95 protein-coding genes, 1 pseudogene and 1 CRISPR repeat array (2 of these 97 running past the window's edge) are annotated in these 115343 nt (G+C 35.8%); of the genes and pseudogenes, 17 read left to right on the plus strand and 79 right to left on the minus strand.

All coding sequences use genetic code 11. The annotated features are described in order from the left end of the window. From IGJ55_RS13675 to IGJ55_RS13780, 22 genes are all read right to left on the minus strand, one after another. Positions 1-8, minus strand: partial view of a hypothetical protein gene (locus IGJ55_RS13675; protein WP_429948782.1) — the start only. It extends 277 nt beyond the left edge of the window; only the first 8 of its 285 coding nucleotides appear in the window; its start codon is at positions 6-8; the stop codon falls past the left edge of the window. Between the two features lie 100 nt (positions 9-108). Beyond that, positions 109-987: a PhzF family phenazine biosynthesis protein gene (locus IGJ55_RS13680; RefSeq protein WP_430606648.1), complete on the minus strand. Its 879-nt coding sequence runs from the start codon at positions 985-987 to the stop codon at positions 109-111. 1013 nt (positions 988-2000) lie between these two features. Continuing rightward, positions 2001-3125, minus strand: coding sequence for a DUF3239 domain-containing protein (locus IGJ55_RS13685; RefSeq protein ID WP_430606649.1), 1125 nt, complete (start codon positions 3123-3125; stop codon positions 2001-2003). A gap of 141 nt (positions 3126-3266) precedes the next feature. Continuing rightward, positions 3267-3503 carry a hypothetical protein gene (locus tag IGJ55_RS13690; RefSeq protein WP_429948778.1) on the minus strand — a complete coding sequence of 79 codons (237 nt, stop codon included), beginning with the start codon at positions 3501-3503 and terminating at the stop codon, positions 3267-3269. Positions 3504-3648: 145 nt separating this feature from the next. After that, the gene (locus tag IGJ55_RS13695) at positions 3649-3975 is read right to left on the minus strand and encodes a hypothetical protein (protein WP_430606650.1); all 327 of its coding nucleotides are present in this window, start codon (positions 3973-3975) and stop codon (positions 3649-3651) included. Positions 3976-4087: 112 nt separating this feature from the next. Further along, positions 4088-4420, minus strand: a complete 333-nt coding sequence (locus IGJ55_RS13700; protein ID WP_429948775.1) for a hypothetical protein — start codon at positions 4418-4420, stop codon at positions 4088-4090. A gap of 288 nt (positions 4421-4708) precedes the next feature. Further along, positions 4709-5167, minus strand: coding sequence for a DUF1307 domain-containing protein (locus tag IGJ55_RS13705; RefSeq protein ID WP_430606651.1), 459 nt, complete (start codon positions 5165-5167; stop codon positions 4709-4711). 62 nt (positions 5168-5229) lie between these two features. Next, complete coding sequence (locus IGJ55_RS13710) at positions 5230-6378, minus strand: hypothetical protein (protein WP_430606652.1); 1149 nt, start codon at positions 6376-6378, stop codon at positions 5230-5232. 437 nt (positions 6379-6815) lie between these two features. Beyond that, positions 6816-7928 (minus strand): DUF916 and DUF3324 domain-containing protein, encoded by a 1113-nt coding sequence (locus tag IGJ55_RS13715; protein WP_430606653.1) that lies wholly within the window; start codon positions 7926-7928, stop codon positions 6816-6818. 67 nt (positions 7929-7995) lie between these two features. Then, entirely contained in the window at positions 7996-8886 is an 891-nt protein-coding gene (locus IGJ55_RS13720; protein ID WP_429948768.1) for a WxL domain-containing protein, read from the minus strand. Between the two features lie 84 nt (positions 8887-8970). Then, positions 8971-12342, minus strand: a complete 3372-nt coding sequence (locus IGJ55_RS13725; RefSeq protein ID WP_429948766.1) for a hypothetical protein — start codon at positions 12340-12342, stop codon at positions 8971-8973. 281 nt (positions 12343-12623) lie between these two features. Continuing rightward, complete coding sequence (locus tag IGJ55_RS13730) at positions 12624-13385, minus strand: WxL domain-containing protein (protein ID WP_429948764.1); 762 nt, start codon at positions 13383-13385, stop codon at positions 12624-12626. A gap of 92 nt (positions 13386-13477) precedes the next feature. Continuing rightward, positions 13478-13705: a hypothetical protein gene (locus tag IGJ55_RS13735; RefSeq protein WP_429948763.1), complete on the minus strand. Its 228-nt coding sequence runs from the start codon at positions 13703-13705 to the stop codon at positions 13478-13480. Further along, the gene (locus tag IGJ55_RS13740; protein WP_429948762.1) at positions 13702-14040 is read right to left on the minus strand and encodes an LPXTG cell wall anchor domain-containing protein; all 339 of its coding nucleotides are present in this window, start codon (positions 14038-14040) and stop codon (positions 13702-13704) included. Before IGJ55_RS13740 ends, IGJ55_RS13735 begins: the two co-directional genes overlap by 4 nt. A gap of 3 nt (positions 14041-14043) precedes the next feature. Further along, the gene (locus IGJ55_RS13745) at positions 14044-15138 is read right to left on the minus strand and encodes a DUF916 and DUF3324 domain-containing protein (protein WP_430606654.1); all 1095 of its coding nucleotides are present in this window, start codon (positions 15136-15138) and stop codon (positions 14044-14046) included. Positions 15139-15378: 240 nt separating this feature from the next. Further along, positions 15379-16032, minus strand: a complete 654-nt coding sequence (locus IGJ55_RS13750; protein ID WP_429948758.1) for a helix-turn-helix domain-containing protein — start codon at positions 16030-16032, stop codon at positions 15379-15381. 318 nt (positions 16033-16350) lie between these two features. Next, on the minus strand, positions 16351-17469 hold the full coding sequence (locus tag IGJ55_RS13755) for a tyrosine-type recombinase/integrase (RefSeq protein ID WP_429948756.1): 1119 nt from the start codon (positions 17467-17469) through the stop codon (positions 16351-16353). Between the two features lie 584 nt (positions 17470-18053). Then, positions 18054-18695: a hypothetical protein gene (locus tag IGJ55_RS13760; protein ID WP_429948754.1), complete on the minus strand. Its 642-nt coding sequence runs from the start codon at positions 18693-18695 to the stop codon at positions 18054-18056. A 54-nt stretch (positions 18696-18749) separates the two neighbouring features. Next, positions 18750-19163, minus strand: a complete 414-nt coding sequence (locus tag IGJ55_RS13765) for a hypothetical protein (RefSeq protein WP_429948752.1) — start codon at positions 19161-19163, stop codon at positions 18750-18752. A gap of 1186 nt (positions 19164-20349) precedes the next feature. Further along, positions 20350-20601 (minus strand): TIGR04197 family type VII secretion effector, encoded by a 252-nt coding sequence (locus tag IGJ55_RS13770; RefSeq protein ID WP_429948750.1) that lies wholly within the window; start codon positions 20599-20601, stop codon positions 20350-20352. A 1267-nt stretch (positions 20602-21868) separates the two neighbouring features. Then, positions 21869-22174 carry an integrase core domain-containing protein gene (locus IGJ55_RS13775; RefSeq protein WP_069639429.1) on the minus strand — a complete coding sequence of 102 codons (306 nt, stop codon included), beginning with the start codon at positions 22172-22174 and terminating at the stop codon, positions 21869-21871. 497 nt (positions 22175-22671) lie between these two features. Then, positions 22672-22932: a transposase gene (locus IGJ55_RS13780; protein ID WP_429948748.1), complete on the minus strand. Its 261-nt coding sequence runs from the start codon at positions 22930-22932 to the stop codon at positions 22672-22674. Positions 22933-23089: 157 nt separating this feature from the next. On the opposite strand from IGJ55_RS13780, the gene IGJ55_RS13785 reads away from it, so the two are divergent. Further along, complete coding sequence (locus IGJ55_RS13785) at positions 23090-23488, plus strand: pyridoxamine 5'-phosphate oxidase family protein (RefSeq protein ID WP_069639428.1); 399 nt, start codon at positions 23090-23092, stop codon at positions 23486-23488. A gap of 413 nt (positions 23489-23901) precedes the next feature. Here IGJ55_RS13785 and IGJ55_RS13790 read toward each other — a convergent pair whose 3' ends face one another. The 7 genes from IGJ55_RS13790 to IGJ55_RS13820 form a co-directional block, all read right to left on the minus strand. Next, the gene (locus IGJ55_RS13790) at positions 23902-24678 is read right to left on the minus strand and encodes a hypothetical protein (RefSeq protein WP_430606655.1); all 777 of its coding nucleotides are present in this window, start codon (positions 24676-24678) and stop codon (positions 23902-23904) included. After that, complete coding sequence (locus IGJ55_RS13795; RefSeq protein ID WP_069639426.1) at positions 24668-25216, minus strand: sigma-70 family RNA polymerase sigma factor; 549 nt, start codon at positions 25214-25216, stop codon at positions 24668-24670. Before IGJ55_RS13795 ends, IGJ55_RS13790 begins: the two co-directional genes overlap by 11 nt. Before the next feature lie 401 nt (positions 25217-25617). Then, on the minus strand, positions 25618-26940 hold the full coding sequence (locus IGJ55_RS13800; protein WP_069639425.1) for an LPXTG cell wall anchor domain-containing protein: 1323 nt from the start codon (positions 26938-26940) through the stop codon (positions 25618-25620). A 301-nt stretch (positions 26941-27241) separates the two neighbouring features. Then, the gene (locus tag IGJ55_RS13805; RefSeq protein WP_430606656.1) at positions 27242-28087 is read right to left on the minus strand and encodes a VOC family protein; all 846 of its coding nucleotides are present in this window, start codon (positions 28085-28087) and stop codon (positions 27242-27244) included. A 25-nt stretch (positions 28088-28112) separates the two neighbouring features. Continuing rightward, positions 28113-28709 carry a nitroreductase family protein gene (locus tag IGJ55_RS13810; protein ID WP_069639423.1) on the minus strand — a complete coding sequence of 199 codons (597 nt, stop codon included), beginning with the start codon at positions 28707-28709 and terminating at the stop codon, positions 28113-28115. A gap of 163 nt (positions 28710-28872) precedes the next feature. Continuing rightward, on the minus strand, positions 28873-29238 hold the full coding sequence (locus IGJ55_RS13815) for a DUF1304 domain-containing protein (RefSeq protein ID WP_069639422.1): 366 nt from the start codon (positions 29236-29238) through the stop codon (positions 28873-28875). Between the two features lie 10 nt (positions 29239-29248). After that, entirely contained in the window at positions 29249-29887 is a 639-nt protein-coding gene (locus tag IGJ55_RS13820) for a nitroreductase family protein (protein WP_069639421.1), read from the minus strand. Positions 29888-29999: 112 nt separating this feature from the next. Here IGJ55_RS13820 and IGJ55_RS13825 point away from each other — a divergent pair, with 112 nt between their 5' ends. After that, positions 30000-30299: an ArsR/SmtB family transcription factor gene (locus IGJ55_RS13825; RefSeq protein ID WP_239574219.1), complete on the plus strand. Its 300-nt coding sequence runs from the start codon at positions 30000-30002 to the stop codon at positions 30297-30299. A 34-nt stretch (positions 30300-30333) separates the two neighbouring features. On the opposite strand, the gene IGJ55_RS13830 is transcribed toward IGJ55_RS13825, so the two are convergent. The 11 genes from IGJ55_RS13830 to IGJ55_RS13880 form a co-directional block, all read right to left on the minus strand. Further along, positions 30334-31275, minus strand: coding sequence for an NADP-dependent oxidoreductase (locus IGJ55_RS13830; protein ID WP_207120860.1), 942 nt, complete (start codon positions 31273-31275; stop codon positions 30334-30336). A gap of 132 nt (positions 31276-31407) precedes the next feature. Continuing rightward, entirely contained in the window at positions 31408-32691 is a 1284-nt protein-coding gene (locus IGJ55_RS13835) for an ABC transporter permease (RefSeq protein WP_069639418.1), read from the minus strand. Beyond that, entirely contained in the window at positions 32692-33372 is a 681-nt protein-coding gene (locus IGJ55_RS13840) for an ABC transporter ATP-binding protein (RefSeq protein ID WP_207120862.1), read from the minus strand. It abuts the gene before it with no gap. A gap of 245 nt (positions 33373-33617) precedes the next feature. Then, positions 33618-34736: a glycerate kinase gene (locus tag IGJ55_RS13845; RefSeq protein WP_430608169.1), complete on the minus strand. Its 1119-nt coding sequence runs from the start codon at positions 34734-34736 to the stop codon at positions 33618-33620. Between the two features lie 153 nt (positions 34737-34889). Continuing rightward, positions 34890-35576 (minus strand): response regulator transcription factor, encoded by a 687-nt coding sequence (locus tag IGJ55_RS13850; RefSeq protein WP_430606657.1) that lies wholly within the window; start codon positions 35574-35576, stop codon positions 34890-34892. Beyond that, positions 35561-38236: a DUF4118 domain-containing protein gene (locus tag IGJ55_RS13855; protein ID WP_430606658.1), complete on the minus strand. Its 2676-nt coding sequence runs from the start codon at positions 38234-38236 to the stop codon at positions 35561-35563. The genes IGJ55_RS13850 and IGJ55_RS13855 overlap by 16 nt, the downstream gene beginning before the upstream one ends. Before the next feature lie 15 nt (positions 38237-38251). Continuing rightward, positions 38252-38782 carry a potassium-transporting ATPase subunit C gene (locus IGJ55_RS13860; protein ID WP_430606659.1) on the minus strand — a complete coding sequence of 177 codons (531 nt, stop codon included), beginning with the start codon at positions 38780-38782 and terminating at the stop codon, positions 38252-38254. 36 nt (positions 38783-38818) lie between these two features. Then, positions 38819-40879 (minus strand): potassium-transporting ATPase subunit KdpB, encoded by a 2061-nt coding sequence (gene kdpB, locus IGJ55_RS13865; RefSeq protein ID WP_429948726.1) that lies wholly within the window; start codon positions 40877-40879, stop codon positions 38819-38821. A 20-nt stretch (positions 40880-40899) separates the two neighbouring features. Beyond that, positions 40900-42582 (minus strand): potassium-transporting ATPase subunit KdpA, encoded by a 1683-nt coding sequence (kdpA, locus tag IGJ55_RS13870; RefSeq protein ID WP_430606660.1) that lies wholly within the window; start codon positions 42580-42582, stop codon positions 40900-40902. 354 nt (positions 42583-42936) lie between these two features. Beyond that, a complete protein-coding gene (locus tag IGJ55_RS13875) occupies positions 42937-43410 on the minus strand; it encodes a glutathione peroxidase (RefSeq protein WP_430606661.1) in 474 nt (157 codons plus the stop codon). A gap of 119 nt (positions 43411-43529) precedes the next feature. Then, the gene (locus IGJ55_RS13880) at positions 43530-45869 is read right to left on the minus strand and encodes a helix-turn-helix domain-containing protein (RefSeq protein ID WP_430606662.1); all 2340 of its coding nucleotides are present in this window, start codon (positions 45867-45869) and stop codon (positions 43530-43532) included. Positions 45870-46056: 187 nt separating this feature from the next. Here IGJ55_RS13880 and IGJ55_RS13885 point away from each other — a divergent pair, with 187 nt between their 5' ends. The 3 genes from IGJ55_RS13885 to IGJ55_RS13895 are packed head-to-tail and all read left to right on the plus strand — an operon-like array spanning position 46057 to position 49814. Further along, positions 46057-47253 (plus strand): M20 family metallopeptidase, encoded by a 1197-nt coding sequence (locus IGJ55_RS13885; RefSeq protein WP_430606663.1) that lies wholly within the window; start codon positions 46057-46059, stop codon positions 47251-47253. A 2-nt stretch (positions 47254-47255) separates the two neighbouring features. Next, positions 47256-48653: an MFS transporter gene (locus IGJ55_RS13890; protein WP_430606664.1), complete on the plus strand. Its 1398-nt coding sequence runs from the start codon at positions 47256-47258 to the stop codon at positions 48651-48653. Positions 48654-48668: 15 nt separating this feature from the next. Beyond that, positions 48669-49814, plus strand: a complete 1146-nt coding sequence (locus IGJ55_RS13895) for an ArgE/DapE family deacylase (RefSeq protein ID WP_430606665.1) — start codon at positions 48669-48671, stop codon at positions 49812-49814. A gap of 57 nt (positions 49815-49871) precedes the next feature. On the opposite strand, the gene IGJ55_RS13900 is transcribed toward IGJ55_RS13895, so the two are convergent. Both IGJ55_RS13900 and IGJ55_RS13905 read right to left on the minus strand, forming a co-directional pair. Continuing rightward, positions 49872-51131, minus strand: coding sequence for an MFS transporter (locus tag IGJ55_RS13900; RefSeq protein ID WP_430606666.1), 1260 nt, complete (start codon positions 51129-51131; stop codon positions 49872-49874). A 264-nt stretch (positions 51132-51395) separates the two neighbouring features. Beyond that, positions 51396-52727 (minus strand): dihydrolipoyl dehydrogenase family protein, encoded by a 1332-nt coding sequence (locus IGJ55_RS13905; RefSeq protein WP_069639404.1) that lies wholly within the window; start codon positions 52725-52727, stop codon positions 51396-51398. A 246-nt stretch (positions 52728-52973) separates the two neighbouring features. On the opposite strand from IGJ55_RS13905, the gene IGJ55_RS13910 reads away from it, so the two are divergent. Continuing rightward, positions 52974-53300: a hypothetical protein gene (locus tag IGJ55_RS13910; protein WP_069639403.1), complete on the plus strand. Its 327-nt coding sequence runs from the start codon at positions 52974-52976 to the stop codon at positions 53298-53300. A 388-nt stretch (positions 53301-53688) separates the two neighbouring features. Beyond that, positions 53689-54207, plus strand: a complete 519-nt coding sequence (locus IGJ55_RS13915) for a LysM peptidoglycan-binding domain-containing protein (RefSeq protein ID WP_430606667.1) — start codon at positions 53689-53691, stop codon at positions 54205-54207. Between the two features lie 189 nt (positions 54208-54396). Here the strand turns inward: IGJ55_RS13915 and IGJ55_RS13920 are convergent, their stop codons facing one another. From IGJ55_RS13920 to IGJ55_RS13940, 5 genes and pseudogenes are all read right to left on the minus strand, one after another. Continuing rightward, positions 54397-55404, minus strand: a complete 1008-nt coding sequence (locus IGJ55_RS13920; RefSeq protein ID WP_069639401.1) for an ABC transporter substrate-binding protein — start codon at positions 55402-55404, stop codon at positions 54397-54399. A 25-nt stretch (positions 55405-55429) separates the two neighbouring features. After that, positions 55430-56206, minus strand: coding sequence for an ABC transporter ATP-binding protein (locus IGJ55_RS13925; protein WP_430606668.1), 777 nt, complete (start codon positions 56204-56206; stop codon positions 55430-55432). 2 nt (positions 56207-56208) lie between these two features. Then, positions 56209-57300 (minus strand): FecCD family ABC transporter permease, encoded by a 1092-nt coding sequence (locus tag IGJ55_RS13930; RefSeq protein ID WP_083244317.1) that lies wholly within the window; start codon positions 57298-57300, stop codon positions 56209-56211. A 35-nt stretch (positions 57301-57335) separates the two neighbouring features. After that, positions 57336-57959, minus strand: a complete 624-nt coding sequence (locus IGJ55_RS13935) for a nitroreductase family protein (RefSeq protein WP_430606669.1) — start codon at positions 57957-57959, stop codon at positions 57336-57338. A 197-nt stretch (positions 57960-58156) separates the two neighbouring features. Continuing rightward, positions 58157-58315, minus strand: a pseudogene (locus IGJ55_RS13940) (fibronectin type III-like domain-contianing protein); the annotation flags it as partial. 333 nt (positions 58316-58648) lie between these two features. Here IGJ55_RS13940 and IGJ55_RS13945 point away from each other — a divergent pair. Beyond that, positions 58649-59014, plus strand: coding sequence for a hypothetical protein (locus IGJ55_RS13945; protein WP_207120868.1), 366 nt, complete (start codon positions 58649-58651; stop codon positions 59012-59014). Positions 59015-59113: 99 nt separating this feature from the next. On the opposite strand, the gene IGJ55_RS13950 is transcribed toward IGJ55_RS13945, so the two are convergent. The 12 genes from IGJ55_RS13950 to IGJ55_RS14005 form a co-directional block, all read right to left on the minus strand. Continuing rightward, positions 59114-59650, minus strand: a complete 537-nt coding sequence (locus tag IGJ55_RS13950) for an HdeD family acid-resistance protein (RefSeq protein WP_069639397.1) — start codon at positions 59648-59650, stop codon at positions 59114-59116. Between the two features lie 254 nt (positions 59651-59904). Then, positions 59905-60519: a PepSY domain-containing protein gene (locus IGJ55_RS13955; protein ID WP_069639396.1), complete on the minus strand. Its 615-nt coding sequence runs from the start codon at positions 60517-60519 to the stop codon at positions 59905-59907. A gap of 102 nt (positions 60520-60621) precedes the next feature. Next, positions 60622-62001 carry a sensor histidine kinase gene (locus IGJ55_RS13960; protein ID WP_430606670.1) on the minus strand — a complete coding sequence of 460 codons (1380 nt, stop codon included), beginning with the start codon at positions 61999-62001 and terminating at the stop codon, positions 60622-60624. Next, complete coding sequence (locus IGJ55_RS13965) at positions 61988-62695, minus strand: response regulator transcription factor (protein WP_430606671.1); 708 nt, start codon at positions 62693-62695, stop codon at positions 61988-61990. Before IGJ55_RS13965 ends, IGJ55_RS13960 begins: the two co-directional genes overlap by 14 nt. Before the next feature lie 150 nt (positions 62696-62845). Further along, a CRISPR array of direct repeats spans positions 62846-63751; the repeat unit is 33 nt; unit sequence ATTTCAATCCACTAGCTCTATACAGAGCTAGAC. 169 nt (positions 63752-63920) lie between these two features. Continuing rightward, on the minus strand, positions 63921-64211 hold the full coding sequence (gene cas2, locus IGJ55_RS13970) for a CRISPR-associated endonuclease Cas2 (RefSeq protein ID WP_429948701.1): 291 nt from the start codon (positions 64209-64211) through the stop codon (positions 63921-63923). Positions 64212-64220: 9 nt separating this feature from the next. Then, a complete protein-coding gene (gene cas1c / locus IGJ55_RS13975; RefSeq protein ID WP_430606672.1) occupies positions 64221-65249 on the minus strand; it encodes a type I-C CRISPR-associated endonuclease Cas1c in 1029 nt (342 codons plus the stop codon). Then, positions 65246-65899 carry a CRISPR-associated protein Cas4 gene (gene cas4, locus IGJ55_RS13980; protein WP_430606673.1) on the minus strand — a complete coding sequence of 218 codons (654 nt, stop codon included), beginning with the start codon at positions 65897-65899 and terminating at the stop codon, positions 65246-65248. Before cas4 ends, cas1c begins: the two co-directional genes overlap by 4 nt. A gap of 1 nt (position 65900) precedes the next feature. Continuing rightward, positions 65901-66764, minus strand: coding sequence for a type I-C CRISPR-associated protein Cas7/Csd2 (cas7c, locus tag IGJ55_RS13985; protein ID WP_069639390.1), 864 nt, complete (start codon positions 66762-66764; stop codon positions 65901-65903). A 3-nt stretch (positions 66765-66767) separates the two neighbouring features. Further along, positions 66768-68690: a type I-C CRISPR-associated protein Cas8c/Csd1 gene (gene cas8c / locus IGJ55_RS13990; RefSeq protein WP_429948696.1), complete on the minus strand. Its 1923-nt coding sequence runs from the start codon at positions 68688-68690 to the stop codon at positions 66768-66770. Next, entirely contained in the window at positions 68690-69421 is a 732-nt protein-coding gene (cas5c, locus tag IGJ55_RS13995; protein ID WP_429948695.1) for a type I-C CRISPR-associated protein Cas5c, read from the minus strand. The genes cas8c and cas5c overlap by 1 nt, the downstream gene beginning before the upstream one ends. Positions 69422-69438: 17 nt before the next feature. Continuing rightward, the gene (gene cas3 / locus IGJ55_RS14000; RefSeq protein WP_430606674.1) at positions 69439-71868 is read right to left on the minus strand and encodes a CRISPR-associated helicase Cas3'; all 2430 of its coding nucleotides are present in this window, start codon (positions 71866-71868) and stop codon (positions 69439-69441) included. 89 nt (positions 71869-71957) lie between these two features. Further along, complete coding sequence (locus IGJ55_RS14005) at positions 71958-72128, minus strand: hypothetical protein (RefSeq protein ID WP_429948691.1); 171 nt, start codon at positions 72126-72128, stop codon at positions 71958-71960. 266 nt (positions 72129-72394) lie between these two features. On the opposite strand from IGJ55_RS14005, the gene IGJ55_RS14010 reads away from it, so the two are divergent. Then, positions 72395-72571, plus strand: a complete 177-nt coding sequence (locus IGJ55_RS14010; RefSeq protein WP_429948689.1) for a hypothetical protein — start codon at positions 72395-72397, stop codon at positions 72569-72571. Between the two features lie 130 nt (positions 72572-72701). On the opposite strand, the gene IGJ55_RS14015 is transcribed toward IGJ55_RS14010, so the two are convergent. Continuing rightward, entirely contained in the window at positions 72702-72800 is a 99-nt protein-coding gene (locus IGJ55_RS14015) for a type I toxin-antitoxin system Fst family toxin (protein ID WP_429948687.1), read from the minus strand. A 796-nt stretch (positions 72801-73596) separates the two neighbouring features. Between IGJ55_RS14015 and IGJ55_RS14020 the strand changes: the two genes are divergently transcribed. The 3 genes from IGJ55_RS14020 (at position 73597) to IGJ55_RS14030 (ending at position 74576) form a co-directional block, all read left to right on the plus strand. Then, the gene (locus IGJ55_RS14020) at positions 73597-73869 is read left to right on the plus strand and encodes a hypothetical protein (protein ID WP_429948685.1); all 273 of its coding nucleotides are present in this window, start codon (positions 73597-73599) and stop codon (positions 73867-73869) included. A gap of 136 nt (positions 73870-74005) precedes the next feature. Next, positions 74006-74239 carry a type II toxin-antitoxin system PemI/MazE family antitoxin gene (gene mazE / locus IGJ55_RS14025; protein ID WP_111248475.1) on the plus strand — a complete coding sequence of 78 codons (234 nt, stop codon included), beginning with the start codon at positions 74006-74008 and terminating at the stop codon, positions 74237-74239. Continuing rightward, positions 74223-74576 carry a type II toxin-antitoxin system PemK/MazF family toxin gene (locus tag IGJ55_RS14030; RefSeq protein ID WP_429948683.1) on the plus strand — a complete coding sequence of 118 codons (354 nt, stop codon included), beginning with the start codon at positions 74223-74225 and terminating at the stop codon, positions 74574-74576. Before mazE ends, IGJ55_RS14030 begins: the two co-directional genes overlap by 17 nt. Positions 74577-74630: 54 nt before the next feature. On the opposite strand, the gene IGJ55_RS14035 is transcribed toward IGJ55_RS14030, so the two are convergent. The 4 genes from IGJ55_RS14035 to IGJ55_RS14050 all read right to left on the minus strand — a co-directional run bounded on the left by IGJ55_RS14035 (position 74631) and on the right by IGJ55_RS14050 (position 77739). After that, complete coding sequence (locus IGJ55_RS14035; RefSeq protein WP_430606675.1) at positions 74631-74756, minus strand: type II toxin-antitoxin system RelE family toxin; 126 nt, start codon at positions 74754-74756, stop codon at positions 74631-74633. Then, positions 74731-75351: a type 1 glutamine amidotransferase family protein gene (locus tag IGJ55_RS14040; RefSeq protein WP_429948681.1), complete on the minus strand. Its 621-nt coding sequence runs from the start codon at positions 75349-75351 to the stop codon at positions 74731-74733. Before IGJ55_RS14040 ends, IGJ55_RS14035 begins: the two co-directional genes overlap by 26 nt. Before the next feature lie 622 nt (positions 75352-75973). Then, positions 75974-76912, minus strand: coding sequence for a helix-turn-helix transcriptional regulator (locus IGJ55_RS14045; RefSeq protein ID WP_069639382.1), 939 nt, complete (start codon positions 76910-76912; stop codon positions 75974-75976). 170 nt (positions 76913-77082) lie between these two features. Beyond that, entirely contained in the window at positions 77083-77739 is a 657-nt protein-coding gene (locus tag IGJ55_RS14050) for a Crp/Fnr family transcriptional regulator (RefSeq protein WP_069639381.1), read from the minus strand. 252 nt (positions 77740-77991) lie between these two features. Here IGJ55_RS14050 and IGJ55_RS14055 point away from each other — a divergent pair, with 252 nt between their 5' ends. After that, positions 77992-79200, plus strand: coding sequence for an MFS transporter (locus IGJ55_RS14055; protein WP_069639380.1), 1209 nt, complete (start codon positions 77992-77994; stop codon positions 79198-79200). A 1-nt stretch (position 79201) separates the two neighbouring features. After that, the gene (locus IGJ55_RS14060; RefSeq protein ID WP_069639379.1) at positions 79202-79384 is read left to right on the plus strand and encodes a hypothetical protein; all 183 of its coding nucleotides are present in this window, start codon (positions 79202-79204) and stop codon (positions 79382-79384) included. A gap of 124 nt (positions 79385-79508) precedes the next feature. On the opposite strand, the gene IGJ55_RS14065 is transcribed toward IGJ55_RS14060, so the two are convergent. From IGJ55_RS14065 to IGJ55_RS14100, 8 genes are all read right to left on the minus strand, one after another. Continuing rightward, positions 79509-80330, minus strand: a complete 822-nt coding sequence (locus IGJ55_RS14065) for a MetQ/NlpA family ABC transporter substrate-binding protein (protein ID WP_069639378.1) — start codon at positions 80328-80330, stop codon at positions 79509-79511. 18 nt (positions 80331-80348) lie between these two features. After that, positions 80349-81023, minus strand: coding sequence for a methionine ABC transporter permease (locus tag IGJ55_RS14070; RefSeq protein ID WP_069639377.1), 675 nt, complete (start codon positions 81021-81023; stop codon positions 80349-80351). After that, on the minus strand, positions 81020-81751 hold the full coding sequence (locus tag IGJ55_RS14075; RefSeq protein WP_069639376.1) for a methionine ABC transporter ATP-binding protein: 732 nt from the start codon (positions 81749-81751) through the stop codon (positions 81020-81022). The genes IGJ55_RS14070 and IGJ55_RS14075 overlap by 4 nt, the downstream gene beginning before the upstream one ends. Positions 81752-81766: 15 nt before the next feature. Continuing rightward, positions 81767-82780 carry a lipoate--protein ligase gene (locus IGJ55_RS14080; RefSeq protein WP_083244314.1) on the minus strand — a complete coding sequence of 338 codons (1014 nt, stop codon included), beginning with the start codon at positions 82778-82780 and terminating at the stop codon, positions 81767-81769. Between the two features lie 325 nt (positions 82781-83105). Next, positions 83106-83801, minus strand: a complete 696-nt coding sequence (locus tag IGJ55_RS14085) for a thioesterase II family protein (protein ID WP_069639375.1) — start codon at positions 83799-83801, stop codon at positions 83106-83108. A 26-nt stretch (positions 83802-83827) separates the two neighbouring features. After that, positions 83828-89467: an amino acid adenylation domain-containing protein gene (locus IGJ55_RS14090; RefSeq protein WP_430606676.1), complete on the minus strand. Its 5640-nt coding sequence runs from the start codon at positions 89465-89467 to the stop codon at positions 83828-83830. Between the two features lie 2 nt (positions 89468-89469). Continuing rightward, positions 89470-97068 carry an amino acid adenylation domain-containing protein gene (locus IGJ55_RS14095; RefSeq protein ID WP_430606677.1) on the minus strand — a complete coding sequence of 2533 codons (7599 nt, stop codon included), beginning with the start codon at positions 97066-97068 and terminating at the stop codon, positions 89470-89472. After that, positions 97061-106504, minus strand: coding sequence for an amino acid adenylation domain-containing protein (locus IGJ55_RS14100; RefSeq protein ID WP_430606678.1), 9444 nt, complete (start codon positions 106502-106504; stop codon positions 97061-97063). The genes IGJ55_RS14095 and IGJ55_RS14100 overlap by 8 nt, the downstream gene beginning before the upstream one ends. Before the next feature lie 306 nt (positions 106505-106810). On the opposite strand from IGJ55_RS14100, the gene IGJ55_RS14105 reads away from it, so the two are divergent. After that, positions 106811-107497: a 4'-phosphopantetheinyl transferase family protein gene (locus IGJ55_RS14105; RefSeq protein WP_069639371.1), complete on the plus strand. Its 687-nt coding sequence runs from the start codon at positions 106811-106813 to the stop codon at positions 107495-107497. Between the two features lie 85 nt (positions 107498-107582). Here the strand turns inward: IGJ55_RS14105 and IGJ55_RS14110 are convergent, their stop codons facing one another. From IGJ55_RS14110 to IGJ55_RS14130, 5 genes are all read right to left on the minus strand, one after another. Further along, positions 107583-108824 carry an MFS transporter gene (locus IGJ55_RS14110; protein WP_207120884.1) on the minus strand — a complete coding sequence of 414 codons (1242 nt, stop codon included), beginning with the start codon at positions 108822-108824 and terminating at the stop codon, positions 107583-107585. 106 nt (positions 108825-108930) lie between these two features. Continuing rightward, a complete protein-coding gene (locus IGJ55_RS14115) occupies positions 108931-109134 on the minus strand; it encodes a hypothetical protein (protein ID WP_069639369.1) in 204 nt (67 codons plus the stop codon). Between the two features lie 17 nt (positions 109135-109151). Then, entirely contained in the window at positions 109152-109379 is a 228-nt protein-coding gene (locus IGJ55_RS14120) for a hypothetical protein (RefSeq protein WP_069639368.1), read from the minus strand. An 80-nt stretch (positions 109380-109459) separates the two neighbouring features. Beyond that, on the minus strand, positions 109460-110143 hold the full coding sequence (locus tag IGJ55_RS14125) for an ABC transporter permease (protein ID WP_069639367.1): 684 nt from the start codon (positions 110141-110143) through the stop codon (positions 109460-109462). Beyond that, complete coding sequence (locus IGJ55_RS14130; protein WP_083244309.1) at positions 110140-110874, minus strand: ABC transporter ATP-binding protein; 735 nt, start codon at positions 110872-110874, stop codon at positions 110140-110142. The genes IGJ55_RS14125 and IGJ55_RS14130 overlap by 4 nt, the downstream gene beginning before the upstream one ends. 225 nt (positions 110875-111099) lie before the next feature. On the opposite strand from IGJ55_RS14130, the gene IGJ55_RS14135 reads away from it, so the two are divergent. Further along, entirely contained in the window at positions 111100-111687 is a 588-nt protein-coding gene (locus tag IGJ55_RS14135; RefSeq protein ID WP_430606679.1) for a TetR/AcrR family transcriptional regulator, read from the plus strand. Between the two features lie 21 nt (positions 111688-111708). Then, a complete protein-coding gene (locus IGJ55_RS14140) occupies positions 111709-111945 on the plus strand; it encodes a hypothetical protein (protein ID WP_069639365.1) in 237 nt (78 codons plus the stop codon). A 73-nt stretch (positions 111946-112018) separates the two neighbouring features. On the opposite strand, the gene IGJ55_RS14145 is transcribed toward IGJ55_RS14140, so the two are convergent. Both IGJ55_RS14145 and IGJ55_RS14150 read right to left on the minus strand, forming a co-directional pair. Then, positions 112019-113449, minus strand: a complete 1431-nt coding sequence (locus IGJ55_RS14145) for a family 1 glycosylhydrolase (RefSeq protein ID WP_430606680.1) — start codon at positions 113447-113449, stop codon at positions 112019-112021. Between the two features lie 79 nt (positions 113450-113528). Continuing rightward, positions 113529-115343 carry the 3' portion of a beta-glucoside-specific PTS transporter subunit IIABC gene (locus IGJ55_RS14150; RefSeq protein ID WP_069639363.1) on the minus strand. Its footprint extends 45 nt past the window's final position, so the window shows 1815 of its 1860 coding nt (coding positions 46-1860); the start codon falls outside the window, past its right edge; its stop codon occupies positions 113529-113531.

A 115343-nucleotide genomic window follows, 5' to 3' on the forward strand; every position in this document is an offset into this window, starting at 1 on the left:
ACCTCCATGTTTCAATTCCCCTTTTAGAAACTGCTTGATTGAAAAATTTCTGCTATTTATACTATCTACTATTCATTTTAAACCTTTTATACATTCTTCTGTTTCAGATCAGAACTGATCCACTTCTGATAAATTTTGACTAATAACAGCTTTTCCCCCAACCAAAACTTGTTTAATTTTTTTATTGTCGGCACTAATTTCAACGATGATCTGCCCAGTCTGGTCTGAACTTAGTCGTCCTTGCTTAAAGATGTAAGATGCGTCACCTATTCTTTGAGTTGTTTGAAATAGGTAGCAAGCTAGGGCCCCGTTAGACGTTCCTGTCGCATATTCTTCTTCAATACCAACAAAAGGGGCAAAGTTGCGACAATGAATTGTGGTCTTTGCTGGAACAAAAACATGATAGCCAATAATAGCTAATTTTTTTGAGATTGCTTCTATTTCCCTTGTATTGGGCTTAATGGCTTGCAAAATAGTTGTATCTTTGACTGGAATCATTAAATCCTTTAATCCTGTTGATACGACTTTTAATGGCATCTCTTCTGAAAAATCAGTAACATCTATTCCCAAAGAACGAGCAACGGCAGCATAATCTAGTTTTTCTGTATAAAAAACCGGCAAAGCTTGTTCCATAAAAACGGTACCATCTTCCAATAGTAAAATCGTTAATTTCCCAGCTTGCGTGTGGATCGAATATTCTCCCGTAGTCAATTTTTCTAATTTCTTCAACAGACAAAATGCTGCAATGGTTGCGTGTCCACATAAGGGCACTTCAGTTCGTGGTGTAAAATAGCGTACCTTAAACTCATTCGAAGCTATAGGTTGAACAAACGCCGTTTCAGCATAGCCCAATTTGTTTGCGAGCAGTTGCATTTGCTCTGTTGACAGATGTTCTTCTTGTTTTAGTAATCTGATACCAGCTAAATTACCGCCCTGATCCTGATAAGTGAAGCTACTGACCTCAAATAGTGATTCTTTGTTTTCCACTCTAGGCTTCCTCCAGTCAAAACTTTTTCCAATCAATTTTCGATTGATTATTTCCCTATTTATACTAGTTCATACTCTCTATTTTGGCATATTGGCGTAACACTATCAATACTTTTAAGTATTGGCTAAATACCAAAAACAAGAAGTAAAACCGCACTACGACGACATTAGCCCACGAAAAAACCCTGGAGAATCCGACTTCTCTAGGGATTTAGTGTTATACTTGATCTTCATTTACACCTTAAGTATATCATATTTTTTAAATTTGTAATGCTTGCGTTTTTTATTGATCCTTTTTAGGAATACTATTTGAAAACCAATTAATTTAAGATTAGAATAACTGTCTTACTCAATATCTAAAAAATTGAAAGTTCCTTTTGAATTTCAGCATTAACTTCGTCGATATTAAGATTTTCAATAATTCTTTTTAGATCAGAAGCCCCCTCCTTAAATAAAAAAGTCAAAAAAAAAAACAGTTTTTTTTGTTAGATACATAGAATTTCCCCACCTTCAGTTATTGATAAAAACAGGTATTTATATGAGTAATATTAGAAAAAATCAAAGAAATATAGGCAATAAGATAGGAATAATTCTGCAAGATGTTGAGTTAATTGATTCAAAAGAGCCAGAGTATCGTCACAAACTTCAGCGTACGTTATCGATAATAGAGCATAACTATACGGAATATGAAAAAAGATGATCCTGAATTTTTTTCATATGTATTTTATATAATTTATGATCTTACCGAAGTTCTAAATGAGTTTTTTTAATGATACGAAATAGCCCGATACTTCAAAATTCAAATGTAAAAAAATATGTTTATAGCATTCTCAAAAACGAATGTTTTTGGTACAAATAAAACATCTATAAATTCCATGTATTTTTATCTATTTTCAATCATGTCTTGTTTGTTGTAAAATATAAAGAAGTATATTTTAATAAATCGCATTATTCTAATCTATAGTTTATGATTCTAATTATATAGCAGTGAGTTAATCATAAATAAAAAAAATTTAAATAAGCCCTTTTTTCAGAACTTCTTCTATTAAAGTTTTTATTGCCTCTATATCATCTAAAGAGTTAGGTAATGTATGAATGACTTCCTCATCTAATCTAATACTATTTTTTTTTATTGAAAAGGGATAATTTATTGAAATATTATTTCTTTTTGTGGAAATAGGTTTCTCCATTATATCTTTTGAGTAAATATAGGAATCAGTAATAGCAAGTCCATAGTGGCCTGCTAAAGTTGAATCTGTAATCGTTAAAATTATAGATTCTGTTTCTTTAATGTCAAATTGTTTTCTGATTTTTTTTAGCTGTTTGTCATTCTTCTTATCACTTCCTAATTTTAGGCTGTATTCTTTTTGTAAATTTAAGTCAATTATTCTTCCTATCAAAGTAGTTGATTCCTCAATTACTATTTCCTTATTATTATCTCCAATCACAACATTATAATTTTCATCAAAAAATATAATCTTATTGTATTCTTTTTTTTCCATTACTATTTTTATATTATCTAATATTTCCCAATAGCTAACTCTAAATTTTCTATCATTGTCTAAAGCTAATAAGGCAAAATCAATAATATGACGACTTTCATAACCCCAAACTAATGGTCTACTATCAAAATCGCTCCAACAATTTTTAATAGGACCAAAGAAAGGATTGAATAGACTAACACAAGGAACTTTTTCTCCTATTGATAAAAATGATCCTGATATTTTATTAATTTTCACTTTTTTACAACCAAAAATCAAATTATCATCATCACCATTATTCATAGGAGCTAAATATAGTATTTCTACCTTATCAGATTCAATAGCAGTAATTATAGCTGGTGTAATCAAACCATTTTTATATGAATCAGTTGGGCTAATGTACGTAAACCGTCTAAATAAAAATAATATAATTGGCAAAATTGTTATTATTATTCCAAATATATAATGGTTTTCAACCATAAGTCTTATGCCTATAAGGAAGATTATAAACATTGGAAAAGTAAATTTAGGAACGTCATTTATACCGAATTCATCATATTTTTTGATTCTGTCGATATCTGCTTCTCTATTAACAGAAGAACTAGCTTGAGATAAATTAAATTTTTCTCCTTTATTACCAATATGTTGTGACAACATAATCACTCTCCTTAAGATATTATATGTATAATAAGGTAATTAGATTCCATTGCAAAGTTTTTAAAGTCGTCTAAAATAAATAACTTTTTTGCAATTTAACATAATATGGCCTTATTCAAATCTAATAAAATTGTTTGTCATTCAATTTTTTTCATTTTTCTTGGTAACGAAAAAAAAAATGATAAAGAAACATAATACTAATTGAACAATTGAAGCAGGCAGAACTCCTATAAATTCATATAACCAACCGATAAACTTCGGAACTTGAAAACTATCAGGTAATTTATCAGCTAAGTAAAAAATCATAGTAAAGCCTGCACTTAAAAACCATAAAGTTCTAAAAATTATACCTATCCAAATAGTCTTTTTACGTGTCACAAAAAAACTCTTTCCAAATTAATTTAGGAAGCAAATAAATAGCAAAATAAGTTTGAAATATTATCAACGAATAGCCAAGCTTATTTGTATCTGTTATATAAAGAAGAAGTTCACATAATCTCGATTCCCCCAAGTACCCTATGTATCAACCGATACATAGGGTTTCTTTGTGAATTAAAACTGTTCTGTCTAAACAGCTAATGGTATCCCTCACTTTATCTCCAAGAACTGCTGTAAAATTTGAGAATTTGGAAATCACACATTTCAAAACTAAAACACAAGAAATAATCATCAGAACACTGGCCGTTCTCTTTATTTCTTTTGGTTGTTTCACTAATAAATAAATCGAAAATCCTAACAACACCATCGTTAGGATCCTAAATAAGTCGAAAAAACTACCTATAATTGGAACGGCTGTAATAATGCCAATAATAGCAACAGCCATATAGAAATTCGATAATTTTTTATACAAACTAAACATCCTCCTGCTCTATCTATTTTCTAAGTTATTTAGCTTTTGTTGCATCAATTGATACAAACATTCATTCACCAGACGCGATTACATCTTTAGGAATGAAAAATGCTTAGTTCTCATTTATTCTTTTCAACTCTTTCATATTTTTCTTATATTGACTAAATCTATAGAGAAAATAACCTAAGAATATAAATGATAACAGAAACATCATAACTGTAGTCCATATAGGACCAAAGGTGTCGAAAAACCAACTTAATATTCTAGGAACATTATAATAGTAAATACCAAAATAATTTTCACTCAACAGTTCACGTACATTATAAATTGCATAAATGAAAATCATTCCTCCTATCAATAAAAAATAGGACGCATCAACTAACTTTTTTCTATAAACACTTTTTTTCTTCTTTATTTCTTCAATTAGCTCCATCTCTTCGTTCAAAGTAACTACCTCCGCATTTCATAATTAAAAAAAGTGTCAATCAAGTTACATCTCTGTAACAAAGGTTCGAACCAACCAGACGATGATTAAAACTACTTAAATAGGAACTCTCACTAGTTTCTTATTTTTCTGAATCATTCTCAGGGCTTTTGGTTTCTACAGGATGTACACCATATATTTCGTTTTTTATCTAGTTTCAAGCTATATTCATTATTCACTTGAGGAACTAGTTCGGCTTTTTGTGTTCCATATAAGTGCAAAAAATCATTGGCATTGCGCACTCATAACTTATTCTTTATTATTTATTTTTTTGAATCCAGATGCTTCAAAATTTTTGGTCAACGTATCTAACGAAACTGTTCCATCATCATTCGCATTAATTGAATACAATACTGGCAGTGATTCTTTTGACACATCTTTTACTATTATTTTCAGTGTTTCTTTTGCTTCCTCATTTCCGTATTCAATTGTATCTGTTACTCCAGACATATTCTTATACATGGTTGAAGCTTTTTCAATATATTCTTTTACTTGCTCTTTGTTCATGCCCATTTCTTTATAGTTATACGTATTCTTCGTAATAGTTTCTTGAACATGTTTATCTTTGTCATATTTAATTTCCATGTTCAAGGTTACACCATTTGTTGAATCCATTCCGTAGGTAACCGTTTCTAATTTACTTTCACTAGCTCCACAACCAGTCAATAAAACCACTACTAAAACATAAAGACTAAAAATTTTTTTCATTATACTACTCCTCCTACTATATAGTTCAAACAATGTTTGTTTCATTGGCTCGTACACTACTTCTATAAATTGGGTTCTCCAACATCTTGAAGTAGTTCTTTTACCTCTTTCAACTGTTCTTCTGTTAACATTTCTTTATAGGAGGTAAGCAATTCTTCTTTCGTTTCTTTATCTAATGAACCTTTCACTTCTTCTAACGTTTTTTTCAGTTCATTAAACTCTGTCTCTGTTAACATTCCAGTTGTTGTTTCGGACTCTCCTTCTAATCGCGCAAGTAACTCCTTCACCTTTTCTTCTGATAAAATAGCTTCTTTTTTAGGTAAGTCGATTGTTGGCTTCTTCTCACTATACGTGACGGACGATTCTACCACCATTGACTGGATACTTGATTCCGCCTCTTCTTCTGCCTGTTTGATTGTCCACACACTGCTTGTTTTCTTTTTCTTTGTATCAATCAATACCTTCACGGATAAATCCTGATACTGCTTCAACATCTCTTTCATCGTTTTCTTTTCCTCTGCTTCGTTTATAAAAATGCTGATAAGTTTCTCTAGTTCTTTTTTCGTAAAGGTATGGCTAACCGCTCCATCTTTTTGGGTAAACGTTTTTTGATCCAATTCATTTAGATAATCCGATACTTTCTCTCGGTTTTTCATTTGTTCTTTTTCCATTACTTTGTATTCTTTCCTCACCTTGTCTTGCTCTTCTTTATCTATTTCTTCTCCCAATGCTGTTAAATCAACATATTTCCCTTTGTATTCTTCTGTATCAAAGCCTTCCGTTACTGTCGCCCCTCCTGAAATTGTTGCCAATACTTGTGTCAAGTACTCAAGCATATCTGTACCTAAATAAACTTTAGGTTGTTTTCCTAAGGAACCAATCATTTCAACCGGAATCTCCATCCCTAGCGCTTTCGCCTTCATAGAAACATCAAACATATAGTCTTCTTTTTTGACGATTTGATACGTTCCTTTTATAGATATGTCTTTTAATTGTGTTTGTAACATCCCTATGGTTGGATTTACTGCTGTATCTGATGATGAGCCAAATTCAATCTCTTTGATCCCTCCCTCAAATGTCCAAGTCCCTTCTTTTTGTGTTATTTGTTCTTTATATGCTTGAACAAATTGGTCCTTCGCGCTTTTTCCACACCCCGAAAGTAGTACACTCAGCCCTATAACACTCACAATTACTCCTATCGTTCTTCTCATTTTCCTTCCCACTTTCTATCCTATTTTTCACTCATTATTTTTATCTTTTATTCTTATTCAAGTACAAGGTAGTTCCTACTCAAAATACGAAACAATATATTGACTCCTTGTTAGCACACCTGGTATGTTTTCTATATTCAATCGATAGTAACTTGAACCTCTCTAAATTCTCTTTTTGTATCAACTTTTCATGTATTAAAGTTGTCCTTATTTTTGTTATTTAAATTCTCTAAAAGATTCTCAAAATAGTCTACTAATACTATATATCCTTTGACCTGTTGAATTAGTTGTTTGGAACAATACTTAAAAATACTAGTTTTCTCTATACAACGATCTAGTTCTGCTAAAACCAAAGGGAACTCTTTCATGAATATTAGCAGAAACAATTATCCATTTATTGTTTCCACTAGTACTATCTGCTTTTTTTATAGCTAGTCCTATTTTTTTCGCTCTTGTTTTCTTTTTTGTTGTGCTTTTTTCTTTTTTGCTTTCGCTCTCGCTCGCTTTTCTTCTTCCTCTTTTTTCTTTTTTCTATTACGTAAAATAAGCAGAATAACTACAAGAACTACAAGAACTCCTATACCAATCAGTAGATAATAATACCACATTGGTTTTTCTTCTAAATCTACTGCTTTATCGTTCAATTTCTTTGCTTCCTCAGCAGTTATTTCAAACTCTTCATCCCACTGCCATTTTTGTCCGGTTTCTTGGGATACAGCTGTTAATTTCACTCGATAAGTTCCTCGCTCAAATCGCTCCCCTTCCCAACTAATCGGAAACGTAAAACTAGAATTCGGCGCAAATCGATAACCACTGACTTTCCGCTCATGTAAAACTTCGTTTTCTCCTTTTTTGTATAGCTTCGCTTCATAATCAATTTTTTCTAAAACTGTAGGTTCATGATTTTGAAGAGTTACTTCCACTTGGTTACGTCCAGCTTCTTGGCCCGCCTTTGCCCCTACAAAATCCAACGCTGCTTCTACCGGTGTATCTGACTCCGTCAGCTTCATTCCAACTGTTATAGAAACTCTATTCTCAATCTGCATCCCTTTGCTTTTTGAGCTCTTGCTTGTTTGACCTTCTGGTTGTGTTACCGTAACTCCTCCTAAAATCATTCCGTCAAACGGCTCTTGTGGGACCTTTATTTGAATGGGAACTGTAATCGATCCTTTGGCTGGAACAGTCGCAGTTGATTCTACTTTAGCGATATCTGTTAATCCTGTGCTTAAACTGCTATCTTTCTTATAGTTTTCTACAACAGAGTAATCAATATCTCCAATCCTACTTGTTCGGGCATCTGTTAACGCAATTGTTACGTTTTCTTCCTTGTCTCCCGCATTATTAATCTCTAATTTTACTTCTTGTGTTTGGCCTGGTGTCACACGAAGATCATAATAGGTTACATCCGGATTATGTTGATTTTCAGGTAAGATCGCTTTTACTGAAATATCTCCTACCTCTGCTTTTCCGATCATTGGAAAAAGAAAAAAGATGCTGCTTATGAGTATGTACACGAGTCCGAATAATACTCGCTGTTCTCTTTTTTTCATATACGTCTCTCCTTGTCACTTAGTAAAAAGTGGAAATGGCTAGCTGTCCATTCCCACTTTGATTATTTTATAGTACGTTTGTTAAATTCCAAGTAATAGTAGATTTATACGTCACGTTACTTTTAGGTGATTCACCGGCTGGAACCGACAATTTAACTTGATCATTTGTAGTTAGTGGATTCCCTTTTCCATCTGTTAATTTATCGTATTCTTTATCTGTGGTATAGGATCCATCGAATACTATCGAAGAAATAGATCCATTTGCCCCACCGGCAACTTTCGTTGATAAAATAGGTAATGCAGTTGTGTCATTCAGCTCACCGATTGGCTTACCTGCTTCCGCCGCAGGATCTACATTCATTCCAGCCAAAATTTCGGTAGCATCAGCATCTACTTTATTTACTGCATCTTTATCAAGGACATTATTTCTTAATGTCTGACCGTAAAATTGAATACGAGTATTCTCTAAAACATCCGCTATTTTTCCTTCCGCTACATCTTGTTCAGTAAATTTCGTAGCTTTTGCAGTTACTTTAAAGACACCCTCTGCTTCACCACGTTCATCGGCTACTTGAACAAATTGCGGGATTTTCACTTTTTTTGTACCTTCTGTAACTATACCATCTTTATCCGTTGACGTTGTTTGATAAGTTGTCAATAAAGACGGATAACTTGTCGCTTGTGCAGATACACTTACTGTACCAAAACGGAAACTAGGTACATTGGTTATACGCAAAGCGCCTTTTGATGCGGCGCCATCTGCTACTTTAATTGTATCGTCTACTGTTCCTGGTTTAATTAACCCACCTGTACCATCGGTGTTCGGTGTAAATTTAACATCTCCTTCTGTCGTTACATCTTCATTTACTGTTGCCTCAACGGCATGCGCTGCTTGCCCTCCAAAGATTGTTGTTCCACCAATTGCCAATAAAGCTAAGGCTGCTACTGTTTTTTTCATTTCCAAATTCCTACTTTCCTATTTTTTTATGTGAAACGTTAATCGTTTAGATTAACGCACATTCCGTTTCTATTTTTTCCATAACTACGGCGCATTCAATAAATCCCACTTAATGGTTGCCTGATACGTTCCTTTTTTCGCTTGTCCAGCAGGAATTTTCAGTTTAAAACTACTCGTATTATTCAATGGGATGTCCGTTTTAGTTGTTGCGGTACTATTTGTTTTAATCGTTGTTCCTTCTGTTTTCGTTATCAGTGTATTTCCATAATATAAAATATTAAGAAGTTTCTCAGTAGATCCTTCTTCTTGTAGTTTAAAATCATCCACTAATGTCACATTGACTTTCCACTTTCCTTTAACCTCTCCTTTACCCGTTGTTTTTCGGTTATCTCCAACCGTTAACGGCGAATTATCTTTAGAAGCAGAGGATTCTTGATCAAATGCACGAATAACTTTTGAATCAAACGTCATCGTTTCAGGGATGGATAAGAAACGTAGGAGGCCTTTATATTTTAATGTATATTCATTGGGATCTGTTGTTGCAGAAGCCTCCTTCCACTGAACAGGAACAGCCGTTGGCGTTGTTACTTTTGTTGTATTATCCGCTTTAAAATAATCGACAAAGTCATACCCCGTTCCATTCCCGGCGGCTGTTTTTGGTTCAGTAATATCGTCTAACGTCGTAAAATTAATAGTTTCCCCAACAATCTGATTCGTCAATGTGATTTGCGCAATCGTTATTTCTTTGTCACCCTTCTTATAGGTTAACGCCTGATTATTCTTATCGTATAACGTATTTCCATCCTCATCCTTGAAATTGATGGTAACTGTCGCAAATCGATAGTACACGGTGACTTCTGTCCCTACGGTTGTGGTTGCCGATTCCTCAGTTGTACCACGTTTAATCGCATAATGAACCGTTTGTTTCGGTTTATCTGTGGTATTTTTTGGTTTGAGCGCTTTTAGTGCTGTAAGATCTGTTTCTATAGGACTGACTGTCGCTACTTTATTGACAGTTGTTTTTGTAATATCCTCGCCTGTCTCAAAATCATAGGCAACCACCTTGCCGTCTGTCATTACTTTAGTTCCAAGGGCATCCGTAGTTAATGTCGACGTTATATCCCATGGGAGTTCAATAGGATCCGTATTAAAAATCGTTGTGCCATTTTCCCCTACTTGTTGGCTATTCGCTCCCATAACATATACGTACGTGTTTTTGGTAATTGTTTTATTGTTTTTAGTTAGGGTATATTTTAATGGAAATTTACCAAATGCTTTGGCGGCATTGATAGCAGCCAATTGATCAGGATCAACTTTTACCTCTGTATTATACGTGTCCCCTTTATCTAAATCCCAGGCTAAGACATTTCCATACGTACTAGTTTTCTCTCCGGTCAACAATTCTTGTGTTAATCCACCACTTTTTTGTAAGGCCTGTAAATCTGTTAGCTTGATCGTAAAGTTCTCTGCTCGTAGTGCGACTTTTGCGGTGTCTTCATCGTACTCTGTCTTATGATCAACAACATTTACGTTTTTAGATGTGCTTGTTATTTGTTTTTGTGAATCTGAAATAAAGTAGGTGACCTTTTGAGGCCCTAGCGTATTTAAATCAAATCCCAATGCCTTCCAATCGATCTCATTAGTTAAACTGTTTGGATTTCTATTTATTTTTTTTTGGAAATCGTCCGTAGTAATTGGGGTAAAAGCTTTGTCTATATCATAATAATCATACGCTTTTACTGAATTTGGATCGCTGGTAGTTCCATTTAAATCCCCTGTAATTAAGGTGTTCTCAAGAGGCGTCCAATTATTACTATTTTTGTCACTAGAGGTATAGGCTTCCTCTTCTTTATTTATTATGACTCCTTTTCCATTTCCTTGTTTGATTGCAGGTGCATAATCAGGCTCTGCATCCATTGTTCCATAGTAAACCGAGGTTCTGTCAGAAGTTTCTTTAACTGGCCATCCATCCTTAGGAGCCTCTATACCTGATCGATTGGAGCTCATTCCAAGATATCCATATCTCACGTAAGCTCCCTCTTGGTAACCTTTTAATAAATTAATACCAAAAGGTATCTCATTCATAACCGTCGCATTCATAACGTTTTTGTCATTAAATTCTTGAACTTCAAAATCATCATATGTTGATTTTATACCCAAAATAAGTTTTTTTTCAGGTTGAAAAATATTATTTATATCTCCTTCAGAAATAATGAATTTTTTGTCATTAGACCCTTGATCGTACTTTTTAAAAATTCCTGTCAGTTGTGAATTTCCATAAATTGAAACTTTATTTTCATCAACAAAATCGTAGTTCATTTCTGATCCAAGTGAAGAAATGACACTTAATGAATTATCTTGTGTAGAATACTTCATTAAATTCCAGTGAGAGTATTCTCTAAAGTAAAAATTAATTCCATCGAATTCTGAAAGTAATTGCCTAACTCCATTACCTTTTAAATCATAGTAAGCTATAATATCACCTTTACTATCCCATAGAACAAAATATTTACTCAGGGTCCATCCACGTGTATCAGATAGTAAATATATTCCACCATATGTCCCATTAGAGAACTTAGTAAATCCGTTTGTATCTAAACCTTCATAAGCCTGCAAAGGAACCGTAGTACCTGTTACTTTAGCATAGCCTCCAACATACTGAGATAATGATTGTAAAGATACCTCCACATCATTTTCACCTAAAGTACCACTAGACTCCTCACTTACCTTATAAACAATCATAGATTTCGCAATTAAATTATCGGTTGTATTTTCATTTCGAAATAGTTCATACGGCACCGAGTAAACATTACCTTCCGCATCAGTACCTGATCGATTATATGTTAAGCCGTTATTAGGAGTTTTATATGTACTACTTTCTACTACATTCAAATTTGAATCAAATTTTTTATAATTTGTAGCTGATATCATAAAATAAGTATCTGTAGCTTTGTTTTTATATAATCGTGCTGTGTCGCCAAATCCTGTTTTTATATTTTTAAGTATTTTTCCTTCTGAATCAAATAAAACCAAACTTGTTTCGGCAATCGGATTACTCACCCAATTTGGCTGGTTATAATTAGTAGATCCAATTAATCCAACAAAATTATTATCATTTGTTACATATAAATCTTTTGTCATATCATTTGCTACGGTACCTGAATATCCGATTCTATTTTTTAAATTCAAAGATGCAGTATACATATTAGTTTGAAGATAACTGTCATAGTCTTTAAGTATGTCATCATTCTTTAAATTTTGTTCGGATATTCCACTTGTCGTGTCTTTAGGGATTTTGGCGGCTTGTTTCGTTCCTGCATCAATCGTAATTTCTTGTGTCGGATGTGCTCTTAGGACGTCTTCTTTGTCAAAATAATTAAATAAGAACAGCCCGAAACAACTCACTGCTCCGATTCCTACTAAATACTTCAGTACTTTTTTATTTGACTTTGTCATCTTTCGTACCTCTTCTCTTACTTCCCTCTATCTGCAATTCACCTATCCCCTTCCTAAATAAATAGATATATACTTCTTTCTTTTCTTATATTTTGGATAGTTACTATTTCTATTTACTCAAATTTTTCATAGTTTTCGGTCCATATCTCTAACTATTTTCATTCTTTTTCTTTGATTGCTTTTACTTATTCTTATTGTAGCTGTTCTCGGTAGATAGATTGTTACAGTAACTTTCTCCAATTGGAACGATACACTTATTTACACGTTTACTTTAGTTTCTTTTATACAGTTGGATCTTCACTCAATACCCAGTGAACTGTACTTGTAAATTTCTTGTCTTTTACATTGCTATGGTCTTTCACATTCAGTGTTACTCCTGAAACCTCACGGGCAACACCTAATGTCCCTTCTGCAGGTGCTTGTGATGGAGACGTATAGTTCAATATTTTTGCTTCTGCTCCGGCTGCTACTAACGTAATTTTTGCATTGGTTGCAGGTGAGTTCGTATAATAAGCCGCATCCGTTGTTGGTAACGCAGTTAGTGCACCTTCTGTTGTAATTGCTGGTGTTGGTACGGCAGGTGTATTCGCATCACTTGCTTTGACATCGATATTGTATTTTTGATTTTCTCCGACATTAAAGGCTAATTCCGCACTTGTTAAAGTTGTTGTTGTTTCTTTCCCTTGTTCATCTTTGACTGTTGAGACGAAATCGTCTACTTTCGCATTCAATGTCCACCCTTTTGTTTTCGTTGAACGATCATCCGATACTGCGACATATTGTTTTTTAGTTTTATCAATTACTTGTGTATAGGTTTTCGAGCCGGATACCCCTTTGATATCATTGTTTCCAAAATCAAACGCTTCTGGGACATAAGCCAATTTTAGATTTCCTTCAAACGGACCAGTTCCTGGTTTACTGTCCTCAAAAAACGAAATAGAGCCGTTTGTTGTCATTTCATCGGCATGAGCGTCCGTTGTTGCGACCATCATTGCCCCTAATGCTGCAGTTGTTGCTAAGCTTGCGATAACTTTTTTATTCATTATTTTCCTCCTGATATTCCTTTTTATGGTAGTCACTGTATCGTTTCAACCTAGAGAAAGTGACTGTAACAATCTATCTACTATCCACTGAATTAACTACCGAACTGAATCAACTGTTCTTTCACATTCAAAAAGAAGTACACCATCATACTCATAGCTACTCCAGCAAGTATAAAAAATAACCAATTAGGTAAGAGGGACCAGATCGAATAGCCTAATTTTTTCCTAACCTTTCGATCGTTGAACACCGTAGAAAGAAACAGAATTAGTCCAATCAAACCAAGAATTCCCATTCCGGCAATCCAAACATACACACTCATTGACTCTCCTCCTGTTCTTCTCTCTCTTTTTTCTTCCCGAATAAAAAGACCGTAATGAGTGCCACAGCTAACCAGCCTAACAGTAAAAGTATGATTGGCTGCATCAATTCCCCGGTCATAGGTAAGCGCCCTGTAGGTTTACTTATCGGATTCTCTGGCACACTTGGTTCTGTCTTTTTTTCTGAAGAAGTAGTGCCACTCGTTCCTTGTTCTCCTTCAAATTGAATCCCTACATCTGTTCCATTTTTTTCGTTTGACTCCGCAAAGCTTTGCATAGGGAAGAACAGAAACAAGCTACTAATTATCCCTACAATAAACCATTTTTTTTTACTCATTCTTCACTCCTCCTTCCTTTTTCTCTCTGTTCCTTTCCTTCCCTTCTTTTCTTTTTTCCTCTTAGTTTGACGGATCAGTTCTTTTTTCCATTTTCTATTTCGTAAAAATACATAACTTCCATCAACGACTAGTAAGACAGCTACTATCCCCGTTCCCCAATAGGCCCACTCAGGTAACGTTAATTTATATAACGTTTCGTCATTCATCTTTTTTGCCTGCTCAGCTGAAATGGTAAATTTCTTTTCTAAGTGCCATTGATCATACCGACTTTCTGCATCAATTTTTACTAGATAATTTCCGGCTGGTATTGGATCCAGCCCCCAATCAATTGCGTAAGAAAACTGGCTTGAAGGGGCCATTGCTCCTTCTTTTAATTGTTTTTTTTTGACCACTTTTCCACTTTTTTCTTCAACAACGGATGCAGTTAAAGAAAAATCAGCGATCATTTTGGGTTCCGGATTTTGTAAGGTCACTTGAATTGTTTTTTTTGCTCGTTTTAATTCTGGCTTTACCTCGATCAAATTTAACTGTTTACTATTTGAGTATTCTTCATCTGATTCTGATAGCAATAACCCAATTCGATAGGAATACGAAGATTTGATTGCTTGTTTTTTTTGTTCCTCTGTCTGTTCTCGTTCAAAATAGATTGTTCCTAACTTAATCCCTTCATAGGAATCAATTGGTGGTTTTATGGTGATTGAGACCGTTTTGACTTCTCCTTTTTTTAGTTCAAATTCTGGTGAATCAATCGTAGTAATTTCTTCAATAGAGTCCTTTAACGAAGAATCGCTTTTCACTCCTGGCGAATAATCAATCGTTCCTGCTTCAGAAGTTGAGCCATTTACCGTACTCACTTTGACTTTCACAGGTTCCTCTGAAGTGCCTGTTACAGTAACTTTCACCTGTTGTTCCACTCCAGGAGTAGTTTTTATATAAAAGTAATCTTTTTCTTTATCTAGTTGAGTTACCGATTGTTGTGCTTCCACAGTAAATCCAATTGGATCTTCTTCTGCAAAGGATGGGATAACTCGCATAAAAAATGCACTTAGAAATATACTACCAACTAATACCCTTTTCCATTTTTTTACGTGCGTCATTATTTCTCTCCTGCCAAAAATAGTTTTTTTCTCGTTACTGTGCCTATTCCTCTCCTACCTGTTGACTGCTAAAGCTTCTCGTTTCCTAAAAATAAGTTCCTAAGTTATTATTTACTCCCTAATTAAGTGATAATTATAAAAAAGTAGTTCTCTTCGATCAAAATGAATGAATTCTATTTGATTCATTTACGCTATTTAAGTAAAAAAAGTTTACTCGGTCCATCAACCCTCGTTTTTTCTCTATTTCATAGCTAACATATATCCCTTCGATCGAACCGTTTTAATTGTAAACACATCGCTTTCTTTTGATTTATTTCGAATATGAAATACAATATTTGCTAAGCGAAGGATATCTACCTTCTCTGTCTCTGGCCACAATTGATACATTAATTGTTCGTACGTTACAGTTGTATTTTGATTCTCACATAACAGACGCATCAGTTGAAATTCTTTTCGTGTTAATCCCTGTTCTTTTCCGTTAACTTGAATTGACTGATTTTTTTCGTTCAATAGCTTCGGTGGAGACTCCGGCTCAAGTAAAAATGGTTCTTCTAATCGCTTAAATGTATTTTTTACCACTTTAGTCAATACAGGTTGCCTTTTTTCTGTCATAATGACATCATTTACTCCTAATTCTAATAAAATGTTTTCTTCATAATCTAAAAGAACTTTTGAAAACACCCAAATAAATACGGTGGGAACTTTTTGACAGGCGATAATCCATTCAATCACTTGACTCAAGTCTTCTTTCATATCCATCGATACAATCAAGCCATTCAGTTGTGCAAGTTGTTTTTTTGTCTTAATATTAGTTAAGCAATACGGTTCCGCTTGAAATTGTAGTTTTAGTTGCTCATTCGACTTTTTATTATCAATAATCCCTAGAGTTAACATGACTTCTACTCTCCTTTTTCACTTCCAACTATTTTAGTATGATTTTTTATGAGGGGTGATTCATTTAATGCTCAATGATCTACATTAATTTTTCTTAGAATGTTTAATACCAAGGTATATCTTAGAATGCCTGGTGGATCAATAGTCTGAGTAGATATTTGACGATGATTGACGGCGCAAAAAGTAAGTCAATTTTTATTTAAAAGAGAAAGAGATCTTAAAATTTATTATCCTTAATTAATTACACAAATAAAGAAAGCGTTTTCTTTTGCGTGTATGGAAGATAGAAAGTTTGTTTATTATAAAACGTACGTTCTTTTATTTCTTTCCCTCTTTTTTCTCTTCCATTTGTTGAATCACTCGTTGACGACTTTCTACTAAAGAATCGGTGTATACATCTAATGTCGTTCGCGTTGAAGCATGACCTAATAATTTACTAACAGATGCAATATCCCCATTTGCTTCAATACAACGTGTTGCGAATGTATGGCGTAAATGATGAAAATGTGTAGAGGGAATACCACATATTTTTCGAATTTTATGAAAATAGTAGGTCAATAACCGAGGTTCGCTAGGGATTGTTTTGTTTGAACAAACAAAGGCTCCTGGTGCTTTCTTTTTCCATTTTTTTAGATACTTATAAAGAGTGTATGTCATGGGTACAACGCGTGTTGATTGATCTGTTTTTGAACTATCTAAGATAAGTTGTGTTTTTGTTTTGGACCCAACAATTGGTAATCGTTGGTAAGTTTTTTTCACATAAATCATTCGATTATTTAGATCAATATCTTCCCAGCGTAAAGCAGAGACTTCTCCTATTCGTAGCCCTGCGTTCAATGCCAACAAAACAGGAAGCCCTTTGTGTAAAGGCAATGCTTTAACTTGCTTTTCTAATTGTTGTTGTTCCAAAGTGGATAATGCTTTTACTGAAGGCTTCCTTTTCTTCGGTAAACGAATATTTTGACAAGGTAGCGTAAGAAGTTGTTGTTGCTCATGGGCATCTTTTAACGATTTTTTCATGATCTGATACAATACTTGAATCGTACTTGGCTGTAAAAGTTGTTCCTGCCACTTATCAATAACAGTTTGGATCGTTTGCTTCGTTATTTGATTAAGAGCCGTTTTTCCTATAATAGGAAAAACATAGCGAGTTAATTTGTACAAATACGCACTATGGGTGGAAGGTTTAATAGTAAATTGTTGTTGTTTCAACCATATTCTTCCCCATTCTTCATACGTAATGGCGCACTCTCCCTGAAGTTGAATAAGGGTTTGATATTTCAATTTGAATGCGTATAAACGTTCTTTCACTTCACCATACGTTTTGCCATAAATATAACCATACTTTAATTGACCATTACTTTTACGTCCTTTCTTATAGCGTCCTTCCCAACGATTATCTTTCCTCTTATAAATATTTTCGCCTCTTCTAGACATTTATCTCTTCCTTTCTTTTGACGGCTTATTTGACGGCACTTTTGTAAAAAACTAATTTTATCAATTTTTTAAGTATAATTCCTAAAAAATGATAAAAATGTATATTGCAATTATCATTATTAATGAGTATAATTACATAAGAGTTAAGTTATATATGCTTTTTTCTTGGTATTAAACATTCTAAGAAATAATATGTCTAACACGCAATGTCAAACATAATATAATAATATTGTTAAATAATAAGTAATAAAAAAAAAAATAAGCAAATCTTAAAGGTATAGACCTTTAAGATTTGCTTATTTTAGTCAACGAATAGCTGGTTTCTTTTTATAACAAAGAATAATTGGTATTTTTATGCATAATACCTGTAAAAAAATATAACCTATTTTGAATCTTATCCAATAGAGTTATTTTTTATTTTAAAAGAAAAAAATAGTTATGCCAAAAACGAATGTTTTTTGGTACAAATAAAACATTTATAAATTCCAGGTCTTTTTATCTATTTTCAATCATGTCTTGTTTGTTGTAAAATATAAAGAAGTATATTTACATAAATCGCATTATAATAAGTTTCTAGCTAAATATTATTTAGTATAAATAACTATATAATATTTAGCTGGATTTTCTTCGCTATTTATCAGTAAACAATCTACAAAAGAAGTGTTAAAATCCTTAGCAACTTTTTCTCCAATATATTTAGGGATTTCATCTGTATCTAAAAAATCAGATAACTCGTGAATATTAGTAACATCAAACAAATAAATACTGACAGACTCCAAATAAGTCTCTTGAATTTCTTTCGCATACTCACCAAAACCACATTCAAAGAAATACAAATATTCAGGATTTCTAAACGATTCTTCCTCATCTAAAAATGGAGCAACCTTATGTAATCTAGAGACCTTATACTCCTGATAAACGGTCTCTGAAAATATATCTCTTATCTTAAGGTATTCATGATAAGTCTTAGTTGTGAACGAAACAAAAAAGAATTCACCGATCCAACCAACAACTAAAAGAAAAATTATTATCCACCAAGCTAATCCGTAATTAAACGAAAAAGAAGGATCACTCATGTAAAGATAAACGCTATATATAGAAACAGAAACAATAAATACAATACGAGCAACACGATTAAAATACACAAAATTACGTCGTGCATTTTCACGTTTCATCATTAAATTAACAACATTTTTAAATTTATCTAAAATTACTTCATAAGTCATAATAGTTAACTCCAATCTAAATTTATTCATTTACACTACCACATTGCAAGAGCCTTATTCTTTAGTTTGATTTATAAGCTCAATAAAATCAGCATGATGTTTTTTATTACCAAAAACTTTACTTGCAACTTTAAATTGAACAACATTTTTCTGCCAATCAGTAATTGAAATGGTGTACAATAATAAATTCTTCTTAACATTAAAATCACTAATATCCTCATGTGGAATTGTAATGACTTCTTTATGTAATTTTCCTAGTTGACTAACAGTGAGAAATTTTACATCTTCTTTACTAACAGCTAACCATACGCCTTGAACAATATATTTATCCAGATTTAAATAATTCATCTTTACGTAAAAAGGCTTACTAGTTTTCAAAGTAGCATAAATAATTAGCTCATCTCCATTATAAATATTTAATTTTTTTAATAGTGCAATAATGTCATCATGTTGAACAATTAGTCCCATAATATCCTCCAGTTCAAAAAAATATTGTTTTTGTGACTACTTAAGTTAATACAGATAATGATGAAAAACTAATTGTTTACACCTATAAAATTGAAGCAAGACTTTTTTATAACTTATAGTGAATAACTTGCCGATATTTCTATTATAACTGTCATTTATGAATAAGTTAGTTGTTCGTTAATGTTCATTTAATTTAGTTAAACATGCAGTCCAAATAACTGATTTTTCTATCTCTAGAGAAAATTCATCTAGTTTTTTAAGATTACTTTTTAATCACATAAATTTAAATTTCAACTCAACATTTGCAATTAAAGCTAGCTTTTTTTTGAGTAAACACATTATCAGTAGTCGTACCATTTATAACTCCTCTACAATAAAATATGTACTGCTTTTCATATTCTAAATATTGTTGATAAAAAATATTTGTTTGTGTCTTACTATCGTTTGAATTTCTATATTCTATCCATTTAATTTTTTAAGTACCTTTCATCTTATCAATTAAATATCTACAATTATTCCAATATTTTTCGGGTGTTTCCATATTTAATTCTTCCTGAGAAAATGGAGAGAGACATCTTTGTAACATAAATGCTTTACTGACAGGTAATTCATGCTCATTATATTCTGTTGCAACTGTCTTTAGACATCTAATCCATTCAGTTCGTTGTAATACATTGTGTTTATTCGTACTTTTTAAAGTTTTTCTACTGATTAATACTCCAGAATAGAAACTTATTGATAGGGTGATTATTGATGTTAAAAGATTTTCTATATTCAAAAAAAAATCCCTTTCAAACTGGTTGCGTCAAGGATTATGTGTAAATGGAATATCGATTCCAACGTTTTTGAGACCCACACTTTTAAGTGATATCGTTGCAGCTACATAATGTTACTACCATACTCTATTTTATGCTTTTTGTAATTATTAATTAGATGAAAATAATCACTTAAAAATTTGTCACTTAATTTCCAGCATCCACAAAATAGTATTTATCTTCTTTTGATGATAAATTTGTGTAAATCGGTAATTTCTTAAACTCATCAGCTAAGTAAAATTTAAACAATTTTATATCATCATTGAATCCTTGCGCTTTTTTATTCTCTCGTTATGCTTCTTGAAGTTCCTCCAATTGATTATTGAAACGATATTTTTTATCGTCAAAGAGTTGTTGTGCTGTTAATTTCATTATCTCAACCCTCCAAAAGAAAGAGTCGGTAACTGAGCAATTTTTTGATCAATCTGTTCAAACTCTTTGGCGACAGAATGAATGTTGTCCCCTGCTTGTACAACACTGTTAGAGATCCCTTTTAGACTGGATTGAAAGGTTGAAAAACTCTGTATTGCTGCACTCTTTCCTGCAACATTGGTTTGTCCTGAACTAACAGAGACAGAAATTCTATTTAATACGCTTGCAGATTGGCTGAATGAAGCTGACACGCCCCTGCTACACTGGTTGTGCTATTAATAAACAACTATAGCCATCCTTTTGTAAAATACAGTTTGCTATCATTAGTTTAAATGATTGTAACTAAAAAGGGAAGACTCTTTGATATTATAGAATGAAGATAAGCACCTCGACGGGAACTCTAATTATTTGTAAAATATCCATTCCCAATAACGAATGTTTTTGGTATAGGTACATTTAAGAGAATCTGACACAATCATATTGTGTCAGATTTTACTATATACTTTTTTATTAACTTTAGAATGATACTTCGTAATAGTCCAAAGCTACAATAAATCCTTTTGCATCTAAATACTCATAAATATCCTTTACTTGATCCTCAGATATATGAAGCTTTATAATTCTTTCATTAATTGTGTGATATAAGTTCGTACATTCAACAACTATGTTAATTGTATGTATGCTAATTAAGCAAACAGTTTATCATAAATACTAAAAAGCTAATTATTTCCAACTCAAAAGAAAATAATATATACTATTTTTGTAAGTCAATTTATTTTTTGGGTCATGAACTCATTTGGGAGATTTTGCAGGTTCAACTCCTGCTTGGCCCTTATCTCTTGATTAGGTAGCTAAACAATTCTGTACTATCTGATTTTAGCGGAATAGTACTACAGTCTTCTTTGGTAATTAATTAGGCTCTATAATATATCACTCTTTCCTTAACCTAAAATCAATGCTTTTGGTATGGACACTTTTAAAAGAAACTGATACTGTAAAATATGTCAGTTTCTTTTATATTGATATTTGTGATTGTAACCTTTGATAGTCTACTGACATGATTCATGCAGCTATAATTTATCCGATTGATACTTTTGAGTGTCGATAGTATCGTTTGCAAGAAAAAAGCCTGGAACGTAACTCAAAAAATTATATTTCAGGCTCTCTTACTCTCATTTTATTTACATTAGGGAAGATCAATTAACTACTTTGATGAAATACTATCTATTTTCTCACTATTTTTTGTAAAACTTTCTTTTGCTTTATCTCCCCGAGAACCTTTTAGTGAATTTGGATCTAAGTCAATATCTTGGACACATTGTGGGAGACTTTTTTGAAAAATGTCACTTCGAGAGTGTACCATCGTTTCCCATAACCCTCAAACTCAAATGCATGACCGTTGTGGGAAGCGATGGCGAATGATACTCATGATTTTTTCGCAAAAAAAAATGGTAAGTGTAAAAGAATTAAGCGACTTTTTGAGCACGTTCCTTCATTTTTTGTGGCGTCACCGTGAATTCATTTGCGATTATAAAAGCCTTCTATATATTGAAATAATTTTGTCGAGGCTTTCTCAAAAGTTTGATAATATGTTTGATAGACTTCTTCTTTTTTCAGCGTAGCGTGAAATGATTCTATGCTTGCGTTATCATAGGGACAGCCTTCCCCACTAAATGAATGACGGATTTCCAATTCACCCAAGTGTGCCCCATAAGGGTCATTCGTGTATTGGCTGCCTATATCTGAATGAAGGATCAAGTCTTTTGTCACTTTTTGCGTCAGGATAACTTTGTCTAAGTTTTCTAAAAATGATTCCGTTTTCATTAATTTACCAAATGACCAAGCGATGATTTCTTAAAATGCAAATCTTGAAATGATGATAAATAGCACCAACCATCTTTTACGTGTGAATATAAGTGATATCTGTTACCCATTTTTGATTTAAACCTGTGGTTGAAAAATTACGTTTGAGAAGATTGTCACGTTCTTGAATAAGCTCGGCTGCTTTTGAAGGGCCAGACTGCTATATTTTGATAATAATCGATTGAATAAAGAATTGTCTCATTAAATTTCAAACTCGTTTTAAGCTGATCTTAATCTTTAGTTTGACAAGCTCCTTGTGAATTTTGGAAGCACCGTATCAGCGCCTAGAATCTAAATATATTTTTAGAGTTCTGTCGCTCAAGTCTTTATTTTCTTTTGCTCGATTCGATTCGGGTGAGTCGCCCATAATAGCTTGAGCGGGGAGTTCAAATAACTGGCAAGCTCTCGAAACATTTACCTCGCTTGATAAATGATGAATCGTTTCAAAAAGTGTCTTATCATTTATTTTTTGCGAATATGATTAAGACCTTTTTTAGGATGTTATTGTCTTCCTTAAGCTGAGCCATTTCTTTTTTCAACTTAAGAAATCCAGCCTCCGTAACGTCAGAATAGTCATTTGGAGTATAAAAATTAATCCATTTGTAAAAAGTTTGTGGTACCATCCCATATTCGTTTGCTAATTGTTCAACTGAGCTACCTGCGTGATAGAGGTCAACAATTGTTTGTTTGAATTCATCAGTAAATCGTTGCTTTGCCATGTGAGACACGTCCTTTTCTCCTTAGGTATAATTTTACTAAATCGTATCCTTGATTTCATCCTAGCATCAATAAATTAAAAATATCTTTTAATTTATATAGGGTCTTTTTTCCCCTTTTTTTCTATGTTAAAATCATGATTCATATGGAGGGGAAACTATGGTAACTGCAGAAACTATTTTAGAACGTACACACGCATATGCTATTTCAACAATTAACGAAAATGGATTTCCAAAAACGTTGATTTTGCAATCGATTATGAGTCGATTCAGTTTTGTAACCTTGTATTTTTATTTAGATAAAAATACTGATATTGTCAAAGATATACAAGCCAATCCAAAAGCGACAATAGCTTGTTATGCTGAATTTGATGCTGGATACGTCACAACGCTTAACTTAAAAGGAACATTCACACTGGTTGAACTAGATGATATTACGAATTTATCGGAAGATTATAAGAGATATGATTCTAACTTGAGCTATGAGAATCCGTGTATTTTATTATTTGAAACACTAAGTTTTGATATAGAAAGATTAAAAAAGTATAGGGGCACATAAGGGTCTATACTTTCTGATGTTGGTGAGGAATTATCGACATCTTTTTTTATATAAAGTATCAGAAGGTCATCCAAATCAGAGGAAGTTCCAACAGCACTATTCCTTAAAGTACCATCATTATTTTTGTCCAAAATTGCATCAATCAACGGATTGGGTCTATCATTCACAATCAAATCCAGCATAATTCTACTTAGTTATTATTTCAAAAAATAAAGATAAATAGTTTCATCTAAATATTGGATAAAAAATAATTTTTAGGATCCGCCAGCAAACTTCACCCTTTCTAATTTTTGATATTAAACCTCTTAATAAAAATTACACAACAAAATCTTCTGTTTTACATCATTCGTTTCTCTTACTTCTAAAAAGTCCTATAAACTTAATCTAGGTTAAAATTATTCACCTCATCCTTATTAATTCGGAACTATTTCTACAGCTTGTAAAATGAGTTGTCGGTCTTTTTTATGATCAAAATCATCGTGGGGAAACATTACTAGTAATCCATCCACTATCCTCAACTCCATATATGTTGGATCTGATTGTCTTTTCGAAGAGAATAACACTTGTTGCTCTAATATATTTCCTTGAATTTTATAAAGATGTTTATCTAACTCTTTATAGCTTTCAATCGGTTCATTCTTATCATCATAATATATAGTATCTGCTTCCGAGATTTCTTGACCCGTTCTGATATCTACAAATGACAGCAATAGCTCATTTGCGTTGAAGCGATGAATTACAACTTTTGAATCAACAATATCCATGAAGGGCTCACCTGAAATTGAATTCATTAAAGGTGCCCAGGCATGTGTCATTAACAATTGTTGCGTCACTTCAGTCCCCTCGATAAGCTTAATCGGCTTTATTGTCTCAGTACTTTCAGGGGCATGATTCGGTGTCTTGATGGTTACAGGTGCTGTTTCTTTGGTTTCCCCAGGTTCGACTTTCGTTAATTTCGCACCCAAAATAGCTGGAATATTGGCTAGTGCATCTACCATCGGTGTATGAATGATAATAATCATCGCTATAGCGGCTAGTGCAACGATTGGTATGAAGGGATAGATTCTTATTTTTGTGCTACTTTTTTTTCCTAAGCGGATACCTTCTTCTATTGCTTGATATGTTTTATCTTTTGGAACCTGGATGGTTGAATTGATTTTAGTTATCACTTTTTTAGAATTATCTTTCAAAATAGTCGCCTCCTAAAATTGATTTCAATTTTTGCTTTCCTCTAAATAAATTCGTTTTTACAGTTCCCACTGGCACGTTTAAAATGTGACTGATTTCCTGAATCGATAAATCTTGGTAATAAAAAAGCTGCAAAACTTCCGTATATTTTTTATCAATTTTTTTGAAAGAATGAATTAAATCTAGCTCCTGTTCTAATTCATGTTTATTGTCCCCATTGATAATATCTTCTGAATAGTCTTCAATATTTACTTGCTTCACACTATTTGCTTTTTTTGCTAGTTTAGTTGCAACTCGTATCAATATTCGAATATACCATGTATAAAAATACTGCTCACTTTTTAATTTGGCTATTCCTTTGTATGCTTCGATCGTTGCTTCTTGAATAATATCAAGGATGTCTTGTTCAGAACTTGCATAATGATATGCGGTTCGATAAATATATTCATATTGTTCTTTCAAAAGTTTCTCAAATGCTGAATCATCCCCTTTTTTAGCTTTTTTCACTAAAGTTATTGTTTCAGTTGTCATTTTTACCATTCAATACGCTCCCTTCACTTTATTAGTGTATAAAACAAAGTCGGAAGTTTCACTTTATTTCATTATTTTATCTATGTATGCTCTGTTGCTTATGTTATATTGAGTCTGACTAAATTAAGAGTACTCATTTTATAGTGATCTGGTAAGAATCCCACTTCTCAAAATTATAGCTCTGCAGCCGTTCAACATACTTATTCAAAATATCAACCAGCTACTTATAAGTCTAGTAAACTTCTTAGATTCCTCATAGCTGCTATAAATTAGTTTGTCGTGCCATTTTGTACTTAACTGAAAACTTTAATTTTTTAGCTTTATAGGGTAGACAAAATAAAGAAGAATCATAGAGTACCTGATTCTCCTTTATATTTTCTATTTTGACCAATACACAACATTCTAGTATATTATAGACGATCTTTTCGTTTGAAAAATAGTAGGCTTGAAAGTAGCAACAGTCCAAACGTAAATAAGTGACTACTATTCTGTTCTCCCGTTTCAGGTAACCGATTAGCTGACAATGGGTTAGTGACGGTTTCACCTGCATTTTTTTGTTCTACTTTAGCTGTATTTAAGGATTGATATACAGGTTTTATGCTTGTGTTGTTCGCGGTTAGCTTCTTCGTTTTTGTTTCTGCTTGTGGTTCAATTACAACAGGTGCTTCATACGTATACTCAAATAATGCACCATATCCACGAATCGCTTCTCTTAGCTCATGAAAAGTAATAGTAAAATTGGAGGTTTTGTTGTAAGTATATGTCAACCAATATTTATTATCTTTCAACTCATCATCTGCATCTTGTCCAATATAATCCCCTACACTAATGTAACCGTCATTATTTTTATAATAGAGAACGTTGTCTTTACTTGCGTAGAAATTTTTAATATTTGCATTATTATAAATATCTAAGTATTGATTATTGTCAATATCAGTAAAATTGAAAAATCCGGAAACTTGGGCTTGTAAACCAGTTAAATGATCCAAGAAATAGTAATTTGCCTTTAGATCTGACAGACCATACATAAAAATCCCAGTACTCTGTGGACCAATTGTAAGTCTAGGGTTCCAGCCAGCGTTATTGAATACTTGCATAAACGTCCAATCATCAAAAGAAATTTTTAAATCAATAACTTTGCCATCATAAGTCCCGACATTTTTATAGGTAACTGTGACTTTTCCCTTGCTATTTTCTTTCAAATAAAAGATATATTTCCCATCTGCAGTAACATGGTTTCCCTCAACAACTACTTGTGTTTTATCTGTAATTTGAGGCATGAAAGCATAATCTGAGGTAACTTTAGAATTTTCGATGTCCGTTATTGTATTTTCTTTATCTACTAATTTTCCATCATAATCAGGAATTGGTATCCCAAGTTCTGGCGAAATTGCATATGCTTGTGGTGTTGCTTTCACTTCGTTAGTAACTGCGGCAGCTTCATTTACAGTTTCTTGTTCAGTTCCTGATGTTTTTGTTTCTTCAACCTTGGCATCTTCCTGTTCATTTTCTTGATCTACTATTTCTGTTTGCGCATTTTCACTTTCTGAATCTAAAAGTTCTGTATCTGTCGTTTCTTGTTCAATAAGTTCTACTTCAATTCCGTTTGTTTCCGAAGAAATATCCGAAATTGTATTATTATCCTCTACATGAACTTCTTCCCCATTAGCCGTCATTGGAATGCTCGAAGCCAATAGGACACCAACTGTTAATAAATGAATATACTTTTTCACCCTTAAATCCCTCCCATTTTTTATTCTAACTCATTATTACTAAAAATCAGTAATAACTCACTTATTGAAGTTTACCATAATAATTTACGATAATTTTTCATTTTAATTGTTATTATTTAAAAAAAATGAGAATATAGCTCTTTAAATGAGATATTTATGAGTTCAGCTAGGCTTTTTCGCTTTCAATAGATTTTATGACTCACAACTGTGAACATACTTTTCCTTCCAGTCTATCAAATCTAAAGTCTGCTCAAATAAAAAAAAGCCAACCTCAGCAATGAAGTTGACCTTTTATCTTATATTAGTATTCAAATTTGATCTGCATGCCGTTCGGATCTTGAATCGTTAGTTGTTCATTTTCATAGACATAAGCAATAGCTTGTTCGTTGAGTCGGTCGAGCAACGCATCTAGTGCCTCTTTAGACGGCAACTGAAATGTGTACCAAGCTAATCCTAACTGGTTTTCACTGATCAAAGCGTCATTGCGGCTATTCCAAGTATTCGTTCCAATATGATGATGATAGTCACCAGCAGCGAAAAATTTAGCACGTCCGCCAAAATTAGATTTTAAAGAGAACCCAAGTTGTTCGTAGAATTTCTCCGTCACAGCTAAATCAGCTACCTGTAAATGAACATGGCCGATTCGTGATCCTGGTGCTAGTCCTAGCCATTGTCCATCAGACACAGCAACAACAGCATCCCCATCGAGCTCTTCAGTTACACCGATGATTTCTCCATTTGCACGAATATCCCACTCCGTTTTTGGTTTATCACGATAGATCTCGATCCCGTTACCTTCTGGATCTGTCAGATAGATCGCTTCACTATATCCGTGATCCGCAGCACCAATTTCAATATTATTTTGCAGCAACCACACTAAACTATTGCCTAAATCTTTGCGAGAAGGTAAGAGAAAAGCGGTGTGGTACAAGCCAGTCGTATTATTTTTCACGATAGGATCAATAAGTTCCTCTAGAATCATCATGGTTTCCGAAGAAGCTTGTGCACCTAAGAAAGTGGTGTTTTCCGTTTTATTTAGTAAAACAAGCCCAATCATTTTTGTATAAAAATCTGTCATTGCCTGTAAATTTTTAACTTTTAATTTTACTTGCTTTACGATTGTTTCTTCAGGTAATCTGCCCACCATACTTTTCTCCCCCATTTGCTCGTTATTAGTTAAATTCTAAGAAACGTGCGCTATCTTCCATGTATTCTTTTTCACCAGCAGGAGCTTCGATCGAACCGAAAACCAGTTGCGCTCTTAATTTCCATTGGCTTGGAATAGACCATTCTTTAGCTACCGCTTCATCAATTACTGGGTTGTAATGTTGTAAGTTTGCTCCAATATTTTCTTGTGCCAAGGCAGTCCAAACATTGGCTTGCGTTAAACCACTTGCTTGTTCTGACCAAACAGGAAAATTGTCTGCATATAATTCAAATTGTTCTTGTAGATTTTTTACGATATCCATATCTTCAAAGAATAGCAATGTTCCATATCCTGCTGCAAAGCTTTGCAATTTAGCTTGTGTATTTGGAAACGCTTCTGCAGGTGTTAAAGGTTTCAACGCTTCTTCTGTCATTGACCATAATTTTTTGTGTGCGTCGCCGAATAAGAAAACCACACGTTGTGTTTGTGAGTTAAAAGAAGTTGGACTTTCTCTAACGATCTCTTTTACTAAAGCGGTGATTTCTTCTTGTGATTGTGGTAGATTATCTCCTAAAGCGTAGATTGAACGGCGTTTTTTTAATGCTTGCATAAATTCTGTCATGTATAGTGCTCCTTTTCGTTTTCAATTGATTTTTAGATTACTGGTATAGTATATATCCTTACCAAAAGTAAGTAAAGTATTTAGACTTACTTTTTATAAGTTTTTTTCAGAATACAAAAAAAAGCCTAAGACAATGATTTTCTTGTCTTAAACTTTTCTTCATTTATCTAAAAATTAAAAGTGCTATGAACGTAATAATTGCTGGCACCCCTTGTTTTATCAAAATTGATTTAGAAGAAGTTAAGCCTCCATATACTGCGGCAACAATCACACAAATGATAAAAAACAGCACAACGCTCCAACTATTTGAAGCAAAAAATAGCCCCCATAAAATTCCAGTTGCTAAAAAGCCATTGTATAGTCCTTGATTCTTAAATAACGTTTGCACTCTTGGATCATCCAAAAATTCCTTATCCAGACCAAAGCTACGCTGCGCACTTGTAGACGTAGTTTGAAACATTTCTAAATATAAAATGTAATAATGTTCAACTGCAACGATCATAGCTAAAATTAACGGAATGATATGCATGAGGTGCCTCCTACTTCCAAGTTGTGATATCAGCAGCAGGTAATCGGTATGAAGGGTAACCTTCTTCGTTCGCTTTCCCAATCGAAACGATCATCACAGGGTAATAACGTTCTTTATCCATATCCAATGCCTCCGCAATTTTCTCACGTTCGAATCCACCGATAGGGTTAGTATCGTAGCCATATGCACGAGCAACTAACATTAAGTTCATCCCAGCTAAAGCGCCATCGATAATCGCCATTTCTTTTTTATCTTCTGTCGCCATTTGTTCAAACAACGGACTTAACACTTCTAATTGACGATCTTTCACTTCTTGCGGCATCAAGTTTTGTTCAACAGCCGTTCCATAAATTTTTTCTGCATGTTCAAAACTATTCAGATCACCAAAAATCACGATCATCGCAGCAGATGTTTCATTTTGAACTTTATTAAAACGAACTAACGGCGCTAAAGCTGATTTCCCTTCATCGCTTGCAACTACCGCAAAACGCCATGGCTGCATATTGACCGATGACGGAGCTTTAACAGTATCATTGATGATTTGCGTCATTTCTTCCTGACTGATTTTAACAGTTGGGTCATAATTACGAATTGATCTTCTTTCGTTCATGATTTTTGAAAAATCATTTACTTTATATGTGTTAGACATGTTCGGTTCATACCTCTCTTTAGTTCGATTTTTTTCGAACATTAAATATAGCACGCTCTCTTACATATGTAAAGTAGAATGTTTGTGTTATAATCTGTTTATGAAAAATAAAATGAGCGATACCAACGATGATCCTGTTCTTCAAGCATTACAAGCTGTTAGTGATCCGATCCGTTTAAATATCCTTACATGCCTGTTACGTGATGGAGAGAAACGCATTACTTCTGAAAAATATAATATTGTAAAATCAACTCTTTCTCATCATGTCAAACTACTTAAGGATGCTTATTTGATTCAAGAGATCAAAACTGGCACCACTAAAACCTATGTTTTGAATCATGACTACATCCAGCAAGAATTACCTGGCTTGTTAGAACTAATTCACTTTAGAGCAAGTAAATCAACGAAATAGACCATCCTCATCATGTTGAGGATGGTCTATTTACTTAATCAGCCATCTTAATAACGATTTTACCTACGGCATGATGCGTTTCGCTTAAGGCATGGGCATCAAAAATTCCTTGTCTAGAAAAGGGAAACACTTCGCCAATCACCGAAACTACTTTTTTAGCGGCCATCAGATCGGCAATGTTTTGCAATTGCTTGCCATCGGGTTGTAGCCAGATGCTTTCCGCTTTGATATTTTTTTCTTTTGCTAAGTCTTCGCTTTCGATGCCAACAATTGAAATCAAGCGACCGGTATTTTGTTTGAGGACAGAAACGCTTGATTTTTGTACATCTCCACCCATTGTATCAAACACTAGATCAATATCTGTCAGTACTTCTGCAAAATTAGTCGTATGATAATCAATCACTTCATCCGCGCCAAGTTTCTCTAATAGTTCATGATTTTTTTTGCTGGCTGTTGTGATCACATAAGCTCCTGCTTGTTTTGCTAGTTGGATCGCATAGGTTCCAACTCCACCTGCACCAGCATGAATCAAAACTTTCTCTCCTTTTTGAAGATTCCCATGGTCAAAAAGTGCTTGCCAAGCTGTCAAACCTGCTAAAGGAACTGCAGCTGCTTCTTCAAAAGTTACATTCTCAGGAATTTTTGCTACTAAATGATCATCGACGATCGTCTCTTCAGCATAGGTTCCAAAACGAGTCGTTTCTGGACGAGCAAACACTTGGTCTCCAACCTTCCAATCTGTCACCTGACTACCTACTTCGGTAATCACACCAGCAACATCCCATCCTAAAATGATTGGAAAAGGCCAATCCATCATTTGTTTCAAATAGCCTTCTCTTAATTTCCAGTCAATCGGATTGATTGATGTTGCATGCTCTTTAATCAATACTTGATTTTCTTTTAATTCAGGTAAGATCACATCTTGTTCTGTTAATTCTTCTTTTCCACCGTATTGATTGATGACAACTGCTTTCATATTTATGATTCCTCCGTCTTTTAAGTAAAATGTGAATTTAGTATACTCCTTATTTTTGATTTAAGTAAAAAATATGCTTACAAAAAATAAGAACAAAACGTTAAACGTCTTGTTCTTACTGATTATTTAAGTTTATTCATAACGCAAGGATTCAATTGGATCTAACTTCGCTGCTCTTCTGGCAGGCAAGGTTCCTGCAAGGAACGCAATTCCCATGATTATAAGAATAATTACCGCAGATGAAGAAGCTGAAAATTGAAGCAACGTAAAGCCTGTCAAGGACTTTAAGAATGAATCAGCAGCGATTTGATTGATCAAAGCGCCTGCTCCGACTGCTCCTAAAATACCTAGAAGGGAACCTAAGAATCCAATCAAAGCCGCTTCTACACTGAAGATCGTAAAGACTTTTCCACTGCTTAGTCCCATGGCTTTCATTAAACCAATTTCCCTAGTCCGTTCTTGAACTGACATGTACAAGGTATTGATGATGCCAAAACTTGCTGCTAATAAGGCAATAGCGCCAAACATTGTTAGAACACCTGTGATAGCATTGATTACATTGCGGATCATACCGATTTGGTCTTCAACTGTTTGTCCCATATAACCTGCTTTGTCCAAACGTTCTTTAACGTCAGCGATCTCAGATTTAGTGACATCTTTGCTCATTTCGCCCATGATCAGGCCATATTGACCTTTCATCGTTTCTGGCAAGCCTTCTTCGTTAGCTTTTGAGATTTCATCAACGAGCGCATTATTTAATAAAGACATCCCACCTTGGATCAAGCTAGTGTTACGCACACCAACAATCGTCGCTTCAATTTCTTTCTCTTCTCCTGTTGCTGAAGAGCTTGCACCAATTTTAACGGTTTGACCAATTGCCTCTTCACTAGATTTGTATCCTAGTGATTTGACATATTCTGGTGCTAAATTGATTTGAAACTCTGAACTCTTTTGATCCGCAGCTTTACCTGCGTCAAGGTCCACATTTAAATCTTCTACCATTGGCATTGCTGAAAATACGTATTTTTCATTATTTTTTCCTGAAATATAGCTTGTCGCAACTGATTTCATCGCTTCCGCATTTTTGATTCCTTTGATTTCTTTGATTTTTTCTAAATCTTTGCTATCCAATGCTTCTTGTTGCTGCATCGAGCTTGATTTTTTATCTGCATCATACTTCGCCGGCTCACCGTCTTCACCAAAGCTGCCACTGATTTTAGGTTGGATCATGATTTGATTTTGACCACCAACGCTACCGACTTGTTTATCGATATAATCATTGACCCCAATATTTACACCTGTTGTAAGTGAAATTGTGAATGCTCCGATAAATATGGCAACAATCGTTAAGATCGTACGTCCTTTATTACGCATTAAATTTGAACTAGCTGATTTTAAGATATCACTAAATTTCATTTACTCGTCCCCCCCTATGATCACGCCATCACGAACGTGGATTTGTCGATCACAACGTGCAGCCAGTTCTGGATCATGTGTGACAATGATCAACGTAATGCCTTTTTCTTTATTCAAATCAAATAGTAATTGCTCGATTTTATCCCCTGTAGTCGAGTCTAGATTTCCAGTAGGCTCATCTGCAAAAATGATTTTAGGATTGTTTACCAAGGCACGAGCAATACACACTCGTTGTTTTTGTCCACCTGATAAATTATTGGCCTTATTATTGACTTTATCCTCTAATTCAACCGCTTTGAGTGCTTCTAACGCCATTTCTTTTCGCTTGCTATTTGAAATACCACCAATCTTCAATGGTAACATCACATTATTTAAAACGGTATCTTTAGGATTCATAAAAAATTGCTGAAACACAAACCCAAATTGCTTATTTCTTGTTTTATCTAATTCTTTTTTACTGATACTTGTCACATTTTGATCATTTAATAAAATTTCGCCCGAAGTAGGCTTATCTAATAATGCTAAAATATGCATAAATGTTGATTTTCCCGAACCACTTTTCCCGATAATCGCAACGGATTCTCCTGCTTCGATTTTCAAATCTACGCCTTTTAAGGCATCAAATCTTGATTCGTTACGACCGTAACTTTTTTTGATATTTCTTGCTTCGATTACAGACATGTTATCCCTCCATGGATTCTATTTACTCGCAACTGTTTCCCAGTCATTTTTTTATTTTTGTTCGCCCTTTTTCATTTTACATCCTCCTTTTCTATTCATTTTGAGGGAAGAAATAACTTTTGTCATGGTACTAGAGACCTATATACGGGATGAATCCGCTTACAATAAAAAAACAGTATCAATTTCCCGAAATGGCTAATTGATACTGTTTACCAAACAAATATATAACATATTTTTTGTTTTAATTACTTTACTAACGTCATTAATATACTCGTTCTTCTTACTGCATTATAAAGATTTTTATCCGCATTTTTTAGCGCTTCATCTAGTGTAGTGATTTGATCAATGATTGGAACAATTACCGAAATTCCTTCATTGTAAAATAGTTCAGGTTCACCTTTGACACTTCCAACAAAAGCGATCACAGGTACATTATATTTCTTAGCTATTCGTCCAATTCCTACTGGCACTTTCCCTTGGAGACTCTGGCTATCCATCTTCCCTTCACCAGTGATGACTAAATCAGCGTGCTGGATCATGGTTTCTAAGCCTGTTTGTTCCGAAATAAACTCGAATCCTGAGCAGACGATGCCATCTAAAAATAGTCGGATAGCAAATCCAATGCCACCTGCCGCGCCGTCTCCTTTGAATACATTGTTGGTTGTACCAATAATTTTCTGATAATGGCTCATTTCTTTTTCATAGCTTTCCAACTCGTTTTTGTGCAACCCTTTTTGTTCACCAAACATCTGGACTGCACCGGTTCTCCCAATTAATGGGCTGTCTACATCGGAGGCAATGTAGACAGTCACTGTCGCTAATCTAGGATCTAATTTTTCACTATCGATACGAGTAATTTTCCCCAAGCTACTTCCTATAGGAGGTAGTAGCTGGTTTTTTGCATCAAAAAAGAGAACGCCTAAGGCACTTAGTAATCCGATACCGCCATCAATAGTCCCGGTTCCGCCTAACCCTACAACAATTGTCTCAGCCCCCTGCTCAAGAGCTGCTAACATCATTTCGCCGGTACCATAAGAGGAGGTATTTGAAGGGTGTGTCCGCTTGCTACCATCCAAAAATTGAATGCCCGATGCAGCAGCTGACTCGATTACCGCTAGCTTCTCAGAAGGTAGCCAAGCAAAATCGGCTGTGACGAGTTGGTCATTTAAGGCTCGTACTTGTACTGATATTTTTTGAGCGTCATTGTTTTTAATAACTGCTGCCACTGTTCCTTCTCCTCCATCAGCGATGGCCACTTCTTTGACCGAGTGATCGTTAGCAGTAAAAACATTGGCAATTATTTGATTGGCTTCAATACTTGTTAGTGAACCTTTCATGGAATCGACTGCTGTGACAATTTTCATATTCAACACCCTTTCGTCCGTTAATCGTCCTCACGTTCTTTGCTTTATTTTACCATCCTTTGGCATTTAAGAGAGTCAATAAGAATTAAATCCTATATCAAAAAAATAGGTTAAGAGCAAAACGTCGTCCGCTTTGTCTTAACCTACACTTGACTATTTTTCCAGCATACGGTAACCAATGCCAATTTCTGTCATAATAAACTCGGGCTCAACTGGATTATCTTCGATTTTTTTTCGAATGTTGGACATGTTAACTCTAAGCGTTTGGCTTTCATTGCTATAGGGTCCCCAAACTTTTTGTGAAATATACGTGTGGGTAAGCACTTTGCCGATATTTTCACCTAAAACTTGAATGATCTTATATTCATTTGGAGTTAGATGAATCTCTTTCCCTTGTTTGCTGACTGTATGATGCTCAATATCAATACATAATTCACCATTAATGATTTTTTTTATTTCTGCCTGAGAACCAGCGTTACTTACAGCATGTCTTAATGCCGTTCTGATTCTAGCTAGTAATTCAGGTGTACCAAAAGGTTTGGTAATGTAATCATCTGCGCCCAAATCTAAGGCTTCGACTTTATTGTTTTCGTGATCACGTGCTGAAATAATAATGATCGGTACAGAGGAGGTTTCGCGAATTTTTTTCAACACCTCGATTCCATCTTGATCTGGTAATCCTAAATCAAGTAAAATTAGATCTATTGACCACATTCTAAAAGTCGATAAGCCTTCCAATGCTGAATGAGCTAAATGGATGGTATGTTTTTCTTTTGCTAACACTGCGCCCATAAACTCGGCAATCACATCATCATCTTCAATGATCAAAATTGTTGCCATTCTCTTTGCTCCTTTCGCTCCAATGGTAAGGTGAATGTAAAAATTGCGCCGCCTTGTGCTCTATTTCCAGCATGAAGCGTGCCATCATGAGCTAAAATGATCGTTTTCACAATAGACAAGCCGATGCCCATCCCACTCTTGGAATCAACAGGTGTACTTTGCTTGGTCATGCCATTAAACAATAGTTGCAATTGTTCTGCGGTCAATCCCTTACCTTGGTCAGCGACTTCAAACTTGATAGCTTTTTCAATTAATGAAATCGTTACAAAAATCGGTGACTCGCTGTGGGAATGGCGAATTGCATTTTCCATTAAATTGAATAATACTTGCTCAATCAGGATCGAATCCATTGGCACTAACACAAATTCATCCGGCAAGGTCACCTTGATCTCGCTTTTCGGATAACTTTTCCTGATCCGCTGAATGGCTGTGGACACAACTTCTTCCGCTGCTTCTTTGCTTTTAGCAACTTTCATGGTTTCTTCATTGATCCGAGTGATTGATAATAAATTTTCGACCATTCGGATCAACCAATCTGCGTCGTCTTTGATCCCAATCAAGAGCTTGCGTTTCGTTTCCTCAGCTAACTTGCTTGCGCCATTGTCATCTAAGATCGTTTCAACTGAGCCAGAGATTCCAGTAAGCGGCGTCCGTAAATCATGAGAGATTGCCCGTAATAAGTTGCCACGCATTCGTTCTTTTTCACTTTCAAATAAAATCTGCTGACGCTCTGAGGTCAATTTATTTTGTTCGATCGCTAAAGCCAGTTGAGTCGAAATCAATTCTAAGAAGGTAATGATTTCATCTGTGATCGGATTCTCTTTACTTTTTTCGATCCCAATCACAGCTAGTGTTATTCCGTTAGACAAAACGGGTAAATATAATGCTTTTGCCCCCATTAATGTATCGGTTCCATAACCAGCTTCTTTTTGATTCACAAAAACCCAATTTGCAACCGCTAACTCTTCTAAACTTCTTAATGGTCCTTTAATCGGTGCCCCAATGGGATTTTTGACGTCTTCTTCACCATATAAAAGGACCTCTCTATCCAACATATTCGATAAATAGTCAGCGGTTGTTGCCAATATTTCTTTTTGATCATGTGTCACGAGGTATTTTTTATTCAGTTCATACAAAATTTCTAATTGATGCTCCCGTTTCATTGCATAAAAAGCTTGTTTTTTGATCTGCATCATTAAATTACTCACTAACAATGCCACTAAAAGCATGAAAATCAACGTCACTGGATAGCCTTGTTTATACACAGTCAATGAAAATAATGGTTCCACAAAGAACCAATTAAACATTAGTACACTGGCAATCGAAGCAATAGCGGCCCACAAATACCCTGTTGTAATACGTGCCACAAGCAAAACAAAGAGAATATAAATCAAAATCAGGTTTTGATCCCCAATATGATAATATAATCCTAGTTCAGAAAGCAACGTGGCAACTATGAGTAGGCCTGATGTCATGTAAAAATCTTTCCAAGTGAAAATACTCTGTAACTTTTTTTTCTTTACAGCGTAGTTATTAAGCAAGTATTTATTTGATTGATACGAAACCAAGTGAATATCCACCTCTGGAATAAGAGCCACAAGTTCATCTTCTAAGTCCGGTCGATATAAGCGGAGAAAGCGCGAGCGTTTGATTATTTTGCCCATTACTAAATCTGTAACGCCACGCATTTTCATGTACTGTACGATTGTTTCTCGTTGATTATCACTTTCTAACGTAACAACTTCCCCGCCAAGTTTAGCCGCTAATTTTGAATTATCCGACTCTGAATGTTCAGACATGTCTTCTAAAATTTCTAATGCGATCCACTCGGTTCCTAAGGCTTGCGCTAAACGAGCTGTCCAACGTAGACATTTCTTAGTCATATCAGGATTTTTTTCATCAATGATCGTTAACAGCTTAGAATGGATGCCAGTGTTTTTTTGCGTTTCTTGTTGATTCGTTGTATTGATATGGTCCGATGCTTTGCGAATCGCTAGACCACGTAATAAGGTCAGATTGTCTACTTTAAAAAAGTTAGCCATCGCTTTTTTAGCATTTTCTGAATGATAGATTTTCCCTTGCTTCAGTCGTTCTAACAATTCTTCTGTTTCGATGTCCACCACTTTCAATGCGCTCGTTTCAAAAAAAGTGTCTGGTACCGTTTCAGAAATGTGTACCCCTGTCACTTGTTCAACTATGTCATTTAAGCTTTCGATATGCTGAACATTCACCGTTGTATAGACATCGATCCCAGCCTTTAGCAATTCTTCAATATCTTGATATCTTTTTCTATTTCTAGCACCAATCGCATTCGTATGGGCCAATTCATCCACCAAAATAATCTCCGGTTTTGTTTGTAACGCTGCCTCCACATCAAATTCATTGATCATAATACCTTTATATTCGTATTGTTTGGTAGGCAATACAGGCAAACCCGACACTAATGCTTCTGTTTCTGGGCGGGCGTGTGGCTCTACATAGCCGATCAAAACCGTTTTGCCTTCTGCTTGCTGCTCATGTGCTTCTTTTAGCATCGCATAGGTTTTACCTACTCCTGCCGCATAACCGAAGAAAACCTTCAGTCGTCCAGACCTCAGGTTTTGTTCGGTGTTCTTCCATTTTGCTAATAGTTGTTCTGGATCTAAACGTTGTTCTTCCATTTTTTGCGCCACCTTTTATTCCGACTCATCTAACATATGATTGACGCCTAAAACATTCACGCGTTGTGAATCAACAGGTCCAATTTTAAGTCCAGTGATATTTTGTTTGATTATAGCACGGACTTCGCTATTTTTCATGTTCCTAGCGGCAGCAATCCGTTCAACCTGTATCATCGCGCCTGGAATTGATATTTCAGGATCGACACCACTGGCAGAAGCGGTAACTAACTCAATGGGGACTTCTTTCACATCAGCCTTTTGAACTCGTTTTTCCACACGCTTCTGTTGTTCTTTAGACACGGGAGATAGTTGGCTGACTTGATCGGGACGACCATGTAAATAGTTTGCTCCTGTAAAAGGTTGTCCAATCAATACTGAACCTATTATGCTCGTTTTTCCTGTTTCTTGTTTCTTCATTAAACTACCATTTGCTTGTGTTGGAAATAGTAGTTGACCAACAGCTGTAACAGCTGCGGTATAAAGCACACCGCAGAGTAGGGTGAATAATAGAATACTTTTTAGTGAAGCAATCATTATTTTTTTCATCGTTTTCTTCTCCTATTTGATAACTTAATCACCAGTTTAATACAATATAAGCGACAAGATGATGTCGATCAATTTAATTGCGATAAATGGTGCGACGACACCACCTAATCCGTAGACAAGTAAATTGTGACGTAATATTTGACTAGCCGGTTTTTCTTTGTAGGATACTCCTTTTAACGCTAAGGGAATCAAGGCTACAATAATCAGGGCATTGTAAATGATCGCAGATAAAATAGCTGTTGTCGGATTCGTTAGTTTCATAATATTCAACGCTTCTAAAGCAGGATAAATACTGAAAAACAAGACGGGAATGATCGCAAAATATTTGGCAATATCATTGGCAATACTAAAGGTCGTCAACGCGCCGCGCGTCATCAGTAATTGTTTTCCAATTTTGACAATGCTGATCAATTTTGTAGGACTAGAATCTAAATCAATCATGTTTCCTGCTTCTTTGGCGGCTTGGGTACCTGTATTCATGGCAACGGCAACATCAGCTTGTGCCAGTGCTGGTGCATCATTTGTTCCGTCACCTGTCATAGCCACTAGATGTCCTTTTTCTTGATAGTCGCGAATCAAGCTCATTTTATTTTCTGGTGTGGCCTCCGCTAGAAAATCGTCCACACCTGCTTCTGCTGCGATTGCGGCAGCGGTCATTGGATTGTCCCCTGTGATCATGATCGTTTTGATTCCCATTTTACGCATATCTTCAAATTTTTCTTTAACACCGTTTTTCACGATATCCTTTAAATAGATTACGCCAAGCACTTGGTTGTTTTTAACAACGACTAAGGGGGTACCCCCTTCGTTTGCTACTTTTTGTACGATCGAATCACATTCTTCAGGATAAGGCTGGCCATTTTCTTCCACATATTTTTTCATCGTGTCAGCGGCCCCCTTCCGGATTTCAGCTCCTTGATAGTTGATTCCGCTCATTCTCGTCTTAGCGGTAAATTCAATGAATTCAACCTCAACATGATTTAACTCACGACCACGAATATTAAATTTTTCTTTCGCTAGAATCACAATACTACGTCCCTCAGCCGTTTCATCTGCTAAAGAAGATAATTGTGACGCATCGGCTAAGTCGTATTCACTTACACCTGTAACGGGTATAAATTCACTTGCCCGACGGTTGCCTAAGGTGATTGTTCCAGTTTTATCTAATAATAAAATATCGACATCTCCTGCCGCTTCAATGGCACGTCCACTCATGGCAATCACATTCTCTTTATTTAAGCGACTCATTCCTGCAATCCCAATAGAAGACACTAAAGCTCCGATCGTAGTAGGTGCTAAACACACTAATAACGCAATGATCGTCGTCAAAGTCAATGCTGAACCATTTTCAACGAGCTCACTAGAAAATTGGGTAAAGGGCAACAATGTCGCTGAAACGACTAAGAAAATGATCGTCAACATGATCAAAATGATTTGTAGACCAATTTCGTTTGGTGTTTTTTTCCGTTCTGTTCCTTCTACCATAGAAATCATTTTATCTAAGAAGGATTCACCATTTTCAGCGGTCACTTTGATCACTAAATAATCTGAGACAACAGTTGTGCCTCCTGTTACGGCACTGCGGTCACCACCGGATTCTCTGATCACTGGTGCTGATTCTCCTGTAATAGCACTCTCATCGACTGAAGCTGCACCATCGATCACATCACCGTCCATCGGGATTTGTTCGTTGACCGCTACGTATACAAGATCGCCCTTTTTCAACTCTGACGACTTGATTTGAGTAAACTTTTTGTTTGCAACATCTTCTAACGATGTCACCTGATATGCTATAACCTCTTTTTTAGCTTGTTTTAAACTTTCCGCTTGCGCTTTTCCGCGTCCTTCTGCGATTGCTTCCGCAAAGTTAGCGAATAAAATCGTCAACCATAATATGATTGCAATCGCTAGGATAAAGAAAGGTTCAGCGTCATTATGGCCAGCAAATGTTAGAACATAGAGAACGGTTGTCAAGATTGCCCCTAAATAAACGACTAACATCACTGGATTTTTTAGTTGAATGGTTGGCGCAAGTTTTTTAAAAGAGGCTTGAATCGCCTCTTGATAAACATTGCGTTTACTTTGTGTATTTTTCACTATTTTCCCCTTCTTTCTCCTTATTTTGTCATAAAGTGTTCTGCAATCGGACCTAAGGCCATCGATGGCAAGAAGCTCAAGGCTCCGATCACCAAGATCACAATGATCAACATCGTAACAAATATGGCATTGGTAGTAGACAACGTACCTGGTCCAGTTGCTACGATTTTCTTTTTCCCTAAATTAGAAGCCAAATATATCACTGCGACCATCGGAACGAAACGTGAAAGAAGCATGATCAGACCACCTACTATATTTAGAAATAAGGTATCTGTCGTTAGCCCTGCAAAAGCACTTCCGTTGTTATTAGCCAAAGAAGAAAAGGCATAAAGAATTTCAGAAAACCCGTGAGGCCCTTGATTGTTTAGCCAGGACATCGCCTGCGGATTCAAAATAAACAGCATCGTTCCAATCAAGGTTAATAACAATGGGGTCAAAATCACGAGACAAGCCATTTTCATATCGAAGGGTTCGATTTTTTTTCCTAAATACTCTGGAGTTCTACCTACTAATAAACCTGCAATAAAAATAGCGAGTAAGATGAAAACGATCATCCCATACAATCCACTGCCAGCGCCACCAAAAATAATCTCTCCCAATTGCATCAAGAACATTGGAATTAATCCGCCTAACGGCATGAAGCTATCCAGCATTGCATTAATCGATCCATTAGAAGCAGCTGTTGTACTAACTGCCCAAAGACTAGACCAACCAATCCCAAAACGAGTTTCTTTTCCTTCCATATTCATTTGACCGATCACATGATTAAATTGTGGTCCGTAATATTCACTTAATACCACGCCAATTAAAGCCGCAATCAGAAATCCAAACGACACAATCATGATCGTTCTACCTTGTTTCCATTCTTTAACAAACAAACCAAAAGCCACGATCAAAGCCGCTGGTATCAATAGAATTGAACAATTTTCAACAAAATTACTGATTAAATTAGGATTTTCAAATGGATAAGCAGAGTTCCCACCAAAATAACCACCACCATTAGTTCCAAGTTGCTTGATCGCCACTTGACTAGCCACGGTTCCTAAAGGGAGAAAAATCTTTTGGCCTAATTCCAAACTAGTAGTTTCGACTGAACCAGCAAATGTTTGAACGACTCCTTGAGAAATTAAAATCAGTGAGATAACAAAAGAAAGTGGTAGTAAAATATATAAGATAATTTTTGTTAAATCTTGCCAAAAATTACCAACATATTTTGTGGTACGATTCATAAAACCACGAAGTAAAACGAACAATACTGCAATCCCCACTCCAGCTGAAACAAAATTTTGAACCGTTAAACCAAATGCTTGGGTAAAAATCGAAAGTGTCTCTTCTCCTGCATAAGCTTGCCAGTTGGTATTCGTCACAAAGCTTGCTGCTGTGTTAAAAGCAAGTGACAAGCTGGTGCCAGGAAGATTTTCTGGATTCAATGGTAAGAATTCTTGTCCTAAAAGCATCGCCATCAATAGCAGCAATGAAAAGAAACTGAAAAATAAAATACTCAGCCCATATTGTTTGGCTGTCATTTCTTTTTGAGCAGGTGTCCCTAAAAATCGATAAATCCTCGTTTCTATTGGTTGAACGATTCTAGTTAATAATGTTTTTTGATTTGTCATCACTTGATGGATATAAAAACCTAATGGAATAGCGAAACCAATTAAAACAATAAAAAAGATCGCTTGTTGTATAAAAATTGTACTCACTGTTGATCCCCCCAAAATAGTTGGTAAAATAAATAAATAAGCAGTAATCCTGCGATAATTCCAGAAATAATCGTCATTAAAAATTCCTCTCCTTCATTTGCTGAAATTAGGATATCAAATTTTGTATAAAGATAGTGTTAAAGTTAGCGTTGATTCTTTATACCATCTTTATACTAGTAGGGGGGTTCATTTTTTATGAATAACAAATATAAGAAGGAGCAGAATATTAAGCGACATTAGCAAAAAAAGCCCCTGGAGAATTAATTCTCCAAGGGCTTACTCTTTATCTTTTTTCTTAGCAAAATTATTTTATCATGAGGCTACCACCAACATAAAAAATAAAAAAAGTATTTCTTACACTATTGATTCAATATCTCCAGCAATTTTTTCTGGCTCCACAGTCGGTGCAAACCGTTTCACAACATTCCCTTCACGATCCACCAAAAATTTCGTAAAGTTCCACTTGATCGCACCACCTAAAAGTCCGCCTTTTTGACTTTTCAAATAATTGTATAATGGAGCTGCGTTCTCCCCATTTACATCAATTTTACTAAATGTTTGAAAGGTCGTTTGATAGGTTAATTGGCAAAAATCGCTAATTTCCTGATTCGTCCCTGGCGCTTGATGCCCAAATTGATTACAGGGAAAATCTAGAATCTCAAACCCTTGTTCCTTATATTTTTTGTAGAGTTCTTCTAAGCCTTCATACTGAGGAGTAAAACCACAGCCAGTCGCTGTATTTACGATCAAAAGTACTTTGCCACGATATGCTTCTAGCGAAACTGTTTCATTATTGCTTGTTTTAACTTGATAATCATAGATACTCATCTTACAACGTCCTTTCTTGTTGCTATCTTGTTTCAATACTAAGCTAGTTCTTTCTTGTTGCTATCTTGTTTCAATACTAAGCTAGTTCTTTCTTTTACGTCAAGAAAACACCCTTTTATTTATAGAAAAATCGGTGTCAATTCTAGTAGGACGACTCCATTTGTATCCAAGGTCACATAATAATTAAAAATACCGTCGATCTTGGTATCAAAAACTTTGATCTTAGGTCGAGTACTGCTCACAATATATTCTTGCGCCTCCAAATCAAGAGTGGCTGCGTTACGAAACTCTTCATATGTGTAAAACAGTGCACCATTGTGTCGATTAAATTCAATTTGCTTAATTTGATAATGTTCAGGAGTAATGCCCGCTAAAGCAATGTCAATATTCACTGCTTGGCTTTTAAGGAATGCTTCCTCGGAAGATAAATGAGGATCAAAATAATTTGTATTAAACAAGAGCAGTTGATAACATCCATCCTCATAAGCTAACACATATTCTTCTCCCTGAGCTAAAACAACTCCTTTGATTCTTCTTACTAACCATAAACAAAAATAGGCTGGTCGTTTCCCACTGTAGTAATGAAATAATTCCAAGCCATCATTCTTTAAAGGACGGTCTTGTGTATGCTGCTCATATAACTCGATATTCAGCCAAAAACCAAATCCTGCTACCAATGTATCCAAAATCAAAAGATCTTTTAAAATAATCGCCCCTCTAAAAAAAGTGCCATTACTATTTCTCGTCATGCCAGTCAACGTATTCCATTCAGTCAAATACAACGGCAATTTGATTTCATATTCCTTTAAAAGATGCTTGATATGCATGGTTTTGTTCAATACATACTGATGATAATTTTTCAAATCAGGAAACGTACTGTCAAGATTTTGAAACACATAGTTTGGTTCAGCAGAAAAGGAAAGAAAGTCACATAATACAGCAATTGTTCGACAAAAAAATTGAATCTGTTCTGGCTCTTTTTTTTCAAAAAAAGGATCTGACAAAGGCATCTCTGCTCCAATTGCTATTTCATCAGTAATAGCCGTTAACATTTGTTTCACTTCTAAAAATTCAGGATAATAAGCGTCAATACTTTGCCCTTTAAACAGACAATTTACTTTCCACTGCCCTATCACTTTTGTTCCGAATTTAGTTTGAACATGGCGGAAAAATTTTCGATAAACTTCTTTTACTCGCACACTTAACTGTCTAAACTCCACAAGTGATAACTGATAAAAAATATCCAACTGTGCCTCTTCCAAAAATGTCAAAATGTAATCCCAATTTTCAAAAGCTGGAAAAGAGTTCATTTTCGCTTCTTGATGAATCTGAACTGCTAATGGAATTTGCGTAAACAAAGAGTATACACTGATATATTTGATGTCCATTTGCTGTTTTATGGCTAAAATTTCCGTTTGAACTTTCTTTGAAGCTAACGCTTCCCATGAGCCAATGTGGATAATAATTTCCCTTTTTTGATAGTCAACATGTGTTTGTTCTGTCGTGATAAGAAGTTGTTTTGTTTTCAATGATAATTCTGATGATCGCGGTTCCTCTAGGGCAGTTTGAATATAACTATATAAAGGAACCATGATTTCCTTCACTCTAGGATTTGTCATTTGGGTGCTTTGATTGATTAGGTGCGTCTGGGTGTTTTCTATTAAATGTGACGAGCGATAACGGGTCGGTGAATCATGGAAAATTTGCTTAAAATGCTGTCGATACGTTTTACTATTTCGAAACCCATTATCTAATGCAATTTGCTCAATACTCTTTTTCGTATAGAGTAATTCTGACAAGCTATGTTTGACACAAACCGTCCGAACATAGTGAGAAAAATAATCCCCTGTTTCCTTCTTGAAAAACTTCGATAACGACGATTCCGACATAAAAAAATGCTCGGCAGTCTCTGATAATAAAACCCCTTCTTGGTGATGCTCTTCAATATATTCAAGAATCTCTCTTAATTTTTGATTGTCAGATGGATGATATTCTGTGACTTCTTCCTTTTGAAAATTCTGAACCAACGATAAAATGATTTGTGCTAAAAACAAGGTGGTTTTTAATCTTTTGGAGAAATCGTTACTAAACTCTAGTAAACAAAGCTCTGCGACTTGTCTTCTTAAAGCAGCAATAGCATGCATCTTGCCGTGTTCTTTTTGTTTGGGTAAGCATTCAAAGCGTGTATTAAAAAAGCTAGGAAATTGGGTCGCAAAAAAAAGAGTATTGATGCCCAATTCTAAATAAGAACAAACCTCTACAGAATCTCTAGATAGAGCAAATTGTTCACCAGTATTGACCACAAACAGCTCACCTTCGCTGATTTGGCTTATTTCTTCATCAATTGCTATAAGCATAGCCCCTTTTAAAGCAATTAAGATTGTCGTTTCTTTGCAAAATGTGCTGATTTTAGTCTTTAATTGTCGATAATTGATCTGATAGTTTTCGTTTACAATCATTTTTGACCTCTTTCTTGGCTTCATTCTTTATTATACCATCTAAATTTGAAAATATCGTTCTATCAACAGTCTTTTTATTTCCATTCTGATCTAGTAAAAAGCCTCTTCTGAAATTAGGAAATTTCAAGCATTGTGAAGTTTTTAATTAAGCATAAAATATGTAGTGTACTTGAAAGGAGCATTTTAAATGGATCATTTACAAACACAATTATTTAACAAACTTCAACAAAAAGAAGCGGATATGATCGCGATTCGGCGGCATTTTCATGAGCATCCAGAACTATCTTTTCATGAAACCGAAACAAGCAAGTATATCGCAGCCTTTTACGCTGGAAAAGAATGTGACGTTCAAACGAATGTTGGCGGCGGTCACGGACTTGTCATCGATATTCATGGCGGAAAAAAAGGACCTGTTTTAGCAATTCGAGCGGATTTCGATGCCTTACCGATCCAAGAAGATACTGGTTTACCATTTTCTTCTAAAATTCCAAATGTCATGCACGCTTGCGGACATGATGGTCATACTGCTTATATGATGATTTTGGCGGATTCATTGATTGAATTAAAAGATGAACTTGCAGGAACGATCCGCATCATTCACCAACCTGCCGAAGAAGTACCTCCTGGTGGCGCCAAAGGAATGATCGAGGCAGGTTGTTTAGATGGCGTGGATCACGTCTTAGGCATTCATGTGATGAGTATGATGCCTCTTGGCGACGTCTTATACCACAAAGGTCCTGTCCATACAGGGCGCGCAACCTTTAAAGTTATTATGCAAGGTAAAGGCGGACATGGTTCAACACCCCAAGATGCGAATGATACAATTGTTGCAGCTTCACAATTTGTAACAGCTGTTCAAACGATCGTCAGCCGTAGAATCGATCCTTTTGACACCGCAACTGTAACAATTGGTTCATTTGATGGCAAGGGTTCTGCGAATGTTATCAAAGATTCTGTCACGCTAGAAGGCGACGTACGGATCATGAAAGAAGAGACTAGAGCCATCGTAGAAAAAGAATTCAAACAAATTCTAGATGGCATTTGTCGGACATTTGGGATTCATTATGAACTTGATTATGCTAATGATTACCCTGTTTGTGTGAATGACGAACCGACAACAGAAATGGTCGCAACGGCATTGACCGAAGCGCACATTCCAGAAATCAAACAGTTAGTTGAATGTGGTCCACAAACCCCTTCTGAAGATTTTGCTTATTATGCCAAAGAACGTCCTAGCTGTTTCTTTTTCGTTGGTGCTCATAAAGAAGGAACCCCGATGTATCCTCATCATCATCCAAAATTTTATATCGACGAAGACTGTTTATTGATTGCTGCAAAATCTATGGGTGTAGCTGTTTTACACTATTTATCTAAAGGAGTTTAATGATGAAAGCAACAACACATGCAGCTGATGCTGTCACATATAAAGGAACAAATAAATTATTAGTGGGAATTGTCTTAAGCGTTTTGACCTATTGGCTTTTCGCTCAGTCTTTACTAAATATGGCGCCTGCAGTGCAAAGCGATTTAGGCGTCTCTTCAGGTGTTTTAAATATAGGAATTTCAATGACTGGTTTATTCTCAGGTATTTTTATTGTCGTTGCTGGTGGGTTAGCAGATAAGCTCGGTAGAATGAAATTAACGTATATTGGTCTTATTTTAAGTGTTATCGGTTCAGGAGCCTTAGTGATAGCCCATGGTCCTGTTTTATTTATCGGTGGACGGATTTTACAAGGTTTATCTGCTGCTTGTATCATGCCTGCTACTATGGCATTAGTCAAAACATACTATGAAGGAAAAGACCGGCAACGGGCCTTGAGTTATTGGTCGATCGGGTCTTGGGGCGGCTCTGGTTTTTGTTCATTCTTTGGTGGAGCCATTGCAAGTTCTTTAGGCTGGCGCTATGTCTTTATTTTTTCTATTATTGTATCGATTTGCAGTGCGCTATTGATTTTTGGTACCCCTGAAAGTAAGGTCGTTAGTGATAAGAATAGTAAATTTGACTCGATTGGTTTGCTTTTATTTATTATTTCGATGGTGGCTTTGAATGTGGTTGTTTCTAAAGGCTCTGAGTTAGGCTGGACAAGTCCGCTCGTTCTGATTTTGGCTATAGTCGTGATCTTAGGTTTGTTTATTTTTTACAAAGTGGAGCAAGCCATCCACAATAGCTTCGTTGAATTTTCTTTATTTGAAAACCGGGGCTATCTTGGTGCAACTATTTCTAATTTCTTACTGAATGCCGTAGCAGGAACTTTGATCGTTATCAATACCTATGTCCAACAAGGTCGCGGTCTTTCTTCTGCTAAAACAGGGATGTTATCGATTGGTTATTTGTGTCTCGTTTTGATTACCATTCGAATCGGAGAAAAATTATTACAAACAATCGGAGCGAAAAAACCAATGCTTTGGGGAACAATTCTTTCTGGAATAGGTGTTGGTTTAATGGCCCTAACAATGGTTACAGGTACAGCTTACTTTGTTTTAGTCTTTATCGGCTACAGTTTATTCGGCATGGGACTAGGTATGTATGCCACACCTTCTACAGATACGGCCATTTCTAGTGTGCCAAACGAAAAAGCTGGTGTTGCTTCTGGCATTTATAAAATGGCCAGCTCACTTGGCGGCGCATTAGGTGTTGCAATCTCAGCTGCAGTCTATAACGGAGTTAGCGCTGGGGAAAATTATACTTTGGGCGCGACGTTTGGTCTATTAACCAATATTCTTTTCTGTATTTTAGCCTTAGGTTCCATCCTATTTATTATTCCAAAAGAAAATCAAGTATAAGGAGTGAATTCATTCATGGATAATCAAGAAGCATTACAATTATTGAAAGAAGTCGTCCAAATCAAAAGTGTTTTAGGACAAGAAAAACAAGTTGCCGACAAACTACAGGCTCTTTTTGAAACATATGATATTCCGTGTGAACAAGTCGAATACAGTACTGGTAGAAATCAGTTAGTCGCTACTTTAAAAGGAAATCAAGCTGGTCCGGTCTTGGGTTTTTCTGGTCATATGGACGTTGTGCCAGTTGGTGAAATTCCTTGGGATGAAGAGCCTTTTGCAGCAATTGAAAAAGAGGGTTTATTATATGGTAGAGGAACTTGTGATATGAAGTCCGGCTTGATTGCAGCTGTTGTTGCAATGATTCGTTTAAAAGAAGCTGGAGCAACCTTTAAAGGTACCATCAAACTTTTAGCAACAGTTGGCGAAGAAACAAGTGCGATTGGTTCTGGTCAATTAGTCGATCAAGGATATGCAGATGATTTAGATGCACTTGTAATCGGTGAACCTACAAATGTTGAAATCGGCGTCGCTCACAAAGGAGCTTTGTGGCCGCGGATCACGACTTACGGAAAAACAGCTCACGGTTCCATGCCGGATCAAGGGGTGAACGCAATTGAACATATGCTTTTAGTGTTGAATGCATTTAAAGAAACTTTTGATTTTTCACAATCAGTAGATGAACTCGTGGGCGCTTCTACTTCTAGCTTGGATATCATTAATGGCGGCAACGGTACGAATGTTGTTCCAGATAAATGTACAGTAGAAATCGATATTCGCACCATCAAAGCGCAAAATCATACAGAGTTAAAACAACAATTTGCTGATATGCTAGAAAAATTGAGTGCAACTGTTCCTAACTTTAAAGCGGAAGTCGAATTTATCAATGATCTCCCTTCAATGAAAACAGCAATCGATGATCCCTTCACTTTATTGACCCAACAAGCTGTTTCTGACGTTACGGGTAAGGATGCGAACACATTTGGCATGACAGGCTATACAGACGGTTCTCAATTTGGGCGTGTAAAAAAAGAGTTTCCAATTTTGATTTTGGGGCCAGGTGAAACTAAATATGCTCATCAGCCAAATGAATTCGTGAATATTCATGATTTTTACCAAATGATCACGATCAATGAAACAATCGCAAAATCATTTTTAAACTAAAATAGAGAAAATACAGACGAAGTTTACCTTTCTAATCTTCGTCTGTATTTTTCTCTATTATTCAGCGACTTCTTTTAATGCGACTATTTCTTCCGTGTTTGCTTCCCATTCACTAGTCACTTTTTTATAGCGATAGCGAATGATCACAGCTGCAACTACACCAATTGCTGTCAAGACAATGTTCAAGCCAAAAATCATAGAGACATTGATTTTTTCCAGTTGACCTGTAATATAAGGAATGACCATGACCGAAACAGACGTTGCAATTGAATAATAACTTGTGATTCGTCCTTTTCCCTTTGAAAATAGCTCTAATAACACCGCTAAACCTAATTGCCAAATCCCTCCAGCTGCGAATACCCCTATACCGATTGACGCTGCTAAAAACATCGGAACGCTTGGAAACAGCGTCATCCCGATTAATAAGACCAGTGAAATCACCGTACACCAAACGATTAATAAAGTCGGTGCTACACCTCTTTTTACAATCAAAGACGTCAAAAATACTGAGGCAAATGAACCAATGCTATACGCACTTACTAGCACCAAACTATTCGAATGATTCATCAGATTCAATGACTCAGCAAATGATGGCACCCATAAAATAAAAATATTAAAGGTAGATACACACGTAAAACTAAAAACCAATAACGCAATTCCTTCAACTTTGAACAACGGTTTTTTCTCCGCTGTATCGTGGCCGTTTTCACTGATTATTGCGGCTTCACTTAGATCCGTTTCTATTCTTTGCGGAAATCCAAGTCTAGATATATACAATAAATTAAGAAACAGACCCAACGCACAGCCGATAAAAACAAGACCATAATAGATACCATTATCCAACATAAAACGAGTCAACAAGGGTAAGATGAATTGCCCCAAAGAAATAAAAGCCTTATTCAATACACTCAGGGAACTATTATCTTTTTCATTAGGATAAGCCTCCATCAAGGTTGGATAGGTACTCGTATCTAAAAAGGCATTACTAAAGCCAGCAAATAGGGCAAAAAAGAGTCCTTGTAAATAATTCTGACTGATCAAAATCCCAATGAAGAAAATCAGATAACTAATAATACCAAGCTGAACTGTTTTTTTACGACCAAATTTATCCGAAAAGTACCCTGCAAAATATAAAATCAAGACGCGTCCTAACCCAATACCGCTAATCACTAACGTTACTTGTTGCACAGTTGCTTGCCAACTATCCATCAAGGCATTTAGATTTTGAGATAAAATAATCGCTGCCATCCCTTGAAAAATGAAATTTGTGTATAAAGAACCGATCAAAGGTTTGTAGTTTTTTTTCATTGTGTCCATCGCTATTCTCCTAATTGTTTAAAATTAACTTTGCTCAACATTTCACTATCTATAGTTTAAAAAGAAATGCCTATAATATCTAATGCTTTATTTTCATGTAATTGATAAATAAAATTTATTGATTATATGTATGAACTGATTTTCTAATTTTGAAGATAATTATTTTATTATTGCTTATGCTTTGCTACAAGTCAATGTTTTTTCTTATAATTATAATAAAAAAACTGTAAACGAGTCTAATAACTACTCGTTTACAGTTTATCTTTAATATAAATAACTCAAATCACTGGCTACTGTCGGAGAAAGCATGATCATACTATTGACTTTGTTTGCTGTTAATTTTTGATTGATCATTAATGTAAACAAATTAATCAATTGATCGGCTTCATTCCCTAAAACGGTTGCACCAACTAATAATCCAGTTGCTTTTTCACTGACGATTTTTGCTTTGACTAAAGACTCGTTGAGATGTTTATACGTAAACCATTGTGATAAGTCTAACTCTTTCACTTCATAGTTGTCATTAGCAATCATTTGGCTATCCGTTAAACCAACTTGTGCTAATTTGGGAGAACTGAAAATAATGGTTGGGATAGCTGGATAGTCAATTGCTCCTTGAATGCTTCCAGTGAAAAGTTTAGCAAGATAACTCCCTTCAAAACTAGAAACGGGTGTTAATTTAGGTTCTTTTTTTTGTACGCAGTCTCCTAAAGCATAAATAGTTTCCACAGTGGTTTGTAAATGATCATTTACGTTCACGCCTTTGAGTGTATACTCGACTCCTATTTTTTCCAATCCCAGATCTTCAAGGTTCGGAATTCGGCCCGTGGCACAAAATACACGATCGACGATTAAATTTCCCTGGCTAGTCAGCTCAACTTTAAATTGTCGTTCTTGCTTTGTGATTGTTTCAGCCGATTCATTAAAATGAAAATAAATTCCTCGTTGTTCAAGATTTCCAATCAGCTCATGTGTTAAAGGTTCATCAAACCCCTTCAATGGTCGATCGTTATGGTGAAGCAAGTGAACCTCACTGCCGCAACTATTGGCAATATTTGCTAGTTCAAGTGAAATATAGCCGCCACCAACAAACGCGATTTTCTCAGGTAGCTCCTTCATTGCTAAAAAATCAGTGCTTGTAGCGAAATACTCTTTTCCGGGAATATCTAATATAGCTGGTCGTTGTCCAGTCGCTAGGATAAATTTATCAGCTTGATACGCCGTTGATTCTACAAGAATCGTTTGCTTGTCTTTAAACACTGCTCGCCCTGTAATCGTTTGGATGCCAGAATTTATTAGTCCCTTTTTCTGCTCGGTTGGAACAGGTTTCGTAAAGGTTTCTTTAAAATCCATTAATTCTGCCCAATTGATTTTAGGAACACTGCTGAACCCACGATTTTGCAATTGAGCTAGCTTATCTTTCGCTTCAACCGCTCCATAGAGAACTTTTTTAGGATCACACCCTCGATTTGGGCAAGTTCCGCCCCAAAGATCAGCTTCCACTACTGCTACTTCATTTCCTTCTGCCGCCAGATCATAAGCTGCTGCCATACCGCCTGGTCCGCTACCGATAATGATTACATCAAATCGTTTCATGGTGATTTCCTCCTCTAATTTCTCTCATTTGAATCCTGTCATTCAAGTTCATTATAGCAATCGATCCCTAAAAGTGCATATGATACGACGCTTAAAAAACGTTCAGATGACAGATGCATTAATGAACCACTCATATTAAAAGGAATCATTGACCATAAAAAAACTTCTCGCGCGAAACTGGCTGTATTAACTGGCTTAAACAAGGCCTCTGTCTCTTCTATTACAAAGACGTTATTGGATGACGGTTTGATTTTTGAAACTGGGATCGGTAATGCTAGTACGCTAGGAGGCAGAAAACCGATCTTGCTACAATTCAATCCAAAAGCTGCATTGATTTTATCTTTTGATATCGGTGTAGATTATTTGAAAGGAACACTTGCTTATTTAGATGGAGAAGTCATCATGTCCTTACAACAGAAACGAATCGTGGTCTCAGCAAATCTAGCAGCCTTAGGAGAGTATGTCTTTTCTCTAGAATCAAAAACCTCAGTCAGTTTAAGTATTCATAGCGGAATTGCCTTGTGTTGCCAAAACTTTTTGAATATAAAAGAACTAAAGCTCTATTCTGCTTGATTTTAATTACTCATGTAATTCATCAAATAGGCTGTTATCCTAGCCTTTCTTTGCTATTTAGATGTTAAAAGAGTGACTAAAATTTCTGATTTCCCAAGCTTTTAGCACAAATAATTCCCTTTAATAAATAAACTATTTTTTTAAAATGATAAAAACAAAAATATGTTTTTTCGAAATAATAACTATAATTAATCAGTATAGATTGAAATAAAATGTTTTTTTATTTTTCACTACATTTTATTATATTCTTTTTTTACAAATTTCTTTTTAGTAAATAGTCACTCTATTTTTTTTCCCCTTTGAGAGAGCTATAACATTGTGATATACTATAAATGCTTTGTTTTATAGTATTTCCTTATAAATTTGTTATGAAAGGAGTGAAACTATTTTGGAAGAAGAATACTCACGTCGGAAACAACAACGTCCGGCATCTACGTCAAAATCCATTGTAGTAATCGTTATTTTATTATTGCTGATAAATACGCTTATATTGGGTATATTACTATTTCTAAACGTTCAAGCTACCTCTAAACATGAAGAGCAGTTAAACAGTATAGAAGAACAAGTTAGCCAACTTGATAAAGCACAAGTAACTAACAATACGGAACAAAACGTCTTAGCTAGCGAAAACTCGTCCCAAGTAAGTACAACAGATGAATCTAGTTCGAGTACTGAAAGTTCAAGTGAAGTCGTTCAAACACCTGCATCCTCATCAGAAGTTGTGACGCAAACTGAACCTTCAACAGAACCTGTCCAAACACCTGCTGCAACTACTTACACTGTTCAAGCTGGTGATACACTTTCTGTTATTGCTGAAAAAAATAAGCTATCGCTTCAAGATTTAATGACAAAAAATAATCTAAGTGATTCCACCGTTTATATCGGACAAGTCTTATCATTACAATAGCGGTCTATTTTCCCCTACATAACTAATTTAATCAAAATAGTTACACACTAAAGAAGCGGACAGTAAACTGAAAATCAGTTTACTGCCCGCTTCTTTAGGTCATAAAAATACAAGTAAAAATACTCTATTTGATACTTTAAATTTTGGGGAATTAACTTATTTTTAGAACTTTCATCAAAAATCGAACACTTATTTTGCTGGATACATTTCGTCCGCTAATTTTTCGATTCCCTCTAATGATTGATAACCATAACCAAACATATAATTATAATCCACAGCATAAACCTGTTTATTTTTAACAGCTTTCATACTAGAAAGTTTTTGATTTTTCAATACTGCATCGATCATCGTCTCCCCAGAGATTCCATCTTTCATTGTTCCCCAATCTGCTACAATCAAAACATCTGGATCTGTTTCGATTAATTTTTCAACGCTGACTTCACCTTTTTCAGCTTTGAAGACATTGTCTAGTTTTACCATTTTGAAAATATCATTGAAAAAGGTTTCATTATGAGCAGGGTACACATATAACTCTTCTGGATCTGTGGTATGAAGATAGGCAAATGTTTGATCATTTTTGATCGTAGCTAATTTCTTATTGAGCGTTGTCTGACGTTCTTTCAACTCGGACTTGAATGTGTTCGCTTTGTCCGCTACATTGAATACTTTTCCTAAATTATCGATATCATCATAAATCGAATCAAAAGTTCCACCTGTTACAGAGGAGTTCAAGACAAATGTTTTTATTCCCATATCATTTAGGGTGTCCACAGTCCCCACACCCCAATCTTGGTTATCAAATAAACCGCCTCGTCCGTAAACTAAATCTGGATCTACGCTTAATGCCATTTCTTTGCCAATATAATCCGTCGACAAATGATTCAATTGATTAAATTCTTTTTCAACCTCTTTATCTGGCGCTCCGAAAACAGCACCTACACCAACGATTTTATCTTTTAAACCTAAATGAAGTAGTAACTCTGCTGCAGGTTGCGTATTGGCTAGAACTTTTTCAGGAGTTTTCTCAAAGGTCTGCTCTTTTTTTTGCCAGCTTTCTGCGCCTTCGGCCTTAGAAAAATTCTGAACCGTTACAGGATAGCCTTCGCCTTGTCCTTTTTCTGTAGTTTGTTGAGTGGTTTGGCTGCAACCTGTTAAAAATAGTACACCTAATAAACTAATAATGTATGCTTTTTTCATTTTTTCGCTTCCTCTTCTTTTATTGTTACATTAGTGATTCACCTAAAGAATAGGCAAACCCTAAACGCTTGGTCACAGGGTTTTGATAAATCGTACACTTCACACCATAAATTTCTTCAATCAATTCTGCCGTAAATAATGCTTCTGGCTGTCCTTCTGCAATAATTTTGCCTTGTTTCATTGCATAGATATAATCGCAATAATGAGCGGCTAATTCCAAATCATGAAGGGCTGCTAAAACGCCGATACCCAATTGTTTTACACAACTCAAAATTTCCAGTTGATAACGAATATCTAAATGATTCGTTGGTTCATCTAAGATCATATAATTAGGTTGTTGTGCAATTGTTCGTGCTAAAATCACACGTTGTTTTTCACCGCCAGATAAAGATAAAAAACTCCGGTCACAATAGTTAGTCAAATTGGTTTTGGCTAATGCATCCATCACGATTTCAACGTCTGCTTGTGTATCCGATTCTAATAATTTTTTATGCGGCGTACGACCTAACAAAACCATTTGAAAAACACTTAAATCGAAATTCAACTCATTGAATTGATTGACGACGCCTAATTGTTGCGCAACTTTCTTTTCAGAAACAGCGAGTAAATCTAACTCATCTAAAAAGACACTACCTGCTTGAGGTTTGATGCCTTTATAAATTCCTTTGAGCATTGTTGATTTACCACAGCCATTGGCCCCAATGATCCTCACAAACTGTTGTTTTCGTGTTTGAAAAGAGATACTTTTAACGATTGCTTCTTGTCCGATCAGGATTTCTAAATCTTTTACATGTAATTCCATTTCTAGCCTCCGAAATTGTAGCCTTTTTTGACAATAATGTAGATAAATAATGGCGCTCCGATCACCGAAGTAATGATTCCGATTGGTAATTCAACACTTGGGATCAAGATTCTTGAAAGAACATCCGCCCAAATCATAAAAAGAGAACCTGACAAAGCTACGATCGGCAATAGACGTTTATGATCTGACCCCACCAACCCACGAACAATGTGTGGAATAATCAGCCCGACAAAGCCGATCATACCAGAATAGGCCACGATCACACCTGTTAATAGAGCCGCCAATAATAAATACAGCTGTCGATACTTACTCAAAGGAACACCCAACGTAATCGCTGCCTCATCGCCTAATAACATCACGTTCAAGATACGATGCTGAAATAAAAAGAAAACAGTAATCAATACAACAACCGTCGATAAAATCGCAAGTTTATTCCAACTAGCAGAAGCCAAACTGCCCATCGCCCAAAAGGTCACTGTTTTGATGCCTTCCGCGTTATTAGCTAAGTACACAATGAAACTAGAAATTGAACTGCATAAAGCGCCAATCACAGAACCTGATAAAACTAATTTTACAGACGTCATCCGTCCACCTATACTAGACAAGAGCAGGACGCCAAAAGCCGCTGCCATGGCCCCGACAAATGCACCAAAAGCTAATCCAAACTGTGAAAAGATACTTCCTGTTCCAAAACCGACCAAAATCGCAAACGTCGCGCCTAGAGAAGCGCCTGAAGAGATTCCTAAAATATAGGGATCTGCTAATGGATTTTGTACAACCGCCTGCATTACAGCTCCAGTGATTGCTAGTCCCATTCCCACAAAAACAGCTAAAATCACACGCGGTGTCCGCACAAACCAAATAATATTTACCGCAGAATTACTTGTAATAGTATCAAGCGATCCTACTCTACCACCAGATACCTTACTCAATAAAATTTGAACAATATCCTCAATTGAAATATTCGCCTGTCCATTGATCAAAGAATAGATGATGGATAACAAAATAAAAAGGACTAAACAGACCAAAACTAATGGATAATAATGCTGTGTCTTCGCTTTGACTCTTGCATCATTTGACTTCATTACTTGCAAAAAAATACGCCCCCTGTATATCTGAAAAATCAACTTTACTCATTACTGCCACCGTTCTCTGCTAATTTCTCAGCTAGCCCTGCTGTCCAGTTTTCTACTGGGATTCTGCGACTTGTTGGCAGTTTCATTTTGGCATCTACTAAACTCAGATCAAGTAAGCCGATAATTTGTCGCTGGCTTGGTACACCAACAGCTTTTTTAAATCCTTCATCGGAAATGACAGGAATCGTCCGCCAAGTGACACCGATTTGTTTGGACCAAGCTGCTAGTTGAAAATTTTGAATAAATGCTGAAACTGCACCGACCGCTTCTAAGTTCAATTTTTCACTTGCATGAATAGGAGCCGTTACAATCAAGGTCAACGGAACATCTAGGAAATAATCCTGCGTTCTTTTTTTAGCAGTCGCTAGATTTTGCTGATCATATCGCGCCCAGATATCCAAACGATCATAGCTATTCATGATTTCTTCTACAAATAATTGCCGTTCTTGTTCTTCACTGACCGTAATGACTTCCCACGGTTCTTTTTTTGAATGGTAAGGCGCATAGCTAGAAATCTCTAATAATTCCTCTATAACATTCATAGCAATATCCTGATCCAACAAGGTTCGGATGGTTCTGCGTTTTTTTATAATCTGTTCGATTGAATAGGTCTCCATCTTATTCCTCCTAGTCTTTTATTTTTTAGGACGAACACGTCCTTATCATGATGATTCCTCTTCAGTTGAAAATGAAAATCATTCTCAATTAGAAATTAAGAGTACCATTGCACTATTTTTTTTGCAAGTCAAATTTGCTCTGGTTAACAAAAAACCGTAGCTCCAGATGATATCCAGAACTACGGCTTTCTCTGAGTTTAGCTTAATGTGAATCGTTCTTCTTGTACCTCTGTTACATTTGCACCTACAAAAACAATAAATTTCCCCGATTCTGCTGCAAAAAGCATTTCTTTGGTATAGAACTTCAAGTCTTCTCTAGTCAATCGAAAAGCAACTTCTTTTTCCTCATCAGGAGCAAGTTCAACTTTTTAAAAAGCTTTCAATTCTTTTACCGGACGCGCCACTAATTCCACCATATCTTGGACATACAATTGTACAGTTTCCACAGTAGTACGTTCCGATCTATTTCTCACCGTTACAGTAACCTGAAGCTCCTCTTCCATTGTTTTACTGCTGACTTGTGGTTTGCTATATTCAACTGTACAGTACGATAATCCATATCCAAACGGAAATAATGGTTCATTTTTAGATTGAGTGAGCGCATGTTTTATGGTACGGTTAATAGTGGTTGAACTCAAGATTTTTAGGGGATCATTCAATCTTATATTTGTTAGGGAGAAGGGGAAAAAATGAAAAAAATAATAGTAGCAGTAACTATTTTATCAATGCTGACTCTTGTTGGTTGTGGTAATTCAACTGGGGACAAAAAAACTTCCGAAAGTACAAAAACAGAAGAGCAATTTCAAAAAGAAGCAAAAAAACGCGAAGAAGATGCAAAAAGAAAACAAGAATTAGTGGAAGAAATCTCAATCATGAAAGAATCAATCGCCACTATGCAAAAATTCCAAAAAGAAAGTGAACAAATGGCAACCGAAAATACGTTTGAAGACATACAAGCGAATTTTGATGAAAGTGTTGCTGTAGGCAAACAAGGGATTGAAGATCTACAAAAACAATTAGCTGATGCTGAAGCCGAATTGAAAGAATTAAAATAATTAATGCTCTAAACCCGAAGAAACCACGTAAAAAAAGTATTTTGCTCCTTCACAACGAAAAGGAACAAAATACTTTTTTTCTCGACTACATTTGTTCAATCACTTAATATTGCGCAATTGAAAGAACGAAACGATTTCGCCGATTCCCATGAAAATCAAAATACCACCAAACAATTGGAACAGTACTAAAAGACTGCTGAATGGATTGAATGTCAATACTAAGCCAGCAATGATCAAAATCACGCTGTAGATCAGCATTGGCAACCAGCTCACATTAACATAAGCTCGTAAATTAACGGATTGAATCGCACGTGTCACGCCCACGACAACGATCACTAACCCAAGGAAAATCGGTAAAATACTAACGATCCCCTTTGCAAATACCAAGACGATTCCTGCGATCACCAATAAAATGATTCCACCAAGAAAACTCATCCCATATGTTCCTGTTTCCTTTTTAACTTTAAAGCCATCATAAAGATTCAGTACACCCATAATTGCAATATAAGCAGAAATAAAATAGACAGCCCATTGAAAGACACTTCTTGGATTGATCAAAATCAAGAGCCCAAAAATCATATAGACAATTCCTCTTAAAAGCGCATATTTTCTTAATTGATCCATAACATTATTCATAAATATCCCTCCATTAACGTTTTACTTGTTTCACTATATATTGTATAGAATTTCTTTGAATAAAACGAATAATATGGTCTATTACATCTGTGACTTCATAATGAACATAGTCTTTTTATTGACTTTAAAAGATAAAGAGTCCGAAATTAAAGTGTTTATTTTCGAAGGAATTACTTTTTTCTCGCCGTTTATTTGGATAAAGAGAACGCGAGACAAAACTGTTTTTTTAGTTTTGTTTCGCGCTCCATATTTTATTAATCATCCAATTCTTGTTCTAAGACATCCCCTGTTTGGGCATTGATTTTTACAGATACTTCTTTTTTGCCTGCTTGGACTTTTACTTCCCAATAAGTAATGGACAAGTCACGTTCTAGTGACCATTCGATCGCAGTTCCCTCACCTACAGTATCTTGGGCAATTTTTGACGCTTCGTCAAGTGATTTTAGTTTGGTCAAATCTAGTGCTTCGTTTTTCTTTTCCACGCCATTTTGTTCATCTTGATCTAATGTTTCTTCACGATCTTTTGTTAATTCGCCAGTTTCAGCATGGATTTTCACTTCATATTCCTTTGAATCATCTACTCCTTTGATTTCATAATAGTAAATGCCAAACGAAGGATCTAAATCAAGGGACGTCACTGCTGTATTGGGATAGGCCGCTTCATAGGCTTTGATAGCTTCATCAACCGTTACTTTTATTTGACTTGTCTTAGTTGAATCACTTGCAATCGTACCTGAATCCGTTGGCGTTGTTTGCTTAATAGAGCTGTTACTTGTCTGTGCTTGATTTTCCAGTGATTTGTTATTACTTGTACAACCTGCTAATAATAATCCTAAGCAGACTGTTCCAATCATCATTTTTTTATTCATTTCATTCAATCCTCTCTGTTTTCCATTCGCTTTATACCCTTATCTTAACAGTTAAACGACTCAATAAAAACAAATAAAGGTGAAAGTTAAATGAAGAAATTTTCATTTTTCATGATTTATAGTAAAGGACACGGTAAAACAACTTCCTAATGGAGCCTTATCCGTTACTGTGATTTCCCCTTGATAAAGTTCAACCAGCTCTTTTACAATCGATAGTCCAATACCAGAGCCAGGAATTTTACTAGAACGTGATTGGTCGACTCGATAAAAGCGTTCAAAGATTTTCTTTTTTTCTTCGTTTGAAATACCTATTCCAGAGTCTTCCACGACCAACTGAATATTGTTGGCATTAGAAAAAAGGGTTACACCAATTGTTCCTGTATCCTCAGTATATTTCATGGCATTTTCAATCAAATTTCTCGCTATTTGATAGAAATGTTCAGTTTGACCTGTGATCAATATCCCCTCTTCTATTTGAACCGTTACGTTTTGCGTACCCATTACACTTAACTCAGTGACTGTTTGTTGGATCAAGGAAGATAAATCAACTTCTTGTAAACTTGCTTGATTTGTTAATCGCCCTAAGGTTAAAAGCTGTTCAACAAGCGTCTCCATTCGTTTTGACTCTGTATCAATATAAGTTAGTGATGTTGGGATCACTTGTGGATGTGTTTTTCCACGACGTTTGATTAAATTGACATGTCCTCTAATGGCTGCTAGTGGCGTCCGCAATTCATGAGAGGCATCTGTGACAAATTCCTGTTCTCTTTTTAGAGATTGGCGTTGCTTTTCCAATAATTCGTTAAAAGACTGCGCTATATTTTGAACCTCCAAAGGTGTCTTAGAAACGGTTAGCTTTTGTTCAATGGCTGAGCTTTCCAGCTGACTGATTTCCTCGTTCATTTTAACTAATGATTGGCTGATTTTTCTAGAGAACCGATACGTGACAAACGCACCAATTAGGATTACGATCACAGTCAAAAAAAGGGTTAAAGAAAAAATTCTACCAATTACCTCAAATTGATCTTCTAGATCCACTAATATAGTAATGTGCGCATTTCTTTTTTGGAAACTTCTATAATAGTAAGGTTCCATTTCACTTGTCCATAAAATTTGATCAAACAAAATCAATTGTTTTAAACGAGGAAATTCAGCATATAATTCTTGAGCATCCTCTGAAGAAAAAATAGTCTCACCGCTAGTTAATCCCACCCGAATCAAGTAAGGTGAATTATCTGTTGCGCCATAATTCACCAAAGCCTTTTGCCATTCAACTGCCTCTTGTGCCTCATTATTTTTTAGCGATCCTTCTAGTAATACCGCTTGTTCCTCCGTTACTTCATACAATTCCGCAATTGTGATACCCATGATAGCAATACTTAAAATCACTATTGCTGAAACAAGCAGGCTGACAAAACGAACCATCAATTGAAATTGAGTCGTATTTTTTTGCTGCTGAAAAGTCTCTTTAATTCTCCTCATTATCTAACCTCAGCACATAGCCAACTCCTCGAACCGTTTGAAGTAATCGCTGACTGGGATTGCGATCCATTTTATTCCTAAGAGAACGAATATATACATCCACCACATTCGTTTGGCCAAAATAATCGTAGCCCCATACAGCATTAAGCAGCTCATCGCGCGTTAATACGACTTCTGAGTGCTTCATCAATTCTGCTAGTAGTTCGAATTCTTTTTGAGTCAGTTGAATGACTTCGCCAAAACGTTCTACTACATGCTTGGTCAAATCTAGTGTTAAATCAGCATAGTGATACACAAACTGTTTTTGTTTTTTCTCTTGTTGTTCTAAGCGACGAATAATTACTCGAATTCTCGCTAATAATTCTTCTATCTCAAAAGGTTTTGTAATATAATCGTCCGTACCAGCATCTAAACCCGTCACTTTGTCGATCAACTGATCTCTTGCGGTCATCATAATGATTGGTACTTGACTAGTTCTTCGAATCCTTCTAGCAACTGTAATCCCATCATATTTTGGCAGCATCCAGTCCAGTAGCAGCATGGTGATTCTTTTTTGATTTTGTTTAAATAGTTCCAATGCCTGTTCACCATCCGAGGCGTAAAGAACATTATACCCTTCAAACCGAAGTTCCTCCGAAATGAAATTTGCTAAGCTTGCTTCATCTTCTATTAATAAAATGACTACTTCATTCATTCTCCCACCCGCCTTTTTTATAGAGTACCTAGTAATTTAAGTCAGGTCAATCAGGAGATGATGAAAAAATCTTCATTTTGATCCTTTTGATTTGAAGTTGTTATAGAGCTAGGCTCAAAAAACTGATATTTTGGCAGCTGAAGCAGCTATATTTCAATCCACTAGCTCTATACAGAGCTAGACTGTAGAAACTATTTATTTTACTATGGATAATTTAATATTTCAATCCACTAGCTCTATACAGAGCTAGACCTTTTGACATAGGGAAAACTCCTAACTGTATTTATATTTCAATCCACTAGCTCTATACAGAGCTAGACAACAGGATCTTGACAAAGACCCAGCAACACCAGCATTTCAATCCACTAGCTCTATACAGAGCTAGACGTGATACCGACGACGGCAGCCTTTGCACCTATATGATTTCAATCCACTAGCTCTATACAGAGCTAGACTTGACAAGCTTAGAGCTGAGCAGGCAAGCTTGAATTTCAATCCACTAGCTCTATACAGAGCTAGACACATCGAGGCAGACTACAGCCGCATCCCTGCACTATTTCAATCCACTAGCTCTATACAGAGCTAGACGATACCGACGACGGCAGCTTATGCACATACATGATTTCAATCCACTAGCTCTATACAGAGCTAGACGTCAACAATGGCGGGTAACGCTTGGGTATTCGGAATTTCAATCCACTAGCTCTATACAGAGCTAGACACTACCAAAATAAACACACTCGTATTTTACAAAAATTTCAATCCACTAGCTCTATACAGAGCTAGACGTCGTCACCCATACCGTACCATGTCCACGTAGACATTTCAATCCACTAGCTCTATACAGAGCTAGACGGTCGGCTAATCTCGCTAAACAAGTTTATGCAGTACATTTCAATCCACTAGCTCTATACAGAGCTAGACCCAGTTTGCGGAGGCGATTTATCAACGGAAGAAATTTCAATCCACTAGCTCTATACAGAGCTAGACTTGTAAGTGTCAATGTAATTTTAAGTATATTGGATTTCAATCCACTAGCTCTATACAGAGCTAGACTGTGAAATTAGCAAAAATATACGACATATTTTCACCTTTTCACAAAAAAACACTTGTAAAATTAAATTTCCATGAGAAAAACAGCTTTTTATTGATAAAAATGGCTAAATTTTGGTGCGGATCCCTTAGCGATTTCATGTACACTTAGGGTTCGCACTTAATTTTCTTTTTAATATATCAGTGGCGCTTCTACATCAAAGCTCTCCTTTGCCCCTATGTGCTCTACTTTATTTTGATAATTATTTCCTAATCGATAAATGCGCAAACTATCCAGCTCTTCATCAATTAAATCAATCAGTTCTTTCTTTAATTTCGTTAACTCCGTCGCATCAACAACACATTCAAAAACAGAATTTTGAACACGCTGTCCATAATCTTGGCACTTTTTTGCCACTTTTCTTAAACGACGAGTCCCATTTTTTGAACTTGTCGCGACATCATAAGTGATCAATACTAACATACTTTTCACCTACTTCCATAAAAACGGTGGATAACCATCTAAATCATCTCTTAAAAAGCGACTTAATAACAATGCCTGAGCGTAAGGAACTAATCCCCAATTGATTTTCTCACCTAAAAACGAATGCTGAATTTGTTCTTGTTTCTTCTCTTGCCATTTTTGAAAAAAGGTACGCCTACCATCATCCGTCAAAATGACTGCACTACTTTCTTTTTTGACAAAATCCTTTTCGGTCACCATTTTCTTATTAATCAACGTTAAAACAAAACGATCCGCATAAATACCTCGCAACTCTTCCATCAAATCTAATGCTAAAGAAGCTCTACCTGGTCGATCTTGATGCATAAAGCCGACATAAGGATCCAGTCCAACCGTTTCTAATGCAGCAGCACATTCTTGCGCTAACAAAGTATACGCTAAAGAAAGCATAGCATTTACATTATCCAAAGGCGGCCGACGGTTTCTACCATAAAAACCGAAATCACTTTTTTGCTGTAAAATCATTTGATCAAACAATAGAAAATAACGATTCGCAGCTTGTCCTTCGATTCCTCTTAATGTTTCTAAATCCCCAACTTGGCGAATATCTTCAATGTATTTTTTTAATTCGCCAGAAATTTGCTTAAAACGCTCGACATCAATTCTCATCGGGTTTTCTCTAGTCATTCGCTCCAACATCCAACGTTGATTGTACAATTTACCAATAATAAAATGACGAGCAATTTCTAAGCTTTCTGCTTCTGTATCCGATAGACGGTATTGCTTTTTCCGCAATGTGACATTACCAGTTGTGCCGCCAGTCACTCGACTGCCAAACTTACCAGAATTTGTTAAAAAGGTTATGCCTATATTTTTTTCAGCGCATTTACGCATCAACGCTGGACTAGCACCTAAATAACCAGAAGTGACAATCGCTTCTATATTATGAAGTGGAACTCTATTTTTCTGTTCATCAATTTTGACCACAATATTCTCACCGTCTAAAGCTAAATAGGCATCTCGGGTTGTTACAAATAAGGTATTCAACAGTTTTTTCACTCGCATAACCTCCGATCTAAGTAACCTTTAACGGTTTGAACATTCATTAATTTAGGTAGACAGATATTTTGTAGGGAACATTTTTTACAAAAATTTCCAGTTTTAACCTTTGGCGTATAGCGTCTTTTCCAATATTGATGCATTTCTGCTACGTTTTTTTGTAATTCTTCACGTAAAGCAGACGTGATTTCGATTTCTTCTCGGCGTTTTGTTTCATGATAATATAAATAGCCTTTAAGTACTTCACAGACTAACATTTCTTCTAAGCAAACGGCTTGAGCTGTTAATTGTAATATATCACTAAGCTCTTGTTTGGGTTTACCATGCTTGTATTCAACTGGTACAGGTAAATAAGTTCCCGTTTCTCCGTTTAATATTACACCGTTTGGATCTTGCACAAATTCCACAACATCACAGATTCCAGTAATTCCTAAAGTTGGTGAATGGATCGGCAATGCGCGAACAATCAAACGATCTTTGCGCTTTTCACGAATTGTTGGTTGATCGGCTTTTTCATGTAAATATTGACCTTCCAATGTCAGCACATTTTCTTGCCATTGCTGCTCAATATGGATCAACGCCCATTGACGACGGCAAAACAAAAAATGTTGGATACCTGAAATCATTAAATAATCTTGTTCATCGTACATATTATAGCCCTTCGATGACAGTTAGCTCGATTCCTTCTAGTGGCTCCACGGTTACTTTGTAATCGTCAAATGATTTTGCGCGGTCGACTTCAGGAATTTTTTCAATTTTTACAGAACGATGGACTTTCGCAGATGACGCTTTACCCATTTTGCTTGGGTGCTCCCACCAGTAAACCTTTTCGACAGCCATACTGCCATCTGGACGAGCGGACGATGCGTCGTTTTCGAAAAGAGTGGTCAGAGCTTCTTTGATTTTTTCAGCATCCGCTTCGGTAAAACCTGTTTTTTCGGCTAGTTGAACATTGATACTGCCGTTGAAGACATATACTCCGAAGTCTACAAAGTGTTTGGTCCCCATGGTGTCAGAGCTTTTACCGCCACCTTCACTGACTGAATTGACACTTTTCGTGATTTGCATTGTATTAATGTCGATTGGTTCAAGGCTGACTGCAGTTTGTATCGAAACTGGACCACGAACACCTACAGAAAGTTCCAATCCTTTAAATGCAAATACCTGTCCAAAACTACGCGTATCAATCCACGTTTCACAAGCTACTTCACTAAATCGGTTCACATCTGCTTTCTTTTTATCAGCAGCAATTTTATTTAATTCTTCGACAGAATCTACACGGTCTTTTAAGCTCTTCAATCCATCATCTGCTCGATCATCAGATTGCACAAAAATTTTCTCTCCCATATCTTGTAGACGATTGCGGATTTTACGTTTGATCGCTACATCCGAAATCTCGCCATAGCCTTCAAAATTTTGGCGTGGTCGGTTTCCGTTTAGTGGATCACCATTTGGATTAGCATTTGTCACTGATGTGATTACTTTAAAGTCGATTTTGTGTGTTAAAACTGTCATGATTTATTCCTCCGTTTTCTCTTCTGTTTTTTTCTTCAAATCTGCTCGTTGGCTGTAATAACCTAATAAATATTTCCCGTCTAAAGCCTTATCTGTATAATGTTCAAACTCAAAAGACTCACCAATTTCGTCTAATAATTTTTGATAATAACTTCCTTTTCCTCTTAATCTCGCTTGATACGGAATTAAATTTTCTTGAATGATCCTCCACGTTTTTAACGGATGATTGCTAAAAGCATTCATATAGCGAATCGCATTTGTACTTCTATTGATACCAGCCTTATATAAGGCACGTTCTTCCAAAACATCAGCAACTGCCAACATTCTTCCAAACAAATAACTTCTATCTTTCTGATTTTTATCTAAAGCCACATTTTTTTCCTCCTTTTTAAAATTGAAATGCTTTTTCATTACTGCACAAGCAATACTCAATGTTTTCTCCCATTCCCATTTCTCCATACTCACGGGATTTGACGCTCTTTGCAGAAGATTTCGTACTAGATTTATTGGAATCCTTTTTCCATCTACAACACAAGGAAATAGTTCATGAATTGTATTTTTTATCAGCGTATCACTCGCTCGTGAACCGTAGGCTGCTTCGGCGATATCCCTCAAAGATGGCGCTCCCCAAAAAGTATAACGCTGCTTATTTTTACTGCCGTAAGTATGTCGCCAGAAACAAGTTTGATGCCAGTCTTCAATTCGAGCAAAGTATTGTTCCTTTTCAATCGAACGATAGTACAGAATCCCCATTCTGCCTGGAGTAGCTGCATCTAGAATCATGATGTAAATTGGTTCATGATACGCAAGCTTCACGCTATAACCATTCAAGGCTTTTTTAAATAACTCAGAAAATTGTTGATGGGTTGTGTCCGGGTTTAGTAAAACTTCCGCTTCTTCATCCTTTGCAAAAATAGCATCAAAATCAAGAAAATCAGCACTGGATTCTTCTGGATTAGGAACCTCTGTTTCTTTTTCCCCCCAGGTTAAAAAGACTCGTCCGTCTAAACTAAACGCTTGTTTGCCAATCAGCCATTTTAAGGCGTTATGGCCTTTTTGTGAGACTTCGTAACTGATTGAAGCCACTTGATTTTTATCTGTAAAACGACCTTTATAGGTGAAATTCACCGAATCATTGCCAGAAATTATTTTCGCCATATCACCACCATAACGTACCTTTGAAGGGTGATTTTCTGTCAGAGGTAACATTTTGCCCGTCACATAATCCAGCCCTTCGTTCGTCAGTTCGTTTGTATAATAAGCGACAAAGGAGTCAATGATTTCAGAATCTCCCCAAAGTGGTCGTTTTCCTGTTCCTTGTTCTTGAACAGCAAATCGAACAAAAGAGGTTCCTTGTTCTCCAACTACTACACTAAATAAAGCTGGTTTTTCACCAAATTCTGCTTCTAGTTCCTTTGACCACTTGGGAATGAGTTGATGATTTTTCTCCACCATTACCTTTGCTTGTACTAAATCTTCAATTAGTTTGCCTTTTTCTAAATAACTTAAAACACTTTTAACAACTGCCTGAGAATAAGCTGATTCACACCATGCTTGCAAGTTCTCTAAATACATCTGATATGAATTTTTTCCAGCTTTATTCTTTTTGTAAACACCACCATATTGCTCAAAGTCACCCGCAACATAAACTAAATTGTCATGGATTAAATGTGGTGCAGACGTTGAACCAGCTCTTCCAGCAGACTCAATCGTTACTGGAATCATTGTTTGTGCATCTTCTTTTGGAACGACACTTGCTGAATAAAATTCACCATCTGGCGTTATCGTTACTTCGATTTGAGCATTTTGATAAGCATGTGCAATGGGTAAAAGAACGATTTCTTTCCCATAAGAAGTTCGTTGGACTTTTCCTACTTGATCTTCATTTTCTTCGTACGTTTCGTATAAGTCATTCAACCAACTCATCATTCGACCTCCTGTTCCAAGGATTCAAATAACTGATCGACGGGTTCTATTTCTGAAAGTTCAAATGTTTTAGCTTGCATCGTTCTAAGCGGTCGAACTAAGGTACATGCTTCTGGGCGAGGAAACTGAATAATCCCTTTTTCCATAATCGGGTGCCACAAACGAACAGCTAGTTCGGCTTTGCCTGTTTCATCTGGATAGGATAACCCATGCACCATTGTGCCAAAGTGCAGCTCGCCTTCATACGCATCATAGTCCCCTTTTGCCACACCAAACTCAACAGGTTCCACATATCCCTGACATTCTCGCGTACCTAGAAAAATATCCCTTCTCCCACCAGCTTTGATTGAACGCTTTAAAATTTGATAATGTTTATCCTCATTCCAATCGCCTTTTAAATCAGGACGATGTTGATTAAACTCAAAATGGACTTTGACTTCATAAACTGGCTTTTTCAAATACGTATAATACGCTAAATCACTCGCCCTGCTATCGTTGTATTTCATCGGTCGCATACCTTTAGGTTCCATTTGAATAGATTTCATTATGCGAACTTCATCAACGTAATAAACAATGGATGGTTTCCAGTAGATACTTTCGGTAATTCCTTTTAAGGCTTGATAGGTAGGAACTTGATAGGTCATTTTCTCTCCACCCATTTTGGTCAAAGGATCCGTAAAAAGAGCATACTCACCTTCTACTCTAAAAGAAATTTGATTTTTATATTTCATTTATGCTTCCTCCTTTTTTAAAATTCTAAATAACCGCTCGCAGCTTCTGCTTCTAAATCGATGCCAAATTTCAAATCATATGCATTGCTTGTAAGGGCTAAAATATCTCCATTTAGAAGCGGATAAATACTGCCCGTTTTTTGAAGTTCCATCAGTTCGTGCTGAAACACAGTGACCATATATTGTTGCGCTTTTTTTAAAGTAGGGGCATACTCTTCTGGTCTCAACTCTCCATTTAAATCAGCGATTAGATCGTTACCTTTTTTATACGGAACAAGTACTGATGTTGTTGGGCTATCAATGACCTGAAAATATTTCCCTACTGTTTTAGGACTACTTCTAAAAGCCAATAGAGGAGCAGAGCCATGTGTTCGTTTGTAGTGTTCTAGAGCATTAGCCCCTTCACCTAATAGACTAAATAGATTGAGGGATGTCTTTTTTACTGGATAATTCAATTCATTTTTAAAACGAGCGTAATATTGATCAAAGTATCGTTTTTGAACCGTATGAGAGAGTATTTCCTCATGACCAACTTTGCTTTTTTCTTTCAGAATCTCTAGTGTAATTTCTTGGCCTTGTTTAATTTCTGGTAAATGGGTCAGATTTTCAAGGTCTGCAGAAAGATTGATTAGGTAAACTGGTTGTGGCTTGGTTTCACCATGTCGATTACAACGTCCTGCCGCTTGCGCAATTGAGTCCAATCCTGCTACTGAACGAATGACGGATTGGAAACTGATATCCACACCAGCTTCTATTAATTGTGTTGTGATGCAGATGAGTTTTGTGTCGTTCCTTTTTAGCTTTTCACGTAGTTCATCCAATAAATTTTTCCGATGTTTGGCACACATCGAGGTGCTCAAATGATACAATTCAACATTTTCTAATTGCTTATTCTCTAAATATTGATAGAGACTTCGAACAGCTTTTTTTGTATTTAAAATAATCAGCAGGTTTTCTTTTTCTGCTAACATTTCTTCGCTAAAATCTGCTAACTCTTCAAGCTTCCATGCTTCATTCGTTGTCCGATCAATGACCTCTACTCGTTTAAACTTTGATTCTACTTCTGATAAGTTGGCGACCATTTCGCCATCGGATTCTTTGGCTAATGCTCTACCGACATTTTCCAAAGATGGCTGAGTTGCTGTACATAAAACACTTGTCGTTGTGCCATAATTTTTTAAGAAGTTCAAGCTTTCATTGAATAAATGAGTGCAGTTTGTTGGAACACCTTGTGCTTCATCAAAAATAATCACTGCATTTGTTAAATTATGAAAACGACGTGGATTTCGGGTTCCTCGACTGTATATCGTATTTAGAAACTGCACCATTGTGGTAAAGATTACTGGACTTTCCCAGTTATCTTTCATTAATGCTTGTTTCTGCTCTAACGCTTCTTTTTCTGCTTCTGACTCCTCTGTTTGTCTTTCTTTCGTTTCTTCCTGATCCGTAAAAACGTTAGAATGATGTTCTAATATATTTATCTCGTCTTTTAAAATTTCTCGAACGGTTGCAGCATTTTGCTCTATAATGGTTGTGAAGGGCACGACATAAATAATGCGTTCTTTTCCATATTTGATAGCGTGATTCAACGCAAAACGTAAACTAGCCAACGTCTTTCCGCCTCCCGTTGGAATCGAAAGGGTGTAAATCCCTGTTTTTCTTTCAGAGAACGCTTTGCACTGTTCCGACATTTGACTACGAAGTTGATTGATTGGCGTGTCAGCAGTAAATGTTGAAATATATTCTTCTAAGCTTTGGCTATAGGATTGAAGTAATACGTCATTTTCATGCTGTTTAAATGTTTTATTTTCTTCAAATAACATCGTATTCGTTCGGTCCGCATCCAGAAGGCAACTATAAATGAATTTCAAAAGGAAAAAGGTATCGTTTTGTTTGACTCGGCTCTTTCCCTCAGCTTGATAAAACCCTTTCAATTCTTTTGTTGCTTCCAACAGTAATTTCTGAAACTGTTCTTCTGACATTACTTCTTGGAAAAAACGACCTTTGATTAGTTCATACTCAACAACCTCAATTTCATCTACTCGTCTGAGATAATCTGAAGTTGCTTCTCCTTCTGGGGTAAAAAAGTCTTGCAGACCTCGGCTACTATGATGGGAAATAATTGCATTGCCTACCAATTCAGCTAATATATATGAAAATGGATCACGACTATTTCTGTGGCAATAATCAAAAAGAAGCTTACCGCCAGCAGTTGAATGATCCACACTGCCACGTGTCACACTTTTCGGATCAGCCACTGCTTTTTTTAAATACTCTTGGAATTCATTTGAATATTTTCCTAGATCATGAAGTAAACCAGCTAAATAGCTAGTTTTTCTCAGTCTTATTTTTCCGCCCCAATCAGCGCTTAGTTCGGCGCATTCTGTTAGATGATCCTTTAAAAGCTGCTCTTCTCCATCCGACTTTCTCACATGGGCTATATACATACTTATTCTCCTTAATTAGTTTCTAAATGTCTTAAATACATTATATCATTTATAAAAAAAAGAACTATCTAAAATTTGAAATAGTTGAGTTAATTTTTTGATTGATAGAGAAAAAAGTAGACGACTAACAAAATTACTAATGCTAATATAAATAAATTAGAGAATTCAATTTTACGTTTCCAAAGTTTATTCACAATAACTGCAAGAAGTGCACCAATAACCACAAACAACAACTTTTCAAAAGATTCTTTATTATTCATCCACCCTATCCTTTCAATTCAATATCTATTTATATATATTTTATGCTACCAAACAAAAAACTTATTGTAAAATAAAATTTCTTAAAGTTTTAAAAAACTAATATAATATGGTATAATACTTTTAATATGTCGCATTTTCATGTGTGGATTGAAAAAATTCTATATCTATTTTCTCCAACTATCGGCGGCCCAGAATATAAAATCTGGGCCGATATTTTTATAAAAATCTAGCAACGTTAATATAAATCTAGTAATAAAGAATAGGAGTGACAAGTATATTATTCGTAGACAAAAAATTACAAAGCAACTCTATTCCCGCAGATTTTTCTACTCATACTGAAAACGAATTAACTAAAGAATCACTAATCAACGATCCTTTTTCTGAAGGTTACGAAGGTGAATTTTATGAACCCGATGAGTGGTCAGAATTAATGTTTTCATAATAAATATGTTCATAGAAAAATAAGCTTGACTACACTCTTTTTCTCATGTATCTTATACGTATAAAAGAAGAATGGTCATACACATCACTTTCTGAGAGTGATGGGGTTTATTTTGGCTTCTAGTCGCTTTCTAGTCTTGTCGATTATCAAGCCAATGTTTGAACAGTCCTAAGACCATTCCGAAAATAACCGGACCAATGATCGTTGTAAATAACAGAAGAATAGTCATGCACCTCCTTTCTGCGATACGTATCGCCATCGCAAAAGAGAAAGCGACCATTCTCAGCTTATCAAACTTTTTATCCTTCGATAATTTTTCCTCATAAATAATTCTGATTTGATCATTTACTCTAATTTACACTCAGCAGAAATAGTCAGCCAACTCAAAAAAAATTGTTATTTTTTCTTATATATAGGAGCATGATTTTCATGTTATTTAATCCCTTTCCACAAAAAAATTAATTGTGAACAAGCCACTCTTTCTGTATAATAAAATACATAGGATAGAAATAACTAACATAAATAAAAAAAATTGGCTCTTCATGGTCTGGCGCCAACCAAACCAGAAGCCTTGTTTAAACAGCAATCCCTGTAAAACAACTTTGCCAATAGCGTAAGAATAAATCTATTTTTTTGTTGTATCTTTCGATAATGACAACAAATCTTATAGTCTTTTTATCTTGCCTATTTGTAGACGATTACAGGTCACCTGTGGATCGTCTTTTTTTATTTCTATCCTAAAAATTTTGAGAAAAAGAAAAATAGGCACTTCATTGTTCGGCGCCAACCGTTCAATGAAGCCCTGAATAGAAAGCAATCCCTCTCTATCCAAGTTGCCCATTTGCCAGTACCGTAGTATCAGCTTCTTTATTGTACCTAATTCTTGTAAGAATTTCTAGACACTTTTGAAATTTTTTCTGAATGCTCAAAGAAGTTCCCTACATACTGGCATAATTCAACAATAGAGACGGACAGCTTTCCCCTTTTTCTTTCGCTCTACATACAAAGAGAAAAGGAGCATTACCATGAAAAATTCTGCAATCTGCATCAAAACTGTCCCGTATCAAGAGATTCTAAACCTTTGTGATTCACTCGAACGTTTAGAATCTTGGAAAGAACCGTTGGTAGTTCTTGAAAAGTATTTTACCAATCCAACGACACCAATCAATAAAAAACAGGTAGCCAAACACTATTACGCTAGTGCAAAATTATTTGAAACGTTTAATCAAGAGTATGAACTATTGATAGCCGAGTCACAAAAGCAATTGGCTACTATTATACAAAATCAAAAGATCTGAACAAAAAAATAAAAGAGACATTCGTTTGCGTATTTAGATAATGTAAGGGATAAAATGATCGTCTAAAGATTTAATACAACAAAAATGTAATTACAAGTAATTACATGGTATAATTGTAAAAAAAGGAGGTCATCTCATGGATACCGTAAAAGCAAGAAAACAAGGCAATGCAATCATGGTTACCTTATCAAGTAAGTTAGCTGTAAAAGAAGGTCAGGAATTTTTTTACTACAAAGATAATGAAGGAATTATTTCTCTCATTCCAAAAGTTGATGATTACTTTGCTAATGCTAAACTAGGTCAATTTACAGATAGCGATGACCATTTAGCAACTGATTTTACACCTAGAGGAAATGAACTGGATGATTAAACAAAGAGACCTTGTAACCATTGATTTTGAGCCTTCAAAAGGTAGTGAAATCAAAAAAAGACGTCCCGCTTTAGTTATGAGTCGTGATGAATACAACCTTTCTTCAAATTTAATTATTGTCTGCCCAATCACTTCAACTAAGTCGAAACGACCTTACTTTGTTTCAATAAACAATGAGGTTTTTGAGAAAGAAAGCAAAGTAAATACAAAACAAGTTTATTCATTGGATTTTACAGAAAAAGGTGGACGTAATGTTCAAGTGATTGGTCATCTACAAACAAAAGAATTTTTAAATATTGCCCAGCATTTCCTACTAAACTTCAATTTCCCTTTTTAAAACAAATGAAAGGCTTAGAAGCGAATAGCCACTTACTAAGCCTTTGTCTACTATTTATTTATAAACATCTTTTCCGTGTCCTATTGTCACAACAAAAATTGTTATTGCCTCGTCCTCTATATCCGCAATAATACGATAGTCTCCAAAGGTACTTTTAGCCAACATGATCGCTACCAGCATTTCTTAATTCTTGTTTGATTGCTTCATAGTAGCCTAACTTATAAAAGTTATACCATTGTTCCACTTCTTTTTCAGGCATTACTTGAAGTGCCAACAAAATTTCTCTTGCAAACTCTAAATGCCCAGTCCCATTGGCTGTAATCAGGTTGTTTGCTCTTATTGCTTGAACTTCTAAATAGTGATTCCCACCAGTATAACGCGCGCCAGCGTAATCTTGTAAGTCTTGTAATTGGTTACTTGTATGCTTGTGATCATTTAGTAACCCTAGACTTCCCAGATAGACAGTCGCATCACAAATCGCTGCAATCACAGCACCTTGTTGTTCCGCTTTGGCTACTAAAGCATCGACTTCTTTGGCTTTATCCGTTCGCCAAGACGTTCCACCAATTAAAATCAACGCAACAAACTCTTTTTGACACGCTTCGGCAAGCGTATAATCTGGTAATGTCGAAAAACCGCCCATTGAATGAATCGCTTGTTTTTCATTTGAAACAGTTTTAACCGTGAACCCCTCTTGCTGATTCAGGGCTGCTGCAATCGATGCTGCTTCCCAATCTGCATAATCTTCTAATAATACAAAAAACACTTCTGTCATGATTTATTCCTCCTTAATTTAAAAGCGAAGCGGGCTCGTTCAGCTCTGACAGGAAAATAGGAAAATCTAACTGAGGTGCTTTTTGCCTCATTTAGATTTTATCTTTTTCCCGAAGAGTTAGCCCGCGTAGCTAGATAACTTACGGTAACAACGTTCCGCTATGCTACACCTTGTACTTTTCAACATCTTAATAACAGGAGGAAGCAACGTTCCTTTCAGTCACCTTGTACCAATCAATATCAACTCATAACTTCGTTGTATTTCTTGGCATGTTTCAAAGCAAAAGCGAAGCGGTCTTGTTCTACTCTGACAGGAAAATAGGAAAATCTAACTGAAGTGCTTTTTGCCTCATTTAGATTTTATCTTTTTCCCGAAGCCCTTCAATCCTTAGAGCTTTAGCTCTTAGGAATTGTTGAGATCGAAGCACAGCGTAGTGCTAAGCCCGCATAGCTAGATAACATTAAAAGCGAATCGGGCACGTTCAGCTCCGACTGGAAAATAGGAAAAATCGATTGTGGTGCTTTTTACCACAAACTATTTTTATCTTTTCCCCAAGGAGCTAGCCCGCGTAGCTAGATACCTGTTGGAATTCATCATACAACAGAAGTGTGACAACTGATTGTCAGCTTTTGTAAAGAAAATACATTTCTTCGATTTTCGCTTTGACTGCATCAACTATGCTCGGCGGTTCAATAACTCGTACCTTATCCTGTAAACGTAAAATAAAATCGACCGATTTTTTATGATTTATCAGTGGAAATACAATCGTTCCAGTAGTTAAATCTTTTTCATGTTCCTGAAAAAAATCTGCCCCTAGTTTATCAATCAAATATAATTTATCTTTTTGCTCATAAGTTAAGACGATTTGCTGAACATCTGGCGATACCATCGCTTCTAAATAATCAATTTCAGACTCTCTGGTTAGCTCCACAGGGTCTAGTGGTCTAGGTTCAAATCGTTCATCTAACAGCGTATATGTTTGAATCCTTGTCAGTTTAAATAAGCGAAATGCCTTTCTTTTTAAACAAAAACCATACAGATACCAATGCGAAGTTTTAAAAATAAGCTTGTATGGTTCTATTTCCCGTTCAGAGTAGCCTTTCTTAGAATGGTATTGAATCACAATGATTTGCTGCGTTGCTATCGCTTGTCGTAAATCATCCACTTTATTTTTCCCTTCGTTTGGTTTATACCAGGAAGATAAATCGATCAGCAAATCACTTTGCGGCTGTTGTACCTTCGTATTCGGGGCAATTTTTGCCAACAAAGGACTAATTTCAGCGGATGTTGAAATACTTTGAATCGCTGAAAGTCCTGTCATAATCGTCGAAATATCCTCAGTTGAGAAAACATGTTTACTTACTTTGTAACCATCGACGATACCGTAACCGCCATGAATCCCTGAATAAGAAATAATCGGAATCCCCGCTAAATTCAGGGTTTCGATATCACGATAAATGGTTCGTTTAGATACTTCCAGCCGTTCTGCCAACCCTTTGGCGGTCATTCGGTCATTTTCCGTCAATAAATTTACCAAGCTGAGCAAGCGATCTATTTTCATAATTTCTCCTTTTCACTGTATCTATACAGATAAAAAAGGAATCCATTTGCTAAATGCTCATCGATTCCTTCTTTCTTGATTTTTCTATTATCATTATACTTCGTAACGGATTATCACACAATTTAATCCAGTAAGCAAACAGTCCAAAATCAGAATTTATCTACGTGGCTCTACAAAATAATATTATCCTTCAAAATCTCCAGATCCGTAATCACAATCTTCCGTTCCTGAATCTTGATTGCGCCTAAGTCCTTCAACTGCTGCATCATTCGATTGACGCTACTAGCAGAAGTGATCCCACAAAAATGAGCAATTTCCTCGTTCGTCACAACAAAATCAATCAATAATCCGTCATCTATTTGCACACCAAACGTATCATATAACTCATAAATCTGAGTGCAAACCGCGCCAAATTTCCCATTCATCAACATCTGCTGCATCTTTTTCATTGAATACATCAAACGCACACGATAATAATCTTTCACATACATCTGCAGTTCTTTGCTTTGATTGATATCCTTCCAAAACTGAACACGATCGATCTGATACAACTCTGCCTGCTCTGACTCGATTCGAATATTAAACGGCGCATCGATAAACTGAGAATATTCATCCCTTAAAAGCGAGACGATTTCCAAGCTATTGATATATCTAAGATTGAATTCTCGTCCATCTGGCGAAATGACGCTGGTTTTGATAATGCCGCTTTTTAAAATATAAGCATAACGGTCTTGTAACCCTTCATAAGTAAGGTACGTTCTCTTTTTCTTCACTACGACTGGAAACGAATGATCGTCTAAGTATTCTTGTAACACATGGCTATCCATCTAGTAACTCCTCACGGTTTATATGAAAATTTTCTGTAAAAGCTATTCTTATTTAAGATGATAACACATCGAAAAGCAACAACAAATGTATATGACTTTTGTTGTTCTTTTTTGTTAATGACTTTTTTTAGAAACAAATCCGCATTTTTTTTACTCATTTTTTTCGTATAGTATCCATACAACTAGCTTTCAGAAAAGAATTGTAATTTGCAATTTGAGCTTATCCTAACAAGAAAGAAGGAACGTGCAACAATGACGGAACATTCAGAAGAAAAATTATTCAATAAAGGGTTTATCAGCATTACGTTGATCAATTTTGTGGTCTATCTCGTTTATTACTTATTGATGGTAATCATCGCAGTGATTGCGCAAGATACGCTTCATGCTACTCTAGGTCAAGCTGGTCTTGCCTCAGGGATTTACATTATCGGTACTTTATTTGCTCGACTATTTATGGGAAAAATGTTGGAACTGATCGGGAGAAAAGCAGTTTTACGATACGGTGCTTTGTTTTATCTGATTACAACGATTGCTTATCTCTACATTCCAAGTATTGGGATTCTTTACCTTGTTCGTTTATTGAACGGTTTTGCTTATGGGACTGTGTCAACGGCAACCAATGCGATTGTCACTGCTTATATTCCTAAATCAAAACATGGGGAAGGAATCAATTATTATGGATTAAGCACGAGTTTAGCTGCTGCGATCGGTCCATTTATTGGAATGGTCCTTCTGAACACAATGAGTTTTTATTTTATTATTCTATTTTCGATTATATTGATTCTATTTACTACCATTGCTTGTTTTATCTTCCCAGTAAAAAATATTCAATTAAGTCCCGAACACAAAGCAAGCTTGGCTCGCTTTAGTGTGGATAGTTTCATTGAAAAGAAAGTTTTATTTATCTCCTTTATCGCTTTTTTGATGGGTCTTTCTTATTCTAGTGTGTTATCGTTTCTTTCTTCTTACGCTAAAGCAATCGACCTTGTTAGTGCTAGTTCATTTTTCTTCGTGGTCTATGCGTTAGTGATTACTGCGACACGACCTTTATCTGGTCGAATCTTTGATGCCCATGGCGAAAATGCTGTGATGTATCCTAGTTTTATTTTTCTAACGACAGGTTTACTTTTATTGAGCATGACCACAACTAGTTGGATGTTACTAGTTTCAGGAGGTTTGATCGGTTTGGGCTACGGAACATTTATGTCTAATGGGCAAGCGATTTGTCTAAAGGTCAGCCCAAATAGTCATCGAATCGGTATTGCCTTATCTACCTATTTTATCGGTTTAGACCTTGGTCTTGGGGTCGGGCCTTATCTTTTAGGTGAGCTACGTAGCATTACATCATTTTCAGGATTGTATTTGACTGCAAGTATTATTCCTGTCGTTTGTATCGTTCTTTATGCTTTATTCTATCGCTCTAAAACACCTGCCAAAGAAATACTTACAAAGGAGAATTAACATGAGTACAGATGAACGAATGTTAGAAGTGTTACAAAAAACCTTAGTCAAAATCGAAGAATTGAATACTCGTATCGGACATATTGAAAGTGATCTTACATCAATCGATCATTATCAAGCAACCCTTAGTCAGTATGCACAAGAGATTAAATTAGTAACTGAAAATAATAATATTATAGGGTAAAACCTATAACTCTAGATGTACGACAGGTTTGGATTTGCTATATTAGTAATAAATTGTCACTAAAAAAAGATCCGAATGCGCAGTTTAGTTGCTGTTCATTCAGATCTTTTTTTCAGTTATTTTTCTAAAATGCTGGTGTTAATGTTTCACTATATTTTGTTTCTAGTAATTCTCGAACTTCATCGCTTGTCATCGCTTTTTTCAAGGCGTTGATTTTATCAGAGTCTTTATTATCTTCTCGGGCAACTAAACTGATAGCAAAGCGGTCATCAACCTTCTTCTCTAATAGAATCGCATCTTTTGGTGTCAAACCGATTTTAGCAATATAAGTTGGATAATTATAAATCATCGCAATGTCTTTCTCATTATAGGCTTCTGCCAGATTTAATAAATCAACGGATACCCATTCAAAATTTTGTGGATTATCCACAATATCTTTGATGGTACCATTAAACCCCACACCTTCTTTTAATGTGATCAATCCAGCATCGTCTAAGATTGCTAATGCCCGGCCTTCATTAGAAATATCACTTGGTAATGCAATTTTTGCCCCGTCAGGTAAGTCTTTGACATCTTGGTAGTCTTTAGAATAAAAGCCCACTTTGGCATTATATATTTTTTGAACGACAACTAAGTTGCCTTCTTTTTCTTCGTTGAATTTTTGCATGAAGGGCTCATGTTGGGCAAAGTTCGCATCGATTTCTTTGGCATTCAATAGTTCATTGTATTGAATATTATCATTCACTTGGACTAGTTCTACTTTGTATCCGTCTTCAATATTTTTGCCTGCTAATTCAACAACTTCAACCGTAGACGGAATATGAGAAGCCACTTTGATCACTTTGTCGGCCTGTTTTCCTGTATCTGACGTTTTTTTCTGTCCATTGCATCCTGCTATCACTAATCCTGCTACTACCAAAAGACTAATCAATACTTTCTTTTTCATGTTTTTTTCTCCTAACGCTTATTTTTTATTTATTTTTTTTGCGAACCAGCTACCGCTGATTTGAATCAAACTGACAAAAATGATCATTAGAACGATCGCGGTGTACATAACAGCATACTCATAGCGCTGATAGCCATAACGCAACGCAAAATCCCCAATGCCACCACCACCGATCACACCCATAACAGTTGAATAGGAAACCATACTAATAACCACCGATGTCAGGGCTAAAACTAAACCAGATCGTGCTTCCACATATAAAAATCTGAAAATCAATTGAAGCTTTGTGCTCCCTAAAGATTGAGCAAGTTCTAAAATATCATTTGGAATTTCTAATAACATTTGTTCCACGAGTCTTGCATATAATGCAATAGCTACAAAGCTTAATGGCAATGCAGCAGCATAAGTTCCAAAAGCTGTTCCTAATACTAAACGTGTAAAAGGAATCAACGCAACGACAAACAACAAAAACGGAAAGGAACGAACAATGTTGATATACCCATTTAATACAATCCCGATCCACTTATTGGTTTTAGTCGGTATTTTCTTTGTCAGATAAACAAAGGTTCCAAGCGGTAAACCAAGGACAATTGCCGCGATAATAGAAATTAGAATCATTATTCCGCTTTCTAATAACGCTTTGCTCAACTCAGGTAGATAATAGTTAATTTTCTCTATATATTCTGTCATCATCCTAAACTCTCCCGAACTCTTTCATAATAAGAACCGAATTGCTGTTGTTGATTGTCCTTGGAAATAGTCATTGTTTCTACGACTTTGCCTTTTTCTAAAATCGCTGTTCGGTCACACAATTGCTTGATCAAACTCAACTCATGACTGACTATCACCATTGTCGTGCCGAACGTTTGATTGATTTTCCGTAATAATTCCATAATGTCATATGCATTTTGCCCATCCAAAGCTGAAGTTGGTTCATCACACAGTAAAATTTTAGGCTGTGTAATCAACGCACGAGCAATGCCAACTCGTTGTTTTTCACCGCCACTAAGCTGGCTGGGGTAATGCTCGGCTTTATCCGATAAGCGGACAAACTTAAGAACTTCTTGAACTTGCTGTTGTTCATAGGTCTTATTTAACCGTAATGGTAGTCCCACATTTTCACTTACCGTTTGATTATGAAGTAGATTAAATTGTTGGAAAATCATCCCGATTTGTTTACGGCTTCGGCGCTTTTCTGCTTCACTCAACTGCAGTAAATCCGTCCCTGCTACTTTTACGACACCTTGGCTGGGCTGTTCCAATGTATTGATCATTCGCAGTAAGGTGGACTTACCAGAACCACTTTCACCAATCACGCCAAACAATTCATGCTCCTGAATCTGAAGGTCAACCTTATCCAGCGCAGTGATGATCGTTCCATGATGCGTATAGCTTTTTGTGACTTGTTCAAAAGTAATCATTTCATTTCCTCCAACTTAATCGACCAGCAACTGAATAAATTCAGTTTTCGAAACATTGTTAAAATATTGACCTATTGTAATATCCGCCAGTGCTTGCTCGATTGCCTCTTGCTCATAATTACAGCCCACCAATAAGTCTGACAGTTCCTTTGTATCTTTTTGACTAAAATAATCGCCATAGATGGTAATTGCTATAATTCGGCCTTTCTCTACTGAAATATTCGCTTCTATTAGTCCGCCTTTGAATTTCTCTTCTCGTTTGATCGTATAATTTGGTTCCTCTCCAAATATCCAAGCATCGTTCCCATAAATATCGGCTACTAATTGATCAATAGCTTGCTCATCTTCTAGAGTCAAATGGTATTCCTGTGTTTGGATAGACTCCATAGTTTCAGCATTAAATAAGTGTAGCAACAAATAATCTCGAAACGCTTCTGTAGAAATCCCTTGATATTCTTTAGCTAAATAAGGTTTGAGATTAGTTACTCGGCTTCTGACAGATTTCGTGCCTTTTGATGCTAATTTTTTTTCAGAAACAGTCAACACCCGACTAACCTCATCTAAATCAACATTCAACATCAACGTTCCATGTGAATACATTTTTTTATTTTTCGTATACATCGCATTGCCAGAAAATTTTTTCCCATCAATCAATAGATCATTGCGGCCGCTGATCTGCGCACCAGTTGCGCCTAGCTTGTGTAAGGCGTCAATGATCGGCTGTGTAAACAACTTGAAATCACCAAAAGACTCATGGTCTGCATTCACTACAAAACTAAAACTCAAATTACCTAGATCATCGTAAACCGCTCCGCCGCCAGATAATCTTCTCGTAACAGTAATCTGATGCTCATTTGCATAACTTAGATCGACTTCTGCCCGCACATTCTGATTACGCCCAACAATTACACATGGTTTTTGAATGTAAAATAAAATAAGCGGTTCATCAAACGTTCGCTGATTCAGCAAATACTGTTCCGTTGCTAAATTTCTGCGGATGTCATGGGAAGTCATAATAACATAATACATTTTGCGCTCCTTTTCTGATTGCCAAGATCTACAAACTAATTAAAGTGCTTTCAAAGTAAAAATTGGAAAGATTCTGATAATTGAACTATCAGGATCAGTCTATCATTCCTAATTATAATATTACGCCTATTTGCTCAAAAAAACTCTATATTATAAGGAAAAACGATATTTTATATAACAGAAATTTGAACTTGAAACAGTTTTTAGTACACAGAAAATTGATTATTCTCTTTTTTGACAAAAAAAGAGAATGGAGCATAACTCTACGAGCTACACCCCAATCCCTTAGAAGCTGAACAAATACTTTTTACGTGTTCTTCTATTTCTACTTGATTTCATCTAATTTTCGTTTAATTGCAAAAAGAATCTCCTGAACATTATTTCGGATAAAAAAATGGTCTCCTTGAAAAAATAACTGTTGACAATTTTCACCTATCAGTTCGATCCACTGATCTAATTCACTACTAGCTTCTTGTGTACCATTCAAAATAAGAACAGAACAACCTATCTCTTGCTTGGTCCAGTTAAACTTAAATTGATTCAATAAAACCAGGTCTTCTCTCAGATAGTCCGTTACTAATTCTAAAAGTTCCACCTCTTGAAAAACTTCTTTTGGAATTCCACCTAATTGAAAGAAAAACTGATTAAACTTCTTGACTGGCGCACTTAAGATTGATTCATAACTCTTTGACCGAAATATTTCTGTTCCTGAAAATATCAGACATTTAGGCTGTTTGATTGCCCTAGCGATGAGTTTTTTATAAATATCTGCAACCACTCTAGCCCCCATACTATGCCCAAATAATATATATTCTCTGGTAAAATCCACACAATCTAACACTTGTTTAAGTGTTTTGTCGATCAATGCCCGCCACGTCAATGGCCTATCTGCAAAACTTCTGCGTCCACGCCCATCATATTCAATTTGAATAATTTCAAATTGTTCATCATTCAATTCTAGCCATTCTTTATAAGGATTTACGATACTACCTGCATAAGGAAACATAACTAACTGAATCATTGGCTTTCTCCTATCTTCGTAGGACATCATAATGCTAGCTCCAATTGATCACACATTGCTTGGAGCACTGTTCCTAATTGATTTTCTTGCTTCGTATTTTCTGGATAAATCAGTACTAATTGATCAGAATATTTGTTGATAACGATTTCGAAACCATTGACCTGATCTAGAGCGTCTACTTGTTTTCTAGCAATCGCTAACGTTTCGGGGGTGAATTCAAAAATCGTTTGATTGTTGATCGAATAGATCGATTTGTCGGTATAATGGCGATCAAGCTTACTTAATTCATCAATCAAACTGATTTGAGTGTCTAACTTAATTTGTTGTAATTGATTCAACTGCTGTTCTACGTCATTAAAATTGCCACTTGTCGGTTTCTTCAGCACTACTGGCCATAAATCAATGTATGGACCAATCGTTTGTGCAAAAGTTGCTGGCATATATGTCCTATTCTCCTGTACCACATAAACAGGAATTGATTGAATATCACTGATTCCATGGTTTTTTCGAATAATCGCTTGTGCTAGATACATAATCAACGACCATTGATTTTTAGCATAATATTCTTTTGTTTTATCTCCTAAAATTAGTGTAGATAAACGAATAGAAAAGATATCTCCCATTTTTTGCTGATTTTGACTGCTTTCTTTTAGTTGCTTAAATAACATCAAATAATCTTGTAGCCCACCCAACTTTGTTCCCTCATTGATTTGAGGTGTGTGGGGGGTAAATTCAGGTATAGCTGTTTGGTTTTCTGGATGAGTCAAAAGGCCCTCTTTTAACTGATTATAGAAAACTGTGTCACTATATTTATCCCAAATACTATGCGAAATCAGTACATGTAAAATCGTGGTTCTTTCATTGACTTTTGTTAATAACATTTGATAGAGCGCATTTGACGTCTCTTTTTTGAACCTTACAACCATTTTTTCTTTGATTTCTTGCAGGAAAGAACGACTTTCTTCTTCATTTCTCAAACTTAAATCAAGAAAAGGGATAGTAAAGCTCTCGGAAAATTGATGTTCATATAAAAGATATTCTTTTCCTTGTTTTTCATAACTGGTTCGTAGAAAAGGTTGCTTTTGGATCACCTGTTTTAAAGAGGCACTTATTACTGTTTGATCCGTTGTTGGTAATTCAAATGTGGCATACACCATTGTTTCTTGTAACGTGTCTAAAAACATTGTCTGCATCGCGTTTGGTTTAAATGTTTGTTTTATTGGATGATTGTCCCAGCGGATTGGAGCAAATAAATTGTCTTCGTCTACAGCTTTTTTGTCCTCAAAATTTAAAAAGTGAACAATCTGATCGATTTCTTTCAAAAATTGTTCATTTATACTTTGGATAAAACTTTCTGAGAAAAGGCGATTGTCATAAACGATATTACTATTTAGATTCTTATCTACAATGACTAAATTTACAGCGATCGGTGTTCCAAAATGATTATTCGAACTAACTTCATTCCCTTGGGGAGCGGGGCTCATCGTAAACAGTTGCTCTCCTTGTTGTGTTTCATTAAATTCTCCTGAATAATTGAAAGTAACCATCGGTTCGATCTTCGCAATTTCAGGTAAGACAGATTTAGCTAACCCATAGCCAATACCACTTTTAGGAATGGCTTTCAACGCACGATTTACTTCTAAAATATCAGCTTCTATACTTCCATTTCCTAATGAAAATGCAACTGGATAAGTGACTGTAAACCAACCGACCGTTCGATCGATTTCGATTGCGTCTGTCAACTGCTCTCTTCCATGGCCTTCCATCAATAACGAAACTGCTGGATTTCCAGTGACACTTGCGAGTGCTCTTGTTAATGCGGCAATCAAAATTTCATTGACATAAAAATGGTTATAACTATTTTTTTGTGTTAATAATTCAGCTGTTTTTGTAGTTCCCAGCTGTGTTGATAAAATGGTTAGTTGATTCATTGATTCGCTATTTTTTTGCAGCGGTAACTGGCTTTTTTCAACAATTGCGGCTGTTTCTTGCCAGAAAGGGAGTTCTTGCGTTAGTGCCTCACTTTTACTGTAATCAACAAGTTCTTGGCTCCATTTTTGATAAGACATTGTTTTCAATGGTAGTTTGATTTTCTGATCAAGTAGTACATTTTTATATGCTGTCTCAAGATCTTCTATGATGATCTTCCAAGAAATAGTATCTACAACAAGATGATGAGCAATTAATAACAAGAAACTCTGATCGTTAAATTGATAAATAACTGCTTTAAATACCTTGCCATCCGACAATGAAAGATCTGCTTGTGCTGCATTGCTCATTTTTTGCATTACTTGATAACTATCACTTGTTGTATCAAACCAATCGATTAACTGGCTCTCTTGCTCAATAATTATGTGTTCTACAGAAAACGACGCTACTGTATCTACCGGACAAATGGTCTGCTTCTCGTCATAAATAGCCCTGAGCATATCATGATGCCTCATTACTGCTTGTAATGCCGTTTCTACTTTCTTTTTATCTAGCTGCTCAGTTGAACATTCAAGCATGATTGATTGGTTAAAGTGATTGGGCTCAGCTAATTGTTCATCCATGAATTTCTTTTGGATCGGTGTCAAAAGAACTTCGCCTGTCACTGCACTTTGATCGAATGCTACTTTTTGATTTTGTTTAAGATTGTTGCTTAACTCCTTGATTGTGCGTTGACGTAAAATATCATTGATCGTTACAGCATAACCTTGCTCTTTTAATTTCGATACGATCCGGATCGCCTTGATCGAGTCACCACCGAGATCGTAGAAATCTTCATTTATCCCGATCAACTCAAGATTTAAGATTTCTTTAAAAATCATCAAGATATCTGATTGTAACTGCGTTTCAGGTACTTCCTTTTCCTCTAACACCAGGTTAGTGATCTGATTGGGCAATTGATTAACTGCTAGTTTCCCATTTTTAGTGGTTGGTAACGCATCTAATAGGACAATAGCTTTGGGAATCATATATTCTGGAAGTTGTGTTCGTAAATAAGCTTTTATTTGTTTTTCCGATATGTCACTTGTCGTACTAATATAAGCAAGTAATTGTTTTTCTGAGGTATTTTCCACTTCAATCATTTTTACTGCGGCTTCTTTAATTTCAGCAATAGCTAATAAGTGTGCTTCGATTTCTTTTAACTCTATTCTAAAGCCTCGAATTTTTACTTGTTGGTCGATTCTACCTAGAAATTCAATTTGCCCGGCTTGATTCCAACGGACCAAATCACCGGTCTTATACAGTTTTTCAGCAGAGTTAAAGGGATTTTCTACGAATTTTTCATTAGTCAATTCTTCTTTACCCAAATACCCTTTGGCTAAACCTTCACCACCTAGATATAATTCCCCAGGCATACCGATTCCACAAAGGGCATCATCAGAAAATATCAGTCCCTTAGTATAGTTGATTGGCTTGCCGATCGGAATCATTTGGGCAAAAGTGTTCTCGATTTCATAGGTCAAGGCAAACGTTGTACATTCGGTTGGACCATAACCATTGATCAAATGCGTCTTTTGATTGGCTTGCTTAAATTTGGAAACATGATATGTCGACAGCTTTTCGCCACCGATCAGTAAATAATCCAGTGCTGAAAAAGCGTGCTCATTTATCGAAATTAACTGGTTAAACAAGGAAGCCGTCAACCACATGACCTCGATTTCCCACATTTCGATCATGTTTTTTAGTTTGTCTGGGTCAACTAAATTTTCAATTTCGGATAAATACAGCGTACCGCCGTTTAACAACGCACCCCAAATTTCAAAGGTACTGGCATCAAAAGTCAACGAGCCTGTTTGAAGTATATTTGGTTGATTCAATTGAACATAATTAGGGTCTTTGACCAAACGAATAATACTTTTATGCTCGATCATCGTTCCTTTAGGCTCTCCAGTTGTCCCCGAGGTATAAATTACGTAGGCTAATACGTCTTTTGTCAGCGAGATTGGTTGGAAGTCTGGCATCGGTTGCGTCGGCTTTAAATCTCTCGCTGTTAGCTGGCTTATAGCAAGAGTATCGTCTGGTTCATCCACAGTAAAATCGATCAATAGACTCGCCTGGCTTTTTTCTATGATTTCTAAGTTTCTTTTTTTGGGATTTTTGGGGTCTAATGGAAGATACGCACAACCAGCCTTTAAAATTCCTAGATACGCAATGATCGTTTGAATTTCTCTAGCAGCAACGATCGCAACAATCGTTGATTCTGCTTGTTTAGCTTGAATTAGTGCAGCGATTTTCGTTGCCTGCTCGTTTAATTCAGCGTACGTGAGTGTTCGCTCGGTACTTGCTAAGGCAAGATGCGTTGGCATTTTTTTCACCTGCTGATTAAAAGAGTTAATCACTGTCGCCTCTTTTGGTAATTCGTAATCTGGTTGATTAAATTCAGTCACAATTTGCTTGATTTCCTCTTGCTCTAAACAAGTCACTTTGCTAATTAGTTTGGTTGTATCTGCTAAAATAGCGCTCATCAAGGTCACAAAATGGCGCTGCATTCGTTCAACAGTTGATTTTTTCAATAAGTTCACATCGTATTCCCAAACAAGCTCTACTTGATTGTCAGCAATCCCTAAATTAAACGTCAAATCAAATTTTGCTACGTGAGAATCTCTATCTACTTCCGTTAATTTACTATCACCCAAAGCGACATCTAACTGACCATTACTTTGGTAATTGAATAATATATTAAAAATCGGATTTTTATTTTCGCACACTGGAGCTTTTAACGCTTCAACAATCTCATCTAATGGATAGTCTTGGTGATCAAAAATCCCAATTATTTTACGTTTTACTCGCTCTAAATAGGTAATAAAATCTTCGTTTCCATGAATAGTATCGTTGATTGGCACAGTATTTACAAACATACCTAATAAGTTTTGAATATCAGGATGATCTCGTCCAGAGACCGTTGTACCAATTACAACCTCTTCACTGCCAGAATATTTTGATAGGAAAATCATAAAACATGCAATAAAAATCATATAGTTGGTGGTACTCGTTTTTTCAGCTAATTGAGACAACAGCTTGACCTGCTCTGGTGCTAAACTTGTACTGACGGTATCCCCCAAATATTCTCTTTCTTTTGGACGAGGATAATCATAGAATAATTCAAACTCTGGTAATCCATTTGAAAATTCATCAAGCCAAAATTGTTTGCTCGTCTGCTGCTCTTTTTTTCTATGCCAAGCACTATAGTCCTTATACTGCAACTTCATCGGTGGTAATAATTCATCATTGTATAAACGACTCAATTCTTCTAAGAACAGTCCCATCGATCCGCCATCCATAATAATATGATGTGCATCAAATAGTAAATACTGTTCCCCTGTTACAAGTGTGCAGTAGCACACTCGTAACAAAGGTAAAGTATCGATTTTAAACGGTCGAACAAATTCATCAAGTACTACAGACAATGGTTTGGAGGAATCTACGATTTTCTCAATTGTCACTTGATGTTCTTCTTCTACGATTTGACCAAATTTTCCATCAATCATTTCAAAATACGTCCTTAATACTTGATGACGTTCAATCAATTCATTTAAAGATTTTGTCAATTTCGTTAAGTCAACTGGCTGAGATACTTGAAAAGCAATCGGGATATTGTATGTGATACTCTCTCCTTGTACTTGCTCAATCGTATAAATTCTTTTTTGAGCAGAGCTCATTAAATATTTTTTACTCACCTTTACAACTCCTCATCATCCACAATTTCAATGCTATCAAGTGCCAACGATCCTGTAGCTACTAATTCTTTGATTTTTTCTGCTAAACTTCGAACATTTTTTTCTTGAAGAATATCGCTTAAAGGAACCTTTACGCCTGAGAATTTTGAAATCCCATTGGCTAAATGAACAGCTTTTAAAGAATGTCCGCCTAATTCAAAGAAATCGTCATTGAGCCCAACTTGCTCGACGTCCAATAGTTCTTCGAACAAACCGCAAATCGCAGCTTCCGTTTCATCTCTTGGCGCTTCATAAGAAACACGTTGCACTTGTTCGGGTTCAGGTAGATTTCGTTTATCGATTTTACCTGCTTTTGTCACAGGCAACTTGTCAACCATTGTGATATACGCTGGGACCATATAATCCGGCAACACCTTTTTCAACAGTTCTTTGATCTCGGAAACTGTCACTGTTTTATTTGTAACAATATAAGCACAAATAGCTAGCTCTTGATTGATCATTCGTGTGATCACACAAGCATCCCACACAGCTGGAATTAAGCCTAATTGGTTTTCGATTTCACCTAATTCAATTCTAAAACCACGAATTTTGACTTGCTCATCAATTCGTCCTACATATTGAATCACACCATCTTCCTGCCATCTCACTAAATCACCCGAACGATACATCCGCTCTGTCGGTATCACAGGATTTTGCACAAATTTTTCAGTGGTCGTCTGTGGGTTATTTACATAATCCAATGCTAAATTATCTCCACTGATACACAATTCACCTAGCATACCAATGCCGCACAACTTATCTTTTTGGAAGACAAACAACTTAGAGTTAGCAATCGCTTGACCAATCGGTACTGATTTGTATAATTGATTGGTTACTTGATAGGCTGACGCGCAGACAGTTGTTTCCGTTGGACCGTAGAGATTATAAAGAGCTGTTTTCCCTTGCGTCATCACGTGATAAAACTTCTCAACTAACGCCATGGTAGTGGCTTCTCCAGCTAATCCGACTTTGCTTAGTTGATTGATTTCATGCTGACGGTCATTTTCTTCTGCAAATTCCAATAACAGTTTAAAGACAGAGGGAACTGTGATCAAGATTTTTTGATCTAATTTTTTCAGGAAACGATCAGGATCATTTTTGACTTCGTCTGATATAATTTCCAACGTTCCGCCCACTAAGCACCCTGCAAATAATTCAAATACTGAACCATCAAAGATAAATGAAAATTGCTGTAAAATCGTCTGACTCCCATCAAGCTCAAAATAGTTCGTTTGCCAATGGACTAAATTCATCAAAGAAGCATGTCCAACTGTGACCCCTTTAGGATTACCTGTTGTACCAGAAGTATAGATCACATAAGCCTTGTCATCAGGCGTAAGCTCAGGTAATAGTGTTTGATCGAATAGGTTGCTTTGTAAACTAGTCACTGTAAAATCGAGTACAGAAGCTTCTATTGCCGGCAAATGCTCCTTTGTTCCATTCAATACAAACTCAATCCCGCTATCTGCTAGAATATAAGCAATTCTTTCTTCCGGCAATGTTGGTGAAAGCGGAATATATGCTGCTCCAGCCTTCATGATTCCATAAATTCCAACCACCATTTCGATCGTTCGCTCACTATATAAACCAATAAAGCCTGTTTTCCCTATATCTGCTGCAACTAGACGTTTTGCTAGAAGTGTTGATTTTTCTTCTAATTGAGCATAGGTCAGCTGCTCTTGTTCAAACACAACGGCGATTTGCTCAGGACACGCACTCGCTTGCTCTTTTAACGCACTTAGAATAGTCGGATAGCTATTTTTCTCTTGTTCTTTTGGATTAAAATCAACGACTACTTGTTCTTGTTCCGCTGCATTCACTAGAGAAAAATCCTCACAATTCAATGTTGGATTTTGCACTAGCTCTTTTAAAGCACAACTAATGCGAGATAAAATAAGCTTGGCCTCGACTTCTGTAAATAAGCGTTCGTCAAACATTAATTTAAAACTCAACTCATCTGAGGCACCCACACTTAAAGAGATTGGATAACTGGTTTGTTCGCGATAGTCTTCCATTTCCCCTAGTAAATTTACTGCTTCATTGGCTTCTTGAACAGCAAAATTTTCAAAAACCACGATTGTATGGATCAATTCTTTGCCCAATAAGCTTCTATTTTGAATTTCAGATAAGGAACAATACGTATGCTCATCACTTTCGATCGATTGTTGTTGAATCGTTTTGACCAAAGTTGCGAACGAATCACTTTCCTCCGTTTTCACTCTAACAGGAATGGCATTGATAAATAAGCCCACAGCTTGCTCAATTCCTGCTAATTGTAAGTTTCTACCAGAAACCATTTTCCCGAAAACGACATCATCTGTATGATTATAACGTTGTAAGATAAGACCCCAAATTGCCTCGACAATCGTGTTTAATGTAACGTTATTTTGTTTAGCAAACGCTTGAAGTACCTTTGTTTCTTCTTGCGAAAGTGATTCAAAAATCGCTTTGACCTCAGCATTGTTCTCACTTTTAGGATACATTCCTGTAAAACTAGCCTGTGTTTCGTATCCTTCTAGTAAGTTTTCCCAATAACCTAAGCTTGCTTTTTTATCTAAGTCAGCTACTGTTCTTGCATAGTCTTCGTACACCGTATCCGGTTCAATTTGAGCCAAAGTGATTGGTTCTTCACCACTTTGTAACGCTTCATAAATCTGCATCCAATCATTCAAAACAATCGACAAACACCAACCATCCATAATAATATGATGAAACGTGAAAATAAGTCGTTGCCCTTTTGGCAAATCTACCAACGTCACTCTAAATAGTGCCTCTTGCTCTAAATCAAAACCTCTTTCTACATCTGCGATTTTGAATTGTATAAATCGTTCATCGGCGTTTCTATCTTTAGAAAAGTCCAATCTTGCACTTTCCAATAAACGATTCGCAAAGATCACTTGTCTTGGATTTTTGATATCTTTATACATGATATTGGTTTTCAATGCAGGATGTTTTTCAGCAAGTACTTTTAAACTTTCTATAAGTATGCTGTCATTCATTTGCCCGTTTACATCGTAAGAACATTGAATAACATAACTGGTCGAAGTTTCATCCAATAATTTATGGTATAGTAACCCTTCTTGCATTGAAGTTAATGGAATGATGCGCTGCATTTCCCCAATGCCAAGTTCCTCTGCTTTTTGTTGTGCAATATCAAATTCAACCTGATTCCATGAAAGCTCACCTAGATCAGAAGCGGTTTTTTGTGGTTTCGCAATCGTTGCGCAATAAGTTGCAACGGCAGTGAGTTCTTCTTGATAGCTATTACTGATTGCAAGCATTTGTTCATGTGAAAGAATCGGTTCCATATAAACTAAATCAGTAATCAATTGTCCATTTTGAATATAGCAGTTCACAGACAACGGGCTTCCGATCGTATTTTCTTTAGCACTATCCTTTACATTTTTAATGGTACTGATGGTAAATGGCTTTGTCCCCTCTACTCTTTCGCCTAGCTCTCCAAGATAATTAAAGACCACATCTGTTTTTTTATTTGTGATTTTATCAGTATATGTTCTTAGTAAACCGTAACTCATCCCTTTATTAGGTATTTTTCGAATCGATTCTTTCACACTTTTAATTGTTTCAGGTAACGTTTTTGCCACTGTAACTACTAGAGGATACATCGAAGTAAACCAACCAATCGTTCTGTCAACAGAGCCTATTGAGTCAAAAAATTCACGACCGTGACCTTCTAATGTAATAGAAAGACTAGATTGACCAACAGTCGTTTCTAAAGCGTTAGCCAAGGCCGTCAACAGTAAATCGCTGATTTCCGTAGAAAACGCCTTGTTTGCTTCAAAGCGAAGCTGCTTGGTTTCTGCTATTCCTAACGCAAAGGTCATTGTATGGCTTTGAATCGAAGGACTGTCACGATCAAAAATCGCTGTGTGGGCAATTTTCTGATTGATTTCTTGCCAATAGGCCTCATCTTTGCTGATTTCATATCGCGTTGTTAGCTCACTCAAGCCAGCACTCCAAGCTGAATAAGAAATTGTTTTTTGTGGAAGTTGGATTCTTTGGCCCTTCTTCAACTGTTCATAGCTATTATTTAAATCTTCAATAAAGATTTGCCATGAAACAGCATCCACGATCAAATGGTGCATTTGAACCCAAAGATAGGTCTTATTTTTAGTGTGAAAAACTAAAATCCTAAGTAGCGGCGATCGCTCAAATGTAAACATTGCTTGAAAAGGTGCTCCGATTGTATGGAGTTCTTTCGCTATATCCAGCACACTCTCATTTAGCTGGAAAGAATGAAACTCATAGTTTTTTGTTGGCTCCCAGGCTTCAATTCTTTGTTCCATTTCTTGATCCACCGTCATTCTAAGCAGATCGTGATGCTGAACAATTTCATCTAAAGCTTTTTTCAACAGCATTTCATCTAAGGAAGAGTTTGTTTCTAAAATCAGTGACTGGTTAAAATGTTCTGGCTTGTCTAATAAACTTGAATAAAAAAATTCTTGTATCGGGCTACGTGGTACTATGCCTGTAACCATTTCTTGAGCCATTTTTCGAGTGATCGGCTTCATTTTCTGTGCTATTTCTTTGATGGTTCCTGCTTGCATGATTTCTTTAACGGTTAATTGATACTCAAGTTCTCTCGCTTTGGAAACGATGCGGATTGCTTTAATTGAATCGCCGCCTAGTTCATAAAAACTATCTAACAGGTTGACTTTCTCTAATTGTAAAATCTCTTTGAACAAAGCCACTGCTTGTTCTTCGGTTTCTGTTGTTGGGTTTAAAAAGGCTTTTCCTTTCGTTATCTTAGGCTCAGGCAGTTGTTTTTCATCCAATTTACCATTTGCAGTGATGGGTAATTTCTCTAAGAAAATGAAATAATTCGGTACCATATAATCTGGTAATGTTCGGCCCAAATAATCTTTTAAGGTACTTTCTGCCACTAACTGTTGTGTCACAATATAGGCGCAAAGATAGGTTGTCTCTTTTTGCACTCTGACTGTCACAGCGGCAGAGATTACTTCTGGCACTTGTAAGAGTGTTTGCTTGACTTCCGCTAACTCCACACGAAATCCACGGATTTTCACTTGCTGATCGATTCGTCCAAGATAATCGATCGAGCCATCAGCTCTATATTTCCCTAAATCACCTGTTTTATAAATCACTTGGTCCTCTAATGACACGAATTGTTTAGCAGTTAATTCTGGTTGATTTAAATAACCTCTGGCAACACCAGCACCCCCGATACATAACTCTCCTGGAATTCCAACACCACAATATGTCTGGTTATTCATCACGTACACTTGGGCTTGTTGGATAGGACTTCCTATCAGTGTATCTTGGTTATCCAACTGATCTGGATAGCGATAATACGTTGCACAAACCGTTCCTTCTGTCGGTCCATATAAGTTACGAATGATCGACAATTTCTTGTTCGTACAGCTCACAAATTGATTAAGTAACAAATTCGTCACTTTTTCAGCGCCTACATAGGCTGCTTCAATCTGTTCAAATGCTTTTTCACGTTTATTTTCTTTCGTGTAGTTTAATAAGGCTTCTAGAAATGTTGGTACTAACAGGAAATGTGTCACGTGATTCTTTTCAAATACATCCAGTAATTGACCAAAATCATCGTGTTGTTGCGGTGATAACATTTGTAGTGAAGCACCTGAAAGCAGTGCTAGAAAAATCTCCCAGACAGAGGCATCAAACGTATAGATTGCTTTTTGTAAAATCACGCTATTTTCAGTTACATTGCCTTCTTTTTCTTGCCATTCTATCAAGTTCATCAAAGAATGATTTTCAATCATTACACCTTTCGGCTTTCCAGTACTACCTGAAGTATAAATAATATAGGCTAGATCTGAACCTGCAACAGCCTCTCTTTCAACAGATTCTCGGCGGCTTTTTTCCGCTTGTAGAATCGTTGGTTTGCAAATAAGTGCTTTCCCAACCAGCTGATTCGTTGTTGGTGAACATAGAACTGCCTTGGCTTGACTGTCTTTTATGATATAGTTGATCCGTTCGATCGGTGTCGTTGGTGTAATTGGGAGATACGCAGCACCAGCCTTTAAAATGCCAAGAATACCTACTATCAGCTCCGCAGTTTGTTCAACGATCAAGGCAACTACATCATTTTTCCCGACCCGTTCCGCTTTCAATTCTTTTGCTACCGCATTTGCTCGTTCGTTTAACGCTTTGTAAGTTAGTTGTTCTTGTAAATAATGAACAGCCATTTTCTCTGGATTTTTTCGTACTTGCGCTTCAAATTGCTCAATTGGTGAAATAAAATCCTCTTGATTGACGTGACTGTTTGAATGATTAAAGGTTTCTTTTATTTCAGTGATCTGTGCCAGATTTAAATATTGAAGCTCGCAAACAGGCTGTTCAGACTCTGCTAATAAATTAGCTAACAACACACCAAAATAGTCTGCCAATCGCTGAATTGTCGCTTCTTTAAACAGCTCCGTATTGTACTCCCAATTGATTGTATAGTCTGTCTCATGCTCGATCAATGTGACCGTCAAATCAAATTTTGACACCTCTAGCTGAATTTGCTCCATTTTTGCAAGTTGACCACCTAAATAGACTGTTTCATCATAACCGACTTCATAAGAAAACATCACATCAAAAATCGGATTTTTAGGAGCTAATGCGGCGATTTTTTCGTACGGATAATCCTGGTTTTCAAAAACATCTAGGCTTTTATTTTTCACATCTTCTAAGATCTCGGTAAAATTTTTCTGATCATCGATAGTACCAATGATTGGCAAAGTATTAACAAACATGCCGATCATTTCTTGTGCTGAAGGATGATTACGCCCTTGTGCAGCAGTTCCAATTACTACACGATCTTGACGATTTAACTTGGTAAGAAAAATCATCAAAGCGGTCAAATAGATCATGAAACTTGTTGTTTGCTTTTGTTTATTGAATGCTTCGATTTTTGCTTTGATCGAAGCATCAAGTTTCATCTCTACATGATTCCCTTTCACTTTTTGGCTCTTTTGCTTTTTAAAATCAACTGGCAGCTCTGTTTCTGGTAAAGGTTCGAAAAATTCTGCTTCCCAAAATTCTGCTTGCTCTTCTAAATCTATACTATTTTGCCAAGCCGAAAAGTCTTTATAGTGAAGGTCAACTGGGTCCATTTCATTTCCATCATAAAGCTCACTTAATTCTTCTAATAAAATCCCTGTCGAGGTACCATCTGAAATAATATGGTGAACATCGATAATCACCAGTGTATATCCCTCTTGATCTTTGCCTATTCCTAATCTGATTAGAGGTGCTTGGTTCAAATCGAAGGGTCGAACAAATTGTTCAATCATTTCATTCTTGGTATCCCCTTTGATTCTTTCGATTTGTCTGATTTCTGGCGGATGTATGTTTTGGACAAATTTATCTTTTTCAATCGAGAAACTTGTTCGGAACGCTTCATGCCTTTCACATAACTGATTAAATGCCTGATTTAAGCGGTTATAGTCCAGCTCTTTTTCAAGTTTCAAAATAATCGGCATATTATACGTAACGCTCGATTCTTGTGTTTTTTCAAGTGTATAAATTCTTCTTTGATTGGAACTCATTAAATATTTTTTACTCATCTAGGCACTCCTCAGCAGCTTTTAGTAACGGTTGAAAAACTTTTTTATTTTTTTTCTTAATCATTTTCGCAATGTTTTTCACGTTTTGTTCTTTCATAATATCTTTTAGAGATACTCTTAAGCTAAATTCATTTTCGATTCTTCTTGTTAGCTCAACTGCCTTGATCGAATAGCCGCCAAGTTCAAAGAAGCTATCCGTTATACCAATATTGTCAACATTTAAGACCTCTTTAAATAGCGGTAATAGTTTTGCCTCATCTTTGGTTGATGGTGGAACGATTGTTGTGTGATACTCAATTGGGATTTCTTGTAAGGCCTTTTCATCTAATTTACCATTGTGATTTTTAGGCAGTTCATCAATTTGTTTGATAAAACTTGGAATCATATAATCAGGGAATACGTCTTTTAGCTCTGCCAAGATCGCTGGAATCGTTAAGGTTGATTCACTTACTAAATAGGCACATAATTGTGGGCTTCCTAGACGCTCATTGACGATCACTGCCGCACTTGAAATCATTGGCTGTTTCAATAATTCTTTTTCAATTTCTTCGATTTCAATTCTAAACCCACGAATTTTAACCTGTTTATCGATTCGTCCAAGATAGTGAATTTGCCCCTTTTCATCTACTTTTCCGAGATCTCCTGTTCGATAGAGATAGTCGTTTTCCTTAACGATACTAGGAATTAGTTTTTCCATCGTTTGACTTTCAGAGCCTAAATATTCTTTGAATACGCCAGCCCCGCCGACACAAATTTCTCCTACAACATCGATTCCACACAGTTTTTCTTCATTCATAATATAAACCTGTGTATTTTGAATAGGTTGTCCAATGGCGATACGATCATTTAAATCTTCAACCTGTACTTCATAAAAAGTAGCACAAACGGTTATCTCAGTTGGACCGTACAAATTCGTGATTTTGGTTAGATTCCTTTTGTTTTGAGTAACTTCAGCATATTTCTCTAATAATTGTGTCGTTAAAGCTTCTGCACCTAGATAGATTTTTTCCAGTCCATCTAACGCTTCAGCCAAATTTTCTGCTTTCATATACTCTAAAATAGAATCAAAAACAGTGGGAACCATCAGTGTATGGGTGACCTGTTTGGTTTGGATCACTTGTAGCAATCTAGCATAATCTTGATTTTCATCTTCTGTCAGCATTTGTAGTTTTGCACCAGATAATGTAGCTAAGAAAATCTCCCATACCGATGCATCAAAGGAGCACGTTGCTTTTTGTAAGATAACGCTTTGGTCATTCACTTTCCCTTGTTCTTTTTGCCATTCAATCAAGTTGATCAAACTATTGTGTCTGATTTTGACACCTTTAGGATGTCCAGTACTGCCAGAAGTATAAATAATATAGGCACAATCTTCGCCGGAACAATTTAAGGCTAAATTTTCTGCTGTTCGATCGATCGATGATACCACAATCGTTTGGATAGCTGAAGAATTCGACCACCCGTTCGTTAAGATCACTTTTGCCTGACTATTTTCTAAAATATAATCAATTCTCTTTGTTGGTAGTTCAACATCAATTGGTAGATACATCGCCCCTATCTTTAATACACCATAAATCGCTGCTACAAATTCAATCGAACGATGGAATAATAAGCCAACAACATCTTGTCTTTTCACACCTGCTTCTTTTAATCTCTTGGCAATCCCATTTGCCATTTCGTTCAATTCAGCATAGGTGACCTCGGTCGTCTCAATACCTACGGCAATACGGTCTGGGTATTTTATAACATTTTCTTCAAACCAAGAAATAATCGTCTCATGCTGCAATGAGGTTTGTTCTTGGTTATTAAATGTGTAACAAATTTTTTCTTTTTCTGATTGATCGATCATTGAAAGTTCAGTTAAGGGACTTTTTGGCTGATCAAGTGCATTCGTGAGCAACATGATAAAATGTTCTGATGTTTTTTTCATTGTTTCTTCTTTGAATAACTGGAAATTGTAATCCCAATTGATTGATACTTGCTCAGCATGCTCTTTGATCGTTAATGTTAAATCAAATTTCGCTGTATTATTCGGCAGTTCATAATAACTCATCTTAGCCGTACCCAATGAATAATGAACATCTTCAATGTTTTCGTAAGAAAACATCACATCAAAGATTGGATTCCGTGTTTGACTTGGCTTAATTTCAAGTTTTTCTACTAATTTTTCAAACGGATAATCCTGATTATTAAAAACTTCAAAGAAATTAGCTTGCACTTGTTTTACATAATCCGTAAATGCAACATCAGAATCAACTTCTTGTTTTAATGCGACCGTATTTACAAACATTCCTAACATTTGTTCCAAATCTGGATGATTCCGACCTGAAATGGCTGTTCCTGTAATGATTTCTGTTTTTCTGGTATATCGTGAAAGGAGTAAATTAAATAATGCAGCATAAAATATATAGCTAGTGATTCCTTGTTGTTTACAAAACTCTTGAATCTTTTGCTTCAGTTTTTCTGGCAGTTCGACTGCAAAACTTTTCCCTGCGTAACTTGCTTCGGAGCCTCTGCTAAAATCAGTTGGAAACTCCGTATTTAATTCTGCATCAGCTAATGTATCCAGCCAAAATTCTTCTTGTTTTTGTAAATCCAATTGATTTTTCCATGAACTATAATCTCTATACTGAATCCCGATTTCCCTTGTTTCTTCTCCATTATAAAAGGCGGCTAATTCGGCAACAAAGGTCGGAATCGATTCACCATCAAAAATAGCATGGTGGATATCCACAACCACAATCTGTTCCTGCGGTAAAATAGAGAATACGTGTCCTTTGATCAAAGGACCGTTGACTAGATCAAATGGTTCAATCCAATCAAAAATAGCCTGGTCTAATTCCTCTTTCTTAACAACTGAACTAGATATTGGAATCGTTATTTTATTCGCAATGGTTTGACTATAGCGACCTTCTTTAAAGGTAAAGGTAGTTCTTAAAATTTCATACTTTTCACTTAAATGCTGTATAGCAGCTTGTAATTTTTCAATAGACAGCTCACCTTCGATTGTTAAGACAACTGGAATATTATATGTTGTACTATTGTTCAAGGTTTCCTCTACTAAAAGGATCCGCTTTTGAGCCGGGCTTACTTCCAAACTCGTTCCTGGTTCGATTGGACGATAAGTTTCTCCTTTTTGTAGGTTGAATGCAATCTTCTCAACTGTTCGGCCGGTCATAATGTCTTCTAAGGTTAATTTAATGCCAGTTTTTGTAGCTAACTGCCCTGACAACTGCATTACTTTAAGTGAATGCCCACCTAACTTGAAGAAATCATCAGTCACACTGACATTTTCCAGTGACAAAATTTCAGCAAATGTTTCACAAACAATGTACTCTGCTTCATTTCGTGGTGCTATAAAATGTGCGGTCTCTGATATTTCAGGTGTCGGCAAAGATAATTTATCGGTTTTTCCGTTTTTGTTGAGTTGAAGTTTTTCAACGTGCATGATGACTTTAGGTACCATATAATGTGGTAATTTCAGTAATAACTCATGACGAATCAATTCAATCTCTACTGGCTCTTCTAATTGGACATACGAACAAATCTCTTTTTGCCCGTTTTCTTCGAAAATAATCGTCATTGCATTACTCACATACGGAAGTTGTTTAATGACTGTTGTGATGCCTTCTAATTCAATCCTAAACCCTCTTATTTTCACTTGATCATCTACGCGTCCAAGATAATCGATCGAACCATCCTCAAGCCAGCGAGCAAGATCTCCTGTTTTATATAACCGCTGATTTGAATCAGAATGTATAAATTTTGCTTCTGTACTGTCTTTCAAATTTAAATAGCCTTTTGCCAAACCTGCTCCGCCTAAATACAGCTCTCCTGGAATTCCGATGCCGCATAATTGGTCATTTTTCATGACATAAGCTGTAGTATTTGAGATCGGTTTTCCAATCGGTATAAGCGTCTCAATGTCATAGTCTAAATCTTCATACAAAGAAAAAGTCGTATTTTCAGTTGGCCCATAAATATTACAGATACTGACCGCTGGATTATATTCCTTAAAGCGTTTGATTGGGGACGCAACAATCTTTTCCCCACCAACGAGTACTCGTTTCAATGAATGAAAGGCTGTCGGATGCATTTCCACAACGTTGACAAACAACGAGGTCGTCATAAACAACGTATTGATTTTTTGCGATACGATGACATTTTCTAAAGATTTTGGATCCATCAACACATTAGCCGTCGTCATAAATAAGGCGCCGCCGTTTAATAATGCCCCCCAGATTTCAAAGGTACAAGCATCAAAAGTTAGAGAACCTGTTTGCAAAATATGCGTATCTTTAAAATCAACATAATTTGTATTTTTAACCAAGCGCAAGACATTTTTATGCGTGATCATAACCCCTTTAGGAACCCCCGTTGTACCAGAAGTGTAGATAACATAAGCTAAATCTTCTGCACTATTTTGAGGGAGTGCGTTAGTTGTGTCCACAGTATCAAAAGCTTCATTTGTAATAACTGTGCAAGTCACAAGTTCTTCCGTATCACTTAATTGTTGTCCAAAATCACACAACACTTTACATTTAGCATCTTCGAGAACGAAATTGATTCTTTCTATCGGACTATTACTATCGATTGGTAAGTATGCCCCACCAGCTTTTAAAATTCCTAAAAAAAGCATGACCGTTTCTACTTTCCGTTCTGCCACAACAGCGACTAAATCTCCTGTGACAACACCAAGACTTCTCAATTTATGTGCTAAATTCGTTGAGCGTTGATCCAATTGTTCATAAGTCAATGCTTGGTCCTCAGAAGAAACGGCAGTTTGGTTTTGATAGTTTGATAAAACTTCTGTGAACATTTCCGTAATCGAACGATTTTCAGGATAACTTGTAGGTGTTTGATTGAAATGATTGGTAATCAATTCTCGCTGATTCTTCGGAAGAAAATCAATTGTCGAAATTGGCTGTGCTGGCGCTTTTATCACTGATTTCACCAATTGACAAAAATAGGTCAGAATGTGATCTACGCCTTGCTCTGTATATTTTGCAACATCAAATAAAAGGCTGATTGCGAATGTTTCACCATTTTGAATGGATAAGGTCAGATCATAGTTTGTCTCTTCTCTAATATCTTCTAATAAAAATTGCGGTGTTTTTTGTTTAGGTGACTCATTTTCCTCATAGTTTTCAAACGCAACGATTGTTTGTACAAGCTTATTTCCTAGCTTATGTTCTTTTTGAATCTCACTTAAGGGATATAAGTCATAGGCACCACTTTGATTCAATTGTATTTGCAAATTAGTAACAACTGTCTTAAAGTCAGTATTTTTTTGATTTTGTACTCTAACTGGGATCGTATTGATAAACAAGCCAACTTTATCCTCAATATTAGCGATTGGACTATTTCTACCTGAAACGACTTGACCAAAAACAACATCCTCAGTATTGGTATAGTTTTGCAATAACAGTCCCCAAGCTGCTTCAAAAATGGTATTAACGGTTGTATTTAATGACTTTGCTAAAGATCGAATCTGCTCACTGTCTCGCGTATTCAAAATATGTTTGACTTGATTTTGATCAGAAGTGACAGTTATCGCATTTGTCGGTAAAATACTTGCAACCGTTGTATAATCTTCTAGTAATCTATGCCAATATTCTTTTGACTCAGACGTTGGCCTCTCCATTAAATAACTCACATAGTCCGCATGAGCATAATCTGGCTCAAGTCTTTGCTTGATATCTTCGTAAATCTGTCCTGCCAATAATTGATCATAGAAGTCTCGTAAGTCATTCAGTAAGATGGCATTACACCATCCATCCAAAATAATATGATGGAAACTCATCAACATTTTGTAATTATTTGGCGCACTCTTTATTAACTTAATTCGAAATAAAGCATCTGTTTCAAGATCAAAACCTCGTTGGATATTTGCTTTTTTGATTGCTTCTAAAGCCTTTTCATTCGCTAAACACTCTGTCAAATCAATGATTTCAATAGCACAAATAGCTTGTTGACGAATAACCTGTCTAGGAACACTAACCTCTTTATAAACAATAGTCGTTCTTAACGCACTATGCTTTTGTACCAACAAATTAAGTGCTTGTTTAAACTCTGCTACCTTGATATCGCCTAATCCATACAAGGACTGAACGATATAGGCACTTGCTGATTGTTGTTCGAATTCATGAAACAATAGCCCTTCTTGTAGTGGTGTTAAAGGGTAAATTTTTTCAATTTGAGCATTCTGCTTTGCAAAAGCTATTTCTACGCGTCTAAATTCCTCTTCATTCCATTCGGTCTCACCAAAATCAGAAGCTGTTTTTTCCGGTAATGCGTGATTAAGACAATGGTCTACTACTGATGCTAATTCTTCTTCAAAGGATAGTTTCAACTCATTAATCATGGCTTCACTGCATTGTGATTTATCATAAATGAAAACAAACGAAATAATCCCATTATTCAATGAACCATCGATCGAAATTGGCGTCCCAAAATGGTTATTTTCTGCGATTTGATAGCCATATTCAACTTGATTGATTTGAATCGCATAATCAGATGATTCTTGTTCAAAATCGCCTAGATAATTAAACGTTATTTCAGTTTGGACTCCTTCAAATTGCTCGTCATAGCAGTCTAAAATACTATAGCCTAAACCATGATTGGGGATACGGCGTAGATTTTCTTTGACTCTTTTTATATCCTGTTGTAAAGTGCTACCGATCTCAGTACAAACCACTGGGTATATCGTTGTAAACCAACCGATTGTTCGATCAATGTGGATTGGCTTATGAATTGGTTCACGGCCATGTCCTTCCATTCGTACACTGATTGTGTTCGCTTTAGTCCGTTTGTTTATGGTTCTAAATAACGCTGTTACTAATAAATCATTGATTTCTGTGTTATATGATTTATTGGAATGTAAAATAAGATTCTCTGTTAACTCTTTAGATAACGAGATTTCATCCAAACCAGTACCAAGATCATTTTGCGGAACACACAAATGCGTATTTGCTTGTTGGGCTAGTTTACTGATTTTATTCCAATACGGTCGCTCTTTTTCCAGCATTTCTGAGGTACTAAAGTCTTCTAAGGTCTGACACCATTTAGAAAACGATGCTGTTTTCATTGGGAGTTCAACTGCTCTGTTTTCTAAAATTTGTTTATAGGCTATATTGATATCTTCTACTAAAATACGCCAAGAAATGCCATCTACCATTAAATGATGGACGATCAATGAAATGTAAGATGTTTCCTTTGTATGAAACATACCCACTTTGATCAATGGACCCTCTGCTAAATGTAAACTTGCTTGCAGCTTGTTACTTAATTCTTCTATTTTTTCAGAAATAGCATCTGCTTTTTCACAAGCTAAATCAAATGAACGCATCTCAAATAAAGCTGAATTATTGGGCTCCTGGATGATTTGTTTATCATCTGGATAAACAGCTCTTAACAAATCATGATGATTGCAAACCGCTTGCAGCGCTTTTTCAAAAATGTCAGGTTGCAGATTGGCACATTCTAATAAAAAAGTCTGGTTAAAATGTTCTGGTTCTGGTAGTTTACTCTCAAAAAAGTACTGTTGAATCGGAGATAACGGTGTTTCCCCCACAATCATTTGCTCATCTTGTTCGACTGATTCAAGCTGGATAGATTCCATATAAGTTGCAATAGCCCCTAGATTTTTTTCACCCATGATTGTAGGAACACTTAAATTGTAGCCAAGTTCCCTTAATTTAGAGACAATCCTAATTGCTTTGATTGAATCGCCACCAATTTCAAAAAAGTTATGATTACACCCAATATTTTTATTATTCAAAACAGCTGAAAAGACCTCAATAAGGATACGTTCGTTTTCTGTTTTAGCTGCTACGATCGTTTGGACTGAAACACTAGGTTCATCTTCAATAGCTGGGAGCTTCTCTTTGTCTAATTTACCATTACTATTTACAGGTAATACAGCTATTTTTATAAATCTTTTTGGAACCATATACAGCGGTAATTTTTTCTCTAAATATGCTTTTAAATGGTCTTCTTGATAGTCTTCTTTAGAAACGTAATAAGCAAGTAATTGATTGTCTTGAGAAACAATTACAGCTGAATCATCAATTTTAGGATAACTAGCTAAGGTATTTTTAATTTCGCTTAGTTCTATTCTTAATCCATTGATCTTGACTTGCTCATCAATTCGTCCTAAATATTCTAAATTCCCATCTCTTTGCCATTTAGCCAAGTCTCCTGTTCTATATATTTTCCCAGGTAGACCAAAATAATGATCAACAAATTTTTCTGCTGTTAATTCTGGACGATTCAAATAACCACGAGCCACTCCAGCACCGCCAATACACAGTTCTCCTGCTTCATCGACACCGCAAAGTTGATCGCCATTCATAATATAAATTGTTGCATTATCAATCCCTTTACCAATTGAAACAGCCGTTTGCTCTTTCAGCTCAGCTAAATGAAAGTAAGTTGATCCGATCGAGGCTTCCGTTGGGCCGTACAAATTATAAATATTCTCTTTTTTTAGAGAAGTCACTGTGCAAATTTTTTTCACTAGCGTTTCTTCTAATTTTTCACCAGCAATATATAAAGTGTTCAAGCAAGATAAATAAGACTCTTTGTTCACTTCGACCACATAATCTAAAAAAACAGAGAGTACTGTAGGAATCATAACCATATGTGTGACTTGATTTTTTTGAATAACATCTAGCAGCAAACTAAAATTATTATTTTCTTGATCTGTTAATAATTGTAACTTGACACCTCCCAAGATTCCTAAAAAAATCTCTCCCACTGCAGCATCAAATGAACAGGTCGCTTTTTGTAACATGACACTTTTTTGGTCAAAATTTGTTGTTCCAAGTTTCCACTTAATAAAATTTACTAAGCCTTTATGTTCGACCATAACGCCTTTAGGATTGCCTGTTGTACCTGAGGTATAAATAACATATGCGAGTTGACTTGGGGAATAAGATAAAGCTGGTGCTTTGTTGCATGCAGTAGTAAAGTTAGGACTAATCACTTTTTTAGTTAGTGAGGTTGCCCATTTTTCTTTTGAATTGTTATCTGTAATTATTTGTTTGACATGGCTATCTTCGATTATATACTTGATTCTTTCTTCTGGATTCTCAGGATCTATAGGTAAAAAAGCAGCGCCTGATTTGAGAACACCTAAAATGGTGCTAACTAATTCAATTGAACGATTCAAAATAATACCAATCAGATCTTCTTGTCCAACGCCAGATTCTACTAATATTTTGGCAATATGATTGGCTCTTTGATCTAATTGTTCATACGTCACAGTCTCTCCACTAATACTAACTGCATCTCTTTGCGGATGTTTTTGAACTTCCAGTTCAAACCATGTTACTAAATCCAAATCTTTATAATTCGTATTTCTATTTGGATTAAACTCATGAATAACTTTTTCATATTCGCTTTCTCCTAATAGATTAATCAGTATATTTTCCAACTCATAACCCACTCCATTTTGTTATATTAAAAAGGCTGAAAATTCTATTTCAAATTCATAAGCGATTACTTTTTGAATTTAAACACGTGAATATTCAGTTATTTTAATTCAAATTCTATTAAATTTTTCACTAAATGTCAAACGTATTTTTCAATAAAAAATTAGTGCTTATTCTTTTTATCTTATTTTTCATCTTTATATACAACTTATATACCAATGATATGTAAATTTGACATTTCCCAAAATGTAAAATATACTTACGATACTTCAAATAATCGATCCACTAGTCTTTGTATAGGAGTCCATATGCTAATTACACATTTAATGAAGCTAGATTGTTCACTAAAAACAGATACTTACTCTAAATGGTACCACTTACTTGAATTGGAAAAGCAATACAAAATAGCGAAATTCTGCTTCCCCGATGACCGACTACGCTCACTTACAGCGGGCATCTTGTTACGCTCTATGCTATCCAATTATTGTGGATTAACTCTTTCTGAATTGACTTTTTCAACGTCTAAATTGGGAAAGCCCTTCTTAATTTCTCACCCAACTATCTTTTTTAATTTGACTCATTCTGCTAGTTATGTTGCTTGCTCAATCAGCAGTGCTCCTGTAGGGATAGATATTGAGAAGATGGTCCAAATTAATATTAAAGAGATTGCTACATTTTTTTCTATTTCAGAACAAGACTATATTTTTTCTAAAGGAAGCGAGCAAAAACGTTTAGATGCCTTTTATTCTATCTGGACCCTGAAAGAAGCTTTTAGTAAAAAAATGGGTTGCGGTCTATCGATTCCTTTGGACAGTTATTCATTTTCATTAAGCGGAAAAACGATTTCTCTTTCAACACATTTAAAAAATAATGCTCAATTTTCTTCACAGTCTATTGAAAAGCACTATAAATTTGGGCTTTGTTCCCCAATTCTTTCAGAAAATAATGAAAAACGTTTGACTCTAACTGAGTTGATTGAAACTATACCTTTTTAAATGCAAAAAAATGCTTAGCTTATCATTTTATAAGTGATAAGCTAAGCACAAAACGTCACCTAGTTTGCAGTGTTAACCGCTCTTTTCATTGATTAAAATTTTTAAACGAGTTCTTTGAAAAATAGCTAACTAACAACATGACTAACCCTGTAAATAGAAATAGGATATAGACCGAGTTTGAAAAAATATCAAATAAAAAACCATATACAGCCTGTGAAAGCGGCTGCGCACATAAACTTAATGTCGTTACATAAGACATTACTTTTCCAACTAACTGAACAGGTGTATTCGCCTGTATATTAGAAACAACAAAAATTGAAAATAAGGTAAACAAAGCTTGTAATAACATGATCATAAATGTAAATAGTGCAAACGTTACTGTAGCAGGCATATCGATCATAAAAATAACCCCCATGAGAAGAACTAACAGGCTCGATAACCCAACAATCAAATAACTATTTTTCATATTTAATTTTTTTGAAAGTACACCTACCATGATAGCTCCAGCAATTCCAGCTAAAGAAATCAAGCCTTGATTGATACCCAAATATTGACTATCCAGATCCAAAACGATTCGAATAATATAAGGGATACCAACAAATAACAACCCAGATATAAAGAAGCTGATAGCACCTAAAACTACGATAATTTTTATAATTGCTGGTTCTTCTTTCCTAATAAACAACCAGCTTTCTTTCAAATCTTTAATAACCGTTGCAATGGCACCATTCTCAAATTTAACTGTCAAAATAGGGATTTTGATAAAACATTCGATAGCCGCAGCACCAAAGAATAAAATAAAACACATAATAAATATCCATTCAATTCTCACTAAGCTATATAGAAAACCAGCAAGAATCGGCCCAACAAAATTTGCAAACAACTGAATTTGATTCACAACTGAGTTTGCCTTCAACAAATTATTTTCTTTAAATAACAATGGCATACTTGATTGGACAATCGGCGTTTCAAATGCTGACACAACTGACATCAAGAGCAAACAAATAGCAACGACCGCAATACTCGCTTTTGAAACGACTGAAAAGTAAACTAGTACCGCAATACAGGCATACAAACCATCCATAATAACCATCATATTTTTTTTATTGAAATTATCTGCTAAAACACCACCAATTGGGGAAAAAATAATTGTTGGAATGATCGATACTGCTAAAAGCGTACCAAACAATGCAGCAGACTTTGTTAGATCTAAAATATATAGGGATAACGCAAATTTCATTACAGAATTTGCTAAAACAGATAGGGTTTGCCCCATAATGATATAAGCAAAATTCCTACTCCAAATCGTACGACTTTCAATCTCCATTTTTTGCCTCCTAAATTTAAAAGCTAAAAGAGCTAGACCAGTTTTAACAGGGAAATAGAAAGAATTGGCTACGGTATTTTTCCCAAAAAACTGGTACATCATGCTCTTAGCGTTTCATATTGACTAACAAAAAGTTTGCTCCAGCTAAAATGCCTGGTATTAAAAAAACGAATGAGAATTTTAAACACACAAGGCTAACGATCATAACAAGCAAACTAATGAGCGAATATTTATTCGTCACTCTTGGTAATTTCACTTTGATTCCTAAACTTTCACCGATATTTTCAAAAAAACGAGTCATTTGATCCATTCTTATCATCCCTTTCCCTATAGTAAACTTGTTAGTAGCTGTGCACCTTGAGCCAGAACAATAACGATCCCACCCCAAATCAAGACTTTAGAAAGATTTTTATTTTTACTCTTATTTCTTTTGCCTAATACCAATCCGATAATAAGTAATATAATTCCTAAAATAATGGTTCCGATCCATACATATATTAGAACGGACTGATCAGGAATTTTGATAAATGAATTGTCTAAAAGTTTAGTTGGCATGATTAATACTCTCCCTTAATATAAAATATAGTGTACTTAGTCTGTTTTGATAAAAAAATCGACTACGAAACTTGAGAATCTTAAATTTCTTTTACTAACATTGAGCGATAAGTTATGACTAGCAAAATCAGGCTAACCACTCCCAGAAATAACGAAACAACAGGAATTCCTAGTAATCCTGAAGGTGAAGCTTGCGAATTAGAACCAATCACGACAATCACTAATGATGAAACGATTGTTGCAATAACCGAACTATTCCTCATCCCAATAAATAAAGGTAAAAATCCTAAACAAATGTTAGAAATAAGCACGATTACTACAGACCATAAGCTTTCAGGCATAAACGTGACAAATGTAAGCTGTCGACTTAATAAATAAATACTGATTTCTTGAAATACTGTAGAAAATACGGCAAATGCGGCTGTCAATAAGAAAACAAGCAAGAATTTGGCTAGAATCATTTGTTTTTTACTATATGGATAAGTAAATAACACGGTGATTGTTTTTGTTTTGTACTCCTCAATAATGATTTGAACAATCAAAATCGATTGCCATACAATTAGAACAGCTCGTGTAATCAGTAGGGCTAACTCAGAAGTCGTCAGTTGCATAGCTACACCTGTTGGCGTACCTTCACTTGGATTTGCTAGTAATGTCGACGTAAAAATCGAAAGAAGTAAAACGATGCAGTTCATCGCGAGCAACGAAATAATTTGGCTTTTCAAATTAATTTTTTTTAATTCGATTTTTAATAGTTTGCTCATTCATTCCCTCCTCCTTTAACTAAGGATAGATAGTATTCTTCAATGTCCATATCCATCTCTTCCAACTCTTTTTTACCCACTTCTTTAATCAGCTTACCTTTCGCGACAATCCCGATCGTATCAGCTATTTTGAATACTTCAATCAAGATATGGCTAGAAATCAAAACAGTGGTTCCATAGGTCTGATTGATACGTAAAATCAAATTTCTAAAATCAATAATTCCTTCTGGGTCTAATCCATTGATCGGTTCATCTAAAATCAATAGCTGTGGTTCATTTAAAAGTGCTCGACCTAATCCTAAACGTTGTTTCATTCCTAGTGAGAGCTGATCGATCATTTTCCCTTTCGCCTCACTTAAGCCAACATCTTGTAATACCTTATCTACATTGACCTTAAACTGTTCTCCCATGTAGTCACAATGAAGCAGAAGATTTTCTTCTACCGTCATATTTTCATAAAAAACAGGTGTTTCAATGATACTGCCAAGTTTCTTAAATTGATCCACAGCTTGCGGCATCTTCTCGTTAAAGAGATAAATCTCCCCACTATTCGGTTTTACAAGGTCAAAAATAGCTTTTATGATTGTTGTTTTTCCAGCACCATTCGCACCCAACAAACCGTAAATCATCCCTTTTTTTAAGGACAGCGAGACATCATCTAAAACAAGTTGTTCACCAAATGTTTTCGTCAGTTGTTTGATCTCCAACACATTATCCAATAACCAGTTCACTCATTTCTCTTGAATATTTATTTATGAATATTCATAACTTTATATTCACATGATAATGCTTGTCTAAAGTTCTGTCAAGTCTTTATAACATTTTTGCTGAAATTAATAAATGAATGTTCTATTTTTTGATGGATTCGCATGATAAAAACTTGACAAATTTTTTATTTAATCTACAATTATGAATATTAATAGAAATTTATTCAACAGTCAGAAAGTAGGCTACTAATGAAGACAGGTACTAAGGGATTTTCAGAAGAAAAGCGGGCAGAACTAAGAAGTACTCTCTGTATGGAATGTGAAAAAAGCTGGGGGATCAATGGTTATAAGAAAACGAATATCGCTGAATTGACCTCTAAAGCAGCCATTTCTACTGGCGCATTTTACTTATTATATGGCACAAAAGAAGATTTATTTGTTGATACATTAAATCGAGTTCAAAATCGCTTAAAAACAAATTGGCGCAACATTTTATATGCGGATCCATCTAAAGAAGGTTTTGTCGAAGCAATGAAATTCTTATTTAGAGAATACAAAAACTCGCCTTTTCTTTATGATTTCTCTAATCCTGATTTTTTAGCTTTTATTGGCAAATTACCACCAGATCTCATCGCTGAACTTGAAACGGACAACTGGAAGTTTTTTGAAGAGGCATTACACATTGCCAATCTAAAACTTAAGGTAAGCGAAAAAAAAGCCTTTGAAATCATCAATACTTTGCTAAGTATTATTATTATCCGCAACAGGGTAACCGATGATTTCGAGACTATTTTTGAGTTTATTTTAAACTCTACCATTGATAATGTGATTGAATAGCACTATAAAGGAGGAATAAGCATGTTATCAGAAATCAACACTACTTTAAACAAAGTCAACGACGCTTTAGATGTCAATGTTTCTTTACCCACACCAAATGACGACCGACTAGCCAAGGCATCTGCTGTCAATTTTTTATTAGGGACAACGGCTTTCTGCTATGGTCTCCTTTCAAAAAAGAAAAGTTATTGTGTAATAGGTGGCCTCTCAGTTCTTTCTGCATTATTTTTAAACGAAGAAATTGGTCGAGATAAGTAAATAGTAGTACTCACTTACAGGAATAAAAAAAGCATGTGCCAAATAAATTTTTTGACACACGCTTTTTTTGTATTTATTTTGTTGAAAAATTTGGGTTTTGCTTAATCATTTCTTGATACCATTTAAATGATTTTTTCTTCTTGCGTTCTAAAGTTCCTGTCTGATCATCATTTTTATCTACATAGATAAACCCATAGCGTTTTTTCATTTCACCAGTTGTTGCACTGACTAAATCAATTGGTCCCCACATTAAATAGCCAAAACAATCTACATAATCTTCAACGATTGCTTTTTCCATTTGTTCTAAATGTTTTTGAAGATAATCGATGCGGTAATCATCTTGAATCGAACCATCAGCTTCCACCTGATCCACTGCGCCTAAGCCATTTTCCGTAATGATGATCGGTAACCCGTAGCGTCTATATACATAATTTAAAAGATATCTTAATCCAGTCGGATCGATTGCCCAACCCCACTTACTCTGTTTAAGATACGGATTTTGAACACCGCCGAATAAAGTTTCTTCATTATCGTCGTCCCCTTCATAATGGGCCACACTTGAAGAATAATAATTTAGTCCTATAAAATCCAACTTGCCTTTTGCAAAAGCATCTTGGTCGGCTTTAGAAATTTCTAGCTCAATGCCTTGAGCCTTGTATTCTTTCAATTTGTACGCTGGAAATTTCCCCATACACATAGCATCGATCTGATAAAATTCACGATCTGTTTCTTTCAACGAATTCATAACATTTTGCGGATCACAATTTAACGGATAGGCTGGTGTCAAACCAAAAACGCAGCCAACTTGATTCGTTGGATCGATTCTTCGAGCTAACGCGACAGCCTCTACACTAGCTAATGTCATATTGTAGCTGATTGTTGCTAACGTTTGCTTTTTGTTTTCCATCTCAGTGTATTTCAATCCAGCAATAATATAGGTAAAAATATCTGATGCTTCTGTTTGAGGATCAATATGGTTCATTTCGTTAAACGTTACCCAATAACGGACTTTGCCTTTTAGCGCTTCAAACATTGTTTGACAATAGTTTAAATAAAAGTCAATGACTTTTCTGTTCGTCCATGAGTCATATTCTCTGACTAAATGAACGGGCATTTCAAAATGATACAATGTCACGATCGGTTCAATGCCATTTTTCAATAATTCATCGACTACTTTTTGATAAAACTGAACCCCTAATGGATTAGCTTTTGCTTCATCGCCTTTAGGATAAATTCTTGACCAATCGATGGAAATGCGTAGTGCTTTAAAACCCATCTCAGCAAATAAAGCGATGTCTTCTTTATAGCTATGATAAAAATTGATCCCATCATGTGATGGATAATATTTATCTGCCTCAATTGTCTGACAAATTTCACGAGGAGTTTCATGACTTCCTTGCGTGACCAGATCCATGATCGCCACACCTTTACCGTCTTGATCCCAAGCACCTTCACATTGATGAGCAGCAATACTGCCGCCCCATAAAAATTCATTTTTTTTCATTGTGTATTCTCCTTAAATTAAAAGCAACGCGGGCTCGCTCAGCTCTTAGAAATTGATAGATAGCCCGCAAAGCTAGATATTATAAAATAACGGTCAAACACTCATCATCGGCGAATAAATTTTCTTGTGTTGCTGGTATCACGTCTAAGTAATCCATTGTATTTGTAATAACCACGATAACAGTTGGGTCATACCCATCATTTTTGATTCCTTCAAAATCAACTGTTGATAGTAATTGACCTTGTTTTACATAATCGCCTTGTTCCACGATCGTATCAAAGTGTTTGCCATCAAGTTCTACTGTATCGATACCGATGTGGATCAGTACTTCTACGCCTTGTTCTGTTTTGATGCCGATTGCATGCTTCGTTGGAAAAACAGCTGATACTTCACCTGCAACAGGTGCAACGATTTGACTATCACTTGGAATAATTCCTAATCCTTTACCTAATGCACCCGTTGAGAATGCTTGATCGTTGATTTCAGCTAATGGAACCAATTTTCCTTCTACAACTGAAGCCAGGGGAACTTTCTTTAAGGTCGTATTTGAGACTTGTTCAGTTTCTTTTAGTGGTTCTTTTGACTGGACTTCTTTTTCTTCTTGAGGAATCCCTAAAATGTAAGCAGCAACACCCGCTGCTACAAAACCAACCACTACACTGATGATCATAAAAATCAGGTTAGAGAAATCTTGATTATCCGCATACGATGGTAGCCCCATCAAGCCCCAAACAATAGAATAGGTTTTTACGTTCATTAGACCTGCAAACAAACCACCCATTCCACCACCGATCATAACGGCAATAAACGGTCTTCTATATTTAATAAAGGCACCATAAATCGCTGGTTCTGTGACACCCATCAACGCACTAAAACTCACTGTCCCAAATAATTGTTTCTGTTTAGAATCTTTTGCTCTTAAGAAGTAACCTAACATGGCACCTGATACAGCTAAATCAGAAATTGTCGCTGCTGCTAAGAAAATCGGGTCGTACCCCATTTTGTTTACAAAATTCAGTGCTAAAGGCATCATGAAGTTTCCAGCACCTAACATGATCAAGAACGGTTGGAATGCTGCATAAAGCATCACAACGATCCAGCTACCAAATGTATTGTGTAAGACTTCAAAGAACCAACCAATACCGTCGCCAATCCAAATCCCGATCGGTCCAAATACTAATAATGTTACTGGCAAACAAATCACCATGATCAATAATGGGTTTAAAAAGTATTGTAAAAACTTCGGAACATATTTTTTTAATAATACTGTTAATTGTCCCATAAACCAAACAGCTAAAATAATTGGAATAAATGAGTTCGCATAAACCATTTGCGGTAATTGAATCCCAAAGATGCTCAAACCTGCTACATCATTGATTGAACTTGAAACAAGCGTTGCTGCTAACGCTACTGCCAAATAAGGACTCGCTTTTAAGCGCTTTGCACAAGACATAGCAATTAAAATTGGTAAAAAGAAAAAGACTGCTGAACGAATCGAATCTAATAATTGATACGTTGGGCTATCTGCAGAAATCAGCCCTGTGATTGAAAATAATGATAAAAAACCAGCTAGTAATCCAGAAGCAATAATCGGCTCGATCACAGGTGTCATTGTTTCAGAAAGTAAGTCCATTGCTGCTTTTAACGGATTTTTTTTCTCTTTTACTTCTGTTTCCTCATCTGAGCTGGGTGCTATTCCCAACATACTGATCAATTCTGCGTGAACTTCACTAACATGTGTCCCAATGATCACTTGGTAAGCTACGTTATTAGAGACAACATCGATTACGCCATCTAGCGCCTTTAATCCTTCTGTGTCAGCCTTTGAGCGATCATTTAAGGTAAAACGTAAACGGGTCATACAATGAACGACCGCTTGGATATTCTCTTTCCC

Origin of the sequence: Enterococcus sp. AZ170 (assembly GCF_050545135.1) — a bacterium.
GTDB lineage: Bacteria > Bacillota > Bacilli > Lactobacillales > Enterococcaceae > Enterococcus_L > Enterococcus_L ureilyticus.

Coding starts and splice junctions, on each gene's coding strand:
- IGJ55_RS13755 (WP_429948756.1), bottom strand. CDS start 17,469: ATGTCTAGAAGAGGCGAAAATATTTATAAGAGGAAAGATAATCGTTGG.
- IGJ55_RS13745 (WP_430606654.1), bottom strand. CDS start 15,138: ATGACGCACGTAAAAAAATGGAAAAGGGTATTAGTTGGTAGTATATTT.
- IGJ55_RS13890 (WP_430606664.1), top strand. CDS start 47,256: ATGAAAGCAACAACACATGCAGCTGATGCTGTCACATATAAAGGAACA.
- IGJ55_RS14135 (WP_430606679.1), top strand. CDS start 111,100: ATGAAGACAGGTACTAAGGGATTTTCAGAAGAAAAGCGGGCAGAACTA.
- cas3 (WP_430606674.1), bottom strand. CDS start 71,868: ATGTATATAGCCCATGTGAGAAAGTCGGATGGAGAAGAGCAGCTTTTA.
- cas4 (WP_430606673.1), bottom strand. CDS start 65,899: ATGTACGATGAACAAGATTATTTAATGATTTCAGGTATCCAACATTTT.
- IGJ55_RS13715 (WP_430606653.1), bottom strand. CDS start 7,928: ATGAAAAAAAGAGAACAGCGAGTATTATTCGGACTCGTGTACATACTC.
- IGJ55_RS13900 (WP_430606666.1), bottom strand. CDS start 51,131: ATGGACACAATGAAAAAAAACTACAAACCTTTGATCGGTTCTTTATAC.
- IGJ55_RS13820 (WP_069639421.1), bottom strand. CDS start 29,887: ATGTCTAACACATATAAAGTAAATGATTTTTCAAAAATCATGAACGAA.
- IGJ55_RS13850 (WP_430606657.1), bottom strand. CDS start 35,576: ATGGCAACAATTTTGATCATTGAAGATGATGATGTGATTGCCGAGTTT.
- IGJ55_RS13730 (WP_429948764.1), bottom strand. CDS start 13,385: ATGAATAAAAAAGTTATCGCAAGCTTAGCAACAACTGCAGCATTAGGG.
- IGJ55_RS13740 (WP_429948762.1), bottom strand. CDS start 14,040: ATGAGTAAAAAAAAATGGTTTATTGTAGGGATAATTAGTAGCTTGTTT.
- IGJ55_RS14035 (WP_430606675.1), bottom strand. CDS start 74,756: ATGCTGGTAGCGATCATGTTGGCTAAAAGTACCTTTGGAGACTATCGT.
- IGJ55_RS13835 (WP_069639418.1), bottom strand. CDS start 32,691: ATGAAATTTAGTGATATCTTAAAATCAGCTAGTTCAAATTTAATGCGT.
- IGJ55_RS13945 (WP_207120868.1), top strand. CDS start 58,649: ATGAAAAAAATAATAGTAGCAGTAACTATTTTATCAATGCTGACTCTT.
- cas7c (WP_069639390.1), bottom strand. CDS start 66,764: ATGACAGTTTTAACACACAAAATCGACTTTAAAGTAATCACATCAGTG.
- IGJ55_RS14065 (WP_069639378.1), bottom strand. CDS start 80,330: ATGAAAAAGAAAGTATTGATTAGTCTTTTGGTAGTAGCAGGATTAGTG.
- cas5c (WP_429948695.1), bottom strand. CDS start 69,421: ATGAAATATAAAAATCAAATTTCTTTTAGAGTAGAAGGTGAGTATGCT.
- IGJ55_RS14055 (WP_069639380.1), top strand. CDS start 77,992: ATGACGGAACATTCAGAAGAAAAATTATTCAATAAAGGGTTTATCAGC.
- IGJ55_RS13965 (WP_430606671.1), bottom strand. CDS start 62,695: ATGAATGAAGTAGTCATTTTATTAATAGAAGATGAAGCAAGCTTAGCA.
- IGJ55_RS13960 (WP_430606670.1), bottom strand. CDS start 62,001: ATGAGGAGAATTAAAGAGACTTTTCAGCAGCAAAAAAATACGACTCAA.
- IGJ55_RS14075 (WP_069639376.1), bottom strand. CDS start 81,751: ATGATTACTTTTGAACAAGTCACAAAAAGCTATACGCATCATGGAACG.
- IGJ55_RS13810 (WP_069639423.1), bottom strand. CDS start 28,709: ATGACAGAATTTATGCAAGCATTAAAAAAACGCCGTTCAATCTACGCT.
- IGJ55_RS13840 (WP_207120862.1), bottom strand. CDS start 33,372: ATGTCTGTAATCGAAGCAAGAAATATCAAAAAAAGTTACGGTCGTAAC.
- IGJ55_RS14060 (WP_069639379.1), top strand. CDS start 79,202: ATGAGTACAGATGAACGAATGTTAGAAGTGTTACAAAAAACCTTAGTC.
- IGJ55_RS14095 (WP_430606677.1), bottom strand. CDS start 97,068: ATGAGTAAAAAATATTTAATGAGTTCCAATCAAAGAAGAATTTATACA.
- IGJ55_RS13760 (WP_429948754.1), bottom strand. CDS start 18,695: ATGACTTATGAAGTAATTTTAGATAAATTTAAAAATGTTGTTAATTTA.
- IGJ55_RS13720 (WP_429948768.1), bottom strand. CDS start 8,886: ATGAAAAAAACAGTAGCAGCCTTAGCTTTATTGGCAATTGGTGGAACA.
- IGJ55_RS14045 (WP_069639382.1), bottom strand. CDS start 76,912: ATGAAAATAGATCGCTTGCTCAGCTTGGTAAATTTATTGACGGAAAAT.
- IGJ55_RS13785 (WP_069639428.1), top strand. CDS start 23,090: ATGGTAACTGCAGAAACTATTTTAGAACGTACACACGCATATGCTATT.
- IGJ55_RS14110 (WP_207120884.1), bottom strand. CDS start 108,824: ATGGAGATTGAAAGTCGTACGATTTGGAGTAGGAATTTTGCTTATATC.
- IGJ55_RS13815 (WP_069639422.1), bottom strand. CDS start 29,238: ATGCATATCATTCCGTTAATTTTAGCTATGATCGTTGCAGTTGAACAT.
- IGJ55_RS13775 (WP_069639429.1), bottom strand. CDS start 22,174: ATGAAAACGGAATCATTTTTAGAAAACTTAGACAAAGTTATCCTGACG.
- IGJ55_RS13765 (WP_429948752.1), bottom strand. CDS start 19,163: ATGGGACTAATTGTTCAACATGATGACATTATTGCACTATTAAAAAAA.
- IGJ55_RS13920 (WP_069639401.1), bottom strand. CDS start 55,404: ATGAAAAAAGCATACATTATTAGTTTATTAGGTGTACTATTTTTAACA.
- IGJ55_RS14120 (WP_069639368.1), bottom strand. CDS start 109,379: ATGCCAACTAAACTTTTAGACAATTCATTTATCAAAATTCCTGATCAG.
- IGJ55_RS13885 (WP_430606663.1), top strand. CDS start 46,057: ATGGATCATTTACAAACACAATTATTTAACAAACTTCAACAAAAAGAA.
- IGJ55_RS13950 (WP_069639397.1), bottom strand. CDS start 59,650: ATGAATAATGTTATGGATCAATTAAGAAAATATGCGCTTTTAAGAGGA.
- IGJ55_RS13710 (WP_430606652.1), bottom strand. CDS start 6,378: ATGAGAAGAACGATAGGAGTAATTGTGAGTGTTATAGGGCTGAGTGTA.
- IGJ55_RS13780 (WP_429948748.1), bottom strand. CDS start 22,932: ATGGCAAAGCAACGATTTACTGATGAATTCAAACAAACAATTGTTGAC.
- IGJ55_RS14040 (WP_429948681.1), bottom strand. CDS start 75,351: ATGACAGAAGTGTTTTTTGTATTATTAGAAGATTATGCAGATTGGGAA.
- IGJ55_RS13860 (WP_430606659.1), bottom strand. CDS start 38,782: ATGAAAAAAATAATGATTGCTTCACTAAAAAGTATTCTATTATTCACC.
- IGJ55_RS13725 (WP_429948766.1), bottom strand. CDS start 12,342: ATGACAAAGTCAAATAAAAAAGTACTGAAGTATTTAGTAGGAATCGGA.
- IGJ55_RS13705 (WP_430606651.1), bottom strand. CDS start 5,167: ATGAAAAAAATTTTTAGTCTTTATGTTTTAGTAGTGGTTTTATTGACT.
- IGJ55_RS13825 (WP_239574219.1), top strand. CDS start 30,000: ATGAGCGATACCAACGATGATCCTGTTCTTCAAGCATTACAAGCTGTT.
- IGJ55_RS14125 (WP_069639367.1), bottom strand. CDS start 110,143: ATGAGCAAACTATTAAAAATCGAATTAAAAAAAATTAATTTGAAAAGC.
- IGJ55_RS14140 (WP_069639365.1), top strand. CDS start 111,709: ATGTTATCAGAAATCAACACTACTTTAAACAAAGTCAACGACGCTTTA.
- IGJ55_RS13935 (WP_430606669.1), bottom strand. CDS start 57,959: ATGGAGACCTATTCAATCGAACAGATTATAAAAAAACGCAGAACCATC.
- IGJ55_RS14030 (WP_429948683.1), top strand. CDS start 74,223: ATGAACTGGATGATTAAACAAAGAGACCTTGTAACCATTGATTTTGAG.
- IGJ55_RS14015 (WP_429948687.1), bottom strand. CDS start 72,800: ATGACTATTCTTCTGTTATTTACAACGATCATTGGTCCGGTTATTTTC.
- IGJ55_RS14080 (WP_083244314.1), bottom strand. CDS start 82,780: ATGTATTATGTTATTATGACTTCCCATGACATCCGCAGAAATTTAGCA.
- IGJ55_RS13830 (WP_207120860.1), bottom strand. CDS start 31,275: ATGAAAGCAGTTGTCATCAATCAATACGGTGGAAAAGAAGAATTAACA.
- mazE (WP_111248475.1), top strand. CDS start 74,006: ATGGATACCGTAAAAGCAAGAAAACAAGGCAATGCAATCATGGTTACC.
- IGJ55_RS13905 (WP_069639404.1), bottom strand. CDS start 52,727: ATGAAACGATTTGATGTAATCATTATCGGTAGCGGACCAGGCGGTATG.
- IGJ55_RS13805 (WP_430606656.1), bottom strand. CDS start 28,087: ATGGTGGGCAGATTACCTGAAGAAACAATCGTAAAGCAAGTAAAATTA.
- IGJ55_RS14145 (WP_430606680.1), bottom strand. CDS start 113,449: ATGAAAAAAAATGAATTTTTATGGGGCGGCAGTATTGCTGCTCATCAA.
- cas8c (WP_429948696.1), bottom strand. CDS start 68,690: ATGAGTTGGTTGAATGACTTATACGAAACGTACGAAGAAAATGAAGAT.
- IGJ55_RS13685 (WP_430606649.1), bottom strand. CDS start 3,125: ATGTTGTCACAACATATTGGTAATAAAGGAGAAAAATTTAATTTATCT.
- IGJ55_RS13875 (WP_430606661.1), bottom strand. CDS start 43,410: ATGAGTATCTATGATTATCAAGTTAAAACAAGCAATAATGAAACAGTT.
- IGJ55_RS14070 (WP_069639377.1), bottom strand. CDS start 81,023: ATGATGACAGAATATATAGAGAAAATTAACTATTATCTACCTGAGTTG.
- IGJ55_RS13880 (WP_430606662.1), bottom strand. CDS start 45,869: ATGATTGTAAACGAAAACTATCAGATCAATTATCGACAATTAAAGACT.
- cas2 (WP_429948701.1), bottom strand. CDS start 64,211: ATGTTAGTATTGATCACTTATGATGTCGCGACAAGTTCAAAAAATGGG.
- IGJ55_RS13855 (WP_430606658.1), bottom strand. CDS start 38,236: ATGGAAGAACAACGTTTAGATCCAGAACAACTATTAGCAAAATGGAAG.
- IGJ55_RS13735 (WP_429948763.1), bottom strand. CDS start 13,705: ATGAGTGTGTATGTTTGGATTGCCGGAATGGGAATTCTTGGTTTGATT.
- IGJ55_RS13925 (WP_430606668.1), bottom strand. CDS start 56,206: ATGGAATTACATGTAAAAGATTTAGAAATCCTGATCGGACAAGAAGCA.
- IGJ55_RS13895 (WP_430606665.1), top strand. CDS start 48,669: ATGGATAATCAAGAAGCATTACAATTATTGAAAGAAGTCGTCCAAATC.
- IGJ55_RS14005 (WP_429948691.1), bottom strand. CDS start 72,128: ATGAATAATAAAGAATCTTTTGAAAAGTTGTTGTTTGTGGTTATTGGT.
- IGJ55_RS13845 (WP_430608169.1), bottom strand. CDS start 34,736: ATGAAAATTGTCACAGCAGTCGATTCCATGAAAGGTTCACTAACAAGT.
- IGJ55_RS13955 (WP_069639396.1), bottom strand. CDS start 60,519: ATGAATAAAAAAATGATGATTGGAACAGTCTGCTTAGGATTATTATTA.
- IGJ55_RS13795 (WP_069639426.1), bottom strand. CDS start 25,216: ATGGTAAAAATGACAACTGAAACAATAACTTTAGTGAAAAAAGCTAAA.
- IGJ55_RS14020 (WP_429948685.1), top strand. CDS start 73,597: ATGAAAAATTCTGCAATCTGCATCAAAACTGTCCCGTATCAAGAGATT.
- IGJ55_RS13750 (WP_429948758.1), bottom strand. CDS start 16,032: ATGTTAACTCTAGGGATTATTGATAATAAAAAGTCGAATGAGCAACTA.
- IGJ55_RS14050 (WP_069639381.1), bottom strand. CDS start 77,739: ATGGATAGCCATGTGTTACAAGAATACTTAGACGATCATTCGTTTCCA.
- IGJ55_RS14085 (WP_069639375.1), bottom strand. CDS start 83,801: ATGATTCAGTTAGTTATGTTTCCTTATGCAGGTAGTATCGTAAATCCT.
- IGJ55_RS14105 (WP_069639371.1), top strand. CDS start 106,811: ATGCTAATTACACATTTAATGAAGCTAGATTGTTCACTAAAAACAGAT.
- IGJ55_RS14115 (WP_069639369.1), bottom strand. CDS start 109,134: ATGGATCAAATGACTCGTTTTTTTGAAAATATCGGTGAAAGTTTAGGA.